Origin of the sequence: Lentibacter sp. XHP0401 (genome assembly GCF_025751535.1) — a bacterium.
Taxonomy (GTDB): Bacteria; Pseudomonadota; Alphaproteobacteria; order Rhodobacterales; family Rhodobacteraceae; genus Lentibacter.
In genome coordinates this window covers 54,638-165,933 of the sequence record NZ_JAOWLC010000005.1, presented here as the reverse complement: position 1 = coordinate 165,933, position 111,296 = coordinate 54,638, and the positions used below count along the sequence as shown (strand labels likewise).

Annotated in this window: 115 protein-coding genes (2 of these 115 running past the window's edge); 54 read left to right on the top strand and 61 right to left on the bottom strand. The window is 57.7% G+C overall.

Going from position 1 to position 111,296, the window contains the following annotated elements; all coding sequences use genetic code 11:
* Both OE750_RS08595 and OE750_RS08590 read right to left on the bottom strand, forming a co-directional pair.
* On the bottom strand, positions 1-189 hold the 5' portion of the coding sequence (locus OE750_RS08595) for an aromatic ring-hydroxylating dioxygenase subunit alpha (protein WP_263763534.1). 1,152 nt of this gene lie to the left of the window's left edge; only the first 189 of its 1,341 coding nucleotides appear in the window; it begins with the start codon at positions 187-189; its stop codon lies off the left edge, out of view.
* 12 nt (positions 190-201) lie between these two features.
* A complete protein-coding gene (locus OE750_RS08590; protein ID WP_263763532.1) occupies positions 202-1,146 on the bottom strand; it encodes a PDR/VanB family oxidoreductase in 945 nt (314 codons plus the stop codon).
* Positions 1,147-1,281: 135 nt separating this feature from the next.
* Between OE750_RS08590 and OE750_RS08585 the strand changes: the two genes are divergently transcribed.
* From OE750_RS08585 to OE750_RS08530, 12 genes are all read left to right on the top strand, one after another.
* Positions 1,282-1,761, top strand: coding sequence for a MarR family winged helix-turn-helix transcriptional regulator (locus OE750_RS08585; protein WP_263763530.1), 480 nt, complete (start codon positions 1,282-1,284; stop codon positions 1,759-1,761).
* A gap of 51 nt (positions 1,762-1,812) precedes the next feature.
* Positions 1,813-2,913, top strand: a complete 1,101-nt coding sequence (locus tag OE750_RS08580; protein ID WP_318527991.1) for a TRAP transporter substrate-binding protein — start codon at positions 1,813-1,815, stop codon at positions 2,911-2,913.
* 31 nt (positions 2,914-2,944) lie between these two features.
* Positions 2,945-3,496: a TRAP transporter small permease gene (locus OE750_RS08575; protein WP_263763528.1), complete on the top strand. Its 552-nt coding sequence runs from the start codon at positions 2,945-2,947 to the stop codon at positions 3,494-3,496.
* Positions 3,489-4,802, top strand: coding sequence for a TRAP transporter large permease (locus tag OE750_RS08570; protein WP_263763526.1), 1,314 nt, complete (start codon positions 3,489-3,491; stop codon positions 4,800-4,802). The genes OE750_RS08575 and OE750_RS08570 overlap by 8 nt, the downstream gene beginning before the upstream one ends.
* A gap of 53 nt (positions 4,803-4,855) precedes the next feature.
* The gene (locus OE750_RS08565; RefSeq protein WP_263763524.1) at positions 4,856-5,317 is read left to right on the top strand and encodes a MarR family winged helix-turn-helix transcriptional regulator; all 462 of its coding nucleotides are present in this window, start codon (positions 4,856-4,858) and stop codon (positions 5,315-5,317) included.
* A 9-nt stretch (positions 5,318-5,326) separates the two neighbouring features.
* Complete coding sequence (locus OE750_RS08560; RefSeq protein WP_263763522.1) at positions 5,327-7,477, top strand: indolepyruvate ferredoxin oxidoreductase subunit alpha; 2,151 nt, start codon at positions 5,327-5,329, stop codon at positions 7,475-7,477.
* Positions 7,474-9,012, top strand: a complete 1,539-nt coding sequence (locus OE750_RS08555) for an indolepyruvate oxidoreductase subunit beta family protein (RefSeq protein ID WP_263763520.1) — start codon at positions 7,474-7,476, stop codon at positions 9,010-9,012. Before OE750_RS08560 ends, OE750_RS08555 begins: the two co-directional genes overlap by 4 nt.
* A 426-nt stretch (positions 9,013-9,438) precedes the next feature.
* Complete coding sequence (locus OE750_RS08550; protein ID WP_263763518.1) at positions 9,439-10,581, top strand: ABC transporter substrate-binding protein; 1,143 nt, start codon at positions 9,439-9,441, stop codon at positions 10,579-10,581.
* A gap of 46 nt (positions 10,582-10,627) precedes the next feature.
* Positions 10,628-11,548: a branched-chain amino acid ABC transporter permease gene (locus tag OE750_RS08545; RefSeq protein ID WP_263763516.1), complete on the top strand. Its 921-nt coding sequence runs from the start codon at positions 10,628-10,630 to the stop codon at positions 11,546-11,548.
* On the top strand, positions 11,545-12,528 hold the full coding sequence (locus tag OE750_RS08540; protein WP_263763514.1) for a branched-chain amino acid ABC transporter permease: 984 nt from the start codon (positions 11,545-11,547) through the stop codon (positions 12,526-12,528). Before OE750_RS08545 ends, OE750_RS08540 begins: the two co-directional genes overlap by 4 nt.
* Entirely contained in the window at positions 12,521-13,270 is a 750-nt protein-coding gene (locus tag OE750_RS08535; RefSeq protein ID WP_263763512.1) for an ABC transporter ATP-binding protein, read from the top strand. The genes OE750_RS08540 and OE750_RS08535 overlap by 8 nt, the downstream gene beginning before the upstream one ends.
* Positions 13,267-13,953 carry an ABC transporter ATP-binding protein gene (locus OE750_RS08530; RefSeq protein WP_263763510.1) on the top strand — a complete coding sequence of 229 codons (687 nt, stop codon included), beginning with the start codon at positions 13,267-13,269 and terminating at the stop codon, positions 13,951-13,953. Before OE750_RS08535 ends, OE750_RS08530 begins: the two co-directional genes overlap by 4 nt.
* On the opposite strand, the gene OE750_RS08525 is transcribed toward OE750_RS08530, so the two are convergent.
* Both OE750_RS08525 and OE750_RS08520 read right to left on the bottom strand, forming a co-directional pair.
* Entirely contained in the window at positions 13,950-15,002 is a 1,053-nt protein-coding gene (locus tag OE750_RS08525; protein ID WP_263763508.1) for a Hint domain-containing protein, read from the bottom strand. The two genes, OE750_RS08530 and OE750_RS08525, sit on opposite strands and share 4 nt — an antisense overlap.
* A gap of 6 nt (positions 15,003-15,008) precedes the next feature.
* Positions 15,009-16,601 carry a Hint domain-containing protein gene (locus OE750_RS08520; protein ID WP_263763506.1) on the bottom strand — a complete coding sequence of 531 codons (1,593 nt, stop codon included), beginning with the start codon at positions 16,599-16,601 and terminating at the stop codon, positions 15,009-15,011.
* Positions 16,602-16,889: 288 nt separating this feature from the next.
* Here OE750_RS08520 and dapE point away from each other — a divergent pair, with 288 nt between their 5' ends.
* From dapE to rnr, 3 genes are all read left to right on the top strand, one after another.
* Positions 16,890-18,038 carry a succinyl-diaminopimelate desuccinylase gene (gene dapE, locus OE750_RS08515; RefSeq protein WP_263763503.1) on the top strand — a complete coding sequence of 383 codons (1,149 nt, stop codon included), beginning with the start codon at positions 16,890-16,892 and terminating at the stop codon, positions 18,036-18,038.
* A 28-nt stretch (positions 18,039-18,066) separates the two neighbouring features.
* Positions 18,067-18,621: a DUF2064 domain-containing protein gene (locus OE750_RS08510; RefSeq protein ID WP_263763501.1), complete on the top strand. Its 555-nt coding sequence runs from the start codon at positions 18,067-18,069 to the stop codon at positions 18,619-18,621.
* 212 nt (positions 18,622-18,833) lie between these two features.
* Complete coding sequence (gene rnr / locus OE750_RS08505; RefSeq protein WP_263763498.1) at positions 18,834-21,101, top strand: ribonuclease R; 2,268 nt, start codon at positions 18,834-18,836, stop codon at positions 21,099-21,101.
* Between the two features lie 82 nt (positions 21,102-21,183).
* Here the strand turns inward: rnr and OE750_RS08500 are convergent, their stop codons facing one another.
* A complete protein-coding gene (locus tag OE750_RS08500) occupies positions 21,184-21,561 on the bottom strand; it encodes a DUF1801 domain-containing protein (protein ID WP_263763496.1) in 378 nt (125 codons plus the stop codon).
* Positions 21,558-22,259 (bottom strand): glutathione S-transferase family protein, encoded by a 702-nt coding sequence (locus tag OE750_RS08495; RefSeq protein WP_263763494.1) that lies wholly within the window; start codon positions 22,257-22,259, stop codon positions 21,558-21,560. Before OE750_RS08495 ends, OE750_RS08500 begins: the two co-directional genes overlap by 4 nt.
* 87 nt (positions 22,260-22,346) lie before the next feature.
* Between OE750_RS08495 and OE750_RS08490 the strand changes: the two genes are divergently transcribed.
* Both OE750_RS08490 and OE750_RS08485 read left to right on the top strand, forming a co-directional pair.
* Positions 22,347-23,057, top strand: a complete 711-nt coding sequence (locus OE750_RS08490; RefSeq protein ID WP_263763492.1) for a helix-turn-helix transcriptional regulator — start codon at positions 22,347-22,349, stop codon at positions 23,055-23,057.
* Between the two features lie 79 nt (positions 23,058-23,136).
* Positions 23,137-24,513: a lytic murein transglycosylase gene (locus tag OE750_RS08485; protein WP_263763490.1), complete on the top strand. Its 1,377-nt coding sequence runs from the start codon at positions 23,137-23,139 to the stop codon at positions 24,511-24,513.
* A gap of 97 nt (positions 24,514-24,610) precedes the next feature.
* On the opposite strand, the gene OE750_RS08480 is transcribed toward OE750_RS08485, so the two are convergent.
* From OE750_RS08480 to OE750_RS08455, 6 genes are all read right to left on the bottom strand, one after another.
* Positions 24,611-24,856 carry a MoaD/ThiS family protein gene (locus OE750_RS08480; RefSeq protein ID WP_263763488.1) on the bottom strand — a complete coding sequence of 82 codons (246 nt, stop codon included), beginning with the start codon at positions 24,854-24,856 and terminating at the stop codon, positions 24,611-24,613.
* A gap of 1 nt (position 24,857) precedes the next feature.
* Entirely contained in the window at positions 24,858-27,101 is a 2,244-nt protein-coding gene (locus tag OE750_RS08475; RefSeq protein WP_263763486.1) for a xanthine dehydrogenase family protein molybdopterin-binding subunit, read from the bottom strand.
* The gene (locus OE750_RS08470; RefSeq protein WP_263763484.1) at positions 27,101-27,580 is read right to left on the bottom strand and encodes a (2Fe-2S)-binding protein; all 480 of its coding nucleotides are present in this window, start codon (positions 27,578-27,580) and stop codon (positions 27,101-27,103) included. The genes OE750_RS08475 and OE750_RS08470 overlap by 1 nt, the downstream gene beginning before the upstream one ends.
* Positions 27,577-28,440, bottom strand: coding sequence for an FAD binding domain-containing protein (locus OE750_RS08465; RefSeq protein ID WP_263763483.1), 864 nt, complete (start codon positions 28,438-28,440; stop codon positions 27,577-27,579). The genes OE750_RS08470 and OE750_RS08465 overlap by 4 nt, the downstream gene beginning before the upstream one ends.
* Positions 28,441-28,574: 134 nt before the next feature.
* Positions 28,575-29,600 carry a hypothetical protein gene (locus OE750_RS08460; protein WP_263763482.1) on the bottom strand — a complete coding sequence of 342 codons (1,026 nt, stop codon included), beginning with the start codon at positions 29,598-29,600 and terminating at the stop codon, positions 28,575-28,577.
* Positions 29,601-29,760: 160 nt separating this feature from the next.
* A complete protein-coding gene (locus OE750_RS08455) occupies positions 29,761-31,392 on the bottom strand; it encodes an AMP-binding protein (protein WP_263763481.1) in 1,632 nt (543 codons plus the stop codon).
* A 105-nt stretch (positions 31,393-31,497) separates the two neighbouring features.
* Here OE750_RS08455 and OE750_RS08450 point away from each other — a divergent pair, with 105 nt between their 5' ends.
* The 3 genes from OE750_RS08450 to OE750_RS08440 all read left to right on the top strand — a co-directional run bounded on the left by OE750_RS08450 (position 31,498) and on the right by OE750_RS08440 (position 33,882).
* Positions 31,498-32,403, top strand: a complete 906-nt coding sequence (locus OE750_RS08450; protein ID WP_263763480.1) for a DMT family transporter — start codon at positions 31,498-31,500, stop codon at positions 32,401-32,403.
* Positions 32,404-32,412: 9 nt separating this feature from the next.
* Entirely contained in the window at positions 32,413-33,060 is a 648-nt protein-coding gene (locus OE750_RS08445) for a sulfotransferase family protein (RefSeq protein WP_263763479.1), read from the top strand.
* Between the two features lie 189 nt (positions 33,061-33,249).
* On the top strand, positions 33,250-33,882 hold the full coding sequence (locus OE750_RS08440; RefSeq protein WP_263763478.1) for a Hint domain-containing protein: 633 nt from the start codon (positions 33,250-33,252) through the stop codon (positions 33,880-33,882).
* 426 nt (positions 33,883-34,308) lie between these two features.
* On the opposite strand, the gene OE750_RS08435 is transcribed toward OE750_RS08440, so the two are convergent.
* The 9 genes from OE750_RS08435 to OE750_RS08395 form a co-directional block, all read right to left on the bottom strand.
* Positions 34,309-36,507, bottom strand: coding sequence for a 3-hydroxyacyl-CoA dehydrogenase NAD-binding domain-containing protein (locus tag OE750_RS08435; RefSeq protein WP_263763477.1), 2,199 nt, complete (start codon positions 36,505-36,507; stop codon positions 34,309-34,311).
* A gap of 23 nt (positions 36,508-36,530) precedes the next feature.
* Positions 36,531-37,742, bottom strand: coding sequence for an acetyl-CoA C-acetyltransferase (locus OE750_RS08430; protein ID WP_263763476.1), 1,212 nt, complete (start codon positions 37,740-37,742; stop codon positions 36,531-36,533).
* Between the two features lie 30 nt (positions 37,743-37,772).
* Positions 37,773-38,405, bottom strand: coding sequence for a glutathione S-transferase family protein (locus OE750_RS08425; RefSeq protein WP_263763475.1), 633 nt, complete (start codon positions 38,403-38,405; stop codon positions 37,773-37,775).
* An 81-nt stretch (positions 38,406-38,486) separates the two neighbouring features.
* Positions 38,487-39,626, bottom strand: a complete 1,140-nt coding sequence (locus OE750_RS08420; RefSeq protein ID WP_263763473.1) for an acyl-CoA dehydrogenase family protein — start codon at positions 39,624-39,626, stop codon at positions 38,487-38,489.
* A 24-nt stretch (positions 39,627-39,650) separates the two neighbouring features.
* Entirely contained in the window at positions 39,651-39,863 is a 213-nt protein-coding gene (locus OE750_RS08415) for a hypothetical protein (RefSeq protein ID WP_263763471.1), read from the bottom strand.
* Positions 39,863-40,078 carry a hypothetical protein gene (locus OE750_RS08410; RefSeq protein WP_263763469.1) on the bottom strand — a complete coding sequence of 72 codons (216 nt, stop codon included), beginning with the start codon at positions 40,076-40,078 and terminating at the stop codon, positions 39,863-39,865. The genes OE750_RS08415 and OE750_RS08410 overlap by 1 nt, the downstream gene beginning before the upstream one ends.
* 14 nt (positions 40,079-40,092) lie before the next feature.
* On the bottom strand, positions 40,093-41,868 hold the full coding sequence (locus OE750_RS08405; protein WP_263763467.1) for an acyl-CoA dehydrogenase C-terminal domain-containing protein: 1,776 nt from the start codon (positions 41,866-41,868) through the stop codon (positions 40,093-40,095).
* Between the two features lie 33 nt (positions 41,869-41,901).
* Positions 41,902-42,309 (bottom strand): MerR family DNA-binding transcriptional regulator, encoded by a 408-nt coding sequence (locus OE750_RS08400; protein ID WP_318527990.1) that lies wholly within the window; start codon positions 42,307-42,309, stop codon positions 41,902-41,904.
* A gap of 108 nt (positions 42,310-42,417) precedes the next feature.
* Positions 42,418-42,795, bottom strand: coding sequence for a MerR family transcriptional regulator (locus tag OE750_RS08395; protein WP_263763465.1), 378 nt, complete (start codon positions 42,793-42,795; stop codon positions 42,418-42,420).
* A gap of 126 nt (positions 42,796-42,921) precedes the next feature.
* Here OE750_RS08395 and OE750_RS08390 point away from each other — a divergent pair, with 126 nt between their 5' ends.
* The 3 genes from OE750_RS08390 to OE750_RS08380 are packed head-to-tail and all read left to right on the top strand — an operon-like array spanning position 42,922 to position 45,171.
* A complete protein-coding gene (locus tag OE750_RS08390) occupies positions 42,922-43,335 on the top strand; it encodes a PaaI family thioesterase (protein ID WP_263763737.1) in 414 nt (137 codons plus the stop codon).
* 2 nt (positions 43,336-43,337) lie between these two features.
* Entirely contained in the window at positions 43,338-43,847 is a 510-nt protein-coding gene (locus tag OE750_RS08385) for a PaaI family thioesterase (protein WP_263763463.1), read from the top strand.
* The gene (locus OE750_RS08380; RefSeq protein ID WP_263763461.1) at positions 43,840-45,171 is read left to right on the top strand and encodes an MATE family efflux transporter; all 1,332 of its coding nucleotides are present in this window, start codon (positions 43,840-43,842) and stop codon (positions 45,169-45,171) included. Before OE750_RS08385 ends, OE750_RS08380 begins: the two co-directional genes overlap by 8 nt.
* Here OE750_RS08380 and arsC read toward each other — a convergent pair.
* The 3 genes from arsC to OE750_RS08365 are packed head-to-tail and all read right to left on the bottom strand — an operon-like array spanning position 45,158 to position 46,886.
* Positions 45,158-45,496 (bottom strand): arsenate reductase (glutaredoxin), encoded by a 339-nt coding sequence (arsC, locus tag OE750_RS08375; RefSeq protein ID WP_263763459.1) that lies wholly within the window; start codon positions 45,494-45,496, stop codon positions 45,158-45,160. The two genes, OE750_RS08380 and arsC, sit on opposite strands and share 14 nt — an antisense overlap.
* Complete coding sequence (locus tag OE750_RS08370) at positions 45,487-46,545, bottom strand: quinone-dependent dihydroorotate dehydrogenase (protein WP_263763457.1); 1,059 nt, start codon at positions 46,543-46,545, stop codon at positions 45,487-45,489. Before OE750_RS08370 ends, arsC begins: the two co-directional genes overlap by 10 nt.
* Positions 46,542-46,886, bottom strand: a complete 345-nt coding sequence (locus OE750_RS08365) for a DUF952 domain-containing protein (RefSeq protein ID WP_263763455.1) — start codon at positions 46,884-46,886, stop codon at positions 46,542-46,544. The genes OE750_RS08370 and OE750_RS08365 overlap by 4 nt, the downstream gene beginning before the upstream one ends.
* Positions 46,887-47,004: 118 nt before the next feature.
* Between OE750_RS08365 and OE750_RS08360 the strand changes: the two genes are divergently transcribed.
* Positions 47,005-48,591: a bifunctional metallophosphatase/5'-nucleotidase gene (locus tag OE750_RS08360; RefSeq protein WP_263763453.1), complete on the top strand. Its 1,587-nt coding sequence runs from the start codon at positions 47,005-47,007 to the stop codon at positions 48,589-48,591.
* Here OE750_RS08360 and OE750_RS08355 read toward each other — a convergent pair.
* Positions 48,552-48,788, bottom strand: coding sequence for a hypothetical protein (locus OE750_RS08355; protein WP_263763451.1), 237 nt, complete (start codon positions 48,786-48,788; stop codon positions 48,552-48,554). The genes OE750_RS08360 and OE750_RS08355 overlap by 40 nt on opposite strands.
* Before the next feature lie 12 nt (positions 48,789-48,800).
* Here OE750_RS08355 and OE750_RS08350 point away from each other — a divergent pair, with 12 nt between their 5' ends.
* Positions 48,801-49,091 carry a GFA family protein gene (locus tag OE750_RS08350; RefSeq protein WP_263763449.1) on the top strand — a complete coding sequence of 97 codons (291 nt, stop codon included), beginning with the start codon at positions 48,801-48,803 and terminating at the stop codon, positions 49,089-49,091.
* A gap of 35 nt (positions 49,092-49,126) precedes the next feature.
* Here the strand turns inward: OE750_RS08350 and OE750_RS08345 are convergent, their stop codons facing one another.
* The 5 genes from OE750_RS08345 to OE750_RS08325 form a co-directional block, all read right to left on the bottom strand.
* A complete protein-coding gene (locus OE750_RS08345; RefSeq protein WP_263763447.1) occupies positions 49,127-50,392 on the bottom strand; it encodes a SulP family inorganic anion transporter in 1,266 nt (421 codons plus the stop codon).
* A 65-nt stretch (positions 50,393-50,457) separates the two neighbouring features.
* Positions 50,458-51,459, bottom strand: a complete 1,002-nt coding sequence (locus OE750_RS08340) for an OmpA family protein (protein WP_263763445.1) — start codon at positions 51,457-51,459, stop codon at positions 50,458-50,460.
* Entirely contained in the window at positions 51,431-52,000 is a 570-nt protein-coding gene (locus tag OE750_RS08335; protein ID WP_263763443.1) for a peroxidase-related enzyme, read from the bottom strand. The genes OE750_RS08340 and OE750_RS08335 overlap by 29 nt, the downstream gene beginning before the upstream one ends.
* Positions 51,990-52,730 (bottom strand): GNAT family N-acetyltransferase, encoded by a 741-nt coding sequence (locus OE750_RS08330; protein WP_263763442.1) that lies wholly within the window; start codon positions 52,728-52,730, stop codon positions 51,990-51,992. Before OE750_RS08330 ends, OE750_RS08335 begins: the two co-directional genes overlap by 11 nt.
* On the bottom strand, positions 52,727-53,449 hold the full coding sequence (locus tag OE750_RS08325) for a competence/damage-inducible protein A (RefSeq protein WP_263763440.1): 723 nt from the start codon (positions 53,447-53,449) through the stop codon (positions 52,727-52,729). The genes OE750_RS08330 and OE750_RS08325 overlap by 4 nt, the downstream gene beginning before the upstream one ends.
* Positions 53,450-53,494: 45 nt before the next feature.
* Between OE750_RS08325 and sfsA the strand changes: the two genes are divergently transcribed.
* Both sfsA and map read left to right on the top strand, forming a co-directional pair.
* The gene (sfsA, locus tag OE750_RS08320) at positions 53,495-54,193 is read left to right on the top strand and encodes a DNA/RNA nuclease SfsA (RefSeq protein WP_263763438.1); all 699 of its coding nucleotides are present in this window, start codon (positions 53,495-53,497) and stop codon (positions 54,191-54,193) included.
* A 208-nt stretch (positions 54,194-54,401) separates the two neighbouring features.
* Complete coding sequence (gene map / locus OE750_RS08315; RefSeq protein ID WP_263763436.1) at positions 54,402-55,214, top strand: type I methionyl aminopeptidase; 813 nt, start codon at positions 54,402-54,404, stop codon at positions 55,212-55,214.
* On the opposite strand, the gene rsmD is transcribed toward map, so the two are convergent.
* Both rsmD and OE750_RS08305 read right to left on the bottom strand, forming a co-directional pair.
* Entirely contained in the window at positions 55,211-55,762 is a 552-nt protein-coding gene (rsmD, locus tag OE750_RS08310; RefSeq protein ID WP_263763434.1) for a 16S rRNA (guanine(966)-N(2))-methyltransferase RsmD, read from the bottom strand. The genes map and rsmD overlap by 4 nt on opposite strands.
* Entirely contained in the window at positions 55,759-56,970 is a 1,212-nt protein-coding gene (locus tag OE750_RS08305; RefSeq protein ID WP_263763432.1) for an NAD(P)/FAD-dependent oxidoreductase, read from the bottom strand. Before OE750_RS08305 ends, rsmD begins: the two co-directional genes overlap by 4 nt.
* Positions 56,971-57,053: 83 nt before the next feature.
* On the opposite strand from OE750_RS08305, the gene OE750_RS08300 reads away from it, so the two are divergent.
* Both OE750_RS08300 and OE750_RS08295 read left to right on the top strand, forming a co-directional pair.
* Complete coding sequence (locus tag OE750_RS08300; RefSeq protein WP_263763429.1) at positions 57,054-57,542, top strand: peroxiredoxin; 489 nt, start codon at positions 57,054-57,056, stop codon at positions 57,540-57,542.
* Positions 57,543-57,659: 117 nt separating this feature from the next.
* Positions 57,660-58,208 (top strand): YaeQ family protein, encoded by a 549-nt coding sequence (locus OE750_RS08295; protein WP_263763427.1) that lies wholly within the window; start codon positions 57,660-57,662, stop codon positions 58,206-58,208.
* 16 nt (positions 58,209-58,224) lie between these two features.
* On the opposite strand, the gene OE750_RS08290 is transcribed toward OE750_RS08295, so the two are convergent.
* The 6 genes from OE750_RS08290 to OE750_RS08265 all read right to left on the bottom strand — a co-directional run bounded on the left by OE750_RS08290 (position 58,225) and on the right by OE750_RS08265 (position 64,185).
* A complete protein-coding gene (locus OE750_RS08290) occupies positions 58,225-58,515 on the bottom strand; it encodes a 4a-hydroxytetrahydrobiopterin dehydratase (protein WP_263763425.1) in 291 nt (96 codons plus the stop codon).
* The gene (locus OE750_RS08285) at positions 58,512-59,693 is read right to left on the bottom strand and encodes a GNAT family N-acetyltransferase (protein WP_263763423.1); all 1,182 of its coding nucleotides are present in this window, start codon (positions 59,691-59,693) and stop codon (positions 58,512-58,514) included. The genes OE750_RS08290 and OE750_RS08285 overlap by 4 nt, the downstream gene beginning before the upstream one ends.
* 34 nt (positions 59,694-59,727) lie before the next feature.
* Positions 59,728-60,492 (bottom strand): glycerophosphodiester phosphodiesterase family protein, encoded by a 765-nt coding sequence (locus OE750_RS08280; protein WP_263763421.1) that lies wholly within the window; start codon positions 60,490-60,492, stop codon positions 59,728-59,730.
* Positions 60,492-60,956, bottom strand: coding sequence for a RidA family protein (locus tag OE750_RS08275; RefSeq protein WP_263763419.1), 465 nt, complete (start codon positions 60,954-60,956; stop codon positions 60,492-60,494). The genes OE750_RS08280 and OE750_RS08275 overlap by 1 nt, the downstream gene beginning before the upstream one ends.
* Positions 60,957-61,033: 77 nt before the next feature.
* Positions 61,034-62,329: an HlyD family type I secretion periplasmic adaptor subunit gene (locus OE750_RS08270; protein ID WP_263763734.1), complete on the bottom strand. Its 1,296-nt coding sequence runs from the start codon at positions 62,327-62,329 to the stop codon at positions 61,034-61,036.
* A gap of 104 nt (positions 62,330-62,433) precedes the next feature.
* The gene (locus OE750_RS08265) at positions 62,434-64,185 is read right to left on the bottom strand and encodes a type I secretion system permease/ATPase (protein WP_263763417.1); all 1,752 of its coding nucleotides are present in this window, start codon (positions 64,183-64,185) and stop codon (positions 62,434-62,436) included.
* 219 nt (positions 64,186-64,404) lie between these two features.
* On the opposite strand from OE750_RS08265, the gene OE750_RS08260 reads away from it, so the two are divergent.
* From OE750_RS08260 to OE750_RS08250, 3 genes are all read left to right on the top strand, one after another.
* A complete protein-coding gene (locus OE750_RS08260) occupies positions 64,405-65,121 on the top strand; it encodes a VacJ family lipoprotein (protein ID WP_263763415.1) in 717 nt (238 codons plus the stop codon).
* A gap of 11 nt (positions 65,122-65,132) precedes the next feature.
* Positions 65,133-65,729: a phospholipid-binding protein MlaC gene (locus OE750_RS08255; protein ID WP_263763732.1), complete on the top strand. Its 597-nt coding sequence runs from the start codon at positions 65,133-65,135 to the stop codon at positions 65,727-65,729.
* Between the two features lie 76 nt (positions 65,730-65,805).
* Complete coding sequence (locus OE750_RS08250) at positions 65,806-66,981, top strand: lytic murein transglycosylase (RefSeq protein WP_263763413.1); 1,176 nt, start codon at positions 65,806-65,808, stop codon at positions 66,979-66,981.
* Positions 66,982-66,984: 3 nt separating this feature from the next.
* Here the strand turns inward: OE750_RS08250 and OE750_RS08245 are convergent, their stop codons facing one another.
* A complete protein-coding gene (locus OE750_RS08245) occupies positions 66,985-68,340 on the bottom strand; it encodes an aspartate aminotransferase family protein (RefSeq protein WP_263763411.1) in 1,356 nt (451 codons plus the stop codon).
* Positions 68,341-68,409: 69 nt separating this feature from the next.
* Positions 68,410-69,192 carry an IclR family transcriptional regulator gene (locus tag OE750_RS08240; protein WP_263763410.1) on the bottom strand — a complete coding sequence of 261 codons (783 nt, stop codon included), beginning with the start codon at positions 69,190-69,192 and terminating at the stop codon, positions 68,410-68,412.
* A gap of 155 nt (positions 69,193-69,347) precedes the next feature.
* Between OE750_RS08240 and OE750_RS08235 the strand changes: the two genes are divergently transcribed.
* The 7 genes from OE750_RS08235 to recO all read left to right on the top strand — a co-directional run bounded on the left by OE750_RS08235 (position 69,348) and on the right by recO (position 76,773).
* Positions 69,348-70,289, top strand: coding sequence for a tripartite tricarboxylate transporter substrate-binding protein (locus OE750_RS08235; protein WP_412176210.1), 942 nt, complete (start codon positions 69,348-69,350; stop codon positions 70,287-70,289).
* Between the two features lie 61 nt (positions 70,290-70,350).
* Positions 70,351-70,890: a tripartite tricarboxylate transporter TctB family protein gene (locus OE750_RS08230; RefSeq protein ID WP_263763408.1), complete on the top strand. Its 540-nt coding sequence runs from the start codon at positions 70,351-70,353 to the stop codon at positions 70,888-70,890.
* Positions 70,891-70,897: 7 nt separating this feature from the next.
* Positions 70,898-72,526, top strand: a complete 1,629-nt coding sequence (locus tag OE750_RS08225; protein WP_263763406.1) for a tripartite tricarboxylate transporter permease — start codon at positions 70,898-70,900, stop codon at positions 72,524-72,526.
* Entirely contained in the window at positions 72,445-73,866 is a 1,422-nt protein-coding gene (locus tag OE750_RS08220) for an aldehyde dehydrogenase family protein (protein WP_263763728.1), read from the top strand. Before OE750_RS08225 ends, OE750_RS08220 begins: the two co-directional genes overlap by 82 nt.
* Complete coding sequence (locus OE750_RS08215) at positions 73,863-74,792, top strand: phosphotransferase (RefSeq protein ID WP_263763404.1); 930 nt, start codon at positions 73,863-73,865, stop codon at positions 74,790-74,792. The genes OE750_RS08220 and OE750_RS08215 overlap by 4 nt, the downstream gene beginning before the upstream one ends.
* A gap of 1 nt (position 74,793) precedes the next feature.
* Positions 74,794-76,029 carry a Tm-1-like ATP-binding domain-containing protein gene (locus OE750_RS08210; protein WP_263763402.1) on the top strand — a complete coding sequence of 412 codons (1,236 nt, stop codon included), beginning with the start codon at positions 74,794-74,796 and terminating at the stop codon, positions 76,027-76,029.
* Positions 76,030-76,038: 9 nt separating this feature from the next.
* The gene (gene recO, locus OE750_RS08205; protein ID WP_263763400.1) at positions 76,039-76,773 is read left to right on the top strand and encodes a DNA repair protein RecO; all 735 of its coding nucleotides are present in this window, start codon (positions 76,039-76,041) and stop codon (positions 76,771-76,773) included.
* On the opposite strand, the gene OE750_RS08200 is transcribed toward recO, so the two are convergent.
* Positions 76,760-77,161, bottom strand: a complete 402-nt coding sequence (locus tag OE750_RS08200) for an META domain-containing protein (protein WP_263763399.1) — start codon at positions 77,159-77,161, stop codon at positions 76,760-76,762. The genes recO and OE750_RS08200 overlap by 14 nt on opposite strands.
* A gap of 29 nt (positions 77,162-77,190) precedes the next feature.
* Entirely contained in the window at positions 77,191-77,718 is a 528-nt protein-coding gene (locus OE750_RS08195; protein WP_263763397.1) for a TetR/AcrR family transcriptional regulator, read from the bottom strand.
* Positions 77,719-77,919: 201 nt separating this feature from the next.
* Here OE750_RS08195 and OE750_RS08190 point away from each other — a divergent pair, with 201 nt between their 5' ends.
* The 5 genes from OE750_RS08190 to OE750_RS08170 all read left to right on the top strand — a co-directional run bounded on the left by OE750_RS08190 (position 77,920) and on the right by OE750_RS08170 (position 82,670).
* Positions 77,920-78,984, top strand: a complete 1,065-nt coding sequence (locus OE750_RS08190) for a Hint domain-containing protein (RefSeq protein WP_263763395.1) — start codon at positions 77,920-77,922, stop codon at positions 78,982-78,984.
* Positions 78,985-79,294: 310 nt separating this feature from the next.
* Positions 79,295-79,915 carry a 30S ribosomal protein S4 gene (rpsD, locus tag OE750_RS08185; protein ID WP_263763393.1) on the top strand — a complete coding sequence of 207 codons (621 nt, stop codon included), beginning with the start codon at positions 79,295-79,297 and terminating at the stop codon, positions 79,913-79,915.
* 120 nt (positions 79,916-80,035) lie between these two features.
* On the top strand, positions 80,036-81,118 hold the full coding sequence (gene hisC, locus OE750_RS08180; protein WP_263763392.1) for a histidinol-phosphate transaminase: 1,083 nt from the start codon (positions 80,036-80,038) through the stop codon (positions 81,116-81,118).
* Entirely contained in the window at positions 81,115-82,029 is a 915-nt protein-coding gene (locus tag OE750_RS08175; protein WP_263763390.1) for a prephenate/arogenate dehydrogenase family protein, read from the top strand. Before hisC ends, OE750_RS08175 begins: the two co-directional genes overlap by 4 nt.
* Before the next feature lie 110 nt (positions 82,030-82,139).
* Positions 82,140-82,670: an extensin family protein gene (locus tag OE750_RS08170; protein ID WP_318527989.1), complete on the top strand. Its 531-nt coding sequence runs from the start codon at positions 82,140-82,142 to the stop codon at positions 82,668-82,670.
* Positions 82,671-82,901: 231 nt separating this feature from the next.
* Here OE750_RS08170 and OE750_RS08165 read toward each other — a convergent pair whose 3' ends face one another.
* Both OE750_RS08165 and OE750_RS08160 read right to left on the bottom strand, forming a co-directional pair.
* Complete coding sequence (locus OE750_RS08165; protein ID WP_263763388.1) at positions 82,902-83,537, bottom strand: HD domain-containing protein; 636 nt, start codon at positions 83,535-83,537, stop codon at positions 82,902-82,904.
* A complete protein-coding gene (locus OE750_RS08160) occupies positions 83,534-84,517 on the bottom strand; it encodes a DUF2125 domain-containing protein (RefSeq protein WP_263763386.1) in 984 nt (327 codons plus the stop codon). Before OE750_RS08160 ends, OE750_RS08165 begins: the two co-directional genes overlap by 4 nt.
* Before the next feature lie 66 nt (positions 84,518-84,583).
* Between OE750_RS08160 and OE750_RS08155 the strand changes: the two genes are divergently transcribed.
* The 7 genes from OE750_RS08155 (at position 84,584) to folD (ending at position 92,252) form a co-directional block, all read left to right on the top strand.
* Positions 84,584-85,111, top strand: coding sequence for a gamma-glutamylcyclotransferase (locus OE750_RS08155; protein WP_263763384.1), 528 nt, complete (start codon positions 84,584-84,586; stop codon positions 85,109-85,111).
* A 383-nt stretch (positions 85,112-85,494) separates the two neighbouring features.
* A complete protein-coding gene (locus tag OE750_RS08150) occupies positions 85,495-85,752 on the top strand; it encodes a hypothetical protein (protein ID WP_263763382.1) in 258 nt (85 codons plus the stop codon).
* A 147-nt stretch (positions 85,753-85,899) separates the two neighbouring features.
* Positions 85,900-87,153 carry a biopolymer transporter ExbB gene (locus tag OE750_RS08145; protein ID WP_263763380.1) on the top strand — a complete coding sequence of 418 codons (1,254 nt, stop codon included), beginning with the start codon at positions 85,900-85,902 and terminating at the stop codon, positions 87,151-87,153.
* A 3-nt stretch (positions 87,154-87,156) separates the two neighbouring features.
* Positions 87,157-88,704, top strand: coding sequence for a peptidoglycan -binding protein (locus OE750_RS08140; protein WP_263763378.1), 1,548 nt, complete (start codon positions 87,157-87,159; stop codon positions 88,702-88,704).
* Between the two features lie 140 nt (positions 88,705-88,844).
* On the top strand, positions 88,845-89,444 hold the full coding sequence (locus tag OE750_RS08135; RefSeq protein ID WP_263763376.1) for an MOSC domain-containing protein: 600 nt from the start codon (positions 88,845-88,847) through the stop codon (positions 89,442-89,444).
* A gap of 120 nt (positions 89,445-89,564) precedes the next feature.
* Positions 89,565-91,241, top strand: coding sequence for a formate--tetrahydrofolate ligase (locus tag OE750_RS08130; protein ID WP_263763374.1), 1,677 nt, complete (start codon positions 89,565-89,567; stop codon positions 91,239-91,241).
* A 108-nt stretch (positions 91,242-91,349) separates the two neighbouring features.
* Positions 91,350-92,252, top strand: a complete 903-nt coding sequence (gene folD / locus OE750_RS08125) for a bifunctional methylenetetrahydrofolate dehydrogenase/methenyltetrahydrofolate cyclohydrolase FolD (RefSeq protein ID WP_263763372.1) — start codon at positions 91,350-91,352, stop codon at positions 92,250-92,252.
* Between the two features lie 5 nt (positions 92,253-92,257).
* Here folD and cls read toward each other — a convergent pair whose 3' ends face one another.
* Together cls and OE750_RS08115 are read right to left on the bottom strand one after the other, a co-directional pair.
* Positions 92,258-93,697 (bottom strand): cardiolipin synthase, encoded by a 1,440-nt coding sequence (cls, locus tag OE750_RS08120; protein WP_263763370.1) that lies wholly within the window; start codon positions 93,695-93,697, stop codon positions 92,258-92,260.
* 77 nt (positions 93,698-93,774) lie between these two features.
* Complete coding sequence (locus OE750_RS08115) at positions 93,775-95,082, bottom strand: ATPase (RefSeq protein WP_263763368.1); 1,308 nt, start codon at positions 95,080-95,082, stop codon at positions 93,775-93,777.
* Between the two features lie 157 nt (positions 95,083-95,239).
* Here OE750_RS08115 and OE750_RS08110 point away from each other — a divergent pair, with 157 nt between their 5' ends.
* Positions 95,240-96,763: a hypothetical protein gene (locus OE750_RS08110; RefSeq protein WP_263763366.1), complete on the top strand. Its 1,524-nt coding sequence runs from the start codon at positions 95,240-95,242 to the stop codon at positions 96,761-96,763.
* Here OE750_RS08110 and OE750_RS08105 read toward each other — a convergent pair.
* The 13 genes from OE750_RS08105 to OE750_RS08045 all read right to left on the bottom strand — a co-directional run bounded on the left by OE750_RS08105 (position 96,751) and on the right by OE750_RS08045 (position 107,750).
* Positions 96,751-97,245 (bottom strand): prepilin peptidase, encoded by a 495-nt coding sequence (locus OE750_RS08105; protein WP_263763364.1) that lies wholly within the window; start codon positions 97,243-97,245, stop codon positions 96,751-96,753. The two genes, OE750_RS08110 and OE750_RS08105, sit on opposite strands and share 13 nt — an antisense overlap.
* Positions 97,246-97,251: 6 nt before the next feature.
* Positions 97,252-98,109, bottom strand: coding sequence for a tetratricopeptide repeat protein (locus tag OE750_RS08100; protein ID WP_263763362.1), 858 nt, complete (start codon positions 98,107-98,109; stop codon positions 97,252-97,254).
* Between the two features lie 31 nt (positions 98,110-98,140).
* Positions 98,141-98,713 (bottom strand): tetratricopeptide repeat protein, encoded by a 573-nt coding sequence (locus OE750_RS08095; RefSeq protein ID WP_263763360.1) that lies wholly within the window; start codon positions 98,711-98,713, stop codon positions 98,141-98,143.
* A 7-nt stretch (positions 98,714-98,720) separates the two neighbouring features.
* A complete protein-coding gene (locus tag OE750_RS08090; protein ID WP_263763358.1) occupies positions 98,721-99,686 on the bottom strand; it encodes a type II secretion system F family protein in 966 nt (321 codons plus the stop codon).
* Between the two features lie 11 nt (positions 99,687-99,697).
* Positions 99,698-100,666, bottom strand: a complete 969-nt coding sequence (locus tag OE750_RS08085) for a type II secretion system F family protein (protein WP_263763356.1) — start codon at positions 100,664-100,666, stop codon at positions 99,698-99,700.
* Positions 100,667-100,671: 5 nt separating this feature from the next.
* Positions 100,672-102,132: a CpaF family protein gene (locus tag OE750_RS08080; RefSeq protein WP_263763354.1), complete on the bottom strand. Its 1,461-nt coding sequence runs from the start codon at positions 102,130-102,132 to the stop codon at positions 100,672-100,674.
* A 12-nt stretch (positions 102,133-102,144) separates the two neighbouring features.
* Complete coding sequence (locus OE750_RS08075) at positions 102,145-103,389, bottom strand: AAA family ATPase (RefSeq protein WP_263763352.1); 1,245 nt, start codon at positions 103,387-103,389, stop codon at positions 102,145-102,147.
* Positions 103,390-103,627: 238 nt separating this feature from the next.
* Positions 103,628-104,299, bottom strand: coding sequence for an OmpA family protein (locus OE750_RS08070; protein WP_263763350.1), 672 nt, complete (start codon positions 104,297-104,299; stop codon positions 103,628-103,630).
* Between the two features lie 17 nt (positions 104,300-104,316).
* Positions 104,317-105,735: a type II and III secretion system protein family protein gene (locus tag OE750_RS08065; RefSeq protein WP_263763348.1), complete on the bottom strand. Its 1,419-nt coding sequence runs from the start codon at positions 105,733-105,735 to the stop codon at positions 104,317-104,319.
* 217 nt (positions 105,736-105,952) lie between these two features.
* A complete protein-coding gene (cpaB, locus tag OE750_RS08060; protein ID WP_263763346.1) occupies positions 105,953-106,801 on the bottom strand; it encodes a Flp pilus assembly protein CpaB in 849 nt (282 codons plus the stop codon).
* 209 nt (positions 106,802-107,010) lie between these two features.
* Positions 107,011-107,196 (bottom strand): hypothetical protein, encoded by a 186-nt coding sequence (locus tag OE750_RS08055; RefSeq protein WP_263763344.1) that lies wholly within the window; start codon positions 107,194-107,196, stop codon positions 107,011-107,013.
* Positions 107,197-107,289: 93 nt separating this feature from the next.
* Complete coding sequence (locus tag OE750_RS08050) at positions 107,290-107,481, bottom strand: Flp family type IVb pilin (protein WP_263763342.1); 192 nt, start codon at positions 107,479-107,481, stop codon at positions 107,290-107,292.
* Positions 107,482-107,564: 83 nt separating this feature from the next.
* Positions 107,565-107,750, bottom strand: a complete 186-nt coding sequence (locus tag OE750_RS08045; RefSeq protein ID WP_263763340.1) for a Flp family type IVb pilin — start codon at positions 107,748-107,750, stop codon at positions 107,565-107,567.
* Between the two features lie 356 nt (positions 107,751-108,106).
* Between OE750_RS08045 and OE750_RS08040 the strand changes: the two genes are divergently transcribed.
* A complete protein-coding gene (locus OE750_RS08040) occupies positions 108,107-108,976 on the top strand; it encodes a lytic transglycosylase domain-containing protein (RefSeq protein WP_263763338.1) in 870 nt (289 codons plus the stop codon).
* The gene (locus OE750_RS08035; protein WP_263763336.1) at positions 108,976-110,187 is read left to right on the top strand and encodes a UbiA family prenyltransferase; all 1,212 of its coding nucleotides are present in this window, start codon (positions 108,976-108,978) and stop codon (positions 110,185-110,187) included. Before OE750_RS08040 ends, OE750_RS08035 begins: the two co-directional genes overlap by 1 nt.
* A gap of 7 nt (positions 110,188-110,194) precedes the next feature.
* On the opposite strand, the gene OE750_RS08030 is transcribed toward OE750_RS08035, so the two are convergent.
* A complete protein-coding gene (locus OE750_RS08030) occupies positions 110,195-110,944 on the bottom strand; it encodes an SDR family NAD(P)-dependent oxidoreductase (RefSeq protein WP_263763334.1) in 750 nt (249 codons plus the stop codon).
* 1 nt (position 110,945) lies between these two features.
* On the bottom strand, positions 110,946-111,296 hold the final stretch of the coding sequence (locus OE750_RS08025) for an FAD-binding oxidoreductase (RefSeq protein ID WP_263763332.1). 957 nt of this gene lie beyond the right edge of the window; 351 of the gene's 1,308 nt are visible here — the last part of the coding sequence; the start codon falls outside the window, past its right edge; the stop codon is at positions 110,946-110,948.

The following is a 111,296-nucleotide window of genomic DNA, read 5'->3' as shown; positions in this document are numbered from 1 at the left end:
GATTTGCGTGGCGAAGTAATCGCCTTTTTCAGGTGTCTGGCTTTCATGTCCGACAAAAACCCAGGAATTTGCGAACACATGCTTCATTTCGAGCGCGTAAATGTCTTGATTTATATAGATATCGCGGTGCACTTGATGAGGTTGCACTAATGCTGCGGCTGCAGTCGGATTTCCAGTGTAGTTAGCCATTCTCGCTTCTCCCTAAATATCCAGAACCAGCCGTGGGGACTTTGCCCTGCTGACGCAAATTTGCATGATCTCACCTGCGTCACGCTCTGCTTGAGACAACACAACATCGCGGTGATCGGGCACTCCCGCCAAGACATCGCACTGACAAATCCCACAATCGCCACGCTGGCAATCATACATCACATCAATGTCGTTTTCTTCCAGAACCTCGACAATTGTTTTGCCAACCGGGATTGTGAATACCGTTCCATCGTTAATCTGCACTTCAAATGGAACGTCTCCGCTTGCGGCTTCAGCAGCCTCGAAAAGCTCGAAGTGGATGCGCTCCGGCGCGATATCCGCGCCATCTGCTTTGGCGCGCGCGACATCGATCATTTTGCGAGGGCCGCAGACATAGAGATGTGCATCGCCAAGTTTGGAAATGATGCTGTCGAGATCGATGATGCCCGATTGATCATCAAAATGAAGGTGAAGTTTGTCTCCAAGCGCATCGCGCAGTCTGCTGCAAAAGGCCATGTCGGCCTCGGTCCGCCCTGCGAAAATCAGTGAGAAGTCTTGTTCCGCAACTTTTAGGGCGCTGGCCATCGAGATCATCGGAGTGATGCCAATACCGCCCGCCAGAAGAACCGCGGGAGCAGATGTGTTGAGCGGAAAATCATTTTTGGGTGGACTAAAGGTGACAACATCACCAACACGGAGCCCGTGCATGTATTTTGATCCGCCTTTGCCGTCATATTCACGTTGGACGGCAACGAGGTAGCTGTCGGGCGTATCAAATTTGGCATCGAAAGAAACAAGCGAATAGGCTCTTGTTTCCCCATTAGGCAAATCAAACTCCAGATGTGCACCAGCTTCGTAGCTTGGCAGAGCCCCATCCTGTACTGCACCAATGTGCAGCGACGTTATGCGGTCTGTCAAAGGCTCTACCGCCAGAATCACACCCTGAATTTTTGCCATTTCGTCACCTCCCGCAATTAATATGAATTTTCATATAGTTTCGGTCAAGAAGTTTTTTATAAAGCAGTTTATTGACTTTACTTGCACCTGCCATGACATGTTCTGACGAAATCGGGGTCAGATCGAGGGAAGCCATTGAAGCAATCTAAGACGCAAAGTATCGACACCGAGACCGGGTTTGTTGACGATTATCTGCTTTATCTCTTGGCTGCTGCCAGTGAAGCTGCGAGCGCCCAGTTTCACGCACAGGTGCGTCAGGCAGGGCTGCGAGTTCCTGAGTGGCGTGTTCTTGCTTGCTTGTATGACAACGATGGAGCGATGATCACCCAGCTTGCGCGTATTGCCTTGGCGGAGCAGTCCCGTCTCACTCGCATCATTATACAGATGGAAGAACGGGGTCTGGTCTCCCGTAAAGGTGATCCGAATGATGGCCGCCGTGTCCGGGTCTATCTCAGCGATGAAGGACGCTCTCTGGTCAGCAGTCTTGTTCCCGACGCCCGGCGCCATGAAACATATTTGCTTGCACAGCTCAATGACAGTGATGGCAGGCATTTAAAAACGGCTTTGCATTCTCTGCTCGAAGCACTCGAAGTAAAGCGCGACGGGAAAAACTGAACTTCGTTTCTGAAAAGAAAACAGTTTGCAAAAGCAAAAAGATGTGTTTGCATGAAAACGCATATAATTTCTGCTGAGTCCGGCGAACGGCCTGATAGGGCAGAGAATGATCAACGGGAGAACGATCTTATGGGCAAACTTACGAATTTTCTAGGCAGCGCTGCGTTGGCGGTCACAACTGCGTCCAGCGCCTTTGCTGCTGACAACCTCGTTATTTCAACTTGGTTGCCGCCAAGCCACCCTGTTAATACCGAGATGTTTACACAGCTCACTACGATGATGGCCGAAGCAACTGACGGTGGCATCACAACCGAGCTGAAAAACGGGTTGGCCTCTCCGCCTGCGCAGATGGATCTGGTTCTTGATGGCGTGGCAGATATCGCTATTCTATTCCATGGTTACACACCAGGACGTTTTGTCGGAACAAAGCTGATCGAAATCCCGGGCTATGAGGGAAATGCGGAAGCTGCATCTGTCGCCCATTGGCGCGTTCATGATGCGATGCTGAAAGATTTGAACGAGCATCGCGGTGTTAAAGTTATTGCTTTGACAACACACGGCCCCGGCCAGATACACTCTAATAAAGCGGTGGATACTTTGGCCGACCTAAACGGCTTGAAGACACGCCTAGGTGGTGGTGTTTCCGCGGATGTTGGCGCAGAGCTCGGCTTGGTGGGTATTCAGGTGCCAGCCCCTAAGGTCTATGAGACACTTGATTCTGGAGCAGCTGATGCTGTTGCGATGAACCTTGGCGAACGGATCAGTTTTAAGCTGAACGAGGTTGCCAAGAACGTTTATGAAATGCCTGGCGGTTTTTATCGGGGGTCTTTTTCTGTGATCATGAGCCAGGAAAAGTTTGATAGCCTGCCGGCAGATGTGCAAACAGCCCTCGATAGTAAGGTTTTTGGCGAAACGGCCTCGCGGATGATGGGTGCTGTATGGGATGATAGCGATGTCGCTGCGCGCAAACTAACCTTGGAAGCGGGCGACAACAAAATCGTTACTGCCAGCGCTGAAGACCAAGCTGCTTTTGCGTTGATTGCCGAAAAAGTGCGCGCCAAAATTATTGGCGAAGTGACTGAAGCTGGCGTCGATGGGCAAGCGGCTTATGAGATGATCGTTAAGGACATGGCGGCCGAATCCGGCAACTGAGGCTCACATGATATTCAGGCGTGTCGCGTCAATGGCACGCCTGTTTCTTTACATCATTACCCGTAAGGATAGCTCTATGCCGCCTGTCATACTGTTTCTAAAAGCACTATCGCAGTTGCCGATGTTTATCGCGTCGATGGCGCTTTTTGCCCTGATGTGCCTGACCTTTGCCGACGTACTGATGCGTTCGATCTTCAATGCACCGATCGAGGCCGCGACAGAATTGATCCGCATGGGGATCGCATTGATTGTCTTTGCCGCGTTGCCGGTTTTGTCTGCCAGAAACCAACATATTGCAGTTGATTTGCTCGATGGACCGTTTCGGAAATTCCGGCTTGAGCGTGTGCGTGATGCACTCGTAGCTCTTGCATGTGCTGCAATGCTCTGGTGGCCTGCGGGGCGCATTGTTGATCTAGCGGTGCGTGCCAAAAGCTATGGTGATGTTACCGAGTATCTTCAAATTCCCACATATTACGTTGCTTATTTCGTTGCTGTGATGACATATCTTACGGCTGTCGCGCTGATCGGGCGCGCATTTCTACATATTTTCGCTCCACAAACTCTGGTTTCCCAATATGATTGAATCAGCCATCGGCTTTGTCGCCGTTTTCCTGCTCGTGTTGCTGCGTATTCCCATCGCCTTTGCTATGGGTTTTGTCGGTATGGTCGGCCTTGCTTATGAAACCAGCTATCGAGCCGCCATATCGGTAGTAGGTCGTTTGATCATAGACACCTCACAAGATTACGGACTTTCAGTCATTCCGCTTTTTATCCTTATGGGACTATTTGTGAACAAAGGAGGTATCAGCCGCGAACTTTACAACGTTTCAAACGCTTTTCTGGGGCATTTTCGCGGCGGATTGGCAATGGCAACGATTGTGGCCTGTGGTGGCTTTGCCGCGATCTGTGGGTCATCGTTGGCGACAGCGGCGACCATGTCCAAGGTAGCGATGCCTGAAATGCGTAAATACGGTTACGCCGATAGTCTTTCGACAGCCTCTATTGCCGCAGGTGGCACACTAGGTATCCTGATACCACCGTCAGTTATTCTCGTGATTTACGGCCTATTGACCGAAACCTCTATTGGCCAGCTTTTTGTCGCGGGCATTATTCCGGGGTTCCTCGGAATCTTGCTGTATCTGGTCGCCGTGAAAATTACCGTGGTACGCAACCCTGAAGCCGGGCCTGCTGGCCCGCGGTCAAGCTGGAGCGACCGATTTGGCGCGCTCAGTCATGTTTGGGCAGTCTTGCTTTTGTTTGGGCTTGTCATTGGCGGTCTCTACGGGGCATTGGACTTCTGGCCAATTCACTTGGCGTTTTCTCCAACGGAGGCCGCAGGAATGGGTGCAGCAGGCGCCTTCCTGATTGCGTTGGCACGTGGTGGCCTCAGTTGGCGCGGGATGCGCGAAGTGATGGAAGAAACGACGTTGACCTCGGCCTCACTTTTTGCGGTGCTCATAGGGGCTTGGATATTCTCTAACTTCGTTAATCTTGCAGGCTTGCCCGAGGGGCTTTTGGCCGCTGTGACCGCTTTAGATATGGGGCCTTGGGTCGTGATGGGGTTGATCCTCCTTATCTACATTGCGCTGGGGTGTATTTTCGAGAGTATGTCAATGTTGCTGCTGACCGTGCCAATCTTTTTTCCGTTGGTTACCAGTCTCGGGTTTGATCCGGTCTGGTTTGGTATCATTGTTGTCGTGGTGACCGAAATCAGCCTCATTACACCTCCCGTCGGTTTGAATGTCTTTGTGCTAAAAGGTGTTGTCGGAGACGTGACAACCGGTACGATTTTTAAAGGTGTGACACCGTTCTGGTTAATGGATATTTTGAGATTGATTTTACTGCTCGCCTTTCCGACACTCGTTCTGTTCCTGCCTTCACAAATGTAAGTGGTTTGCTGATTTTATTTGCAAACGCATATTGTTTTAGGTAATCCAATTGCATGAGCAATGAACCGAGAAACCTCGATGCCCTCGGCCTCGAAAACTTTGTCCCATACTTGATGAACCGCATCATGGGGCGCTACAATTCTGCGCTTCACACAGAGGTCATAGCACTGGGCCTGACAACGCCAAAACTTCGGGCGCTTGCGGTGCTGTCGGTTCATGATGGTATCTTGATCCGTGAGTTGGCGGTGTATGCGGTGGTGGAGCAGTCCACCCTTAGTCGTGCGCTGGATGGCCTGGAGAAAGACGGGTTGATTGTGCGCAAGGCAAACCAAGATGATGGCCGCGCTTTTCATGTCTTTCTAACCGAAGCCGGCCGCGCGGCTCATACGCGTTTATGGCCGCATATGGCCATCGCTAGCGAAGCGATGTTCAAAGGTATTTCAGACAGCGAACGGGCGGCGCTGATTGGCACTTTGCAGAAAATGTTGCGCAATATCCGTAAACACGATTTTTAAGGGGCAGTCATGGCAGAACGATCATTTAAAGCCGAAGTCGAACATCTGCGTAAAGGTGACGGCGACACGTTCACTGGCGAGGGTATTCTCGCAATCACCAAAGCGCTTTTGGAAAATGGCGTTGGTTATGTGGGGGGGTATCAGGGCGCACCGATTTCGCATCTGATGGACGTTCTGGCCGATGCAGAGGATTTGATGGGAGAACTTGGCGTACGGTTCGAAGCCAACGCATCTGAAGCCGCGGCGGCGGCCATGCTGGCGGCCTCCGTGCATTATCCAATCCGCGGCGCCGTAACCTTCAAAGGCCCCGTTGGCGTCAACGTTGCCTCTGATGCCATTGCCAACCTAAGCTCTTCCGGTGTGACAGGTGGCGCTCTGATTATTGTGGGTGAGGATTATGGTGAGGGCTCGTCCATTATGCAGGAGCGCAGCCACGGATTTGCTATGAAATCGCAGTTCTGGATGCTTGATCCGCGTCCCAACTTGCCTTCGATCACGAAGGCAGTGAAAGACGGGTTTGAGCTGTCAGAAGCGTCCAACACGCCTGTCATGCTAATGGTGCGCATTCGCGCTTGTCATGTGACAGGCAGTTTTCAAACTAAAGACAACCAGCGTCCGAAACTGACGGTGAAGGATGCTGCTGCCAATCCGCAGAGTGATTTTAAACGGGTGGTTTTGCCGCCATGGAGCTATGTTCACGAACAGGACAAGATCAACAACCGCTGGCCCGATGCTGAAAAATTTATTGTTGATAATAAATTGAACGAACATTTCGGCCCCGCAGATGCCCCGATTGGCATCGTCCTGCAAGGAGGCATGTACAACGGCGTAATCCGTGCGTTGCAGCGCCTTGGCCTTGCAGATGCTTTCGGAAATACTGACATCCCACTTTATGTGCTGAATGTTACCTATCCGATCGTTCAATCCGAGTTTGATGCCTTCTGCGAGGGCAAGGATCATGTGATGATTGTGGAAGAAGGCCAGCCTGACCACATCGAACAGCAGCTTGGCAGCTTTCTCTACAAGGCCGGGCGGAGTGTTAAGCTACATGGCAAAGATGTATTGCCAATGGCCGGTGAATACACGGGGCAAGTGATGCTTGACGGGGTGACTGCATTTCTCAAACAAGCAGCGCCAGATATGCTGCCAGATCACATCCGCGCACCGAATATGGACGCTCCTGCAATTCCCGACCTAAGTAAAACCGTGCCGATCCGCCCGCCCGGGTTCTGCACCGGGTGTCCTGAGCGGCCTATTTTTGCTGCGATGAAATTAACCCAAGAAGAGTTGGGCAAGCACCAAATTACCGGTGATATTGGCTGTCATTTGTTCGGTTCTTTGCCCCCGTTTGAAATTGGCGGCGCAACGATGGGTTACGGGCTCGGCCCCGCATCCAACGCCGCATTTGACGGCGGTGGTGAACGACGCGCGATTTCCATGTTGGGTGATGGCGGTTTTTGGCACAACGGGCTTAGTAGCTCGATCGGTAATATGGTGTTCAACAAATCGGATTCTGTTGCCGTTATTGTTGATAATTATTACTCGGCGGCGACAGGCGGTCAGGACGTGTTGTCATCGCGTGCAGACAACGACACCAAATCGACGAACAATCCGATTTCCAAAGCGCTTGAGGGAGTTGGCGTGAAGTGGATTCGTCAGATTGATCGCACCTATGATGTGGGCAAGCTACGCGAAGTTCTGCACGAAGCCCTGACAACAGATTATGACGGCCCCAAAGTGATTGTGGCTTCCTCTGAGTGTATGCTCAACAAACAGCGCCGAGAAAAGCCTTTGCGTGCCAAAGCGATCAAGGATGGCCGCCGTGTGGACGTGCCGCGTTTTGGTGTGGATAGCGATGTTTGCACAGGTGATCACGCCTGTATGCGGTTGTCTGGCTGCCCGTCCTTGTCGCTCAAAACGCTGGATGATCCGCTGCGCGATGATCCTGTCGCGCACATTGACCAAACTTGTGTGGGCTGCGGCAACTGTGGAGAAGTTGCCGATACGGCAGTGCTCTGCCCTTCCTTTTATCAGGCGGATGTTGTGCATAACCCAAGCGGTTTTGAAAAGTGGCGCTCCGGATTGCGTGCACGTATTGTTACAGCTCTACAAACCCGCCGCGACGCCAAGCGCCTGCGCCTATCGGGGAATGTATCATGAACGCTCTTTTACCAGACCGTGGGCCTGATGCCCAAACCGCTGCTATCCTGAAGCTTGCCATTATGGCGGTCGGCGGACAGGGCGGCGGGGTCCTGACATCGTGGATAGAGGCTTTGGCACGGTCGCAAGGCTATGCTTGCCAGGCCACCTCTGTGGCAGGTGTCGCCCAGCGCACTGGATCTACGGTCTACTATGTGGAAATGACGCCTGTATCTGAGCAGCAACCTGTGTTTGCCCTCGCACCATCAGGGGGAGATGTGGATGTGCTCATCGCCTCCGAGATGATGGAAGTCGGCCGTTCTATCATGCGCGGATTTGTGACGCCTGATCGGACGACACTGATCGGGTCGACGCACCGTTCACTCGCATACAGTGAGAAGGCCGCCCCAGGAAACGGTATGGCTGACAGTGATGAAGTGCGTGCGGGTGCGGAAATTGCTGCACAAAGATTAATCCTCGCGGATATGGACCGTTTGGCAACCGAGCAAGGCTCGGTTATTTCGTCCTCGTTGTTTGGTGCGTTGGCCGGCTCGGGCGCCTTGCCATTTGAGCGGGCGGCATTTGAAGATGCGATCCGTGCTTCGGGAAAGGGTGTCGAGGCTTCGTTGAGAGCTTTTAATGCGGGCTTTGAGGCTGCGACACAGGGCGCGGCCGTTCCTGTGGTCACAGACAAAGCTCCGGAGCCACGCCAGATTGTTGGGCCAGAAAAGCAACTGGACGCATGGCATAACCTCGTAGCGCGCCTGTTAGAATTACCGGCCGAAGTGCGTGAAATTGCCGAGGCAGGGCTAGCGAAAACAGTAGACTATCAAGACTGTATATATGGTGCAGCCTACCTTGATCACCTTGACAAAATTGTCGCCCGCGACAGTGCGGCTCAAGGCTGGATGCTCTCTCAAACGGCTGCCAAGTATATCGCAAATGCCATGTGCTATGATGACATCATCCGTGTTGCCGATTTGAAAACCCGCGCGCCACGTATGATGAGGATTCGTCGTGAAATGGGTGTTCGTGATGAAAATGTTATGCAACTGACGGAGTATTTTCATCCGCGTGCCGAAGAGATCACTGGAATGCTGCCCGCAAAAATGGGCGCGCGTCTGGAGGCAAATCCGAAAGCCATGGAACGGCTAACACGTTGGTTCGGGAAGGGGCGTCGCCTGCGCACTGATACGTTGCGCGCCTTTGCTATGCTACATGTGCTCGGGGGGATGAAATCTTACCGTCTCAAGACCCATCGCCACGCCGTCGAACTCCAGCATTTGGAAAAATGGCTCTCGGCATCGCTGGCTTCGCTTGATACCGACTACGGGCTTTGCATCGAGCTTTTGAAGAACCGCAGGCTGATCAAAGGATATTCTGACACCCACACGCGCGGCCTTGGTAAATTTGACAAGCTGATGAAAAGCGCCGAATTGCTCCAAGGGCGTGAAGATGCTGCCGAGTGGATGGCACGCTTACGTGAGGCGGCGTTGCAAGATCCGGAAGGCAAAGCCTTGGACGGGGCAATCGAAACTATTAAATCGTTTGCCTGATTTGCGCGCTCTGAAAACTGACTAAACTTCAGTTGGATTGTCCGGTTTCCTAAAGAGATTTCTTCCGCACGAATTTATGGTGCGGATATGATGTAAGGTGCTCGAAAAACGAACTCTCAAAAACGTGTCGTTGTTATCGGTGGCGGAGTTGGAGGGTGATTGGCGGCGCAAATGGCAAGCATTGCCATGACCCAGAAGATGGTGGGCCTCAAAACATATTCGATCAACCTCTACAAAGAGTTGTCCGAAGACCCGGAGTATATCTTGGTCCGCGCTTAGGCGCGCCTAAACCTTCTGTATGAGAGTTTGAGAAAAAGCTTTCCTTTGGTAGGCTTTGGCGAGAAGCTGTGTAGATGAATCAATCTCTGTGAAAAAGATCGGCACCATAAGATGTGCGGCGGTCACAGGGAAAAACGGGAGAACGGTATGAAACTTTCAACGACAAAACTGGGCGTAGCCCTTGCGGCTGGTCTCAGCCTTGCGGGCGTAGCGATGGCCGACACCAAAGTTGGTATGATTACAACGCTGTCCGGCGGCGGTGCGGGCCTTGGTATTGATGTGCGCGATGGCTTTATGCTTGCCATCAAGCAATCGGGACGCGACGATATCGAAGTTGTCATAGAGGATGACCAGCGGAAACCTGATATTGCCGTGCAGCTCGCCGACAAAATGGTGCAGTCTGAAAAGGTCGATGTCATGACAGGCATCATCTGGTCAAACCTTGCCATGGCCGTGGTTCCTTCGGTGACGGCGCAGGGCAAGTTCTACCTGTCGCCCAACGCTGGGCCATCCGCTCTTGCAGGCAAGGGGTGCCAAGCCAATTACTTCAACGTGGCATGGCAGAACGACAACCTGCATGAAGCGGCGGGTGCTTACGCCAATTCGGCGGGATATGGAAAAACTTTCATTCTTGCGCCCAACTACCCTGCCGGGCAGGATGCGCTGACAGGCTACAAACGCTTCTTCAAAGGCGAGCTGGCGGGCGAGATTTACACCAAGCTTGGCCAGACAGATTACGCCGCCGAAATCGCTCAAATCCGCGCAAGCGGGGCAGATTCGGTTTTCTTCTTCCTGCCAGGTGGCATGGGGATTGCGTTTCTGAAGCAATATGCAGACTCAGGCGTTGATCTTCCCGTTGTCGGGCCGGCCTTCTCGTTTGACCAAGGTATTTTGCAAGCGGTTGGCGACGCTGCGCTTGGCGTTGTGAACACATCACAGTGGAATAAAGACCTCGACAATGCTGCAAACGTGGCTTTTGTTGAAACCTTCCAAGCCGAGTTTGGACGCTTGCCTTCGCTTTACGCGAGCCAAGGATTTGACACGGCAAACCTGTTGATTTCGGCGCTTGAAAAAGCTGATGTAAGTGATGCCGATGCCTTCCGTGCAGCGCTTAAAGCGGCCGACTTTGAAAGCACGCGAGGTGATTTCAAGTTTGGCAACAACCATCACCCGATCCAGACAATCTATGCGCGCGAAGTTGTTAAAGAAGGCGATGTCTACACCAACAAGCTGATCGGCCCTGCGCTTGAAAACCATGCGGATGCCTATGCGGCTGACTGTAAAATGTAATTGATCATGGCTGCGCCTTTCGAGGCGCGGCCGGTTTGCAAAGCACATGTCTTTTATTCTCATAGCAGAGCAGGTGCTGAACGGGCTTCAGTTCGGTATCATGCTGTTTCTCATGGCGGCGGGCCTTACCCTCATTTTCGGGGTGATGGGGCTGATCAACCTTGCCCATGGCTCGCTTTACATGGTTGGCGCGTTTGCGGCTGCGGCTGTGGCAGGGGCGACAGGCTCGTTCGTACTCGCGCTTGCGGCTGCGATGGCGGCAGCGGCCCTGGCGGGGGCATTGGTCGAGCTTCTGGTGATCCGACGGCTTTATGACAAGGACCATCTTGATCAGGTTCTGGCGACTTTTGCGCTGATCCTGATTTTCTCGGAAGGAACGCGCTGGCTCTTCGGGTCATTTCCGTTGTTTCTGCAAATCCCCCCCTATTTAAGCGGTCCGGTGAGCCTGCCTGGCGGGATCGAGTATCCGATTTACCGCCTTGTTCTCATCATTGTGGGCCTTGTTGTGGCGGCTGGCTTGGGACTTATGATTACCCGCACGCGCATCGGCATTCAGATTCGCGCGGGCGAGAATGACCGTGAGATGATTGCTGCTTTGGGCGTTGATATCTCAAAACTTTACACGCTGATCTTTGCGCTTGGCGCAGCCTTGGCAGGCTTGGCTGGTGCGCTTGTCGGAGCGATCCAGTCGGTGCAGGTCGGGATGGGCGAGCCGGTGCTGATTCTGGCCTTCGTGGTAATCGTGATCGGTGGGATAGGGTCGATCAAGGGTGCGCTTGTGGGCGCGCTTCTGGTGGGGCTGACGGACACCCTCGGCGGGGTATTTCTGCCGCAATTCTTCGGCCTCTTCATGGAGCCTTCGGCGGCCTCATCTGTCGGCTCCTCATTGGCTTCAATGGCGATTTACATTCTGATGGGGGCGGTGCTGATCTGGCGGCCAACGGGCCTCTATGGTGCGCGCGCATGATGAAGGAAGCTCACCTTAATGCTTTGATTTTTGCGATTTTCATCGCCGTTCCGGCTTGGGCGCTTTGGGCGGAAGAGCCTTTTACCATCACCCTCATGACGCGCGCGGCTGTCTTTGCTCTTGCGGCTGTGGGCCTTAATATTGCCCTTGGCCTTGGTGGGCTGGTGAGCTTTGGACATGCGGTTTTCTTTGGTCTTGGTGGTTATTCCATGGGTATTCTGGCCTATCATGCACAGACGTTTACGCCTGTCATGGAAGTGCCATTGCTCATTGAAGGCACAAAGTCGATGCCAGTGATCTGGCTTGTAGCGGTGTTTGTGTCTACCTTGGCGGCTCTTCTGATCGGGGTGCTTTCGCTGCGCACTGGCGGTGTTTATTTCATCATGATTACGCTCGCTTTCGGCCAGATGTTTTACTACTTCGCGATCAGCTGGTCGGCTTATGGCGGTGAAGACGGGTTGTCCATCTACGTGCGCAACGGCTTTCCCGGGCTGAACACGCTTGATCCGATCCAGTATTACGGGCTCTGCCTCGTCATCCTCAGTGCCGCATTATTTGTCTCGCACAGGCTGGCGAAATCGCCTTTCGGCCTCGCGCTTGGCGCGGTGCGGCAAGTGCCGCAGAGGGTGGAAACTGTGGGGCTTGATGGTATGCGCCTCAAGCTTGTAGCGTTTGTTGTTTCGGGGGCCATAACGGGCCTTGCGGGTGCACTGTTTGCCGATCTCAATCGCTTTGTCAGTCCGACGATGTTTAGCTGGCAGCTTTCGGGTGAGATCATGGTGTTTATCATCATTGGCGGGGTCGGGCGGCTCTTCGGGCCTGTGGCGGGGGCGCTTGTGTTTGTCGGGCTTGAGCACCGGCTGGGGGGGCTCAGCGAGTTCTGGCATATTTACCTTGGCCTGCTTTTGTTGCTCATCGTTCTGTTCGGGCGCGGCGGGGTGATCGGGATGCTTGCAGGGCGGGAGCAGAGCGATGGTTGAGACAGTTCTAGCAACGCGCGGGATCAGCAAATCTTTCGGGGCCCTCAAGGCGAGTTCGGATATTTCGCTCGATCTGAAGGCCGGTGAAATTCACGCTATCATTGGCCCCAACGGTGCGGGGAAGTCGACGCTCATAGCGCAAATTTGCGGCACGCTTGCTCCTGATGAGGGGCGTGTGGAGTTGATGGGGAAAGACATCACTGCGCTCACCGCACGTGCGCGGGCGCGCAAGGGGATGGGGCGGACTTTCCAGATATCGGCGCTGGCGATGGAAGATACTGTCTTGCAAAACGCGGTGCTGGGCGCGCTTGGGGCCACTGGCCGTCCGTGGCGGTTCTGGGCTCCTGCGCTCAAGGATGAAGCCCTTGTGGCTCGGGCTGATGAAGCTTTGGCGCGGGTGGGGCTCGAAGACTTTCGCAATATGCGCACCGCTGAACTGAGCCACGGGCAGCGCCGCCAGCTTGAAGTGGCCGTGGCGCTGACGCTGAGGCCCAAGGCCTTCGTGATGGACGAGCCGATGGCGGGGCTTGGAACTGAAGGCAGCCTGCGGCTTACGGATTTTCTGGCCAAACTCAAGCAAGAGGCACCGATCCTACTTGTCGAGCATGATATGGACGCGGTGTTTGCATTGGCCGACCGTATCAGTGTGCTTGTTTATGGCCGGATTATCGCGACCGGGACAGTTGATGAAATCCGCGCGAACCCTGACGTGAGAGAAGCTTATTTGGGGGAGGAAGAATGAGCCTTTTGACGCTCTCCAAGGTCTCGGCTTCATATGGGGCCAGTCAGGCGTTGTTTGGTGTGTCGCTCAAGCTTGCCGAAGGCGAAGTGATGGCGCTTATGGGGCGCAACGGGATGGGCAAAAGCACGACCGTGAAGTGCATTTGCCGTATGTTGCCCGCACAGGGGCAGATTGTTTTTGACGGGCATGACCTAACGCATCTGCCGAGCCACCGTACAGCGCGACTCGGGATCGGACTTGTGCCGGAGGGGCGACGTTGTTTTGCCTCTCTGACAGTGCAAGAAAATCTGATGGCCGCTGCGCGCGCAGGCGAGTGGGATTTGGCCAAAGTGGCGGGGCTTTTCCCGCGCTTGGCCGAGCGCAAGCATCAGCTTTCGGCCTCGCTTTCGGGGGGCGAGCAGCAAATGCTGGCGATCGGGCGTGCTCTCATGACCAACCCACGCCTGCTTATTCTGGATGAGGCAACAGAAGGCTTAGCGCCGATAATCAGACAAGAAATCTGGGCGGCCGTGGCTGAACTGAAGGCCAAGACGGGGATGTCTATTCTGGTAATAGACAAGTCGGTGAAAGAGCTTCGCGGTGTCTGTGACAGCGCGGTCATTCTTGAGCGGGGCCGTTCTGTCTGGCGCGGTGCGATGAGCGAGCTGACAGATGAAATTACACATGATTATGTGGGCGTTTAGGCTGCTGACTGTTCAACCAGTGTGATCGCCTCAAAAGGGCGTAAAACAGGGTGAGCCGAGCGCAAGTGCTCGGGCAGCTGGTTGCGTGGAAGCTTACTGAGAAGGCTCTGTGCATGGTTTTCGGGCTTGCGGCGGATGCGGCCGATGAACAGGCTTTCAAGTGCCGAGCCTGCGGCAATGAGCGTTTCGTGTTCGGGCAGCACAAGCTGATGATAGGTTGTTGTCAGGTCAAGGTCCTGCCAGATTGCCGAGGTGCCGTTGACAAGGTGGCGGGCAGGAACGAGCACCGCCTCGCAGCCGAACATATATTCAACCATCGGCTTGCTCACCACGAGCTTCTGGTCGGGAGCTACGATGATATCTTTTTGCAAGCCGAAGTAAGGTGCACGAAGTCGCACAGGGCGGAAGCTGCCACGTGCAGGCACGGTGCGCGATACATGGGCCAGCACGGGCACGGGGCCATGCTCTACCGTCTCAACGAGATCTCCGCGCGCGAGCTTGTCGACAGGGCGGTATCCCTCCTGCGCCATAAGTGGCACATTTGCTGTAAGGCTGGGCATCGGGCCAAGTGGCTCGACTGTATCGGAAAAAGCGAAGAACTCTACATCGTCATCAAGCTGGATCAGGCCTCGCGAGGTGGCCATTGCTTCGATATCTCCAAGCCAGAGAGGGCGTGGGCGCAGGGCCAGAACCGTGCGCACGGAGCCGCGTTCGGGGCGCTCTATCGCCAGCCTGCCCCAGCGGGCAGGCGCATCCCAGCTATAGGTAATGCGCAAAAGATCGGCGCGCTCGGAATCTTCGAGCGATAAGGCCACATGTGCGCTCTCACCGTTCTGGCTTGTGATCAGAACAATGCCGCCGCCAGGTATGGCTTGAAGCGAAAGACTCCGCTCCCATGGGTAGCGCTCGCGGTAGGCGAGCAGGGTCTGAGGACGATCATCAGGGGAAAGGCGTGTTTCGACAACAAGGCTGCCACGGGGCAGGAAAGACTGCGGATCTGGCGCGGAAAAATACTGGCGGTCGGCATCGGATATGGCGAGCCATGTCATTGTGGCTCAGGCCACTTGAGCTTCGAAAGCGCAGAGCAGCTGCGCCTCGAAGGGCTTGAGTGTGCGCCGTGCCGCAGGGCTGTAACCGAGGCCTGTTGCCGGGTCGATTTCGGGGAAAAGATCATAGATTTCGGCGGCCACTTCTTCTTCGAAGCTGTTGGCAAGCTGCGGACCGGGCAGGAAACTTTCGGTCGGCAGGCCTTCGGAATAGATTACCTCATGTTGATCAAAGAGCAGGTGGAAATACTCGACTTCACGGCCTTCAACCACGGTGACAGAGTTGTCATTGACCAGATCGCGCGCAGTGACGAGCACTTCGTATTCGCCAAAGAGCAGTTCTGCCAGAGAGTCGCGAATGAGGACGCGGTGCAAGGGGGAAACCCAGAGCTCGTTGTGCGCTCCAAAGGTGCCTGCTCTGATGCGGATCGGAGCGTGTTTGCCCTGTGCGGCGATGACTCGATTGCCTATCCAGCGCAGAGGCTGGAAACCGTTGTCACGGGTCTGGACGAGATCATCGAGGGTGAGTTCTTCAACAGGGACATGTCCGCGTTCTGTCAGAATGCGGGTGCCGCGCACGAAGCAAGGCACTGAATCCACGATAACGTAAGCGACATCGGTGTTGGTTCCGTCGTCGATTGTATAAGTGAAGTTGAAGTCTTCGGCCGCGTTGTCGCCCACAAGTGTGAAGGTGCCATCGGCATTGAGCGTGACAGTCTGGCCAGTGTTGAGCGTAACTGTGCTACCTGCTGTGACGGCCACGCCATTGATGTGCGTGATGGTGAGCGTGGAGCCGTTAGGGCCTACATCATTGCTGAGAACATCAATGGTTTTGACTTGGTTCGGGTCGGGCAGCGAGAACCTGTCATCATGTGCAATAAGCACGGTTTGCAGGCTGTCGGCGGCGATAAGCAGGTTGGAATCATAGCTGCTGTCAAGCACGTCGGCGATGCCGATGCGGATCGTATTGGTGGCATTCGGGATGACATTCATAGTGAGCGTCATGGTGACGGTGAAGCCATCCATCTCAGTGTTGTAGTCATCGTTGGCGTTGTTGAAAAAGAGGTTTTCGTTGTCGCTGTTGTTCAGGTTGGAGGGGTTCACACTGCCCGATCCGACGCTGACATCAACAAAGCTGCCATTGACCCAGACGCCGATAAAATCCTGATACTGCGAGTTGGTGAACTCGGGGTATTCCTCGGACGAGAAGACAAATTGCATTGTCAGAGTGTCGCCAGTTGGCGTGAAATCAACATCGAGGTAGGCGGCGTCGTAGGTACGTGCGCCAGCGGCAGAGTTGAAGCTGGACAGGTTGTCGTTGCTGTTCCGGCCAGCGTTTGTCGAGGAGCTTGTGCTGTTGCTTTGGTTTGAACTGCCCGATGAGTTTGTGAAGTCTCGTGCATCGCCTGTAGAGAGAATGACCCCTGTATCCGAAGGGGTTACGCCAGAGGTGACGCTGTCGCCATTGGAGTAAATGCCGGACGAGTTGTTGCTGCCAAAGTAGGACGCGCCCTCAATGGTTACTCCGTCTCCGAAGATTGCTTGAGCCATCTGCATAGCAGACGCATTTGTGTTGATCGGCAATTCTGACGCCGCGACCATTCTACTACTGCCTCATTCAGGGCAAAGCGACCGGCACGGACCTGTAAGTTACAGATATCGTTGGCGATTTTCGCTCTTTGGATGATCGGGGTTGGTGTAACCCCGCGCACCTGCTCTGCCTCTGGTTTATTATTACCGAAACGTTAACACTAAAGAATCCACGCTGTTAAGGGATTATGGAATTGACTCAGCGGAAACGTGGCAAAATTGCGGCGGTCTCTTGTTTGCGAAGGCCTCTGTGCCACGATATGTAGTGGTATGTGCACGGAAACGGCGAAAGGCAGAAAAATGGCTCCTCAGGTTGATGCGGCAGAACTGACGAAATCACTTATACAATGTGCATCAGTAACACCCGTTGAAGGCGGCGCACTGTCGTTGCTCGACAAACTGCTGACAGAGGCGGGGTTTGAGTGCACACGGGTGGACCGTGGCGAGGTGTGTAACCTCTTTGCGCGCTGGGGCACAAAAGGCGCGAATAAATCCTTCGGTTTCAACGGCCATACTGATGTTGTGCCTGTGGGGGATGAGGCTGCCTGGAGCGTGCCGCCCTTTGGGGCCGTGGAAAAAGACGGGATGATCTGGGGTCGTGGCGCGACGGATATGAAATCAGGCGTGGCCGCCTTTGCCGCCGCTGCCATCGAATTTGTGCAAGACATGCCCCCTGACGGCGCAGTGATCCTCACCATCACGGGGGATGAGGAGGGCGATGCGATTGACGGCACAACTGCGCTTCTGGATTATATGGCCGAAGCGGGCGAGCGCATGGATGTGTGCCTTGTGGGTGAGCCGACCTGTCCGAACGAGATGGGTGAGATGATGAAGATCGGGCGGCGCGGCTCGCTTTCGGCCTGGTTTACCGTGACGGGCGTGCAGGGCCATTCGGCCTATCCGCACCGCGCCAACAACCCGCTTAACGCCATGGTGCGGTTGATGGACACGCTGGCCAGCGCCGAGCTTGACCAAGGCACAGAACACTTTGATGCCTCGACCCTTGCCGTTGTGACGATTGACACGGGCAATGCCGCAACCAACGTGATCCCTGCACAGAGCAAGGCTTGTGTGAACATCCGCTTCAATGACAGCCATTCGGGCGCATCCTTGAGTGCATGGCTTGAGGAGGAGGCGGCGAAGGTGCGTGAGGCTTTCGGCGTAGGCATTGATCTGAAAGTGAAAATTTCAGGCGAGAGCTTTATCACTCCGCCGGGGGAGCTTTCTTCGCTGATTGCAAAAAGTGTTCAGGCCGAGACGGGGCGTGTGCCTGAAATGTCGACAACGGGCGGCACATCGGATGCGCGCTTTGTGATGAAGCATTGCCCTGTGGTTGAGTTTGGCCTTGTGGGCAAGACGATGCATCAGGTGGACGAGCGGGTCGAAACCGCCCAGATCCATCAGCTTAAGGCGATTTATAAGCGTATTTTGGGCGACTATTTTGGCTAGTCAGACGCCTGTGCAGCATTTGATTGTGATGGTGAAATTTCCTGCCGCAGGGCGGGTGAAAACACGGTTGGCGAGAGATATCGGCTCTGTTGCGGCGGCGTGGTGGTTTCGCCATTCTGTGCGGCGATTGTTGCGGCGGCTGTCTGATCCGCGCTGGCAGATATGGCTGAGTGTGGCGCCAGACACAGCTTTGGAAAGCTCTGTCTGGCCCGCGCATTTACCGCGCATTTCACAAGGGCAGGGCGACTTGGGGCAGCGTATGACCGCGGCCTTTGAGGCGCTGCCCAAGGGGCGCGCTTGCCTGATTGGCGGAGATATTCCGGCTGTGACCAAGCGCGAGATTGCCGAGGCTTTTGCAGTCCTTGGGAGCTGTGATGCGGTGTTTGGGCCTGCAACTGACGGGGGCTTCTGGCTGACAGGGTTCAAGCGCAGCCGCCCTCTGCCACGCGGGCTTTTCAGAGATGTGCGCTGGTCAAGCGCGCACGCTTTGGCCGACAGTCTGGCCACGCTTTCGGGGCAGTCCCATGCGCTTGTGGCCGAGCTTTCAGATGTGGACACGGCCCGCGACTTACCGAAAGCCTAGGCCTTCGTTCCGCATGGTTAACGGCTCAAAACTGTGCTGATTCCAGGGGGGTGATAAGCGTGCACAATGCGTGCACCCCCCGTGCACCGCCAAAACGGGGTTTGTGGTAGGAAAAATTAGCTAAGCCAGCGTGCGCCGCGCGGTGCGTTAACCGATCTCTGAACAGAAGGTAAATATTCCATTCCGATTTGCGCCGTGGTAGCGCTGATCTTATGAATAGATTGCCATCAAAAGACGAAATCCTCACATGGATTTCCGAGAACCCGACCCAGACCGCAAAACGCGATATTGCCAAGGCTTTTGGCATCAAGGGCGCTGCGCGGATCGATCTGAAGCGCATGATGAAAGAGCTCGAAGACGAGGGGCATTTGAAGCGGCGCAAAAAGACCTATCGCGAGGCCGACAAACTGCCGCCTGTATCGGTTTTGCGGATGGTCCAGCCGACGAGTGACGGTGACCCGATGGCGGAGCCGATGGAATGGCAGGGCGAGGGCGAAGCGCCGCTTGTTCTGATGATTGTGAAGGCTTCCGACCCTGCGCTTGGCGCGGGTGACCAGATTCTGGCACGGCTCACGCAGGTGACGGGCGAGCCACATGGCTATGAGGGCCGCCTTATCCGCCGCATCGGGACCAACCCTTCGCTTGTGCTCGGGATTTACCGTGCTGGCTCCGATGGCGGGCGGATTGTGCCGATCGACAAGGGCGAGCAGAAGGAATGGACGGTCGGCGCGGGCGAGGTGAATGGTGCCAAAGACGGCGAGCTTGTGGAAGGGGCCGCGATTGGCCCCAAGGCGCGCATGGGGCTGCCCAAGGCGCGGATCGTCAACCGCTTGGGCGACCCCTCGCAGCCGAGGGCCGTGAGCCTGATTGCGATCCATCAGCACGGGATTCCCGACCGCTTCCCCGATGCGGTGATTGCCGAGGCGGACAGCATGAAGCCTGCGGGCCTCAAGGGACGCGAAGACTTGCGCGAGATGCCTCTGATCACGATTGATCCGCATGATGCGCGTGACCATGACGATGCTTGCTATGCCGAGCCTGATACGGACCCGAAAAACGAGGGCGGCCATATCATCTGGGTCGCGATTGCCGATGTGGCGCATTATGTGCGCGCGGGCACGGCACTTGACCGCGAGGCAAGGAAGCGCGGCAACTCAAGCTACTTCCCCGACCGCGTTGTGCCGATGTTGCCTGATCGTTTATCGGGCGATTTGTGCTCTTTGCACGAAGGCGTGCCGCGCGCTTGTATTGCCGTGCGGATGCAGATTGATGCAAAGGGACACAAGCTGTCCCACAGGTTTGTGCGCGGGCTCATGCGCTCGGATGCTTCGTTGAATTACAAGGAAGTGCAGGCGGCGCAAGACGGCGCGCCAAACGAGAAATGCGCGCCTTTGATGGGCGATGTGATCGCGCCGTTGTATGAGGCCTACTATGCCCTGCGCCACGCGCGCTCGGTGCGCCAGCCGCTTGAGCTTGACTTGCCGGAGCGCAAGATTGTGCTGAATGACGAGGGCGAGGTTGTCTCGATTGATTATGCCGAGCGGCTTGATGCGCACCGGATGATCGAGGAGTTCATGGTGCTGGCCAATGTCGCCGCCGCCGAGGAACTTATTGCGCGCAAATCGGTGCAGCTTTTCCGCGTGCACGAAGAGCCAAGCGTTGAAAAGCTTGATGCCCTGCGAGAGGTAGCGCAGGCCTCGGGGCTGACTTTGGCCAAGGGGCAGGTGCTTAAAACGATGCACCTCAACCGCCTTCTGGCGCAGGCCGAGGGCATGGAAGAGGCCGAGCTGATCAACATGAGCACCCTGCGTGCCATGACGCAGGCTTATTATTCGCCGCAGAATTTCAGCCACTTTGGGCTGGCGCTTCAGGCCTATTCGCACTTTACCTCGCCAATCCGCCGCTACGCCGACCTGATCGTGCACCGCGCTCTGGTTTCAGCGCATGGTTGGGGCAATGACGGCCTGACAGCTGAGGATGAAGCCGGCTTGGAAGAAACAGCGCAGCATATCTCGGCGACAGAACGGCGTTCCATGCTGGCCGAGCGCGACACGACAGACCGCTACCTCGCCTCCTATCTCAACAAACGTGTGGGCGAGGCATTTGAAGGCAAAGTCAGTGGTATCGCGCGTTTCGGTATCTTTGTGAAGCTCGACGAAACAGGCGCTGACGGCCTTGTGCCGATGCGCGAGCTGGGGCGCGAGTATTTCAATTACGATGCCGATCGCGGGGTGCTTATAGGCTCCGAGACCCGCCGCGAGATCAACCTTGGTCTGCGGGTGAAAGTGAAGCTCGCCGAGGCCGCGCCTGTGACAGGTGGCATTGTGCTTGAATTGCTCGAGATGGATGGCAAACCTGTAGAGCAGGGCCGCGGAGGCCCTCGTGGCCGCGCCCGTGGCAAGCCGCCCAAACGCGCCCAAAGCAAAGCCAAAACCAAAGCCGCCAAAACCAAACGCAAGATTGAACGCAAGCGCAAATAGGCTTCTTCTGCTCACAAATATCTTGGGGGTGCGGGGGCAAAGCCCCCGCCTCGGTCGGATTTTGCGAAGCAAAATTCGATCCCTAAGCTTCGTGATACCTCAGCGCATGGGCGATCAGCTGGCCAAGCCGCGCGGCATCGATTTCGCTCACATCGTCAAACAGAACCGCTCGGTTGCCTTCGATGCGGTCTTGCCCTGCAAAGGCCGCCGCATAGTCTGAAATCACGGTGCTCTGGCAATGGGCGTAAAGCGCAAAGCCGCCCGCCTTTGGCGCGGCAAGTCTGAGCGTGCTTCCCTTGGGCGCGAGGTATGCGGGTTGGCCCCAGCGGAGTTCTTCGCGCACTTCAAGGTCGCCCGCGACGTCAAAGATCAGCGCGCGCAGGTGCATCAGCCCGGCCCGCGCTTCGGGAGGGAAGGCGGCGAAAGCGGCTTCCACTTCAGGGCTTGCGAAAGGTCTCACCTTATCGCCACCGTGGTTTCCATGCGGTTTACATAATCCATGAGTGCAGTATCGCTGCCAACACGTTTGGATTGCAAGGTTTCTACAGGGCTGGCGCGCATGCCGCCGAGCATCGCCGCGACAGAAGCATCGGCGGCGCCGGGGGTGTTGCCAAAGAGGAAAGGCCGCGTGGAAAGTCGCGCAGAGATGGCCTGCAAATCGCCCTCCAGCCGTGCGAGGCGCTCTTCGGGTGTGAAGCGGCCGAGGCCTTGGGCATTCATCCCGTGCAGGAGGCTTTTGCGCAGTTTGCCTGTTACAAAGCCGCGCAGCAGCGTGGGGATCATGCTGAAAAACTCGATCTGGAGGATTTTGAAGATCTCGTCATTTGCCCATCGGTCAAGCACCTGATGAAAATACATGTGTTCTTCCGCCATCACCGTAAAGGCGCGGGCGCAGGCGCGGTCGTCTGCGGACAGGCCTTTGAAGAAGTCAGCGCCCAGCGCCTCCAGATGTACGCGAATGTTTTCGCTGTCGCAGATCAGGTCGCCGGATGCCAAGCGGATGGCGGGGAGTTTGCCATATTTGAAAGGGCGCGGATCGAGTGTGTCTTCGCGCTTCCAAGGTTGGCCTGACATTTGCAACAGGTAGGCCGCTTTGGTGCAAAACGGTGAGGCGGCGAATTCACCGAAGGTTTCGGGAAAGGTGATGAGAGTGATCATGAAAGCTGTCCTTTGCTGAACTTTGTTGAGCAAGCTATAGAGAGAAATGCTGACAAAATATGGCAGCAGCTTATGGGAAGGTCAGATATGTCTCGCACCGCGCGCCTCTTTCAGCTCATGCAAGCCTTGCGCAGCGCGGCCCCGCCTGTGCGCGCCGAGAGCCTTGCGCAGGAGACGGGCGTGAGCCTGCGCACGATCTACCGTGACATAGACGAACTGCGCGCTTTGGGTGCTGTCATCGAGGGCGAGGCGGGCTTTGGCTACACCTTGCGAGAGGATGCTGCCCTACCACCTTTGGGCTTTGAGCCCGACGAACTGGAAGCGCTGGTTCTGGGCCTTAAGGAAGTTGCCGAGATTGCCGACCCTGCGTTGGGCAAGGCGGCGATGAGCGCTTTGTCAAAGATCCGTGCGCGTGTGCCTGCAGGGCAGGCGCGCCGCCTTGAGCACGCTGTTTTGAGTGCGCGGCGGTTTCGCAAGCCTACTGCGCCGGGAGTGGATGTGGCTGCCTTGCGCAGCGCGGCTTGGGAGGAGTTGGTTGTGAGCTTTGCCTATAAGGATGCGGAGGGCCGAGAAAGCGAGCGCTCGGTGAAACCTTTGGGCATTGTCTATATGAGTGATGCGCATGTGCTTTTGGCGTGGTGTCTGCTGCGGAGGGATTTTCGTGCGTTCCGGCTGGATCGTATGGCGGAGCTTGTCGTGAGCGGGCAGAGCTTTCGCCCCGAGCGTGTGCCGCTATTGCGCGAACATATCGCGAAGATAAGGGGCGGGTATCCGCCTGCACCGGGGAAAAGTGACTGAGACTGCTCTTTCAGAAACGACTGTTTCGCGCTAGGTTATAAATGCAAAAAAAAATGCGGGCAGTAAAAAAGAGGCTAACATGCTTCGAAGATTTTTAGGACTTTCGGTTTTGACAGCCGGGCTTTCGGGTTCTGTGGCGGCGAGCGGCACGGTGGATACTTCACTGCGCCCTGTCTTGCGGCCCGGCTCCGGCACGGGCGGCGAGGTTGTCTCAGTAATGCGGGTGAGTGCGATTGCGCCCACGCTGCGGCCTGTGGTGCGGCCTGCTGATCTGCAGCTTGATGCCGCCCCCTCGGCTTCGCTTGTCGAGGTGAAGAGCTATCCGCGCAATGCGGGCTTTGAGCGCTGGGTGGAAAGCTTCAAGCCGCGCGCGGCCAATGCAGGCATCAGCCAGAGTGTGATCAATCAGGCGTTTCGCGGCATTCGCTACAACACTGATGTGGTTGCGAGTGACGGCAATCAGGCCGAGTTTAGCAAGACGATTTGGGAATATCTCTCCAACGCCACCTCGGACAAGCGGGTGGCCGATGGCAAGCGGATGTTGCGCAAGCACCGCCGCACGCTTGAGGCGATCGAGCGCAAATATGGCGTGGAAAAAGAGATTGTCACGGCTGTCTGGGGGCTTGAGAGCTTTTATGGAGACATCAAGGGCGATTACAATGTGATCGAGGCGATGGCGACGCTGGCCTATGACGGGCGGCGGCGCGACTTTTTTTCCAAGCAGTTGATTGCGGCACTCAAGATTTTGCAGCGCGGTGATACCACGCCTGCCAAGATGAAAGGCTCATGGGCAGGGGCGATGGGGCATACGCAGTTTATCCCCACGTCTTACGAGCTGTTTGCTGTGGATTTCACCGGCGATGGAAAGCGCGACATCTGGAGCAACGATCCGAGTGATGCCTTGGCCTCGACGGCTGCATACCTTGCGCGCTCGGGGTGGCAGAAGGGGATGCCGTGGGGTGTGGAAGTGCGCTTGCCTCAGGGCTTTAACCGCGGGCTTGCGAGCCGTAAAACACTCAAGATGCCGTCTGACTGGGCCAGACTCGGGGTGACGGATGTGCAGGGCCGCGCGGTGCGCGACTATGGCTCGGCGTCGATCCTGTTTCCCGAGGGCGGACGCGGTTTGGCGCTTATGATCTTCGAGAAGAACTTCCGCGCGATCGAGCGGTATAATGCGGCAGATGCCTATGTGATCGGTGTGGGGCATCTGGCGGACCGTTTGAGAGGGGGGATTCCCTTGCAGGGCAATTTCGGCCCCGGCGAGCGGCCTTTGAGCGAAGAAGAGACCAAGGATTTGCAACGGCTTTTGAAGCGTAAGGGGTATGCGCTTGAGAAAGTCGACGGCAAGATCGGGCCAAACACCAAGGCGCAGATCAAGGCGTATCAGAGCCGCAATGGTTTGACGGCGGATGGCTATGCTTCGGAAGCATTGTTGCAGCATGTGAAGCGGCGGTAGTCTGATTTCGAATTTCCGCTGCGCGAAAATCCGACCGGCTGGGGGCTTTGCCCCCAGACCCCCAAGGTATTTTGGAACAGAAGAAGCAGGGCGCTTTTCAGCCGCCTTCGAGGCGGTTGAGGAGGACGACTTCGCTTGATTCCGTGATCGGCTGAAACCAGCTGTCGTTGTAGATTTTACCGTCGATGGAGACGGATACGCCGCGCTCGAGCTGGGGACGCAGGGCGGGGTAGTCTTTGTCGAGCGCGGTGAGAAGCTCGCGCAGGTTTTTCGCCTCGACTTCAATGTTACGTTGGCCCCCCGCCAGATCGGCGAGGGAGCCCCAGAGTGTTACCGTGACCACCTTAGCTGGCCTTGATGGCCGCCAAGAGCTTGGGCGGGGACATCGGCAGGCTTGTCATACGCACGCCTGCGGCGCGGCTGACGGCGTTGGCCAGTGTGGCCAGCGGCGGGACGATGCCTGTTTCGCCAACGCCACGGACGCCGTAGGGGTGACCGGGGTTGGGGATTTCGAGGATGACAGGCTCGATCATCGGCAAATCTGATGCGACGGGGATGCGGTAATCGAGGTAGCCTGCGTTTTGCAGGGTCCCGTCTTTGCCGTAGATGTATTCCTCGTTGAGTGCCCAGCCGATGCCTTGCACAGCGCCACCCTGAAGCTGGCCTTCGACATAGTCGGGGTGGACGGCCTTGCCTGCGTCCTGGAATACGGTGTAGCGGACAACCTTCACCGCGCCTGTTTCGGGATCGACCTCTGTGTCGGCGATATGTGTGCCGAAACTGACGCCTGCGCCTTCGGCGTTGACTTCGTGGTGGCCCGCGATGGGACCGCCTGTGTTTGAGGCGATTGCGGCGATTTCCTTCAGGGTCATTGGAGGGAATTTGCCCGCGTTCGGCCCTGCCGGTTGTGCGGCTCCGTCGACCCATTCGACAGCGTCAGGCTCGATGCCCCAAGTGGCGGCGGCGCGGGTCTTCATGATTTCGATCGCGTGGCGGGCGGCTTTGATTGTGGCCAGGCCCACCGCGAAAGTGACGCGGGAGCCGTCTGTGACCTCGTTCTGGCCGAGCGTTGCCGTATCGGCGATGACGGTGCGGACATGCTCGTAAGGGATGCCGAGCTCTTCGGCGGCCATCATTGTCATCGCGGCACGGGAGCCGCCGATATCGGGGTTGCCTTCTGACAAGCTCACCGTTCCGTCGGGATTGATCATCAGGGAGACACAAGTGTCGCCACCGAAGTTGAACCAGAAGCCGCAGGCGAGGCCGCGACCCTGATTTTTGCCCAAGGGTGCGGACCAATGCGGATGTGCCTTGGCCGCCTCAAGCGTGGCTTTGAGGCCGATGGCGGGATAGGTCGGACCATAGGCTGATTTGGTGCCTTCCTCGGCGGCGTTCTTGAGGCGCAGCTCGATCGGGTCCATGTCGAGTTCTTTCGCCAACTCGTCCATCACACTTTCAACCGCGAAGGCGGCCATGGGCGCGCCGGGGGCGCGGTAGGCGGCGGCTTTGGGGCGGTTTGTCACAACTTCCCAGCCGACGGACTGGAGGTTTTCCAGATCATAGGGTGCAAAGCCGCACATGGCGCCGAGCGCGCCGTTCATTGCGTAGAACGCGCCTGACTGATAGCGGAACTCACCTTGGGCGGCAGTGATCTTTCCCTCTTTGGTCATGCCGATTTTGATATCAATCGAGGTGGAGGCCGTCGGCCCCGAAGCGCGCAGAACTTCATCACGCGACATGGTCATCTTTACGGGTTTGCCCGCCTTTTTAGAGAGCATAAGCGCGACAGGTTCGAGGAACACGGTTGTTTTGCCGCCAAAGCCACCGCCGATCTCAGACGCCGTCACCTTGAGGCGGCCTGCGTCCATGCCCAGAATGGCGGAGCAGGTGTTGCGGACCATGTAGTGCCCTTGGGTGCAGCACCAGAGATCGCCCTGGCCATCGTTGCCCATTGTCGCGAGGCAGGCGTGCGGCTCGATATAGCCCTGATGCGTTGCGGCTGTTGTAAAGCTGCGTTCGACGATGATGTCGGCTTTTTTGAAGCCTGCTTCAATGTCGCCGTGGCCGTATTGTGAGCGCGCAAGCACGTTCTGGCTGTAGCCCTTTGGCACGCTCTCTTGCTGGCGGCCTTCGTGGAGCACGGGGGCATCGGGCTTCATGGCCTCGTCAACGTCAACGACATGAGGCAGCACTTCATACTCAACCTTGATTGCCTTGAGCGCGGCACGGGCCACGGAGCGCGAGGTGGCGGCGACGGCCGCGACGGTGTGGCCATCATAGAGTGCCTTTTCGCCTGCCATGACATTATCAAGGATATCGCGTGTGCCCTGATCTTCGGGGGTTGTTGTGAAGTCGGCACGGGTGACGACCGCTTTCACGCCTTTCATGGCCTCGGCGGCCGAGGTGTCGATAGACTTGATCCGCGCGTGGGCATGGGGGCTGCGGAGGCAGAGGCCGATCAGCATTCCGGGGGCAGACATATCCGCGCCGTAGCGTGCGCGGCCTGTGACTTTATCCAGCCCGTCGGGACGGGGCGGGCGTGTGCCGACAACTTTGAAGGTGCGGGGGGTGAACTCGTCTTTGGCCATCAGGCTGCTCCTCGCATTTCGGCAGCGGTTTCAAGAACCGTGCGGATGATTTTATCATAGCCCGTGCAGCGGCAGAGATTGCCTGCGAGCCAGTAGCGGACTTCTTCCTCGGTCGGGTCGGGGTTGCGCTCGAGCAGGTCTTTCGCGGCCACGAGGATACCGGGTGTGCAGATACCGCACTGGAGCGCGGCCTTGTCGATGAAGTTTTTTTGCAGGGGGTGAAGCGTTTCACCATCGGCCATGCCTTCGATGGTTTCGACTGTGCGGCCCTCGGCTTCGGCGCCGAGCACAAGGCAGGAGCAGACGAGGCGGCCATCGAGCCGCACGGTGCATGCGCCGCAATCGCCCGAGGCGCAGCCTTCTTTGGAGCCTGTCATATCAAGCTGGTCGCGGAGCACATCAAGGAGCGTGTCCTCGGCTTCGCAGAGATAGTCTGTGGCATCGCCATTGATGGTTGTGTTGACGTGGATACGGCTCATGATTTTTCTCCCATTGCGCGGGTGTAGGCAAGCTTGGCGGCGCGGCGGGCGAGGACGCCCGACACATCCTTGCGGAAGGCCACTGTGCCGCGCTTGTCATCAATCGGGGTGGCGGCGGCTGTTGCGGCAGTCGCAAGCGCTTCAAGGGCTGCGTCTTCGCATTTGCTTCCGATCAGCGCGGCGGCGGCTTCTGGCACATCGAGCACTTTGGGCGCGACGGCACCGAGGGAAACGTGGGCTTCCTTGACGGTTCCATCTTCGTTGAGGCTGAGGTTTACCGCGCAGCCGACCACGGCGATATCCATCTCGGTTCGGGGGATGAAGCGCAGGTAGGCGTCACTGCTGCGCGCAGGCCGGGCGGGCAGGAAAACCGAGGTGACGAACTCGCCTTTGGCGAGCGAGGTTTTTCCGGGGCTGAGAGGAATGTCGATGACGGGGACATCGCGCGTGCCTTCGGGGCCAGCGATGCGCACGCTTGCGCCAGCGGCGACCATAGCGGGGACGCTATCGCCTGCGGGGCCGGCATTGCAGAGGTTCCCGACCATGGTGCAGCGGCCCTGAACCTGAGTGGAGCCGATCAGCTCGGCGCCTTCGACGACGCCGGGGTAGGCGGCCTTAAGGCCGTCATGCTCGCCCATGACAGAGCAGGGCACAGCCGCGCCGATGCGCCAGCCGCCATCTTCCTGCGTTATGTCACTCATGCCTTTGATGCGTTTGATATCAATAACGGCGGAGGGCTCGATCTGCCCTGCACGCAAGCGCACGAGAAGGTCGGTTCCGCCTGCCAGCACACGCGCGCCCGCATCGGCGGCGAGAAGCGCTGTGGCGGCTTCAATGGTCTGTGGGGTTTCAAATTTCATACCCGTCTCCCTTGGGTCAATGTGTCTGGGTGTTCTACGGGGCAAGACTCAGCGCTGCCCTTTGGCCATACCTTCGCCAATGTATTTGGGCTTGGCAAGGGCAGTGCGCGACAAGATGTGGCATGCGCGGGAAATCAGCTGCCGCAGATGCCTTGCAGGCGGAGCCAGTCATTGTCTGACAAGAGCGGTTCGGGGGTGTCCGTGACAAACGGATCGGCCTCGATGAGCGTGAGGGTTTCCTCGCCTGTGATATCGCGGGCGTAGGCGTAGGGGCGGGCGCGGACAGACCATGCCTTGAAGCCTGCCAGCAGCGTGGCATCGGGCACGTTGGCGCGCGGGCGGGTGAGCAGGTGCTCGGCGTAGGCATCTTGTGCGGCATCGCTGACGGCGCCTGTGGTGAGAAGCTGGAGTGTGGCGACGAGGCCTGCGTGATCAAGGAAATCGCGCAGGGGATCGCTGAGTTCGGCGGCGAGGTGCTCGGCGATGATATAGCCTGCGACGACATCGGGCTCCTCGTAGTCCTCAATAAGCGCGCGGCCCAGCAGGATGACACCCCCCGGCAGATGCGCGGCCTCGAGCACACCGCCGGGCAGAACGACAAGACGCGCGGCCCCGTCGGGCGAAGGCAGGCGCGCGCCGAGTTTGCGCAGGGTGCGTGCGCCTTCGGGGGCGGTGCAGGGCAGGCCCGTGACGCGGCTGATGCGGGCCAGAAGGGCGGAGCCGATTTCGGCACGCTTTACATCGGGAACAACGCGCAGGGCATGATCGCGTGCGGCGGAAGGCAGCCAGAAGACGCCGAGCGCCACGACAGCGGCGACCACGCCGAGGCTGACCCAGAGCCTGAGGCGGCCCGGGTGCGGGCGGGCGCGTTCGATGCGGGCGCGCAGCTTTTCGATGGCGTCGATCATCTGGCCTTCGTCTTCGCCAAGTTCGAGTGTTTCGCCTGTGTCGCCATCGGGGTGAAAAATCGCCGGGCGGGAGCCTGCATTGGCGCGCACTATGGCGGGCAGGGACCAATGCGCCAAAGCGGAATCGTTGTGATCGGTGATTGTGAGGGTGGCATTGCCTATCGAGACGATAACCTCGCGGCGCTGGGCCTGCGGGGTTGCGCGCCAGAGACCTGTGGCCTCGATGCGGTCGTATTCTTTTAGGGCCGTCATACTGTGGGGCTGCTCCTGCCTCTTTGGGAAAGGGTAGCATGGGGGCGCGCCCCGTGGAAAGAGGGATTGCGCCGCGCTTCGCGCGTCGCTCCGCCGGGGGCTTCGCCCCCGGACCCCCAGGATATTTAGGGCAATAAGAAAGACGCCGGGTGATCGGGACCTAGAGGGTGGCTGCGGTTTTGCGGAGTTCGAATTTCTGGATTTTGCCTGTGGACGTTTTGGGAAGCTCTTGAAAGACGACTTTCTTGGGGGTTTTGAAGCCAGCGAGTTTTGAGCGGGCGAAGGTGATGAGCTCTTCTTCGGTGGCGCTGGCCTTTGGTTTCAGCTCGACAAAGGCGCAGGGAACTTCGCCCCATTTGTCATCGGGCATCGCCACCACGGCGCAGAGCAAGACAGCGGGGTGGGCGGCGAGCACGCCTTCGACTTCGACGGAGCTGACATTTTCTCCTCCCGAGATGATGATATCTTTGGAGCGGTCCATGATTTGCAGGTAGGTATCCGGGTGTTGGATCGCGATATCGCCTGAATGAAAGTAACCGCCTTTGAAGGCTTCGGCGGTGGCCTCGGGGTTTTTGTAGTATCCTTTCATGACCGTATGACCCCGGATCATGATTTCGCCCTGGGTTTTGCCATCATGCGGAACGGGGGCCATTGTTTCGGGATCAAGCACCACGGCTTCGTCCATCATCGGCATCAGCACACCCGTGCGGGCCTTGATGGCATAGCGTTCTTCCTCGGGGTGGTCATCCCAGCGGGCGCGCCAGAGGCATTCTGTGATGTGGCCGTAAGTTTCTGTGAGCCCGTAGACCTGCGTGACGTTGAAGCCCAGCGGCTCGATTGCCGCCAGTGTGGCGGCGGGCGGCGGCGCGCCTGCGGTAAAGACCTGAACGGTGTGGTCAAAGCCGCGCCTGTCTTCATCCTCGCAGTTGACCAGCGAGTTGAGCACGATGGGCGCGCCGCCGAAGTGGGTGACGCCTTCATCGGCGATGGCATCGTAGATTGCCTTGGCGGTGATGTTGCGGCAGCAGATAATTGTGCCGCCAAGCAATGGCATCATCCATGTGTGGTTCCAGCCGTTGCAGTGAAACAGCGGCACGATTGTAAGGTAGATCGGGCGCAGGGTGAGTTGCCAGCTGACCACAGTTCCCATTGTCATGAGATAAGCGCCGCGATGATGATAAACCACGCCTTTGGGGCGGCCTGTTGTGCCTGAGGTATAGTTGAGCGCGAGGCTTTCCCACTCGTCCTCTGGCATGATCCAGTTGAAGGCGGGGTTGCCGCTTGCAAGAAAGTTTTCATACTCGGGGTACCGCCCTGTGGCGGGATGATTTGCCGAAGGGTCGGCGACTTCGATGATCTGCGGGCCTTGACCTTCCATCGCGGCGATGGCGGCTTCGACAGACGGCAAAAACTCGGTATCCACCAGCACCATCTTCGCCTCGCCATGTTCAAAGATGTAGCGAATGGTTTCGACATCAAGACGTGTGTTCACAGCGTTGAGCACGGCCCCGGCGGCGGGCACGGCGAAATGCGCCTCGGCGTGGGCCGGGATGTTGGGCAGGAGGGTGGCCACCACATCACCCGGCCGGATGCCTGCCTGAGCCAGTGCCGAGGCGAGCCGGCTGACGCGGGCGTGATACTGGGCATAGGTTTTACGGTGCTGCGTGCCGTAGGCGACGGCGAGGCGGTCGGGGAAGATATAGGACGCGCGCTTCAGGTGCGAAAGCGGTGTGAGCGGCACATAATTGGCGGCGGCTTTGTCCAAACCTGTTTCATCACGCATCTGGCCCATTGTCTTCCTCCCTCATTTGCGAACTTATGTCGCAGTCGGGAAAGACTAGCGCCATGTGGGCAGTTTTGAAAAGCCCATGTGCGACCAGTTAAAGGTGAAAATGACGTGACCGAGACAAGACCAATGGCTGCGGCATTGTGGATGCTGGCGGCGATGCTGATCCTCGGGGTGATTGACAACTTCATTGTTGTGGTGGCCGAGGTGATCAGCGTTTGGCAGATGTATTTCATCCGCCTGTGCATTGCGCTGCCTGTGATTTACCTTGCCGCAAGGCTGTTGAGGCAGCGGTTTTTGCCAGTGAACTGGGGGCCAGTCCTGTTGCGCAGTTTTCTCTTTGCCTCGGCGATGCTTTTTTACTTTGCCTCGCTGGCTTTTTTGCCGATTGCGCAGTCTCTTGCGGGGCTGTTTACCTCGCCTATCATTGTTGTGACCATCACGGCGCTGTTTCTGCGCGAGAAAATCGGGGCGTACCGGATTGGCGCGGTGATTGCAGGATTTGTCGGCACGTTGATTGTGCTTCAGGTGAGCCCCGGAAACTTCAGCCCCTTGGTGATTGTGCCTGTGATTGGCGGGGTGCTTTATGCGCTGAACGCGGTGATCACGCGGAGGATGTGTGGGGGAGAGAGCACCTGCACGCTTCTGGCGGGAACCATGGGGATGCAGGGTATTTTGGGCATCCTCGGGCTTGGTGCGATTGCTTTATTCGGGATTGAGGAAGTGAGCGGGCCGCTGGCTTTTGTGACCCGTGGTTGGGGCTGGCCGATGGAGGGTGTGAGCCTGCTTCTGGTGGGGCATGTGCTTGGCTCGATTGTGGGGGTGTTTGCCTTGACGCGCGCGTATCAGCTGGGCGAGGCCTCGCATGTGGCGGTGTTTGAGTATTCGATCATGGTGTTCGGGCCAGCTTTTGCCTTTGTCTGGTTCGGACAGAGCCTGAGCGCGGTGCAGATGGCCGGTGTGGGGCTGATTATTGCGGCAGGCGCGGTGATTGCTTTGCGCTCGGGGCGGGGCTAGCTTGAAGGCATGATCATTTCGCGCGGGCGCTCCTATATTTTTGTGCATATTCCCAAGACGGGAGGAACCTCGCTTGCTCTTGCGCTGGAAGCGCGGATGATGGGCGACGATCTGATACTGGGCGATACGCCGAAAGCACTTAAGCAGCGCAGGAAGTTGAAAAAGGCCGAGGCACGCGGGCGGCTTTGGAAACATTCAACGCTTGCCGACATTGAGGGGCTGGTGAGCCGTGAGGAAATGCAGGGAATGCTGCGTTTTACGCTGGTGCGCAACCCTTGGGACAGGATGGTGAGTTATTATCACTGGCTCAAGGAGCAGAGCTTTGATCATCCGGCGGTGGCTACGGCGAAGACGCTTGGCTTTAGCGAGTTTCTGCGCGCGCCTGCGGTGTGGGGGCCGGTGAAGTTGCACCCTTACGCAAGCTATATGCGGGCAAGTGACGGGAGCGCGCATGAGGCGCTTTACATCAGGCTGGAGCATTTTGCCCAAGATGCGGCGCCACTTGCTGAACATTTGGGCTTTGAGCTTGATATGCCATGGGTGAACGAGAGCGCGCGCCGGCGCGACTATCGCAGTTATTACAACGCGCAAGATACAAAGGCTGTGGCCGAAACCTGCGCGGAAGATATCGAAAAGTTTAACTACAGTTTCGACTGAGTTGCCTAACTATTCTGCCTGAATTGTGAATAGTCCCGGCTGTGGGTGCGGTCTGTTGCCGGTGTGGCGACAATGCCCAGAAGTGGCCGCAAACCTGCCCCACAACTTGCAAGGGAATCACTTTTTATAGGTTCACTGCCAACGATAGGCCGCCTGCCAGCGGATAGAGAAAAGCCTGGGGACGAAGAAATGTTTGGATGGAAGGGCGCAAAGCGTCAGAAAACTTATCGTGCACCAGACGGCGCAGAAGGCGGCAACGGCACCAAAACGGGTGTTATGTCGGGCCTCGTCTCGGGAACGAAAGTGGCGACGGCGCTTGGCTGGCGCGATGTGAACTCGCTGCAAGAGGGCGACATGGTTCTGACATTTGATGCGGGGCTACAGCCTGTGAAACGGATCAGCCGCACGCCGCTCTGGAGCGGGGCGGGGTCTTGCCCTACAGCCTTCTGGCCGCTGCTGGTTCCTGCGGGCGTGTTGGAGAATGAGGCTGCGATGACCCTTTTGCCGCGTCAGGGCGTGATGCTGGAAAGCGATGCGGCAGAGAAAACGCTGGGTGACCCGTTTGCGCTTATCCTTGCCGGAACACTGGACGGGGCACACGGGATCGAGCGGGTGTTTCCGCAGGATGATATGACCGTTGTTACGCTTCACTTTGATAGTGCGCAGGTTGTTTTTGCCGAACAGGGTGCGCTGCTGTTTTGCCCGGCGGGGGGCGATCTTCTGGATTATGCCAGCGGCAAAGCGCAGGGGCAGGGGCCTTACAGTATTCTGCCCGAGCTTTTTGCGGCGCAGCTTGTGCAGGATGGATACGCCTACGCTTGAGTGTGCTTTGATATGGCCCCCAAGCGCCTCCGTAATTTCGGGGGCGTTTTGCGTTCTGCAGCAATGATCCGAAAAAAGCAGGATTGTTTGGCCTGTGGAAACAGTGCCTAAAACTTGCCTTAATTCGGCCTCATAGCGGGCTATTTTTAAGCCCAAATTTGACTTGCTGAACAAGGCTGTCTGCCAGCAGTCGAACACTTGGGGAAGCAGGTCTGAGCGAAGAGAGAGCGCGTCGGGCCTGATGACAACAAGCGCTTGGAGGGCGCTTTCCCATGAGGTTCGCGGCATTCGGCAGATATCTGTTTCTGGTCGGTTGCCTCGTGTACCAATCCCCGACTTGCAAGAGTCATGCGTGGGAAGACCGCCGGAAACAGAAGAAAGGGTGCGCCGCAAAGCGCACCCTTTCGTTTTTTAGGGTTACTTGCCTCAGGCGGCTTTTTCGGCCTCGGGCGCAAAGCGTGTGTAGAAGCTTTGGCCTTTGTCGCCCATTTCCTTAAGCAGCGCGGGCGTTTCAAAACGCGTGCCATATTTGGCGGCGAGCGCGGCTGTGCGCTCGGCGGCATAGGGTGTGCCGATCATGTCGAGCCATGAGAGCGGGCCGCCCGACCATGGCGCAAAGCCCCAGGCCAGGATTGCGCCGACATCAGCTTCGCGGATATCCATGACAACGCCTTCTTCGAGCGCGCGGACGGCTTCGAGCACTTGTGAGAACATCAGGCGCTCTTGCACTTCGATGAGGTCGGGCTGGTCTTCGGCGAGGGGGTATTTCTCGCCCAAGCCCGGCCAGAAGCCTGTGCGCTTGCCCTTGTCGTCATACTCATAGAAGCCTGCGTTGGCTTTACGGCCCAAGCGGCCTTCGGCTTCCATCCAGAAGATGAGATCATCGCCGGGGCTATCGGGGTAGTCATCGCCCATGGCCGCTTTGGTGGCGCGGGCGATCTTGGCGCCCAGATCAATCGAGGTTTCATCGTTGAGCTGCAATGGTCCGACCGGGAAGCCAAGCTGGCGCGCAGCGTTGTCGATGAGCGAGGGGGAGACCCCTTCGGTGATCATGCGCAGGCCTTCATTGATGTAGGGAATGATGCAGCGGTTGCAGTAGAAGAAGCGCGCATCGTTGACGACGATGGGTGTTTTGCGGATCTGGCGCACATAGTCGAGCGCTTTGGCGACGGCACGGTCGCCTGTCTTTTCGCCCTTGATGATTTCAACCAGCAACATTTTCTCGACGGGCGAGAAGAAGTGAATGCCGATGAACTGCTCGGGGCGCGCGCTTGCTTTGGCCAGATCGGTGATCGGCAAGGTCGAGGTGTTGGAGGCGAAGATGCAATCCTCGGGGATGACGGCTTCGACCTTCTTGGTCATCTCGGCTTTTACGGCGGGGTCTTCGAACACCGCCTCGATGATAAGGTCGCAGCCTTTAAGCGCATCGAGATCAGGCGTGGCCGTGATGCGTGCGAGCATCTCTTCTTTCTTTTCAGGGGTCGCCTTTTTGCGGGCGATGCCTTTGTCCATGTAGGTGGCGGTGTAGGCTTTGCCCTTGTCGGCTGCGGCTTGGTCACGGTCGATCAACACAACTTCCATACCCGCTTGCGCGGAGACAAGAGCGATACCTGCACCCATCATACCCGCACCGAGGACACCTATTTTCCTGACCTTCTGATCAGGCACATCGGCGGGGCGGACAGCGCCTTTTTCGAGCGCTTCCTTGTTGATGAAAAGCGAGCGGATCATGGCGCTTGAACTTGGGTTGAGCAGGGTGTGAACAAACCAGCGTGTCTCGATTTTGAGTGCTGTATCAAACGGCACGAGCGCGCCTTCGTAAACAGCGGAGAGCAGCGCTTTGGCGGCAGGGAATGCGCCTTGGGTTTCCGAGTGCACCATGACAGAGGCGCCAAGGAAAGTCATGAAGCCTGCGGGGTGATAGGGTGCGCCGCCGGGCATTTTGTAGCCCTTTTCATCCCATGGTTTGACGATGTTCGGCTCTGAAAGCACCCATGCGCGGGCGTCTGCCATGGGGTCATCGGAGACCTCGTCGATGAGGCCGGCTTGCTTGGCTTTTGCGGGATCAGAGAGCTTGCCTTGCAGCAGGAACGGCGCGGCTGCCATTGCGCCGAGCTTGCGCACAAGGCGGGTTGTGCCGCCAGCGCCCGGGAAGATGCCAACCATGATTTCGGGCAGGCCGATCTTTGCCTTCGGGTTGTTGGCGACGAATGTGCGGTGGCAAGACAGCGGAATTTCAAAGCCGATGCCAAGTGCTGTGCCCGGCATGACGCAAGCGATGGGTTTGCCGCCTTTGTTTGTTTTCGGGTCCATGCCTGCGCGCTCGATCTTGCGCAGGACGGCGTGCATGTTCATGACGCCGTCGAAGAGGCCTTTTGCGGGGTCGTCGCCTGCATCGTCTTTCATTTTGGCGATGACGTTAAGGTCCATCCCGCCGGCAAAAGAACCCTCTTTGCCCGAGGTGATGATAATGCCTTTGACGGCGTCGTCGGCCAGTGCATCATCAACCATATCGGAGAGGTCGGAGAAGCCCTGAATGCTCATCACGTTCATGGACTTGCCTTCGGTATCCCATGTGATTGTGGCGATGCCTTCGGCGTCTTTATTCAGTGTGAAATCGGTCATGTTTTTTATCCTGTCGTAGTCGCTTACACGCGTTCGATGATTGTGGCGGCGCCCATACCCGAGCCGATGCAGAGCGTGGCAAGGCCAAGCTCTTTGTCGCTGCGTTCAAGCTCGTCGAGCAATGCGCCGATGATCATTGCGCCGGTTGCGCCGAGCGGGTGGCCCATCGCGATCGAGCCACCGTTGACGTTGACCTTGTCGTGATCGACGTTGAAGGCCTGCTCAAAGCGCATGACGACCGAGGCGAAGGCTTCGTTGACTTCAAAGAGGTCGATGTCGCTCACCTGCATACCGCTGTCGCGCATGATTTTTTCGGTCACGGGCACGGGGCCTGTGAGCATGATTGTCGGGTCTGTGCCGATTTTGGCGGTGGCGCGGATGCGCGCGCGGGGCTTGAGGCCGAGCTGCTCGCCCAGTTCCTTGTTGCCGATGAGCACGGCTGATGCGCCATCAACGATGCCTGACGAGTTGCCTGCATGGTGAATGTGGTTCACGCGTTCAAGCTCCGGATATTTGAGGATCGCGATTTTATCAAAGCCGGGCATGACCTCGCCCATTTGCTTGAACGAGGGGTTCAGAGCGCCGAGGCTTTGCATATCGGTTTCGGGGCGCATGTATTCATCATGAGTCAGGATAGGCAGACCGTTTACATCATACACAGGCACGATGGAGCGCGAGAAGTGCCCCGCATCCCAAGCCGCTTTGGCGCGGCGCTGGCTTTCGACGGCCATGGCATCGGCCATGTCGCGGGTGAAGCCGTATTTGGTTGCGATAATGTCGGCGGAGATGCCTTGTGGCACGAAGTAGTTGTCGATCGCGATGCTTGGATCAACGGCGATGGCGCCGCCGTCAGAGCCCATGGGCACGCGCGACATGCACTCGACGCCGCCTGCGATATAGCCGTTGCCCGCGCCGCCGCGGACCTGGTTGGCGGCCACGTTGACGGCCTCAAGGCCCGAGGCGCAGAAGCGGTTGATGGAGAGGCCCGGGATGCTTTCATCGAGATCGGAGGCCAGAACGGCTGTGCGAGCAAGACATGCGCCTTGCTCGGCGACCTGTGTGACATTGCCCCAGATCACATCTTCGACGGCGTGGCCTTCGAGGTTGTTGCGCTCTTTGAGCGCATTGAGCGCCACGGCGGAGAGCCGCGCGGCTGTGACTTCGTGCAGGGCGCCGTCTTTGCGGCCCTTGCCGCGCGGTGTGCGCACAGCGTCGTAGATATAGGCTTCGGTCATGGTGTGTCTCCTTACGTTCGGATGAGAGGGTTAGGCGCGGTCAGCGGGGCTGCCGGGCATAAGGTCATAGGGGGCTTTCCAGCCGTTGGTGTCCTGGATGTTGCTCAGCCAACGGTCGATGTTGGGCCAGTCGGTGCGGGTGAACCCGAAAGGTTCCGGGTAAAACAGATAGCCGCAGTTGGAGATATCGGCGTTTGTGAGGCTGTCGCCGACGATATAGTTGCGGCCCTCAAGATGTGTATCAAGGGTTGCGTAGGCGGCTTTGAGGCGGCCTTGGAGGAAGGCGATGACCTCTTGGGGGCGTTTTTCTTCGGGGAGAAAATTCATCAGGAAACGGGTGACGCCGGCTTGCGAGGACATTTTGTGATTGTCCCAGAGCACCCAGCGGAGGACTTCGTATTTGTCCTCCGGCGCGCCGCCGAATTTGCCTGATTTATCCGTAATGTATTGCTGGATAGCGCCTGACTGGGTGAGGCGAAAATCACCATCCACAAGCAAGGGCGCTTCGCCCATGACATTTTTTTCGCGATACTCGGGCGATCGGGCTTCGCCGCCGAAAAAGTCGACGTAAACGGGCTCCCATTCCAGGCCTGACAATTCGAGGGCAAGGGCGGCTTTGTAGGCGTTGCCTGACTCGCCGAAGCAGTGGAGTTTGAGTGTCATGTCTTGTTCCTTTGTGGCTGGCGGCCGGGGGGGGGTGCACCCCCGGACCCCCGCAGGATATTTGTGGCAATAAAAAAGAGCCTAGAGGGTTCTGGAGATCAACTCTTTCATGATTTCATTGGTTCCGCCGTATATGCGCTGCACGCGGGCGTCGGCCCACATTTCGGCGACGGGGTATTCCATCATAAAGCCGTAACCGCCGAAGAGCTGGACGCATTCGTCAAGCACTTCGCCTTGGGTGTCGGTGAGCCAGTATTTGGCCATGGCGGCTTTTTCGACGGTAAGTTCGCCGCGCAGGTGCTCGACCATGCAGTCATCGAGGAAGGCGCGGGCGACTGTGAGTTTGGTTTTGCACTCGGCCAGCTTGAAGCGGGTGTTCTGGAACTGCATGATCGGGCCGCCGAAGGCCTCACGCTCTTTGCAGTATTCAATGGTGCGTTCGACCGCGCCCTGCATGGCACCGACCGCGCCGCAGCCGATGATGAGGCGCTCCTGGGGGAGCTGTTTCATCATCTGGTAGAAGCCTTGCCCCTCTTCGCCGCCGAGCAGGTTTTCGGGCGGGATTTCGACATTGTCAAAGAAGAGCTCGGAGGTGTCGGCGGCGTGGCAGCCGACTTTTTCAAGATTACGGCCGCGTTTGAAGCCTTCCGCTTTCGCGGTTTCGACCACAATCAGCGAGGTGCCTTTGGACCCTTCCTTGGGGTCGGTCTTGGCCGCGACGATGATGAGATCGGCGTGTTGGCCGTTGGTTATGAACGTCTTGGAGCCTGTGAGGCGGTAGGCGTTGCCGTCTTTGATGGCGCGGGTTTTGAGGCCTTGCACATCGGAGCCGCCTGACGGCTCGGTCATGGCCAGTGCGCCGACCATTTCGCCCGAGACCATTTTGGGCAGCCAGCGCTTTTTTTGCTCTTCAGAGCCATAGGCAAGGATGTAATGCGCGACGATGCCCGAGTGAATGCCATTGCCCCAGCTTGCCAGATTGGCGCGGGAAGCCTCGATGAGAATGGCGGCTTCATGGCCGAAATCGCCGCCAGCGCCGCCGTATTCTTCGGGGATCGACGGACAGAGCAGGCCAAGTTCACCGGCTTGCTGCCATGTGGAGCGGTCCATCTCTCCCTGTTTGCGCCATTTGTCATACTGAGGCATCCATTCCTCGGTGATGAACTTCTGCGTCATGTCGGCGATCATTTGGTGTTCTTCGGTCATCCATGCGGAAGCCATATCGTGTCTCCTCCCCAGAAGAATTTAGCGTTTGCGCGCATCAAGCTCGGAATTGAAGAGCCTGAGGCGGGCTGTCAGGTTTTCGTGGTTCATCACGCTTTCAAAGTTCTCGAACAGGAATGAAAGCGCCTCGCCCTCATCAAGCCCCGCCTCTTGTGCGAACTTCTTGAGCCTGCGGTAACCGTCTTCTGTCATGGCGGCAGGGAAGCGGCGGGTGAGGCGGAAGCGTTTGGGCATCAGGCGTCTTTCTTGTTTTTCCAGAGTAGCGAAGTGAGGATGAACAGCGCGAGGCCTGCGAAGAACAAGTAGGGGCTTTTGCCCATGCCTGCGTGTTCGGCGGCCTCTGTGCCTTTGGCGACCTCAAGAGAGACGACGCCAAGGGCCATGTAGATCGCTGCGCCAAGCCATGTAAAGCAGGACAGGATCAGGACAAGTTCTCGCAGGCTGTTCATCGGTTCCTCGGTGCTTAAAACTGGTCCTCGCTCAGTGCCATGACAGGATCTGCTCCGCTTTCGATTCTTGCAAGGTGCAAGGCTGTGGCGGGCAGGCGGCGTGCCATATAGTAGCGGCCTGTTGCCAGTTTGGTCTCGTAAAACGCTGCGTCAGAGGCACCTGCGGCGAGGGCATCAAGCGAGGCGCGCGCCATGCGGGCCCACATGAGGCCAAGGCAGACATGGCCCATCATGTGCATGAAGTCGGTTGAGCCAGCCAGTGCTGCGTTGGGGTTCTTCATGCCGTTTTGCATGAAGAACATGCCTGCTGCCTGAAGGTCCTTCGATGCTTTCTTGAGCGGCTCGACAAAGGGCTCCATGCCTTTGACATCTTTTTGCTCGGCGCAGAAGGATTTGACCATATCAAAGAAGGCCATGACATGTTTGCCACCGTCTTGCGCCAGCTTGCGACCCACCAGATCGAGGGCCTGAACGCCATTGGCGCCCTCGTAGATCATGGCGATGCGGGCATCGCGGGTAAACTGCGACATGCCCCATTCCTCAATGTAGCCGTGACCGCCGTAAACCTGCTGCGCCTCGACTGTCATGGCGTAGCCCATATCGGTGAGGAAGCCTTTGACCACCGGGGTCATCAGCGAGATGAGGCCGTCGGCGTCTTTGTCATCGGCGCGGTGGGCGGCATCAATGAGCGACGAACCCCAGAGAATAAAGGCGCGGCCCGCTTCGACGAAGCTTTTCTGATCCATCAACATGCGGCGCACATCGGGGTGCACGATGAGCGGATCGGCGGGGCCATCGGGGTTTTTCACGCCTGTGACATCGCGGCCTTGAAGGCGGTCTTTGGCGTAGAAAACAGCGTTTTGATAAGCGGCTTCGGCTTGGGCGAGGCCTTGCATGCCAACGCCGATGCGGGCTTCGTTCATCATGGTGAACATGGCGCGCATGCCTTTGTGCTCGGTTCCGAGCAGGTAGCCTGTGGCACCGTCATAATCCATCACGCAGGTCGAGTTGCCGTGAATCCCCATCTTTTCTTCGAGCTTGCCGCAAACCACGCCGTTACGATTGCCCAGAGAGCCGTCGTCCTTGACTATGAATTTGGGCACGATGAAGAGCGACACACCTTTGATGCCATCGGGGCCGCCCGGGATTTTGGCGAGGACCAGGTGGATGATGTTGTCGGCCATCTCGTGTTCACCTGAGGAGATAAAGATTTTCTGGCCGGAGATTTTGAAGCTGCCATCGTCCTGTGGCTCCGCTTTGGTGCGCATGAGGCCCAAATCGGTTCCGCAGTGTGGCTCTGTCAGGTTCATCGTGCCGGTCCACTCGCAAGAGACCATCTTGGGCAGATAAGTGTCTTTTTGGGCGTCTGTTCCGTGGGCAAGGATGGCCGAGGCCGCGCCGTGCGTGAGGCCTTGATACATGGTGAAGGCCTGATTGGCGGCCGAGAACATTTCACCGACAGCCGTGCCGAGCACATAGGGCATACCTTGGCCGCCGTATTGTTCGGGCATATCCAGACCTGTCCAGCCACCTTCGCGGACCTGATCAAAGGCTTCCTTGAAGCCTGTCGGCACGCGGACCACCCCATTTTCAAGCGAGCAGCCCTCGTTATCGCCAACCACATTGAGGGGGGCAAGAACATCGGAGCAGATTTTGCCTGCTTCTTCCAGCACGGCAGATGTGAAATCGGGCTCAAGCTCGCTGTAGCCCGGAATATCGGAGGCGCTGGCTTTGAGAACTTCGTGCAGGACGAACTGAAGGTCTTTGACGGGGGCGGTGTAGGTTGGCATGTGGTCTCTCTCCCTAGTGGTCTTGTTATCGGCTTATTCGGCGGCGTCTTTGGACACGGCCGTGCTGGCGAGGGTTTGGGTGACCCAGTCGATTTGCTCACCCAGATCATTGATGGCTTCGTTGAACTCGTTGCGCTGGCGCTCCATGTCGGCGAGGCGCTCTTTGGCTATGGCAAGCGTGCGTGCGAGCTGGGTCTGTTGCTGGTCGCCAACGTGGTAAAGCTCAAGCAGCTGGCGGATTTCTTCGAGTGAAAAGCCGAAGCGTTTGCCGCGCAAGATCAGCTTGAGGCGAGCGCGGTCTCGGCGCGTGAACAGGCGCTTCTGGCCTTCACGATTGGGCGAAAGAAGCTCTTTGGCCTCATAGAAGCGCAGGGTGCGGGGCGTCACCTCGTAAGTGTCGCACATCTCGCGGATTGTCATAAGTCGGTCAGTATCGGGCATGTGTGCCTCTCTGAAAGATCAGGTTAAGTCATCGCATTACAGTCTAGATGCGGGGCTTGACCGAGTCGTTCAAGAGGGAGTTGACGTTAACGTAAGGAATACGTTGCGTCACTTTTTGGTTTTCAGCGTCTCAAGTGTTTCGCTGCGGCTGTGGGTGAGCTCGCTGATGGCTGTTTCGGTCTCGGCGCGCTGTTTTTCGAGCACGGCGAGTTGGCTATCGGCCATATCTATCCAGTGTTGAAGCTGTGCTTTCGTGCCGTGTTCTTCGTAAATCATCAGGAACTGGCGGATATCTTCAAGGGGGAAACCCCAACGGCGGCCGCGCATGATCAGGGTCATTCGCGCCACCTCGCGGGGGGAGTAAAACCGTGCGCGGCCTTCACGCTCGGGCTGGAGAAGCTCGATATATTCGTAGTAACGCAGTGTGCGCGGCGTTACGTCAAATTTGGCGCACATCTCTTTGAAAGTTACCCGTGTTTCGCTCATCGTTTTTCTCCTCTCGCTAAACTTATGGTGGTAGCCCGCAAGACACAAGATAGGCTGATGCGTGGTTACAGCTTGCGAAGGCTGCGCGCCTCTGGAAGTATCGCGCAAAAGGAAGCAGAGCACCCGATGGACAAATCCAAGATTGCCAAACAGTTTATTCAGGCCATCCCGCACAGCCGCGCGCTGGGAATGGAGCTTACCGATATCGGCGATGGCTTTGCCCGCATCGAGATGCCTTATGCCGAGCAGCTCGTGGGCGACCCTGAAACAGGGGTTGTGCATGGTGGCGCGGTTTCGGCGCTGATGGACACGTGCTGCGGGGCGGCGGCGATGAGCCATCCAAGCTCGCCCGCGGGCACGGCAACGATTGATTTGCGCATTGACTATATGCGTGCCGCCACGCCCGGCCAGACGATTGCCACCGAGGCGCATTGCTATCATATCACCCGCTCGGTTGCCTTTGTGCGGGCTGTTGCGACCGATGATGACAAAGACAATCCTGTGGCCACGGCCACGGGTGCTTTTACGGTGGAGCGCTGAACATGAGCCGCAAACGTCCTGAACCTGTGCAGGTTATCAAACAACGCCGTGATGCGGCCTTGAATGCGCTTGTGCACGGTGTGCCCTATATCAACTTTATGGGCATTGAATTTGACCGCAGGGGGGACGAGCTCACCGCGATGCTGCCCTATGATGACAAGCTTATCGGCAACCCGTTTTTGCCGGCGCTACATGGTGGGGCGATTTCGGGGTTTATGGAAGTTGCGGCTGTCATCGGGCTGAGCTGGGTGCATTTGTGGGACGAGATCGAGCGCGGAGAGATGGACGCGGACGAGGTTGTCAAAGGCCATTTGCCGCGTTTGCCCAAGACAATTGATTTTACCGTCGATTATCTGCGCACAGGCCTGCCGCGCGACGCCTATGCGCGCGCTAAGGTGAACCGCTCGGGGCGACGCTATGCGAGTGTGCATGTGGAAGCGTGGCAAGATAACCGTGGCCGTATTTTTGCACAAGGCACGGGGCATTTTCTGATGCCGATGCGCGATGACTGACGCGCCAGTGGACGCAACGCCGATCACCAACAGGCGTGTGCTGAAAATTGCCATTCCGATTTTGCTGGCCAATGTGACCATCCCTGTTCTGGGCGCGGTGGATACGGCTGTCGTGGGCCAGATCCCCGATGCTGCGCCGATTGCGGCGGTGGGCGTCGGGGCTGTAATCCTCTCGGCCATTTACTGGGTGTTCGGCTTTTTGCGGATGGGCACCACAGGGCTTACCAGCCAGGCGGCGGGCCGTGGCGAGGCGGGCGAAGTGGCGGCGTTACTCACCCGCGCGCTCATGATCGGCTTGGCGGGGGGGGTGTTTTTTATCCTGATCCAACCGCTGTTGATCTGGGGGGCGTTTCGCCTTTCGCCTGCGAGCGGTGAAGTTGAGGGGCTAGCGGAAACCTATATGCGGATTCGTATATGGTCGGCCCCTGCGGCGATTGCGATGTATGGCATCACCGGCTGGTTGATTGCGCAGGAACGCACGCGGGAGGTTTTGTGGATTCAACTGATCATGAACGGGGTGAATGTGGGGCTTGATCTGCTTTTCGTGCTTTCGTTTGGATGGGGTGTTGCAGGTGTCGCTTGGGCGACGTTTATTGCCGAATGGTCGGGGCTGGTCTTCGGGTTGTGGATGTGTCGGGAAGCGTTTCGCCATTCTGCATGGCGGGATTGGGCACGAGTGTTTGACCGCATCAAGCTCAAGCGCATGGCGGTTGTGAACACCGATATCATGATCCGCTCGCTCTTGTTGCAGGGCATCTTCGTGTCGTTCCTGCTGCTTGGGGGGCGCTTTGGTGATGTGACGCTGGCGGCCAATCAGGTGTTGCTGCAATTCCTGCACATCACGGGCTACGCGCTTGACGGATTTGCCTTTGCCGCCGAGGCGCTGGTGGGGCAGGCATATGGTGCGGCGGCTGTTGCCCGCGTGCGGAGAGCGGCTGTTCTGACGAGCATGTGGGCGCTGGGGCTGGGCGTGTTTATGGCGCTGGCCTTCTGGGCTTTCGGCCCCATGATGATTGATGTGATGACCAAAGCGCCAGAGGTGCAGGCAGAGGCGCGCAGCTACTTGCCATGGATGATTGCCGCGCCCGTGATCATTGTCGGGCTGACGCAATTTGACGGCATATTCATTGGCGCGACCCGCACGGCGGATATGCGCAATATGATGTTTGTGGCCTTTGTGATCTATGTTGTGGCCGCGTGGATGTTGATGCCGCTTATGCAAAACCACGGGCTTTGGCTGGCGCTGCATATCTCGTTTATCGCCCGCGCGGGAAGCCTGGCCTTGCGCTACCCTGCGCTTGAGCGGGCAGCTAGAGCAGGCTGAGAACAGCCTCGGGCGGGCGGCCTATGGCGGCTTTGTCACCCGCGAACACGATGGGTCGCTCTATGAGCTTGGGTGTTTGGGCCATGGCGGCAAAGAGCGCATCATCGGGGCTTGCTTTGTTGAGGCCCTGATCTTTGAATTCGGCCTCACCTGTGCGCATCATGTCGACCGGTTTTACGCCGAGCACCTTGGCGGCGGCGCGCAATTCGGCTTCGCTTGGCGCGTCTGTCAGGTAGAGGCGGATTGTGGGCGCGTGCGCCTCGATCAGCGCCAATGTCTGGCGCGATTTCGAGCAGCGCGGGTTGTGCCAGATTGTTAGAGCCATGCGTCACGTCCTGTTCCGACCGCGTCAGCGACATTTGCGAAACCGTCTTTTTCCAAGAGTGTATCAAGCCCCTGAGCGATTTCGGAGGCGAGGTTAAGCCCATGATAAACGAGGGCTGTGTAAAGTTGCACGGCAGATGCGCCTGCGCGAATTTTGTCGTAAGCCTGTTCGGCTGTGCTTATTCCGCCGACACCGACGAGAGGGAGCTTGCCTTCGGTCGCATGGCTCAACTTGGCCAGAACACGGGTGGAGCGCTCGAACAGCGGCGCGCCGGAGAGGCCGCCGGCCTCGGATTTGGCGGGGCTTTGAAGGCCCTCGCGGCTGAGGGTCGTATTTGTGGCGATGATGCCAGAAAGGCCTTGAGCGAGGGCGACATCGGCGATTTCGCTGATTTCTGTGTCTGTCAGATCGGGGGCGATCTTGAGAAACACAGGCAGCGGTTTTTTCAGCCAGCTGTTGGCTTCCATGACACCGGCGAGCAGGGCGGAGAGAGCTTCAGCGCCCTGAAGATCGCGCAGCTTTTCGGTGTTGGGGGAGGAGACATTGACGGTGGCAAAATCAAGATGTGCGCCGCAATAGCTGAGCACGCGCGCAAAGTCTTCCGCGCGGTTTTCGCTGTCCTTGTTGGCACCGAGGTTGAGGCCGATCACGGCATCGCTCGGGCGGGTGGCCAGCCGTGCGTTGGCGGCTTCCATGCCTTTGTTGTTAAAGCCGAAGCGGTTGATCGCGGCTTGATCTTCTGTCAGGCGAAAGAGCCGTGGCTTGGGATTGCCGTTCTGAGCGCGCGGCGTGACAGCTCCGACCTCGACAAAGCCGAACCCCGCGCGGGACAGGGGGCCGAGCACTTCGGCGTTTTTGTCAAAGCCTGCGGCGAGGCCGACGGGATTGGGCAAGCTAAGGCCTGCCAGTGTCGTAGTCAGGCGCTTTGATGTGACGGGGCCAGGAAGCGGTACAAGGCCCAGCTTGAGCGCGCGGATGGCGAGACCGTGGGCGCGCTCGGGGTCAAGCTTGTGCATGGCTTTGAGGGCAAGTGCTTCGAGTGTGCTCATTTTGTGAGGGCCTCATCGGGGAATATATGAACACCATCGACCAGTGGTAGGGGCCATGAGGCGGTGACATCGGACAGTTTGATATTGCGGTAAAGATGCGGGAAGAGCGCGCCGCCGCGGGAAACCTCCCATTTGAGGGCATCGCCGAGTGTGTCGGCCTCTACCGCCAGAAGCACAAGGCCTTGAACGCCTGCAAAGTGCTTGGCGGCGGTTTCTTGTGCCTGTTCGGGTGTTGAAAAATGCACATAACCGTCGGCTATATCAATCGGCGCGCCTTGGCTTTCGCCGCTTGCGCGCAGGGCGTCCCATTCGGGGGCGCGGAGTATCTTGAGGATCAGCATAATAGGCAGATGCCTGTTCGCTGCAGGTGCGTCAAGCCTTGGCGAATTGCGGCACATAAGTTTTGACTAAGCTGCGTAAGCGTAGCACCATCGGGTATCAACCAGGGAGAGACTCACTATGCTCACACGTATTTTGGGCGGCACTGCTGCATTGGCACTGTTCACAGGCGTGATCACCGGCCTGAGTGCCGGAACAGCAAAAGCCGATTACACGCTGCATATTGTTCACATCAACGATCTGCACAGCCGGATCGAGCCGATCAACAAGTACGACTCGACCTGCAACGCCGAGGACGCGGCTGCGGGCGCGTGCTTTGGCGGTTATGCGCGTGTTGCGACCAAGATCAACGAGTTGCGCGAAGAACTGGACGGACAAAACCTGCTCGTGCTGGATGCGGGGGACCAGTATCAGGGGTCGCTGATGTATACGACGCATAAGGGCGACGTTGAAATCGAGATGATGGAGAAAGTCGGTTTTGACGTTATGGCCGTTGGCAACCACGAGTTTGATGATGGCCCCGAGGGGCTGTTGAAGCTGGTGGAGGGCGTGTCCTTTCCTGTGATCTCCGGCAATATTGATGTTTCGCGTTCAAACGTTCTGGCAGGCAAGGTGGTAAACCATGTGGTGCTTGATGTGGGCGGTGAGAAGGTCGCGATTATCTCGGCTCTGGCGACAGACACATCCGAGACATCTTCTCCCGGAGATGCGGTGATATTTCAGGATGAAATCGAGAGCCTGAAAGCCGATGTTGCGGCGCTGGAAGCGGAAGGGGTGAACAAGATCATCGCGCTCAACCATGTCGGGGTGAAGAAAGACATGGCGATAGCCGGGGCTGTGGCCGGACTTGACGCTGTGGTCGGCGGCCATTCGCACACCTTGTTCTCAAACACCGAAGACGGCGCGATGGCTTATCCGACGATGGTGGGAGGCGTGCCTGTCGTGCAGGCCTATGCCTACTCGAAGTATGTCGGCCACCTTGTGTTGACGTTTGATGATGAAGGAAACGTGACTGCCGCCGAGGGCGACACGATTTTGCTGGATGCGTCTGTTGCGGAAGACCCTGAAATTGTCGCTCGTGTGGCGGAGCTTGCGGGGCCGATCGAGGAGATGAAAAACCGCGTTGTTGCGGAGGCAGCTGATGTGATCAGCGGGGACCGCACGACATGCCGCGCGGAGGAATGCTCTATGGGTAACCTTATTGCCGAGGCGATGCTGGACCGTGTGAAAGACCAGGGTGTTGAAATTGCCCTTCAGAACGGTGGCGGTATTCGCTCTTCTATTGATGCTGGTGAGGTGACTATGGGTGAAGTGCTTTCGGTGCTGCCGTTCCAGAATACGCTTTCTACCTTTGAAGTGAGCGGTGAAGTGCTGCTCGCGGCGCTTGAAAACGGGGTGAGCCAGTATGAAGACGGCGCGGGGCGGTTTCTGCAGGTGGCGGGGATGATCTATGCGTTTGATCCGAGCCAGCCCGTGGGCGAGCGGATTTCCGATGTGATGGTGGGCGATGAACCGCTGGATCTTGCGAAGGATTATAAGGTTGTGTCCAACAACTATGTGCGCGGTGGCGGAGACGGCTTTGCCATGTTCCGCGATGCGGCGAATGCTTATGACTTTGGCCCCGATCTGGCCGATGTGACAGCGGAGTATATGGCGCAGAATATCCCTTACACGCCGATGACGGACGGGCGGATTGTGAAGAAGTGATTGGCTGAAGTGCGGCCCCGCCTGTGGAAGCCGGCGGGGTTGCGCACTTCGGCTGGCCCTATAGTGTCGAGCGTATGAATAAGAAATACACTGGAAAATGTCTGTGTGGCGGCGTGACCTATGTTGCCGAAGCAGAGCCAGTTATTGTTGCGCAGTGTCATTGTGAAGTGTGCCGCCGCTTGAGCGGGACGGGTCATACGGTGGGCGCTATGTTTCCCGCAAGCGCTGTTTCGGTGCACGGAAGGCTGAGTGAATTCAGATATGTGTCTGATCGCCGATCAGAGGTTACAAAAGCGTTCTGCCCGACCTGTGGCAGCCCTGTTTACGGCAAGAACACGCGCGCGCCTGACCATATAACACTCACGCTCGGCACGATGGACGATGCCAGCGGGCTGGACGTTGAGGTTGTTATATTCGAGCGCGACAAAGCAGGTTGGGACCAACTTGGGGACAGTGTCGTATGCTTTGCGACGCAGCCTGACTGGACGCCTGAGGGGTGATGACTGTGAGGTCGATCGCCTTTTGGGGCGGCGTCCTAGCGCTCGGGCGGTGTCCAGTCGCTTTCTATGTCTGCACCTTGTCGCCGTAACCGTAGAGCAAGGCCGATAGCCACGCCGACGCCTATTGCGACTGTCAGGTCTGTGAAGACGGTGAGCACCAGCGTCAGCAGAAGGAGCACCCTGTCGGAGAGGCGGGTTTGCATGTAGCCACGCCATTTGTGCGGCTCGCTCATGTTCCAGGCTGTCAGGATGAGCAGGCCCGCGAGGGCAGGCATGGCGAGATAGCCCGCGAGCGGGGCGGCCAGCAACATGACCAGCAGAATGGTGAGGGCGTGAACGAGGCCTGCAACGGGCGTTTTGCCGCCTGCACGGACATTTGTAGCTGTGCGGGCAATGGCGCCTGTGGCGGGGAGGCCGCCGAACATGGCGGAGCCGATGTTGGCGAAACCCTGCGCCAGCACCTCGGCGTTTGGCCTGTGGTGGCCGCCTATCATTTTGTCGGCAACCATGGCTGACAGGAGCGATTCAATACTGGCGAGGAAGGCAATGACGAGGGCCGAGGGAAGCAGTTCCATGACCCGCTCGAAACTGATTGCTGGAAGGGAGGGAGCGGGCAGGGTGCTTGGCAAGGCGCCGAATTGGGAAAAGATCGTATCAACTTGAAGGTTGGCCAGCGCCACGAAGGCGGAAGTTATGCCGACGGCGATGATCAGCCCCGGGAACTTTGGCGCGGCGCGGCGCAGGGCCACAATAAGAACCATCGTGGCGAGGCCAATTGCGAGGGCGTAAGTGTTCAAGGCTGTGCGTGCGCTCCAGAGCACTTCGACTTTTTCGATAAACTCCGCAGGGACACCGGAAAGGGACAGGCCGAGCAGGTCATTGATCTGGCTTGTGGCGATAATGACGGCGATACCTATGGTAAAGCCGTTGATCACCGGCTCGGGCACATAGGCGACAAGGTTACCGGCGCGCAGGAAGCCTGCGAGTAACATGATGATTCCAGCCATGAAGGTTGCGAGGACGAGGCCGTCGTATCCGAACTCGGCGATGACACCGAAAACGACGACGATAAACGCGCCTGTCGGTCCGCCGATCTGCACACGGCTGCCACCAAGTAGAGAGATCAGGAAGCCAGCGACGATGGCCGTTATGATGCCTTTTTCCGGCCCGGCCCCCGAAGCGATTGAGATGGCAAGGCTCAAGGGCAAGGCCACCATGGCCACAGTCACCCCTGCGATCATGTCGCTGGCGAATTGCGCACGGTCATAAGTGGAAAGGGTGGTCAGTATTTTGGGTTTCATGACGTGATCTAAATCTTCAGGCCGAGAAGAAGCAACCGGTTAACGATGCATAGCCACCATGCGCCTCATTCGGTGCTGAGCAGAACCACTTCAACACGCCTGTTGGCCTCGCGGCCTGCGGCGGTGAGATTGCTCAGGATGGGGGAGAGATAGCCCATGCCTTCGGCTTCCATTTGCGTGGCGGGAATGGAATAGGCTGAAGAAAGCCGCTGCATGACCGAGGTTGCGCGGCGTTTGGAGAGGGAAATGTTGTTTGCGAGCGCGCCGACCGTATCGGTATGACCGACGAGGGCGATTTTGCGGTTTGGATTGTTGCGTAGGTAGGTGGCGAGGGCCTCAAGACTGGCAAAGCTGCCTTGGCCAAGGTCGGACGAGCCTGTTTCAAAGGTGAGGTCGGGCAGCACGGCGTGGCCCAAAGTTTCGAGTTGCTCGCCGAGCGGACCTTTGGCGGTAGGCTGCGTGCTTGGCTGTGATTGGGCCACGATGGCTTCCCCGCGGGCTGTTTGAAGCGGGGCAGCGCCTTCGGGGGCGACCTGCACGATCTGCACATAGCCTGCCGTTGTGTCGCGGCTGACAAGCACAGTGACATATTCCGTGCGCGAACCTTCTTCGGCGTTTTCAGACGTGCGGCGGGCGGTGAGGAAGATGTAATCAAACAGATCGACGAACATATCGGGTGCGGCGATCACATCGGTTGAAAAGCGGAAGTCAAAGCCACCGCAGAATCTGTCTTGGCATTTGAACAGCAACTCGAAACCCGCCTCGGTGAGGCTGGCCTCGATGGGCGAAAGGATCTGTTGCGGTGTGACTCCTTGATGCGGGATGCGGTAAGCTTGTTTGGTGACGCGCCCCGAAATGTCGAACACGGGCAGCAAGCCTCCCGTATAGGGTGCTATGGGGGCAGAATAAGTGCCCTGAGCGCTGGTTGTGTTGAACGTCAGATTGGCGTTGGACGGCAGAGCCAGCCCCTCGGCCAGAAGCGGCGAAGGGGACAGCGCCATAAGCGCCAGAGCAGCAAGGCTGTATTTAGCGCGCCATTTAGCGCGACTGTGCGTGATACTCGTCATTCGGGCGCATATCTGTGGCAGAGGCCACACGGTTGGTCATGTTGTAAAAACCGGCAACATTGGCGATGTCCCAGATATCGCGGTCGGAAAAACCCACGGCGCGCAGGCCTTCGCGATCGGCCTCGACAATCGTATAGCTGGCTATTGTTACTTTCTCGGAAAAGGCGAGCATGGCGGTTTGGCGGGCGTCCAGATCGGCGGCGCGCCAGTTCATAACCAGCATTTCACCAAGCATCGGATCACCCGACAGCTCGCGCACGGCCTGACCATGGGCGGTGAGGCAATAGAAGCACTTGTTGATGGAGGAGACCGCCACAGCGATCATCTCGCGTTCAAGCTTTGATAGGCCGCTTTGGGCGAGCATCAGGTCATTGTAGAGCGCGGTGAAGGCGTTGAGCTTGTCGATGTCAAACGCATAGGCTTGCAGCACGTTCGGCACGAGGCCGAGCTTTTCCTGACAGATGTCAAAATATTTTTGTGTGGCTTCGGGGAGCGGGTCAACCATCGGCAGGTCAAGCGCTGTGGGGTGTTTATAGCTCATGTCGGCTCTCTCTTTTCAGGCGGTAGTGATACTGTCCCACACATGTCATGCCGAGGGAAGTGTAGAGCGCATTGCCAGCAGCATTGGCCTGTGTGACGACAAGCGAGATATGGTCCGCACCGTTTTGAGCGGCCCAGTGGGCGAGTTCGTACATGGCGTATTTGCCCATGCTTTGCTTGCGTTGGTGCGGCAAGACCTCAAGCGCGTGGACCATCGCGATACCTTTATGAATGGCACAGAAGGCAGCCGCAGCAGGGTGATCATTGAGCCGTCCGATGAGGCCTGTCTTGGGGCTGTAAGCGCGGTGCATCACTGCTACGCGGCCTGCGCCTATGCCGCCTTTGGCCCAGATATCGAGCATGATGGCCAGAGGCTCCCATGCCAGAAGGGCAGTCACGCGGGGCGGATGTTTGTCATCAAAGACCGAGACGGGAGCAACATAGGCATTCACGGGGTCCTGAATAGCGTAGCCCTGCGCCTCAAGCAGCGCATCAAGCGCCTCGTCGCCTTCGCGGATCATGAAGAGTTTGGGCTGGTTGAGCGCTTCCATTCTGGTTTCGGCGGCTGCGATATCGCTGGCTGTGACAGGCTGGCGTGCGGTTGTGGCGCTCACGCGCTGGCCGCCACCTTCGCCACGGCGGAACAGCCACGGGCCTTCAGGCATATACTCGGCAGCGGGCCATGTGCCATCGACCACATCGTAGATTTGCTGGATATCGGGCAAGGTCATTCGGGAAACATCTCCGCGAGTTCGCACATGGCTTTATCAAGTGCCGGCCCGTCTGCGCTGCGCATCACGATGTTGGAGCCGTAAGCGCCATTGTCCTGAAACGGATAGGAGCCGATGGAAAGCTGCGGGTAGCGTTGGGCCAATTCGCCAAGCGGGCCAGCGATATCGCCTTCGCCACGGTTGATGCGAAGCGTCTGGCTGAGGAGCGGCGCGCCGCCTGTAAGAGTTGGCAGCACGGAGGCGAGCATGGCCTGGAAGACGGACGGCACGCCCGCCATGACATGCACATTTTTCAGGGTGAAACCCGGAGCGATGGAAACGGGGTTATCGATCAACGTAGCGCCATCGGGGATGCGGGCCATGCGCATGCGCGCGGCGTTGAACTCGCGGCCTGTTTCTTCATAGAAGGCGGTGAGGAGCGCACGGGCGTCATCGCGCACGTCGATATGCGCGTCAAAGGCTTCTGCGATACAATCGGCGGTGATGTCATCATGGGTTGGACCGATGCCACCTGAGGTGAACACGGTGTCATAGCTTTTTGAGAGGGCTTGAACGGCGGCCACGATTGCGGGGGCGTCATCGGAGACGACGCGAACCTCGGCCAGAGTGATTCCTGCCTTGGTCAGCTCGCCTGCGAGGAAGTGCATATTGGCGTCACGGGTGCGGCCTGAGAGAATTTCATCGCCAATGACAAGCATTGCGGCTGTTGGGTTGGACATTTGCTCTCCTTGAAGATGGCTTGGCTTGGGTATAGGCCCTATCCCATGCGCTTTCAAACCCCACTTGAGCCTGCGACACTCTTGCGCCGCTATAAACGCTTTCTCGCCGATATCAGGCTGGGCGACGGGCGCGAAGCGGTGGCGCATTGTGCGAACCCCGGCAGCATGATGGGACTGGCGGAAGAGGGGATGCGGATATGGGTGGAGCCCAATGATGACCCTAAGAAGAAGCTCAAGTATGGCTGGCGGCTTGTGGAGCATGGCGGGGGGCATTTTACGGGGGTTGATACCTCTGTGCCGAACCGTGCGCTGAAGGCTGCACTTGAAGCGCGCGAGATTGGCGGGCTGGAGTATAATGTGGTGCGCCCCGAGGTGAAATATGGCGAGAAGAGCCGTGTAGATTTTCTGCTACAAGGCGGGGCGCGGGATATTTACCTGGAGGTGAAATCCGTCACGCTGATGCGGCAGGCAGGTTTGGCTGAGTTTCCCGACTCGGTCACGGCGCGGGGGCTGAAGCACTTGCAGGAACTGGCGGCTATGGTGCATGCGGGGCACAGGGCTGTCTTGTTCTTTTTGGTACAGCGCACGGACGCTACGGCGGTGAGCGTAGCGGAAGACATTGATGCGGCTTATGCAGCAGGCCTGCGGGAGGCCATGGCGGCGGGCGTTGAGGTGGTGGCTTATGATTGCTTGATTGACCCTTACGACATCAGCCTTGGTAAGCCCTTGCCTGTGCGGCTCTGATCCAAAGGAGGCGCTGCCGCGCCGCTCTTATTCAGGACTTTGCGAGCCGACGTGCTTAACGAGCGTTGTTTGCTTTTGAGGTGTCGAAATTTAGGTATTTGGGAACAGAAGAAGCAGAGGCGTGCGCGCCTTGATGCATGGGGTGGCCCTTGGGGCAGATCCGATTTATGTAGGGCGAAAGTGATCAGACAAAGATGAGGCGAGTCCCGTGAACAAAGCGCATACAGGACCAGTGACGAAAGATGGCATCCGCATTCATCGCGAGGCGGATTTTGCAGGAATGCGTAAGGCCGGGCGTTTGGCCGCCGAGATTCTTGACCGTATTGGCGAGCATGTTTTTGTTGGCCAGACCACAGCCGAGCTTGACCGTATTGTTGAGGAAATGGTCAACGAGGCGGGTGCGAAATCGGCGACCATCGGCTATAAGGGCTATGAGCATGCAAGCTGTATTTCGATTAACCATGTTGTCTGTCACGGCATCCCCGGCGACAAGAAGCTGAAAGATGGCGACATCCTCAATATTGATGTCACTGTAATTGTTGATGGCTGGTTCGGAGACACGAGCCGTATGTTTGTGGCGGGCAAGCTCGGGCGCAAGGCGGAGCGGCTTATCGAGGTGACGCATGAGGCGCTGTTTAAGGGCATTGAGGCGGTGAAACCCGGCAATACGTTTGGCGACATTGGTCATGCGATCCAGAGCTTTGTGGAAGGTCACCGCATGAGTGTTGTGCGTGATTTTTGCGGCCACGGGCTTGGCAGTGTTTTTCATGCGCCGCCGAATGTTTTGCACTATGGTCGCGCTGGCACGGGGCCTGTGCTGGAAGAGGGCATGTTCTTTACCATCGAACCGATGGTGAACCTTGGACGGCCGGAAACCAAGGTGCTGGCTGATGACTGGACGGCTGTGACGCGTGACAAATCACTCTCGGCACAGTTTGAGCACTCGATCGGGGTGACGGCGAGCGGCTATGAGATTTTTACTTTGTCGCCGGCGGGAACGTTTCATCCGACATACGGCTAAGCGCTGCGTCTGAGGATGGTGATCACTGTGCTGCCGTATTTGCGCTGATCTTCAAGTGTGAAGCCTTGGGGCACTATGGTTGCTGCGCTTTCTTCCCAGACGATGAGGGCATCCGCGGTGAGCCAGCCTTGCGCGAGGGCTGAGGCGAGGGCTTTTTCGCCCATTGATTTGCCGTAGGGCGGATCGAGGAAGACAAGCGAACAGGGGGCTTTTGCGGTGGGCAGAAGCGTGGCATCGGCCTTGAGCAGCGTGGCATCGGCCTGACGGCGGGCTTTGGTGAGGTTTTCGGATATGAGCTTCTGCCCTGTGCGACCATTCTCAACATAAGTGACATGCGCAGCCCCCCGTGAGAGGGCTTCCAGACCGAGCGCGCCTGTGCCTGCGAAGAGATCCAGCACGCGCGCGCCTGCCGGCTGACCGTAGTGCGCCAGAATGTTGAACAGGCTTTCGCGGACGCGATCAGACGTTGGGCGCAGGTGTGCCTCCGCATCGCCTTTTCCGACCTCTGCAAGCACCAGGCCGCGGTGTTTTCCTGCGATAATCCTCACGTTTTCATCAGTGCTTTCATGTCGGTTTCCGGATCGGCTATCTCTTCCGGAGAGGGCGATTTCCCCGCTTCGATGAGGCGCTTACCGATCATGTAGGCGCGGGGATCGTTTGCGGCATCGACAGCGAGGAGCGTTTGGCCCTGATAATACCAGAAAGAGATGCTGCCGTCTTTTTCGCCAAGGCGGGTGACGACGCGGTCATAGCCAGTGTTGAGGCCGGCGATTTGCAGTTTCACATCGTATTGATCGGACCAGAACCAAGGTTTTGCTGTGTAATCAACGCCTTTTCCGAGCATGTTTTGGGCAACCACTTCGGCTTGGTCGATGGCGTTTGGCACGCTTTCAAGGCGGATGCGGGTGCCGCGATAGGGGAAGGACGCGCAATCGCCTGCGGCCCAGATGAAGGGATCGGAGGTGCACCCTTGAGCATCTGTCATGATGCCGTTTTCCAGAGTGAGGCCAGCGGCTTCGGCCAGTTGTGTGGCGGGGGCAATACCAACGCCGACGACGGCGAAATCTATTTCAAGCGCGGTTCCGTCAGACAGCTCGGCGCCTGTGACGCGGCCTTCGCCTGTGAGACGGGTGAGGCCTGTGCCTTCAAGGATTTCGACGCCGTGTGAGGTGTGCAGCGCGCGGAAATAGTCGGATGTTTCAGGCGACGCGACACGCTGCAAGATGCGGTCGGCCATTTCCACAAGGGTGACTTTGAGGCCCTTTTTCGAGGCCACAGCAGCGGCTTCAAGCCCGATGTAGCCGCCCCCGATGATGAGGACGCGCTTGCCTGTCGCAAATTCGGGTTCCATCGCATCGACATCGGACAAGCCGCGTACCACATAGACCCCTTGCAGCGCGCCGCCGATGCTGGCGGGGAGGCGATGAGGCGTGGAGCCTGTGGTGAGGGCGAGTTGGTCATAGCTCAGAAGCTCGCCATCCACCGTCAGTGTCTTGGCGCGCGGATCAATCGCGCTCACATGTGCGTCAAGGCGCAGTGTGATGTTCTGATCGGCGTAGAAACTTGCGGGGCGCAGGTAGAGGCGTTCAAGCTCCATCTCTCCAAGCAGATAAGCTTTGGAGAGCGGCGGGCGCTGGTAGGGCGGGGCGGATTCTTCTCCGATGAGCGTGATATCGCCTTCAAAGCCCTCGTTGCGCAGCTTGGCGACAAGAGAGGAGCCTGCCTGACCTGCTCCGATTACGACGATATGTGACATGAGACTGATCCTTCTGCTGGCCCTAGGCGTAAAGAACCCTATATGCTTTGAAGAAGAAAGCGCAAACAGGAGACATAGACGTTATGACAATTTCAGTTGGAGACAAGCTGCCAGAGATGGCTGTGATGACACTCGGTGCAGACGGGCCTGCGCCTGTGGAACTGGGCGAGAAGCTTAAGGGGCGCAAGGTTGTGATCTTTGCTGTGCCCGGGGCGTTTACGCCAACGTGCCATAGCGCACATGTGCCAAGTTTTGTGCGCCAGAAAGAGGCGCTTGCGGCCAAAGGAGTGGACGAGATCATCTGCCTCGCGGTCAATGACCCGTGGGTTGTGAACGCTTGGGGCGAAGCAACGGGTGCGGCGGGCGAAGGCATAACCATGCTCAGTGATGCCTCCGGCGCGTTTACCAAAGCGATTGGTATGGATTTTGACGCGCCACCTGTGGGTTTTGCGGGCCGCTCGAAGCGCTATGCGCTGATGGCGGAAGATGGTGTGGTAAAGGTGCTGCACGCCGAAGACAGCCCCGGCGAGTGCGAGATTTCGGGCGGTGAAGCTATGGTTGCGGCGCTCTAAAGCACGCATTTCAGAGAGATTTGTCAGGCCCTCCATTCGGGGGGCCTTTCTTTATGCGCTTTCACATGGGCGCGAGACGCAGTAGGCGGGGCCAACTTCACAGCTCAGGAGCCGGACATGGCGCAGAACGCGACGATATATAAAGTTGAACTCTCCGTGTCTGACATGGACCGGCATTATTACGAGACCCACAAGCTGACCGTCGCCAAGCACCCCTCGGAAACCGACGAGCGCCTGATGGTGCGGCTGCTTGCTTTTGCTTTGAATGCGCATGAGCAGCTGGAAATGACCAAGGGGATTTCAACGGACGGGGAACCGGACATCTGGCAGAAAAGCCTTGGGGGTGAGCTGGATCTCTGGATCGCGCTGGGGCAGCCGAGCGAGAAGCTTGTGCGGCAATCCTGCGGCAAAGCCAGCAAGGTGGTTGTCTATAGCTACGGGGGCAGGACAGCGGAGATGTGGTGGGAGAAACTCAAGAACAGCACCACCCGTTTTGACAACCTGCAGGTTGTGAACCTCTCTGAGAAAGACACAGCCGAGCTGGCAAAAATGGCAAACCGCTCGATGAAGCTGCAGGTGAATATTCAGGACCGCGAAGTGATGCTTAGCGTTGATGAGAGCATGGTCTATGTGACGCCTGTTGAGTGGAAGGCAGCCGAGAGCTGAGCTGAAGGCGCGGGCCTCACAGGCTGTCCAGTTTGCGGGCGAGCTTGGCATCGAGAGAGCTGAGGCCGCCTGCGTCGTGGGTTGTGAGCGTGACGGTGACCTTGTTGTAAACGTTGCTCCATTCGGGGTGGTGGTTCCACTTTTCCGCCCAGAGCGCGGCTTGGGTCATCCAACCAAAGGCTTCGGCGAAGTCTTTGAATTTGTAGGTTTTGGTCATGGCGTCGCGGGTCTCGTCCTGTGACCAGCCGTTTTGATAGAGCGGTGCGAGGAGTTGCTCGCGCGCTGTATCGCTGAGAACTTCTATCAATCTTGTTCCTCCCTCGTTTCAGTTTTGAACGGGCCGAAGCCCGTGAGAATTTCGATTTCTTCGCCAATGGCGCGGCGCTCGGCCTTTAGGTAGTGTTCCACGGCGCCGGAAAAGCCTTCATCGGCCAGCCAGTGCAGTGAATGGCAGGTTTGCGGAAGGTAGCCGCGCGCAAGCTTGTGTTCTCCTTGTGCGCCAGCCTCGACACGGGGCAGGCCAAGTTCTATGGCCGCTTCGATTGCCTGATAATAGCACAGCTCGAAATGCAGGCAGCGGTGATCTTCGGTGCAGCCCCAGTAGCGGCCATAAAGCGCCTGCTCGCCGATAAAGTTGAGCGCGCCGGCGATGGGCGTGCCATCGCGCTCTGCGAGCACGAGGATGATATCGTCACGTAGGGTTTCGTGTGCGATGTCGAAGAATGCGCGTGTGAGATAGGGCGTGCCCCATTTGCGCGCGCCGGTGTCTTGGTAGAATTCCCAGAAGGCATCCCAGTGCTGTGGCTCGATCTGATCGCCTGTGAGACGGTGGATTGTGCCGCCGAAAGCCTGTGCTTCGGCACGCTCGCGGCGGATATTCTTGCGCTTGCGCGATGTGAGGGAGGCGAGGAAACCGTCAAAAGATGTGTAGTTTTGATTGTGCCAGTGAAACTGCTGGGTGGTGCGCCGCAAAAGGCCCATGGCCTCGCCTGCGATGACCTCGTCTTCGGTGCAGAATGTCACATGGAGCGAGCTGACGCCTTGCTCGGCGGCAACCTGAACCGCGCCTTGCACGAGGGCGGGCATTGCGCGGGCTTCGCACCCTTCGCGCGCCAGAAACCGGCGGCCTGTGGCAGGGGTGAAGGGCACGGCGATTTGAAGCTTGGGGTAATATTGCCCGCCAGCGCGCTGGAAGGCATCTGCCCAGTTGAAATCGAAGATATATTCTCCTTGGGAGTGTGACTTGCCATAAAGCGGTGCGCAGCCGATCATCTGTCCGTTTTCGTGCGCGGTGAGGTAGAGCGGCTGCCAGCCTGTGCCTGTGCCGACTGAGCCGCTTTCTTCGAGTGCGAGCAGGAAGCGGTGGGTTGTAAAAGGGTCAAGCGGGCGGGGGCCGAGCGCGCGGGCGCAGGTGTCCCAGTCGACTGAGGGGATGTCCTTCAGCGACGGATTGAGCCGAATCTCGATGTGCGCGTCGCTGTCCATATCAGCCCTTATATTGCTACGGGCGCACGCGCTTTCAAGCGGGCAGGTAGCCCTCGAACGTGACGTTATCGGCCAGTTTGCGTGCGGCAGCCTCTTCCATACTTGTCCGTATGGTCCAGCAAAGCACAGGCACGCCCTGAGCCTTGAGGGCCGCGACGTGAGGGCTTGCAAGGTCGCTCGCCTGATGGCTGATGAAGCCTGCGCTTGTGCGAGTGAAATCGGGGATGGGCACTAGCTCTGCAAGGCGGGCCTTGGGGATTGTGGTCCAATCCTTCGGGTCATAGTTGCAAGTGGTGAGTCCACGGGGAATATGCGGCGCGAGCTTGGCCAGAGCAGCGACGGCATGGGGATTGAACGACATCAGCGCTACATCGCCTGCGTAGCCCGTAAGCGCCTTGACTGCGGCCTCTTCGAGCGGGCCGACATTGGGGCCAAGCGCGCCGTCTTGGTCCTTGATCTCTATGAGCAGAGGCGCACGGCCTGCGACCAGAGCAAGGGTTTGGGCCAATGTCGGGATACCCTCTTGGCCACCTGTGAGGGGAATTTGGCCGAGTTGGTGGGCTGTGCGCTGCGCCACTGCGCCTTTTTCCCCTGTGAGGCGCTCGAGTGAATAATCATGAAAGACCATTGCCACGCCATCGGCTGACATCTGTAAATCAAGCTCGATGCCATAGCCGTTCGCTATGGCGGCATCGAAAGAGGCGAGGCTGTTCTCGGGGACGCCATTGGCAAGGTCATGCAGCCCGCGATGGGCTATCGGGGCTGCAAGGAAACTTGCGGGCAGGGGGGCTTGCTGCATTATTTTATCTCGAAGATGCCTTCGATCTCTACGGCAACGCCGAGCGGCAGGGAAGCCGCAGAGACAGCCGAGCGTGCGTGGCGGCCGATGTCGCCAAGTGCTTCGACCATGAAATCGGACGCGCCGTTGATGACTTTGGGCTGGTCTGTGAAATCTGCTGTCGAGTTTACGAACCCGACGAGCTTTACAACACGCACGAGGCGGTCAAGGTCGCCATCGCAAGCAGCTTTCAGTTGTGCCAGCAGGCTGAGCGCGCAAGTGCGGGCGGCGGCTGCGCCGTCTTCTGTGCTCATGTTGTCACCGAGTTTGCCGAGGATGAGGCCATCGGAACCGTTGGATATCTGGCCCGAGACATAGACGGTGTTACCTGTAACGACGAAGGGCACATAGTTGGCCGCAGGTGCGGGGGCCGCGGGCAGGGTGATGCCCATCTCGGTGAGGCGTTGTTCGAGTTTGCTGCTCATGGTGTATCTCCTGAAAATGGCGAGTCGGGGTGAGGCTAGCGGGAAACGCGCCGGGCCGATACGGCAAAATGAGCGTGCTATTCGCGGAAGGCTTGTTCGAAATAATCCCAGAACGGTTTGATCAGATAGTCCATCGGGCTTTGTTCGGATGTGAGGATGAAAGCCTCGGCGGGCATACCGGGAATAAGCGCGGCTCCTTCGGGGAGCTTGCCGAGTTCGCCTTCCTTGAGAGCAATCTCGGCGCGGTAATAGGAAGCCCCGCTGGCGTCATCGGTGAAAGCATCGGCCGAGACCCTGACCACCTCGCCGAAAAGCTCGGGGGTGCGGCGCTGATCAAGGGCGGAAAAGCGCAGGTTAACGCTTTGGCCCGTGTAGATTTTATCGACATGGATTGTCGGAACTTGTGCTGCGATAACAAGAGGGCGGTCTTGTGGAACGATGTAAAGCACGGGCTCGGCTGCGCGAATAACGGAGCGGGGCGTATTGACGGTGAGGCCATAGACGATGCCTGAGGCGGGCGCCTGAATGGACAGGCGCGAGAGCCGCTCGGAGAGAGAGGTGCGCCGTTCGCGGAATTCGAGCTCCTGGACACGCAGGTCGCGCAGCTGGGAAATGGCGTCTTCGCGCAAGGAGCTGGTGAGCTTGAGGCTTTCGATATCCAACTCGGTGGTGCGGCCTTGGGCTTGTGCTTTGCTGGCGCGCAATTCGCCAACCTCGCCCAGCAGGCGCGCTTCCTCGCGGCGCAGTGACAGCACGCGGGAGGCTTGTGCAAGCCCACGCTCTAAAAGGCTGCTCTGGGCTTCGAGCTCTTCGCCTATGAGCGCGACTTGAAGTTCGAGCGCCTCGGTTTGGGCTTCGATACCTCGTATTTGATCGCCGATTTGTTCGCGTTGTTTGGCGAGTTGGTCGCGCTGCTGGGTGATGCTTTCGTTGCGGGCCTCAAAGAGCCGCCGCTGGCCTTCCATCAGATCAGCGACCTCGCTTATTTGCGGGGCGAGTGTGACGAGTTCGGGATCAAACGCCAGATCTGTAAGCGCATCGCGCTCCGCCTGAAGGCGGGCGCGGCGGGCCATCAACTCGAAGAGTTGGCTTTCAACGATGTTGAGCTCGGAGGTGAGCGTTTTGCTGTCAAGGTTGATCAGCACTTGACCGGCTGTGACACGGTCGCCCTCCTGAACCATAAGTTCAGCTACGACTCCGCCGTCAGGGTGCTGGACGATCTGGCGGTTTTGCTCGACTTCAACACGCCCTGAGGCCACGATAGCGCCCGCGAGCGAGCTGAATACCGACCAGCCACCGAATCCGCCGACAAGCAGGGCCAATGCGAATAAACCAACGAAAACAGGCATTCTGACCGGCCATTTGCGGCGCATTTCGGCCTGCGCCTCTTTGGCAGCACAAGCGGGTGTGCGAGCGGGCAAGGTCTGGACGCTGTGGGCGAGAGCCGTCTGGTCGGGGGCGGCTTTTCTCTCGGTGCTCATGGCTTGTTGTCCCCCGTGATCGAGCCGCCTTTGCCCGCATTTTTGCCGATCTCGGCGTGGTTTTGCACCATACGGCGCAGCACCTCTTCTTTGGGCCCATAGGCCAGCGCGCGGCCATCTTCGAGCATGAGCAGCATGTCGCACTCTTCAATCGCTGCAGGCCTATGCGCCATGATTAAAACGGATTTCCCCTCGGTGCGAAACGCGGCGATGGCGCGGTTGAGCGCTTGGCTGCCGTCATTGTCGAGGTTGGAATTGGGCTCATCGAGGATAAGCAGAACAGGGTCGCCATACATGGCGCGGGCCAAGCCGATGCGCTGGATCTGGCCGCCAGAAAGCCGCCCGCCATTGGTGGAGACTTTGGTGTCGTAGCCATCGGGCAGCTTGACGATCATGGCGTGGGCATCGGCGCGCTTGGCGGCCGCCACGACGGCGGGAGCATCGGGCGTGGGCGAGAGGCGGGCGATGTTTTCGGCGATAGTGCCATCAAATAATTCGACCCTTTGGGGCAGGTAGCCGATCAGCTCGCCCAGCACGCTTGGATCGTATTGATCGAGCGCGGCGTTATCGAGCCGGATTTTACCGCCGGCAGGCCGCCATGCACCTGTGAGGGCGCGCGCAAGAGTTGATTTGCCAGAGCCCGATTTGCCGATGACGCCGACGGCCTGACCGGGCTTTACGGTAAAGTTGACCATTTTGAGCGAAGCCTGAGACTCGCCGGGGGGGACGACCGTGGCTTGAGAGACCTCAAGCGAAGCTTGAGGGCGCGGAAGGGGCATGCGAGCGGCTTCAGGCGGAACTTCGGACAAAAGCTGTGCAAGAGTTTGCCAGCCTTTGCGCGCACGGGCGAAGAGCGGCCATTGGCCAATGCTCATCTCGATCGGGGCAAGGGCGCGCCCCATGAGGATGGAGCCGGCGATCATGGCGCCAGGGGTCAGCTCGGCTTGCAGCACCAGATAAGCGCCAAGACCGAGCATGGCCGATTGCAAAAGCAAACGGAAGGTTTTGCCTGCGGTGGAAAACGTGCCGCCCAGATCGGCGGCGTGCAGGTGCTCTTCCAGCGAGGCCGCCCGCGCTTTTTGCCAGCGTTGGAAGGCGGCCTCGCGCATGCCCATGGCCTGAATCATCTCGGCCTCGGAGCGCAACTGTTCGGACATGATTTCGGCTTTGGCGACAGCGCGGTTGGCGCGGATCAGCGGGCGGCGTGTTGTCAGTTGGTTGCTGAGTGTGATGGTGACAAGAATTGCTCCGCCGATGAGGGAGAGGATGCCAAGCCACGGATGAAACAGGAAGATGCCAAAAATGAAAAGGGGTGTGAACGGCAGATCAAACAGAGCCATAAGCGCGGGAGAGGTAAGCAGGCGCTGCACCGCCTCAAGATCCCGAAGGGCAAGTGCGCTTTCATCGCGCACGCCGAGCGCATTTTTGCGGATGACTGCATCAAATACCCTTTTGTCGAGACGGGATTGGAAGCGCGCGCCGACGCGGGCCATGATCCGGCCACGGGCGTAATCGAGCAGGCCCATCATCGTGTAGAGAAAAACCACAAGGAGGGTGAGGGCCACCAGAGTGGCCACGGAACGCGAGCCAAGCACGCGATCGTAAACCTGCAACATATAGAGCGGGCCAGTGAGCATCAGCAGATTTACGAATGCACTGAAAAGACCCGCCGCCCAAAACAGAAAGCGCGACTCCCGCCGCGCGGCGCGCAACTCATCAAGACCTTTTTGCAAGTTTGGTGCTTTCATGGGCTCTTTTTCAGGCTAAGTTCTTTATAATTACTTTTTTCCCAAAAAATCGCGCGGGTTCTTGCGCATTTGTTGGTATCTGCTGTTTCCAAACTGCCACATATTAGCAATAACCCTCATAGAACCTTGGGCTTTGGGCCGCAATAACATAGATCAGACAGAGTTTTTTGGGAGGATGCTTTGAAAGCAAGGCTTTTTAAACCATTTGCAGTTGTTTCGATGCTTGTGCTGGCGTCGGGGTGCACGCATCCTGATGCGGGGCATGACCCTGCCTTGCCATTTGATCCTTATGAGCAAACCAACCGCGACAATCACGAGTTCAACCGCGCGGTTGACCGCGCGCTTCTGCGCCCTGCGGGCAAAGGTTATGTCGCAATCATTCCGAGGCCTGTGCAGAAGGGTGTGAGCAATTTTTCATCAAACCTGTCTTTGCCCGGCACGATTGTAAACAATGTTCTGCAAGGGCGTTTGGGTGAAGCAAGCCAGAACACACTGCGTTTCGCGCTGAACACCACGATTGGTATTGGCGGCGTGTTTGACCCTTCAACAGAGTTCAAACTTTATGAAGCCAAGGCCGACTTTGGTGAAACTCTGGCTGTCTGGGGTGTGCGGGAGGGCGCATTTGTCGAATTGCCGTTGCTGGGCCCGTCGACAGAGCGGGACGCTGTGGGCAAGGTTGTCGATCTTTTCACCAACCCGCTGACCTATATGGTACAGAGCCCCGAGAAATATTACGGGACAGGTGCCTCAGTTGCGTCGCGCCTTGGGGATCGTGGAACATACGGCGACACGATTGATTCCATCCTTTATGAAAGTGCGGACAGCTATGCGCAGGCCCGCACGATATATTTGCAAAACCGCCGTTTCGAACTGGGTGAGGCTGTGCCTGAAGACCAGTCCAACGATCCGTTTGACCTTAATACCGAGGGGTTCTAGCCATGACTTTTATGACACGCCGCCATTCCATGAAGCTTCTCGCCGCAACCGGCCTGACGCTTGCCTTTGCTCCAACGGCCACTTTGGCCTTGTCCGAAGGTGAGGCAAAAGCGCTTGTCGACAAGCTTGTTGGCGAAATCAACAGGGTGATCGCCTCGGGCAAATCCGAAAGCGCGATGTATGGTGACTTCGAGCGTATCTTTGCACGTTATTCCGACACGTCCTATATTGCGGCCTATACGCTGGGCAACGATGGCCGCCGTGCCAGTTCTGCGCAGAAGAAGGCCTATTCCGCCGCTTTTGAAACCTATGTGTCACGCAAGTATGGCCGTCGCTTCCGCGAGTTTATCGGCGGGCGTCTTGAAGTGACGGGTGTGAAGCAGGTGAAGAAGTGGTTCGAGGTGAGCGCTGTCGCCTATCTGAAGGGGCAAGCGCCGTTTGAGGTAACCTTCCTTGTTTCGGACCGTTCCGGAGGCCACAAGTTTTTTAATCTCTACATTGAAGGCATCAATATGCTTCTGACCGAACGCACAGAGATTGGCTCGATGCTTGATAAGCGTCGCGGTGACATTGATGCGCTGATTTCTGATTTGAAACAGATCAGCTAGCCACTGGTTTGCCTTTCTCGGACTTGCTATGTGTGGCGTCGAAACGGGCGGCTGGACGCCTGTATGTGAGGTATCTATGCGTAACTTTTTAAGTGCGGCACTGGCCGTTGCAATTCTGGCAGCACCGCTCGCAGCCGAGGCGAAATGTGGCGGAAAGTTCTCTGATTTTGTCAGCGATATGAAAAACGAGGCGCGTGCCAAGGGCTATGATGCGGCGACTGTCGATAGCTTCTTTGCGAATGTGCGCCCTGACAGCAAAGTTTTGAAAGCGGATCGCTCACAAGGTGTTTTCCAGCTCGATTTTACCAGCTTCGCACGCAGGCTCATTTCAAGCGGCCGCCTCAATAATGCGCGCAGCAATGGTCAGAAATACGACGGAATTTTCGACCGTATGGAGCGTGACTATGGTGTAAGCCGCGGGGTGCTTCTGGCATTTTGGGCGTTTGAGACGGATTTCGGCTCGTATCAGGGTGATTTCAATACACTCAATGCGCTGATGACACTCAGCCACGATTGCCGCCGGCCCGAGTTGTTCCGGCCACAGGTTTTTGCGGCGCTTGAGTTATACAGGCACGGCGATTTTAGCCCGACCAAGACAACAGGCGCTTGGGCCGGTGAAATCGGCATGGTGCAGATGCTCCCGCAGGATATTATCGACAACGGTGTCGATGGTGACGGTGACGGGCATGTGCTTTTGAAAACCTCGCCGGCAGATGCGCTTTTGAGCGGGGCCAAAATGCTCAAACACCTCGGCTGGCGTGCGGGCGAGCCCTGGTTGCAGGAAGTTGCTGTGCCTGAAAATATGGATTGGTCCAAATCGGGGTTGCGCACGCAGATCAAGGCTTCGGACTGGGCCAGGATGGGGGTAAAGCCTCGCCACGGCAAGCTTGCCGGAAACCTGCCTGCCTCGCTTATTCTGCCACAAGGGCGCAAGGGGCCTGCCTTTTTAGCTTATCCGAACTTTCGCGTATATTTTGAGTGGAACCAGAGCTTTACCTATGTTTTGACGGCTGCTTACTTTGCAAACCGTATTGAAGGCGCACCCGTTTTTAACGCGGGGAACCCCGAGCGCGGGCTTGGCGGAGGCGATTTGAAAGTGCTTCAGGAAAAGCTGACGCGCAAAGGCTATGATGTTGGCAAGATTGACGGAATTTTGGGCGCGGGCACGCGCGCCGCGGTGCAGGACATGCAACAAAAGCTTGGCCTGCCAGCTGACGCATGGCCCACGCGTCAGCTGCTTAACCGGCTTTAGAGCTTAGCTCGCTGCGGCAAAGCCTGCATCGAGCGCTGTCAGCATCACCTGCACATCATCACTTGTGAGCACGAGGGGTGGCGAAAGGATGACGTTTGGCCCCGAAATGCGCACCATCGCGCCGTTTTGGTAGGTGGTTTCTTGCAGCGTGGCGATCGGGCCTTTGCCTATTGGGGTTTTGCTGGCGCGATCTGAAACAAGCTCCATCGCACACATGAGGCCATGCCCGCCGCGCACATCGCCGATCATCTCATACTTCTCGTGCAGCGCTTGCAGGCCTGAAAAAAGCTCGGCTCCGCGCGCGGCGGCGTTTTCATTGACCTTGAGGCGCTTTGTCTCGGCCAGACAAGCCAGTGCGGCAGCAGCGCCGACAGGGTGCCCTGAGTAGGTATACCCGTGCCCGATGGCGGCCTTGCCTGTTTTGTCTTGTTCGAACACTTGCACAACGTCATCGGCGATCATGACCGCGCCGAAGGGGAAGTAACCGTTGGTGATGGCTTTGGCCGTGCACATGAAGTCGGGTTTCACGCCCCAGTGGCGGCTGCCTGACCACGAGCCAGTGCGGCCAAAGGCGGTGATGACCTCGTCAGCAATGAGCAGGATGCCGTTGCGCGTGCAGATGTCGCGCACGCCGGGCATGAAGCTTTCATGGGGCGGAATAACACCGCCCGCACCAAGCACAGGCTCCATGATGAAGGCCGCGATTGTGCCCGCGCCTTGGAAGGCGATCTCGTCTTCCAGCGCGGCCAGGCAGAGTTGCGCGAGCTTTTCCGGGTCTGTTTCGTTAAACGGGTTGCGGTAGGTGTAGGGGGCTGGGATGTGGAAGCAACCTGCCAGCAGCGGCTCGTAAGCGGTGCGGAAGTTCGCGTTGCCGTTCACGGAAGCGCCGCCAAAGTGTGTGCCGTGGTAACCTTTCTTCAGAGAAAGGAACTTGGTGCGCGCGGGCTCGCCCTTCACTTTGTGATACTGCCGCGCAAGCCTCAGGGCTGTTTCGACGGAGTCAGAACCCCCTGATGTATAGAACGCGCGGGTGAGGCCGTCGGGCGCAAAGAAATCGCGCAGCTCTTCTGAGAGCTCGATGACGGCATCGTTTGTCGTACCGCGGAAGGTCGAATAATAAGGCAGCTGCTCAAGTTGGGCTGCGATGGCATCCTTGATAGGCTGGCAGGAGAAGCCGAGGTTCACGTTCCAGAGCCCGCCAACGCCGTCTACAACTTCGTGACCGTCGACATCTGAAATCCGCACGCCCTGCGCACCCGTCACGATTGTGGGCGGATTGGCAAGGCTGTCGGCGGGATGCGCCATTGGATGCCAGAGCGAGCGGGCGTTCTTTTCCTTGAGGAAATTACTGTCTTTCATGTCGATATCCTTTCAGTGGGAGTGCGGGCAGGACTAGTTCTTGCAGAACAGCTTCATAGGCGCGGGCATTCATTCGGCGGCCTCCCTTTGGGTGTAACTCGGCGGAAGAAAGCCGCCCATGAGCCGTGTGAGGCGTGGGCCGGATTCGAGCAATGCGGCGCGGATAGCCTCACGTAGTTCGGGTGTCATGCGCGCGGCGGGGGCGGCTATTGCCACCGCGCCAATGCAGGCTTGGCGCGCGTCGAAAAGTGGAACTGCATGGGTATGCACATCGGTTTCAAAGGCGCTAATGGCTTCAGCGAGGCCTGTTGTGCGCACGTCAGCCATTTTGGCGGCGAGCATCTTACGGTCTGTCAGTGTGCTGGCGGTATATGCCTCGAGCGTGTGCTCCAGCGCGTTTTTTGCAAAGGCCGGATCGGAGAAGGCGAGCACGGCATGACCCGAGCTTGTGGCGTGAAGCGGCAGAATTTCTGCATCATCCATAGTGACCTGTAATCCGTGCTGGTGCGCATAGGCATAGGCGATGGTGCTGAGCATTATACCATTGAGGAGTGAGACATGGGCTGTTTCGCCTGTCTGGGCGGCGAGTTCGTCGACAACGCTTTGGGCCAGATCGCGCATTGGCACTGTGGCTTCGCGCAACGCGGCGAGGCGTAAAAAGGCGGGACCGAGGCGGTACTCACGGCTGGAATTGGCCTGCTCGACGAATCCTGCAGCCTGAAGCTCGGTGAGCATACGGTGCGCTGTTGTCTTGTTCATTCCTGCGAGGCGAGACATCTCGCTCAGCCCGATCAGGCTTCGGGAGCGGCTGAAAAAACTCAACAATGAAAGGGCTTTGGACACAGTTCCCATGGGTTTCCTTTTGGCCGTAATAGCTGCGTTCTCAGTTTGAAGAAGGGCTGGCCCTACTTCACATGTTAAAGGTGTTGACAGACTCGGCATGGCTCTGTCAATCTGTTTTAGAACCAACGGTTCAAATAATGAACCATACGAACAGGGAGAATAAGATGATAGGTAACAAACTTCTCGGCGGAGCCTTGGCTCTTACGATGGCGGCAACGGGCGGGGTGGCTCTTGCTGAATATCCTGAAAAACCGGTGAGCTTTATTGTGCCGTTTCCTCCGGGTGATCTGGAAGATGTGCTGACCCGGATGATTGCAGAAGATTTTCAAAATGAATATGGTGTCTCGGCGGCTGTGGTAAACAAGCCCGGCGGTGGTGGCGGACCTTTCCCCGGTGCTATCGACGTAGCGATGGCACCAGCGGATGGTTACACTATCGGCTCTTTTGTGATCGGCGTGCCTGTCGTGGGTCATGCTATCGGCATCGACGAGTTGACACCCGCGAAGTTTGACCCGCTGGGGATATTCCTTACCTATCCTTTCGTCATCGCAACGAGCAAAGATGCGCCCTATTCGACCATGGAAGAGCTGGCAGCCTATGCGAAAGAGAACGAGGTTGCGCTCGGCCACTTTGGCGACCCGCTGACACCGACGCAGGTGACAAAGGCCATGGCTGTGAACCAAGGCTTTGAATGGGGTTCGGATGCAGCGTTTGATGCCCTTGATTGCAATACGCTGGCTTCGGGTGATGCAGATGTGATCAACACAACTTTGCAGCTCATTTTGCCCTGTCTTGACGATGTGCAAGTGCTTGTCTCGATCACCGACGAACGTATCAGTCTTGTGCCTGACGCGCCGACAGCGGGGGAGATTGATCCTGAATTGAACATTGCGCTTTGGAATGGTCTGTTTGTTCATAAAGACACGCCTGCGGATGTGCGCGAAAAGATTATCGCTGTTGCCGAGAAAACTGTGATGAGCGAGCGCGCACAGAATGTAGCCAAGGAAACCGGCGCGCTTGTTTATTGGCAAGGTGCTGATGACTCGGCGGCCCGTGTGGCACGGAACATTGAAACTGTTGGCAAAATCCAGGGGCTTTTGGAGTAAGCCGATACCAGCAGGCTGGGCGGTTGTTTGCGCCCGGCCTTTCGGTGTCTTGAGGATGGATATGAGCAAAGATCGCAGTGAAGAAATCCGCCGTTTTGAGGGGCCGTTGAGGGGGCAGGCGTTGTTTGCGATTGTCTTTCTCGTGGCTTCGACTTTGCTTTTGAGCCAGATCGGTAGTGAGACCAAATGGGCCAAGGGCACACAGTTTTTCGCCCAACCGCGCTTCTGGCCTGCTGTGTCGCTTGTTGGAATGGTGCTGTTTGGCGGGCTGCATTTATGGAAGCTTCCACGCCGCGGGTTTCAGCGGGTTGATGTGACAGAGTGGAAAACATGGTTTTTCGCGATCGAATATGTGCTCTGGTTTCTGACTTATGTGTTGCTTGTGCCGATCCTTGGCTACCTGCCTATGACCATCGCGCTTATGCTCGCGCTTTGTTACCGCCTTGGGTATCGCACACGATTGATGCTTTGGGTGGCCGTGGTGTTTGCCGTGGCGGTTGTGGTGTTGTTCAAGTCATTCCTGAGCGTCAATATTCCGGGTGGGGCAATCTATGAATACCTGCCTGGTGCCTTGCGCTCTTTTTTCATCCTGAACCTTTGAGGCGCGCATGGACCTGATACTCTCAAGCCTCGAAATTCTGGCCCGCTGGGATGTAATGATTGCGCTGCTTGTCGGTTCCATCGGTGGTGTCCTGATCGGGGCGATCCCCGGTGTCGGGCCTGCCGTTGCCATTGCCATTTTGCTGCCTGCGACCTTCAGTATGGACCCTATTGTTGGGCTTACAGTTCTCTTGGGCATCTATGGTAGCTCCATGTATGGTGGTTCGATCCCTGCGATCCTGATCAACACACCCGGCACAGCTGTGAATGCGCTGACGACCTATGACGGCTACCCCATGACAACACGGGGCGAGGCGCGACGGGCTTTGAGCCTTGCCTATTCCTCGAGCTTTTTTGGCGGAGTGTTCTCTGTCATCTGCCTCATTCTCTTTGCGCCAGTGTTGGCGAAGATCGCGCCAATGTTCGGGAGCCGTGAGATATTTCTCGCGGCCTTGCTGGGGATTATCCTTGTGGTTGTTGCCCACCGCGGACAAAGCCTGATTGCGGCGGCGCTCGCGTGTTTCGGGATATTCCTGCACACGGTCGGGCTTGAACCTGTTAAATATTCCAAGCGCTTTACCTTCGATCAGTCGTGGTTGTCTTCTGGTGTTGATCTCATTGTTGTCGTGCTTGGCCTTTTTGCCATTTCCCAAGCAATTTTCCTGCTTCAAGGGCAGGATGAGAAAATCCGTATGACAAAGCTGCGCGGCGGGCTGTTTCAGGGGATGCGCGAGTTGGCGCGGCATCCTCGGGTTGCCACTGTTTCGGCCAGCCTGGGCGTGCTTATGGGGATGATCCCCGGTGTTGGCGAATTTACCGCGCAGTTCCTTAGCTACACCTATGCGCAGCGCTCCTCGGAGCGGCCTGACGACTTTGGTCATGGCGCGAGCGAAGGATTGATCGCGGCAGAGACTTCGAACAATGCGGTGCCGGCGGCGGCAATGGTCCCGCTGCTTGCGCTTGGTATACCGGGAGAGGCGCTGACGGCGATGATGCTCTCGGTGTTTTATGTGCACAATGTCGTGCCCGGGCCTGCGCTATTTCAGAACGATATGGATTTTGTCGTGGCGCTTTATCTGGCGCTTCTCATTCTCAATGTGCTGGTGCTGATCTTCCTATTGTTTGCCACCAACCAACTCATCAAAGTTGTCAAAATTCCCAATCGCTTTCTTGGTGCGGCAATCCTCACGCTGAGTTTTGTGGGCGTTTACAGCTTGCGTAACTCTTTTACCGACTGCCTCATAGCGGCGTGCTTTGGTATCTTCGGTTTTGTGTTGAAGCGGCTTAGCTTGCCCGCTGTGCCGATCGTGCTTGGCATGGTCCTTGGCGGTATCATGGAAGTGAAGCTGCGCGCAGGTATGGCGCGGGTGAAAACACCTTTTGATTTTATCGACCGCCCCGTGGCGATGATCTTGTTTATCATGATCCTCGGGGTGCTTCTTATTCACTTCCGCCGCGTCTGGCAGGAACGTAAATCGCTCAAGGAGGCCAAATGGCAAGCCAAGCACAGATCGACGAGCTTCGCCGCGCAGATGTCGCGCCGCAAAGACTATTTATTGACGGAACGTGGCAAGAGGCTGCGGGAGAAGCGCTCGAAATACGCTCCCCGATTGACGGACAAAAACTCACGACGATAGAGCGCGCAACGGTTGCTGATGTAGACCGTGCTGTGGCTGCGGCGCGGCGCGCTTTTGAAGACGGGCGCTGGCGCGATATGTCGCCTGCGGGGCGCAAGAAAGTGCTGCACAAGATTGCCGATCTGATCGAGCAATATGCGCTTGAGCTGACAGTGCTTGGCGTGCGTGACAACGGCACGGAATTTAACATGGCTTTGAAAGCCGAAGCCGGCTCGGCTGCGGGAACCTTCCGCTACTATGCCGAGGCCGTCGACAAGATTTATGGCGAGGTTGCTCCGACGGCCCCAGACGTGTTGGGCCTTGTGCATCATGCGCCTGTGGGAGTTGTCGGCGCGATTGTGCCCTGGAACTTCCCCTTGATGATTGGCGCGTGGAAGCTTGCGCCTGCGTTAGCCACCGGTAACTCTGTTGTCTTGAAGCCCGCCGAAACGGCTTCACTTTCGCTTTTGAGGCTGGCCGAGATTTGCGCCGAGGCTGGCCTGCCTGATGGTGTGCTTAACGTGGTCACAGGGCAAGGCTCTGTGACGGGCGAGGCGCTGGCGATGAGCCATGGTGTTGATGTCTTGGTTTTCACCGGTTCGGGCGGTGTGGGCCGTCGCTTGCTGGAATATTCAGCGCGTTCAAATCTGAAACGGGTTTATCTCGAACTTGGGGGCAAGTCGCCAAATGTGGTCTTTGCAGATGCGCCTGACTTGGAGCTTGCGGCGAAGGTTTCGGCGATGGGTATTTTCCGCAACTCGGGGCAGGTTTGTGTGGCGGGGTCGCGGCTCTTGGTCGAGCGTTCGGTGCATGACGAATTTGTGGCGCTGTTGGGCGCGGAGGCCGAGAAGCTCAAAGTGGGTGATCCGCTTGATCTTGGAACGCATATAGGCGCGGTGAATTCTATTCCGCAGCTTGAGGGCAACCTTGGCTTTGTTGAAAAAGCCTTGGCCGAAGGCGCGGAAGTTGCCACGGGTGGTGAACGCATCCTGGAGGAAACGGGCGGTTATTACATGGCTCCGACGATCCTGACAGGCGTTGAGCGCGAGCATAATGTATTCCAGAACGAGGTCTTCGGACCTGTGCTTGCTGTGACGGCGTTTGATACAGATGCCGAAGCGGTGAGCCTTGCCAACGGGACGGATTATGGCCTGTCGGCGGGTGTCTGGACCAGCAACCTGAGCCGCGCGCACCGTATGGTGCATGGCATTCGCGCAGGGATTGTCCATGTGAACACCTATGGTGGCTCGGACAACACGGTGCCTTTGGGCGGCGTCAAACAGTCGGGCAACGGGCATGACAAATCGCTCCATGCGATCGACAAATATGTGGATCTGAAAACGGCGTGGATCCAGCTTTGAGTCTTGAGCGCGCAGCAAAGGCGGCGGCGATCTGGGGGTTTGAAAACCCCAGGATCACGCTTGCGGCGGCGCGGGAGAATACGGTTTATCGCTTGAATTCGGCATATGCGCTGCGCCTGCATCGTGTGGGGTATCGCAGTGCAGAAGAGCTTGGCCACGAACTTGCGTGGATTGCAGCGATGAGGGAAGCAGGGCTACCCGTGCCGCGGCCTGTTGCCTTGCTTGACGGCGGATTTGTTGCTGTGGTTGATGGCCAGTTTGTGAGCGTGATTACTTGGCTTGAAGGCGCGCCTTTGGGCGATCCTGGCGAGATTAACAACGTGGCCGACAGGCCGGCGTTCTGCCATAAGCTGGGGGCAACGATGGCGGATTTGCACGCGGCTTGCGATGCGTGGCAACCACTTGTGGGGTTCACCCGCCCTGCATGGGACCGCGCAGGCCTCCTAGGCGATACGCCGCTTTGGGGCCGCTTTTGGGAACACCCTGATCTGAGCCTTTCTGAGCGCGATCTGCTTTTGGCTGCGCGGGCGAAGGCGGATGAGGTGTTGGCCAAAGGGGAAGGCGTGCTTGATTATGGCCTTATACATGCAGACCTTGTGGGCCAGAATGTGATGTGGGACGGAGCCAATGTTGGTCTCATTGACTTTGACGACGGCGGTTACGGCTTTCGCATATTCGAGCTTGCGACATTCCTTTTACGGTTTATGGACAAGCCTGATTACCCTGATCTGCGCACGGCTTTGTGCGAGGGCTACAGTGCGCGAGCCGAGGTTGCCTCCGCCGATCTTGACCTGTTTCTGATGCTGCGCGCTTTTACTTACCCCGGTTGGTTTATGGACAGGGCGGGCGAGCCAAACACCGCAGCGCGTTCGGCAAGGGCCACTAGAGCCGCACTTAAGCTGGCGCAGGCGTTTATGGAGAGATGAGATGAGCCAAGACAAAACAATCCTCATTGTGGGCACATATGACACAAAGAATGAAGAGCTCGGCTATCTGGCAGAGTGCATCCGCGGCCAAGGCGGGCATGTGGCCACTATGGATGTGAGCGTGCTTGGCGAGCCGTCGGAGCCGACGGATTATTCCAAACATGAGGTAGCCGAAGCGGGCGGAAGTTCCGTTGCTGCCGCAATCGGCGCGGGGGATGAGAATGTTGCGATGCAGATTATGGCTGATGGTGCGGCGGGGCTTGCCCTTAAGCTTTTTCGCGCGGGCAAGTTTGACGGGGTGATCGTGCTTGGCGGCTCTATGGGCACGGACCTCGCGCTTGATGTCTGCGCGGCCCTGCCTTTGGGAGTGCCGAAGTATGTTGTCTCGACCGTTTCTTTCTCGGCCATGCTACCGCCTGAGCGTCTTGCGCCCGATATCCAGATGATCTTGTGGGCAGGAGGGCTTTACGGGCTGAACTCTGTTTGCAAATCGTCGCTGTCCCAAGCGGCAGGGGCCGTTCTGGGGGCCGCGCGCGCTGTGGAAGCGCCGAAGTGGGAGAAGCCGCTGATTGGCATGACGTCTTTTGGCAAAACCGTGCTGCGCTATATGGTGGCGCTCAAGCCCGCTCTTGAAGAACGCGGATTTGAAGTGGCGGTGTTTCACGCCACAGGAATGGGCGGACGGGCCTTTGAAGGGTTGGCTGCGGAGGGCGCTTTTGCCGCTGTGATGGATTTTGCGCCGCAGGAAGTGACGAACCACCTTTTTGGCTCCAACATTACAGCAGGCGCTGACCGCCTCACCAACGCGGGGCGCAAGGGCATTCCACAACTGTTTGCGCCGGGCTGTTATGATTTGGTGGATTTTGTCGGTTGGCAAGCGCCGCCTTCCCGGCTTGAGGGCTATGAAACCCATGCGCATAATCGCTTGCTGACGTCTGCTATGATTGCGGCGAAGGACCGTGCCGAAGTTGCTCAAGTGATCTGTGAAAAGCTGGCGGAGGCCACAGGGCCAACCGAGGTGATCCTGCCGTTGCAGGGGTGTAACGAGTGGGATCGTGCGGGAGAGCCACTACACGACGCCGAGGGGCTGCGTGTATTTATGGAGGCAATGCGCAAGCATATGCCAGACAACGCCAACCTGCATGAACTTGACTGCCATATCAATGATCTGGCGTTTGGCGAGGCGGTGTTGGCGATCTTTGACAAATGGGTCGCAGAGGGCGTGGTGAAGCGCTAATCTCACCCCATGGAATGGCGTGACACAGGAATATTGCTGGCCGTGCGGCCCCATGGCGAAAGCAGCGCCATTCTGGATGTGCTCACCCCCGAGCGCGGCCTGCATGCGGGCGTTGTCCGCGGCGGGGCAAGCCGCAAGATGGCTCCTATTCTGCAACCGGGTGCTCAGCTTGATCTGGTTTGGCGCGCGCGGTTGGAAGAACATATCGGCAGCTTTACCGCCGAGCTGATCCGTTCGCGTTCGGCTGTCGTGATGAATTCGCGGCTGGCTTTGGCGGGGCTCAACACGGTTACAGCCCTGTTGCGCTTTTCCTTGCCTGAAAGGGAAGTGCACTTACCGCTTTACCGGCGCACCGAGGCTTTGATGGACCTTCTGGGGCAGGATGAGCTTTGGCCGCTTGCCTACCTCAAGTGGGAGTTGGCTTTGCTTGAGGAGTTAGGCTTTGGTCTCGATTTGACATGCTGTGCCGTGACCGGTGCAAAAGAGGGGCTGGTTTATCTCTCGCCGAAGACGGGGCGTGCCGTGACAGCAGACGGCGCGGGAGCTTGGGCGGCAAAGCTTTTGCCGCTGCCGCCTGTTTTGCTGGGCGAAGGTGAGGCCAGTGACGAAGATATCGCCGCCGGCCTGCGCATTACCGGATATTTTCTGGCCGAACACCTTGCGCCGGAACTCGGCTCAAAGCCTCTGCCCGATGCACGCGGGCGGTTTCTGGCGGTGTTCGAGCGGCATCTTACTCGGCTTTGAAGATCATTTCACGGCCTGCATCATTGCTTAACACCAGCGTGTTGCCGGAAATATCTGTTCGGTTCATTTCGTTGAGCGCAGAGAAGAACTGCCCCTCGGCTTCAAGATCCTGACAGGCCATTTTGGTTGAGGCGACCATGCCAGCATCAAACTGCGGATAAGGTGCCTTCATTTCGCCGAAATAACGGTTGCAAGGGGCTTGGCCTGCAACTTTGCCTGCTTCAGGAAAAGTGAGCGTGGCGCGGGCACCAAAGGCTTTGCCATCAATCGCTTCCAGCTTCCAGATTGTGTCGGGCCCGCTGTAACCGCTCCCGGCTTTTTCTGGCTGACAGGCAGGCAGGGTGGCAAGGGCAGGTATAAGCAGGAGAGCGTATAGGCTGTTTTTCATAATCTTGACCTGTATTTCATCTTACGGGCCTATCTAAGCGCCAGTATTAAATCCACAAGTGAGGTGAGCGCATTCTTGCCAAGTGTTTCATCATTGTCGGGGAGGGTTTCAATGCCGACCATGGCTGCATAAAGGGCGCATGCCAAATCAGGGTTGCCGACACCACAGCGTTTGAGCAAGGTCGTAAGATACTTCAGCCGGGCCTTGTCGATATGGGCAACCGCTTTGGCAACGGAGGTATCCGTCCGGGCCCAGGCCCGAACGGCGGCAGAATTGGTGTTGCCTTTGGAAGACTGAACAAACCTCTGCAAAGTTGCGACAGCGGTGTCTTTTGTTTCAATCTCTGCCACAAGCCCGTTAAGCGCCTGCTGTTCCCAATGCGTGAGCATGTGGGTGTGGAAGGCTGGGACGTCTTTGAAGTGCCAATAAAACGAACCCTTAGTCGTGTCGAGTGTGCGTGCCAAGGCCTCTGCCTTGAGGGCGGCGGGCCCGTGATCAATGAGGGCGTGGAAGCCCGCGGCGATCCAGTCATCTTTGCTCAAGCGTTTGTTTTTCATACCGTGACCCTACGCAGGCGTAGGGCATTTGCCAAGTGAGGCTGTGAGTCGCTAGAAAAGCCGTGAGGGATAGACGCTTTTCCGCGTCAGCATTTTTGCCACAATAGGGATTCTTCGCATGTTTGCGGGGGTATGCAGGCGGAATCTCGCGTGTTAGCTTAAGGGCAATATAATAAAAAAAGAACGAGGCAGGCAGTATCGATGGAAACGGGCTTTAAAGGCACGTTTGTCATTTCCTGGCCGCAAACAAAAGTAGACGGGTTGGCGCAAGCGCCAGTGGCAGACCTGAGCGTTGGGGCAACGTGGTCTTGGCAGGGAGACGCTGTGCGCGTTGACGGGCCATCTGAACTTTTGCGGTTGGAGCAGACAAGCGACGAGACAAACCTCCGGCGCCGCGCGGCACGTATGGTGCACAGGCTGGTGGGAGCCGCTGTTAGCGAAACATCTGATCTGGATGCGGTTGAAGGGTTGGACGGCCTGAGAGACAACAGTTTTGTCGTGACCGACGGGTCGCGCAGCTACACAGTTACGCTGATAGACATTGGCAACGGGGCGCAACCTTTGCTTATGTTTGTCGATCAACTTCCGCCGAAAAACCACGACCTATGGGTTGTTCACCAAAGCTTCGAGCCGGCACGCCAGAGTGCCGAAGGCCCTGATGCGGGGGGCGTGATTTGTTTTACGCCGGGAACGCGGATCAACACATCTGATGGCCCCCGCGCGATTGAAACGCTGCGGCAGGGCGATCTGGTTTTGACCAAAGACAATGGCGAGCAGGAAATTCAATGGATCGGACAACGGCGCATGTCGGGCGCACGGCTGTTTGCGATGCCAAGGTTGCGGCCGATCCGCTTTCGGTCGGGCTCGCTCGGGATTGAGCGGCCTGACGAGGAGCTTGTGGTTTCACCCGAGCACAGGATGCTGGTGAAAGGCGCTGTGGCGCGGGCGCTGTTCAATACCGATGAGGTGCTGGTGCGGGCCAAGGACATGTTGAATGATCATAACGTGGTGATCGACAGTCAGCTGAAGGAGGTGACGTATGTACACCTCCTGTTGCCGAAGCACCAGATTGTCTGGGCCAATGGCGTTGAGACAGAGAGCTTTCACCCGGCCAATACGGCGCTTTCGACACTGAGTGACGAAGACCGCGAAACGCTTTTGGCGATGCGGCCTGATTTTGAAGTGCAGCCCGAACGCTACGGTGCATTCGCGCGGCGCAATCTTTCGGCTTCGGAAGCAGCGATTCTCAACCACGAGGCGGCTTGATCTGATTGTGTGGCTGATGGCGCAAGACTTCAGTGCCTCCGAACCCCGCAGCCCTGCCCACAAGGCGAGGGAACTCTTTGGTGGGCCGCCCCAGTCAAATGAGTGCCGCGGGTTTTGCTGGAGTAGCGTTTAGGTGTTTTTGAACAGAAAAAGCAGGGGTTTGCGCTTGACTCGCGAGGACGTGCAGATATAAGCGCGGCTTCATTGGTGTTGGTGGCCCTCGCAAGAGCCAGCCTGTCGGGAGAAATCCAGAGGACAACGCCCTTCATAGTGGCCTATATGAGGCCTCGTTTTTAGAAGGAAATCAGCTGTGACCAAACGCACATCTGCCAAGTACAAAATTGACCGCCGCATGGGCGAAAACATTTGGGGCCGCCCCAAATCACCAGTTAATCGCCGTGAATATGGCCCCGGCCAGCACGGCCAGCGCCGCAAGGGCAAACTGTCTGACTTCGGTCTTCAGCTGCGCGCCAAGCAGAAGCTTAAGGGTTACTACGGCGACCTGACAGAAAAGCAATTCCGCCGCATCTTTAAAGAAGCTGAACGTGTTAAAGGCGATACAGGCGAGAACCTGATTGCATTGCTTGAGCGCCGCCTCGACGCGGTTGTTTACCGTGCCAAGTTTGTAGCAACAGTTTTCGCGGCCCGCCAGTTTGTGAACCACGGCCATGTCCGTGTGAACGGCAAAAAGGTGAACATTCCTTCATACCGCGTTAAAGAAGGTGACGTAGTTGAAGTGCGTGACCGTTCAAAGCAAATGGTTGCTCTTCTGGAAGCTACACAACTCGCAGAGCGCGATGTGCCTGACTACATCGATGCAGATCACTCAAAGATGACAGCGACATTCGTGCGCGCACCAGGCCTTGGCGATGTGCCATATCCTGTTGTGATGGAACCGAACCTCGTCATCGAATATTACGCACAGAACTAAGCGCGCGTATTTCGCATGAGCTTATGGAAGGGCTGTGGCGGGATACCGCTGCGGCCCTTTTTCTTTGCTGGCTTGCCTTTGCAGCAGCTTGTATGACCCTTGAGCACTTGGGAGACTAAAATGAGCCTTACACCGCAATCAGGCATCATGAATATCGCGCTTTATGAGGGCGGAAAGTCCAGTATCGCCGGACGTTCCGACGTTTTGAAGCTGTCTTCAAACGAGAACCCTTTGGGCCCGCCGCCTTCTGCTAAAGCCGCGATATTGCTGGCGGTCAGCGAGGTCTATCGCTATCCTTCAACTGACCATGCAGAGCTGCGCGATGCGATTGGTAAGGCTTACGGGCTTGAGCCGGAGCAAATTATTTGCGGGGTCGGATCTGACGAAGTTTTGCAGTTTGTCTGTCAGGCCTTTGCCGGGGAAGGTGACGAGATCATCCATACCGAGCACGGCTTTTCGATGTATCCGATTTTAGCGCATATGGCGGGGGCAACGCCTGTGAACGTGGCCGAGACCGAGCGGGTTGTGAGTGTGGATAACATCCTTGCAGCCGTGACGGATGCGACACGGATTGTGATGTTGGCGAACCCTGCGAACCCGACGGGAACCATGCTGCCCGAGGGCGAACTTGAGCGACTGGCACGGAACCTGCCCGAGAGCGTCATTCTGGTGATCGACGGTGCTTATACGGAATATGCCGAAGGCTATTCCGGTGGTGCCGAGCTTGCCCGCACAATGCCCAATGTGTTGATGACACGGACTTTTTCAAAAGTGTATGGCCTTGGCGGCTTGCGCATTGGCTGGGGCTATGGCGCGCGTGGGATGATTGATGTGATGACGCGGATCAGGCAGCCGTTTAACCTATCAACCATACAGCTTGCGGCAGCGAAAGCGGCTGTGGAAGATCAGGATTGGGTGCCCGCCTGCACGGCTTTGAACGCGGCTCAGCGCGCGCGATTGACGGGCGCTTTGCGCCAGCTGGGCGTGGCTTGTGACGAGAGCTTTGCCAACTTTGTGCTGGCGCGGTTTTCGGATGAAGCAGAAGCTAGTGCGGTGGATTTGGCCCTGCAAGGCGAGGGCATACTGGTGCGGCGGGTCACGGGATATGGCTTTCCTGAAGGATTGCGGATGACTGTGGGCGACGAAGAACAAACGGGCCGTTTGATTGCGGCGCTGACGAAATGGCGGGAGGGGCAAGCATGAGCCAGACTTACGACAAGGTTGCTCTGATCGGACTGGGGCTGATTGCCTCTTCGATGTATTGGGCAATGAAACGCGAGGGCCTGGCGGGCGAGGTGCGCGGCTATGCGCGCTCAAGCGAGACCCGTGATGTGGCGCGCGAGATCGGGCTGTGCGATAGTGTTTGCGACAGTGCGGCCGAGGCTGTGAGAGACGCGGACCTTGTGGTGCTTTGTGTGCCCGTGGGCGCGATGGGCGCTGTGGCCGAGGAGATTGCTCCGCATTTAAAGGCTGGCGCGACTGTGAGTGATGTGGGCTCTGTGAAGAAGGCAGTTATTGAGGCTGTTGGCCCCTATCTGCCTGATAACGTGAACTTTATTCCAGCACACCCTTTGGCGGGGACAGAGCATTCCGGCCCGGGATCGGGCTTTGCGGAGCTGTTTGACAACCGTTACACCCTGCTTGTGCCTGCTCAAAACACGCCGCAGAAGGCTGTGCAAAAGCTGCGTGAGCTTTGGGAAGGGATTGGCGCGAAGGTTGAGGAAATGGACGCGGAGCACCACGATCTGGTGCTGGGTGTGACCTCTCATGCGCCGCATTTGATTGCTTATACCATGGTCGGCGTGGCGGATGACTTGCGCCGAGTGACGGACAGTGAAGTGATCAAATATTCGGCAGCGGGTTTTCGGGATTTTACCCGAATTGCAGCCTCTGACCCGACGATGTGGCGCGATGTTTTTCTGAACAACAAAGAGGCCACACTGGAAATTCTGGGGCGCTTTACCGAGGAGCTTTTTGCGCTGCAAAGGGCGATCCGCACGGGCGACGGGGACTTGTTACATGCGTATTTTACCCGCACTCGCGCGATCAGACGCGGGATTATCGAGGCTGGGCAGGATACGGATGCGCCAGATTTCGGAAGGGTTAAGAAATGATTAAGAAACTCGCTAGTGTTTTGTTTTTGATATGTTTTGCGTCATCCTGTTCATTGGCGGGTGGATCGAAAAGTTCCAAGAGGGCCGAATCGCGCGCTGCGGGGGCGGCTGTGACAGGGGGAATGATCTGTGGTGATCCTTCTATTATCGGCGAAGTTGTCGGCGATGTTCCCGGTAAGCTTAAGGGCTGCGGGATTAACGACGCGGTAAAGGTCCGAGCGGTGAGCGGTGTGGTGTTGAGCCAAGGGGCTGTTGTTGAATGTGAAACGGCTAAGGCTTTGAAAACATGGCTCGATACGGGCGTGAAACCAGCCTTTAGCGGCGTTGGTGGCGGCATATCCAAGCTGAGAGTTGCGGCGCATTATTCTTGCCGCACGCGCAACCACAAAAAGGGCGCAAAAATCAGCGAACACGGCAAGGGCCGCGCGATTGATATTTCGGGCTTCACCACGAAAGATGGTAATGAATACAGTGTCTTGAGTGACTACGGTAAGGGCAAAGCCGGCAAGGCGATCCGGCATTCCCATAAGGCGGCTTGCGGGCCGTTCGGCACAACACTTGGGCCGAAATCGGACGGTTACCACGAGGACCATTTGCACATGGATACGGCGCGGTATCGCAGCGGGACGTATTGCAGATAAAATGGTTAATGCCCTCTGATTCCAGGGGGGTGATTAGCGTGCACAATGCGTGCACAAAGCGTGCACCGCCAAAACGGGATTTCGGAGTGTTAATAAAGCGCACGGTGACGTGTCGCTGGGCGCACGGTGACCTGCGTAGAGTGGTGGATTGGCCGCACCCTACGGTGTTTGGTGTGTTGCAGGTCGGCCCTTCGGGGAGGATATTTTCGGCAAAAAAAGAACGGGGGCGGTTTAGCCCTCGTCGATCTCGCCTGTGAGGCGGGCGAGGAAGGCGCGCAGGTAATCGGTGCGCTCTTTTGCGATCTGGCGGGCTGTGGCGGTTTGCATGGTGTCGGCCAGAGTGAAGAGTTTTGTCTGGAAATGATCGAGCGCGAAGGCGGTGTCATCGGGCGCACGGTTTTGGGCCAGCGGGTCGGCCGGATCATAGAGCGGGCGGTTGAGGGCGCCTGAAACCATGAGCATCCGCGCGAGGCCGATTGCGCCGAGGGCATCGAGGCGGTCGGCGTCTTGCAGGATTTTTGCCTCGATCGTTTCCGGGGTTACTTTGGCGGAAAAGCTGTGTGCGGTGATCGTGTGTTTTAAGGCGGGGAGCTTTTCTGGCGGCAGCCCGCATTGCAACGCCAACGGGGCAGCGGCCCCGGCCGAGAGGCGGGAAGCCTCGGCACGGTTGGGTGCGTCTTTGGGGAGATTGACCAGATCATGAAAATGCGCGGCAGCCTGGAGAAGTTCCATGTCTGCGGGCGCGGCTTCGCCTTTTGCAATGTGTTGGCAGTTGGCCCAGACGCGGCGGATATGGGCGAGGTCGTGTGCGCTGTCTTGAGTGTTTCCCCAATGAGCGAGCAGAGCTGTCTCGTAGGGGCAACTCATCGGATAAAGATGCGCGGGGCGGGGGCGATGGGCACGGGGCCGAGCTTTATGAACCCGCCTGAAAAGCCAAGAGGGATGTCGAGGGTTTCAACATTGCCCGAGAGACCCGCGAGCAGGGTGAGACCTTGCTCGACCTGATCGGCGAGGCTTTCGGGGAGGACGCCTGCAGCCTTGGCCAGCGTAAGAATTTCGCGCCAGTTGCGCGCCTTTAGGGTGAGCGTGCCTGTGGGGGTTCCAGCACTGTCAATTGTGAGGTCGCCTGCGGCGGCGAGCTTGAGTTTGCCCCATTCGGCCTCGGCCAGATGCAGCTTGAGGCTTGTCGGCTGTGGGCGGCCCTCTTCGAGCGCGGTGATATCCCATGCCTTTGTGAAACCGAGCGTGGCATCGGCGCGGAAGGTGGAGAGCGTGTCAGGCAGATCGCCCGTGATGCGCGCGGGCAGAGGCGGGGCGAGGCCATCGGCGTTGAAAGCGGCGCGGTAGTCGGCACCGCTCTCGCGGGTGAGCGCGACCTGGAGGCCGGAAAGCTTTGTGCGTGCTCCATCTTCTGCAGTGATGGTGAGCGCGCCTGCGGCGAGGTTGGCGCGGTTGAAGGCGAGGGCGGTGTTCGGCTCCATTACCATCGAGGCGCGCATGTCCTCGCTTTGTAGCGAGAGCTTGGCAAAGGGGCTGGCAAGGGTTTGCCACTCGGGGAAGGCGGCGATGATGTGATTGGGCTTGTAGCTGAGCGCGAAGATTTGCACGAAAGGGGCGGACCACGCGAGGCCTGTGTTTGGATCGGCCAGTGCCGGATCTGTCAGGGTGGTGTCAAAGCGGTTTGGGAAACCTTTGACGGCGAGATCGGAGTAGTCGGCTTGCCAGCCATCAAGGCGGCGCGCCTCGAACCAGTTGGTAAAACCCGACTTGACGCCAGATGCGCCGATGAACCAGTAGCCGGACCAGAGAGAAGCCACAGCGACGATAAGAATGAGCAATTTTTTCACGCGCGCACCTTTTATGCGAGTTGTTGATGGTGTTTATGGGGGCAAGGGCGCAAAGGGACAAGTGCAATGACAATGTGGGTGTTTGGTTACGGATCGCTGATCTGGAACCCCGGTTTTGAAGTAGATGAGATGCGGATTGCCACGCTTGAGGGCTATGCGCGCAGTTTTTGTATGCGCTCGATTCACCACCGCGGCACAGACGACAACCCCGGCCTTGTGCTTGCGCTGGACGAGGCGGCGGGTGCGCGCTGCCATGGCGTTGGATTTTCGGTGCACACGGGGCAGGAAGACGAGGTGCTGGCTTATTTGCGCGAGCGCGAACTGATCTCATCGGCCTATCTCGAGAAGCATCTCGAAATTACGCTGGCAGACAAACGCCGTGTTGCAGCGGTGACTTTTGTCATTGATCCGAACCATGTGCAGTACTGCGGCGGACTCGACTTTGAAGAGCAGGCGCTGATTATTGCGCGTGCGCACGGTGGACGCGGGCCGAACAGCGAGTATTTGTTCAACACGGCAGCCCATTTGCACGAGCTCGGGATATCGGACTCCGACCTTGACGGGCTTGTGGCGCGGGTGAAAAGCCTGAGTTGAGGGCGAAAATCTTGTAACATTTGGTGCGTTTTGATCACAGAATCCGCTCGCAAGGCGGCTTTTGTGCATTATTGCACATAAGTTTTCGATCACAAAACCCCCTGTTTTTTGCTCATGCGGCTGTGAAATGGCTGAAATATTTCAGAGGCTGTCTTTGGGGGTGAGTCTCAAGTCTATAATATTAAACAAGAAATAGTGGATCAAAAAGAGCAGGGAAGAAACTCTCACAATGCTGTCGCGTTTTCGCACGGCGCGGTGAGCAGGGGTGTTTTGATAAACCGGGCGGTAAAGGCCAGATTGGTTGCATACCGAACGGCAGAGACGCCGACGGGACGAAACGAAGCAACCGCGTCACTGACGCACCATATATAAAGGATTACATTATGAAACTCGCACTTAACACAATCGCCGCTTTTGCCCTGACAACGACAACTGCTTTCGCCATGAGCACAGGTGGCCCGAGCATGGACGGTGTCTCAAAGCCTTCCGAGCGCACATCAGGTGAAGTCGTGACCATTCAGTCAAACGATTTCAACAGCAAGCGCGAAGGCCGCGAAGCCACAAACGGCACAGTTCAGGCGACGCTTTTTGAAGGCTCTGACAAGATCGACACAACACCGGGTGGCGCGCACTTCCGCTAAGCTCGAGTAAACTCTTCTCTCCCGGGGGCGGTGCACATGATTTGTGCGCCGCCTTTTCTTATCTGTGACGTGCAGGCATTTTCCTTGGCTTGAGCGCGGGTTTTGCTTATGGTCGGGTCATTGGAATAAGCGTCAGGAGCAGGCACGATGGCGCATACGGACCGAGAGGCCGAGCTGTATTTTTCGCAACCCTTCCGGCAGATCATCTTGATGCTGCTGGCTTTGGGGCTGGCAGGGTTTGTGACCATGCTGGCTTTGCCGCGGGTATTGCCTGTGTTCGAGGCGAACCCCTATTTGAACGGATTTATCGTCTTTGTCTTTGGCATGGGCGTTTTGGCGACGTTTTGGCAAATTTACCAGATGATGCGCTCGGTGCGCTGGATCGAGGCTTTTGCTTCCGACCGTGCGGAGCGGGAGGGGGTTGTGCCGCCGTCCTTGCTGACGCCTTTGGCGAATTTGCTCGGTACACGGGCGCGGGGGCGGCAGATCAGCTCGGGCTCGGCGCGTTCGATACTGGATTCGGTGGCGCAGCGGATTGACGAAGAACGCGAGATTACCCGCTATATTGTGAGCCTGCTGATTTTCCTCGGGCTGTTGGGCACGTTTTACGGCCTGGCCACCACAGTTCCTGCTTTGGTGGATACCATTCGCGGGCTTGCGCCTGCGGAGGGCGAGAGCGGTGTCGAGGTGTTTGCGCGGTTGATGAGCGGACTTGATGCGCAGCTTTCGGGCATGGGCGTTGCATTTGCCTCTTCGCTTTTGGGGCTTGCCGGCTCGCTTGTTGTGGGCTTGCTCGAGCTGTTTGCCGGTCATGCGCAGAACCGTTTTTACCGTGAGTTGGAAGAGTGGCTCTCCTCGATCACGCGGCTGGGCTTTTCCAGCGGTGAAGGAGAGGACGGCGGGCAAGCGGCTGTGCTTGACGGTGTGCTGGAGCATATGACCGAACAGATGAGTGGGCAGATGCAAGACCTGCAACAGATGTTTGCCGACAGCGATGTGAGCCGTGCCGTTGTGGACCAGAAGCTCGGCAGCCTCACAGATTCGATCGAGCGGTTGACCTTTCGCCTTGGTGATCAAAACCCGACGGTGAGTGCGTTGACCCGTGTGGCCGAAGGGCAGGAAGCGCTGATTGGCGAGTTGCGCCAACGCGGCGCAAGTAGCACAGATGCGGGGATTGATGCGGAGAGCCGTATGCGGCTGCGCTCGATTGATGTGCAGATGTTGCGGGTGCTGGAAGAGATCAGCGCGGGGCGACAGGAGATGATGGCCGAGCTGCGCACTGACCTCAATGCGTTGGCCAAGGTGCTGCGCGAACAGCGCGGCGGGAGCCCGCGCCCGGTGCGAGCGGCAGGCAAAACAGTAGAAGATAAAGCATCAGACGACACGGAAAGCGAGGGCTAGGCCATGGCGCTTTCCCGCCGCACAGGGCAACGCTTTCAGGCCAGTATCTGGCCCGGATTTGTCGATGCGATGACGGGTCTTTTGCTTGTTCTGATGTTTGTGCTGACCATCTTTATGGTCGTGCAGTTTGTGCTGCGTGAGACAATCACGGGGCAGGAAACCGAGATGGACCAGCTTAACTCGGAGATTGCCAAGCTTGCGCAGGCTTTGGGGCTTGAGCAGCGCCGCGCCACCGGGCTTGAAGCGCGGGTGAGCGAGCTTGGCACGACACTTGAGGCAGCGCGCACGCGGGCGAGCGAACAGGCGGCTTTGATTGCGAGCCTGCGCGCCCAGACGCAGGCGCAAGACGAAGCCTTGAGCGCGGCTGAAGCGAAGATAACAGGCTTTGAAGCGCAGGTGGCGAGCTTGCTGGCCGAGCGCGACACGGCGCAGAGCGAGGCCGAGGCTTTGCGGGCCGAGCGCGCGGATCTGGCCACGCAGAAGGCGGCTTTGGAAGCGGTGATTGCAGCGGCCGAGGCCGAAGTGGCGGCGAAAGATGAGGAGCTCGAAGGGGTCAAGACGGCGTTGAGCGAGGAAGAAGCGGCACGGGCTGTCGAGCTTGCGGCAGCGGAGGCGTTGCGCGAGCGACTGGCGGCGGCAGATACGGAGCTGACCGCTATGACGCTGGCGCTGGAAGCCGCGCGTAAGGATGCGGAAGAAACGCTGACACTGCTGGCGGCGGCAGAGGCGGCGAAGCAGGATTTGAACGAAGAGATCACGGCATTGAGCGCCGAGGTGAGTGATGCAGATGCGCGGCGGGCTTTGCTGGCTTTGGCCAATGAAAAGCTTTCCGAGGAGGAAGCACGCTCGGCGGAGGCGCTGCGCGAGCAGGCTTTGCTTAACCAGCAGGTGGCGGCGTTGCGCGCGCAGCTTGGCAGCCTTCAGGCGATTATTGATGATTACAAAGAGCGCGATGCGGCGAGTGATATCCAACTGTCCAACCTCGGGCAGGACTTGAACGCGGCTCTGGCGCGTGCGGCGGCCGAAGAACGCAAGCGGCGCGAGTTGGAAGAGGCCGAGCGGATCAGGCTTGAGGCCGAAAAGCAGAACCTCGAGCGCTATCGCAGCGAGTTTTTCGGGCGGCTGAGAGATGTGATGGGCGCACAGGACGGGGTGCGCATTGTGGGTGACAGATTTGTTTTTTCCTCAGAGGTCCTGTTTGCGCAAGGCGCGGCAAACCTGAGCCCCGAGGGGCAGGGGGAACTGGCCAAGATCGCCGGTATTCTACACAATGTGATGGGTGATATTCCTGACGGGATTGACTGGGTGATCCGTGTGGACGGGCACACCGACAATGTGCCGCTGTCGGGGGGAGGCGCATTTGCCGACAACTGGGAACTGTCTCAGGCGCGGGCGCTTTCGGTGGTGCGCTATATGGTGAATTTTCTGGCGATCCCGCCTGACCGCCTGAGCGCCAACGGCTTTGGACAATATCAGCCGATTGCCAGCGGGAACTCGGCGGAGGCGCGGGCGCAGAACCGCCGGATCGAGCTGAAGTTTACCGAGAAGTGAAGCAAAGGAGCTGCTGTGCAGCGCAGGCTGTTTGCTTGGGGCTCTGCCCCAAACCCCGGGATATTTAGAGCAAAAAGAAAGAGCGGGTTGTTTTTGACCTGAAGGCGGGGCAGCTTGGGCGGGCGATTTGGGAGAGTGAAATGCAAGCGTTGAAACCGACTGATTTTAGGGCCGTGATCAAGTGGATCGGCTATGTTCCTGACCGTGAGGCGGGCTTGTGTTCGGTTCCGCTTGAGCGGGCGATGCTTGAGTTTGGCGGGATTGCAGGCGAGGCGCATGGAGGAGTCACGCGGCCCTCTGACAGCCGCGTTTTGTTGCAGCATCCGCGTGACACCGAGATTGCCAATGTGCGACAACTGTCGGTTTTGTCGGCTGAAGAGCTGTCGCTGATTGCGGGCGAGATGGGGCTTGAGGCGCTTGACCCTGCATATTTGGGGGCTTCGCTGATTATTGAGGGTATTCCTGATCTGACGTTTGTTCCGCCGTCTTCCCGTTTGCAGGCGCCATCAGGTGCGACACTTGTGGTTGATATGGAGAATCGCCCCTGCACTCTGCCTGCGCGCGAAATCGAGGCGGCGCATGAGGGGTATGGCAAAGCGTTCAAGCCTGCTGCGAAGAACCGCCGCGGTGTGACGGCTTGGGTAGAGCGTGTTGGCGAGATTGCGCTGGGCGACGAACTGGTTCTGCATGTGCCGGACCAGCCTGCCTGGCCGCACTTGGGGCGCGCCCGCGGCGCTTGAGCTTGTGGAGGCGTATCCCGCCGCTCAGAGCTTGGGAAATGTCGGATTCCGCGCGCCGCCTTTGAAAAGGGAGCGGTAGAAGTGCCTTAAGTGAAGCCGGATGGGAAAAGGGAATCCGCTATGAGCTATAAGTCCGACATTGAAATTGCACGTGCTGCGAAAAAACGACCTATTCAGGAGATAGGGGAGAAGCTCGGGATCGGAAGTGAGCATCTGCTGCCTTATGGACATGATAAGGCCAAGGTGAGCCAGAGCTTTATCAACTCCGTGCAGAAGAACAAAAACGGAAAGCTGATCCTTGTGACAGCGATCAACCCGACGCCTGCGGGCGAGGGCAAGACCACAACGACTGTGGGTCTTGGCGACGGTTTGAACGCGATTGGCAAGAAGGCCATGGTCTGTATTCGCGAGGCGAGCCTGGGGCCGAACTTCGGCATGAAAGGCGGAGCTGCGGGAGGCGGCTATGCGCAAGTTGTGCCGATGGAAGACATGAACCTGCATTTCACAGGGGATTTTCACGCCATTACCAGCGCGCACTCGCTTTTGAGCGCGATGCTCGACAACCACATCTATTGGGGCAATGAGGCCGATATCGACACCCGCCGCGTCACATGGCGCCGTGTTGTCGACATGAACGACCGCAGCTTGCGCCAGATCACCTCGAGCCTTGGCGGTGTATCGAACGGTTTTGCGCGCGAAGACGGGTTTGACATTACGGTGGCCTCCGAGGTGATGGCGATCTTGTGTCTCTCTAAAGATTTGAAGGATCTTGAAGAGCGCCTTGGCAGTATGATTGTGGCTTATCGCCGCGACCGCTCGCCTGTTTATGCCCGCGACATCAAGGCGGAAGGCGCGATGACTGTTTTGCTGAAAGACGCGATGCAGCCGAACCTTGTGCAGACTCTCGAGAACAACCCTGCCTTTGTGCACGGTGGCCCGTTTGCCAATATTGCGCATGGCTGTAACTCGGTGATTGCAACGCAGACGGCGCTGAAGCTGGCGGATTATGTTGTGACCGAAGCGGGCTTTGGCGCGGACCTTGGCGCAGAGAAGTTCATGAACATCAAGTGCCGTAAAGCGGGCCTTGCGCCTGACTGTGTGGTGCTTGTGGCCACTGTGCGCGCGATGAAGATGAACGGCGGGGTTGCGAAGGCCGACCTTGGCGGCGAGAATGTGGCCGCTGTTGAAAAGGGGTGTGCGAACCTTGGCCGCCACATTGGCAACCTCAAATCATTCGGTGTGCCTGTTGTGGTTGCGATCAACCATTTTGTGACGGACACCGAGGCCGAAGTACAGGCTGTGAAAGACTATGTGAAGAGCCAGGGCTCGGAAGCGATTGTCAGCCAGCATTGGGAATTTGGCTCCAAGGGCAGCGCCGAGCTCGCCAAGCGTGTGGCCGAGATTGCGGACAGTGGCGTGAGCCAGTTTGCACCGCTTTACCCGGATGCCATGCCGCTGTTCGAGAAAATCGAGCGGATTGCCAAGGGGATTTACCGTGCCGACGAGGTGATTGCGGACAAGAAAATCCGTGACCAGCTCAAGCTTTGGGAAGAGCAGGGCTACGGAAACCTGCCTGTCTGTATGGCGAAAACGCAATACAGCTTCTCGACCGATCCGAACCTGCGCGGCGCGCCCACCGGGCACTCTGTGCCTGTGCGTGAAGTGCGGCTTTCTGCCGGTGCCGGATTCGTTGTTGTGGTCTGTGGTGAGATTATGACAATGCCGGGCTTGCCACGGGTTCCTGCGGCTGAAACAATCCGCTTGAATGACGCAGGCGAGATTGAAGGCCTGTTTTAAGAAATGAGGCTGGAGCACCAAGGGCATCGAGCCCTCGGTGCTCCAGTCGCCGCCGTGCGGCTCCATGCCTTCGGCGAGGATATTTAGAGCAAGAAAAAAGAGGGTGGCATGAGCGCGACGATTATTGACGGGAAAGCCTTTGCGGGCACAGTACGCGGGAAAGTCGCTGCGCATGTGAGCCGCCTCAAGGAAGAGCACGGAATTACACCGGGGTTGGCTGTTGTTCTGGTCGGTGAAGACCCTGCGAGCCAGGTTTATGTGCGCTCGAAAGGCAAGATGACCGTGGAAGTGGGGATGAAGTCTGTCGAGCATAAGCTTGATGTGGACACGTCCGAGGCGGATTTGCTGGCGCTGATTGATACACTGAACAACGATCCTGAAATTCACGGCATTCTGGTGCAGTTGCCGCTGCCCAAGCACCTCAACGAAGATCTGGTGATCAACTCGATTGACCCCGCCAAGGATGTGGACGGATTTCATATTTCCAATGTCGGGCTTTTGGGCACGGGGCAAAAAAGCATGGTGCCTTGCACGCCGCTTGGCTGCCTTATGATGCTACGTGACCATCACGGAAGCCTGAGCGGAATGGATGCTGTTGTCATCGGGCGCAGCAATATTGTGGGCAAGCCTATGGCGCAGCTATTGCTGGGCGACAGCTGCACGGTGACGATTGCGCATTCGCGCACCAAGGATCTGGCCGATGTGGTGCGCCGTGCGGATATTGTCGTGGCGGCTGTCGGGCGGGCTGAAATGGTGCCGGGAGACTGGATCAAAAAGGGTGCGACCGTGATTGACGTGGGCATCAACCGCATTGATGCGCCTGAAAAGGGCGAAGGGAAAACGCGGCTTGTCGGCGATGTGGATTTCGAGAGCTGCGCGGCTGTGGCAGGGGCGATTACGCCAGTGCCAGGCGGCGTCGGGCCGATGACGATTGCCTGTTTGCTGGCGAACACTGTGACGGCCTGCTGCCGCGCCAACGGGCTTGCAGAGCCTGAGGGGCTGACGGCCTAGCCTATTCACAACATTGGCCGCAGGGTTGCTATGAGATTGTCGCGCAGGCGCACGGGGGCGGAGCGGCCCTCGATTGCTTGCAGCGAAACCGGGTGCGCATCGGCGAGATAGCTCTCTTGGCGGGTGCGAATCTGGCTGGTGAGGTTTTGATCATAGAACAGAAGATCATTCTCGAAATTGAGATCGAAGCTGCGCAGGTCGAGGTTGGAGGAGCCAAGCAGGGTGACGGTGTCATCGACAGTGACGATTTTGGAATGCAGCAGGCCGGGGCCATGCTCCATGATGTGCACACCCGAACGCAGGAGGGCGGCATAGTTGCCGTGGCTGGCGGACTTGACGATCCAGCTGTCGTTGCGGGCGGGCAGGATGAGAGTGACGGAAACACCGCGCAAAGCGGCAGACTGGAGCGCACTGAGCACGGTGCTGTCAGGGACAAAATAGGGCGTTGTGATCACCAGTTCGCGCTCGGCCAGCTCGAACAGGGTGCAGAAAAGCTGGGTTGAGGACAGGCTGTTCTCGAGCGGGCCGGTGCCGATGATCTGGGCGGGAAAGCCTTTAGCCGCGGGTTTTGCGGCGAAGTTGAAGGCATCGGCCGGGACTTCGGTGTGGAGCATCCAGTCACTGGCGAAGAGGGCTTGCGCCTGTGCTGCAACAGGACCTTGAACGCGTAACATTATATCAATCCAAGGGCCGTATTTTGCTTTGGGGAGAAAAGCCGGATCGGCGGCGTTTTTGCTGCCGATATAAGCGGTTGTTCCGTCGATGATTGTAAGCTTGCGGTGATTGCGCAAATCAAAGCGTGTGATCAGGTTGAGGCCGAAAAGCGAGGGCAGGGGCATGGCGGCTTGTAGCTGAACGCCCGCAGTGGCCATGTCTTTCCAGAGCGGGCTTTTGAAAAGTTTGCGCGAGCCGAGGTTATCAGCGGCGGCGCGGCAGGTGACGCCACGCTTTGCCGCGCGGATGAGGGCTTGGGCGATTTCGGTTCCAGTGGTGTCTGTGAGCCAGATATAGAACAGGATGTTGACGCTGTCGCGGGCGCTGTCGATATCGGCGATGAGGCGGCGCTGGGTCTCGGCGGCGTCTTGCATGAGCTTGGCTGTGTTGCCCTGCGAGGGCTGAAACCCGTTGATCGAACTGGCGAAGCGAAAGGGCTTCTGCGCGTGTTTGGGGATGTCATCGAGGGCATTTGTTTGTTTGAAAAGTTGCGGTTGCGTTTGTTTTATTTGGGTGATGACTTTTGCGTAACGGGCGCGCAGGGAAGACGAGATGCGTGCTTCACCAAAGAGCAGATAGGCCGTAAGGCCGAGCACGGGCATGGTTATGATTACGATGAACCACGCCATCCGCGCGGAGGGCGATATGTTTTCGCGCAGAAGGATGCGCAGGGCTGTCGTGCCTGACACGAGAAAGTGCAGTGCGCTGAGGACGGTTAGGAAATTTGCCAAGGCCGGCCCTCCCTTTAGGTTTGAGTGCAATATCCAAACTTAAAGGGATTCTGCCGCGCGGCAAGCTGTGCGTGAATTTAGTTTACGATGTCTTCTTCTTTGACAAACATATTGGCCCATGCACGATCAATCAGGCTGGGGGACATTTTGTAGGGAATGCCCTCGAAATCACAGATGGCGCGCATCTGGTCAATCAGGAAGCCGGGCTGGTAGTTGGCATAGATGTTGTCGATTGTCGGGTATTTGACCTTGAGCAGGTGCACGAGCGCGGCCTCGTCGAGCTCCATTTTCTTGGCGCGCGCGACCATGGCGAAAATCTTGAGGAAGTTCTCCTGATCGGGGCCGTCGATCTTGATTTTGAAAAAGATACGGCGGAGCGCAGCTTGGTCAAAGATTTTGTTGGGGTGAAAGTTGGTCGAGAAGATGACCAGCGTGTCGAACGGCACCTCGAATTTTTCACCCGATTGCAGCGCGAGGATATCCTTGCTTTCTTCGAGCGGAACGATCCAGCGGTTGATCAGCGCTTGGGGTGGCTCCTTTTGGCGGCCCAAATCGTCGACGATGAAGATGCCGCCGGTGGACTTGAGCTGAAGCGGGGCCTGGTAGGTGCGCGCCGTGGGGTTGTAGACCAGATCGAGCATATCAAGCGAAAGCTCGCCCCCTGTGATCACTGTGGGGCGGTCACATTTGACATAGCGGGTGTCAAAGCTGACGCGGCGGCGCAGCGCGTTGGGATCATCGACCTCCTCATCGACGGCTGTGTGAACGATCGGGTCATAAACGGTGATTACCTGGCCTGCATACTCGATGGCGCGGGGGACATAGACCTTGTCACCCATCGCGTCGCGAATGCCATTGGAAATGGAGGATTTGCCGTTGCCGGGGGGGCCATACATGAGTACCGAGCGGCCAGCAGAAACGGCCGGGCCGAGGTGATCAAGAAGCTCGTTTGGCAGGACAAGATGCCCCATCGCGCCGACAAGTTGCTCACGGGTGACTTGAATGTTGCGGATTGACTGGCGCTTGACCTGCTCTCGGTAAACATCGAGGGGCACGGGCATTGCGCCGAAATATTCGGACTGGCTGAGCGCGTCGAGTGTGCGCGATTTACCCGCATCGGTAAGTTGGTAGCCCATTTCGCCGCCAGAGTTTGCGTTGAGCGTGCCTGTGGCTTGAAGCAGCTTATGCTCGCGGGCCATGTCGATCAGCTCTTGGGTGACCTGACGGGGGAGGCAGATGGCTTTTGCGAGCTCGCTCACCTCGGTGATGTTTTTGCGAAACATCGTTTTGAGCGCGATATCACGCATCATCACAATGGGAAGCTGCATGTCGTTCAGCGTTTTGGGCGGGGGCGGAGCCATTACGGCTGTTGGTTGCATGTTCATCACTGCCTCGGTCTGCTCAATGTTTCGGGCCGTTCTGCACCGTTTCTGGCGTAGCCTCTTGAGCAAGAGTTTAGCCATGTTGTGGCCAAGGCCCAAACAAAAACCGTGCAATGCCCAGTATGGCCCCATAATGTGCAAAAAAAATGAAGAGGTTGTGATGCAGAACGCACAGGCGCGCAGGGTTTTGGGCATTGTTGTGGCAATTGTTGCGGTGCTGGCCGCGCTGGCCGCGATGCGTAGTGGGCTGGACTTTGCCAAACACGAAACGGATATGCTGCACCTGGTGGATATTGTGCTGCGTCTTGAAGGCGGTGCGCGGCTGCATGAGGGCGTCATGACGCCGTTGGGGCTTTGGAGTGTTGCACCGTTTGTGATGCTCAAACAGGCGGGACTTGGGCTTGGGGCTGCGCTGAAATGGGGGCAGATCGCGGTTGCGGCGCTGTTGATTTTTCCGGCTTACTGGGTTGGCGTGAGCCGTATGCGCACAGTGCCGCTGGCGGCGGCTTTTGGTGCGGCGGTGCTCCTGCTGGCGGCCGGGATGGTTTATGGCGGTGACGATGCGAAGCTGTCGCTCTCGATGCATTATAACCGTTGGGCCTGGGCGATCGTGTTTCCTGCGCTGGCGCTGGTGATCTTGCCAGCCGGACGGCAAAACACATGGGCCGATGCGGCGGTGATTGGCGCGGCGATGGCGGCGCTTGTGCTGGTGAAAGTGACCTATTTTGTCGCTTTTGCTCCTGCGGTCATTCTGGGGCTATTGCTGCGTGGGCAGGGCAAGACGCTTGGCTTTGCGGTGCTTGTCGGGCTTGGAATGTTGGCCGTGCAGACGCTTTTTTCTGGATTTGGCTACTGGCAGGCATACTTGGGTGATTTGTTGACGGTTGCGGCCTCGGAAGTGCGCCCACAGCCCGGTCAGAGCTGGGCGCAGGTGATGCTTTCGCCAGCCTATGCGGCAGGGACGCTGCTGGCGATGGTCTCGGTGTTGTGGCTGCGCAGCAAACATAAGGGCGAGCCGGCAGGACTTATTCTTGCGCTGGTGTTGCCGGGCGCGATTTATGTGTCTTATCAGAACTTTGGCAATGATCCGCTGTGGCTTGTGCTTTGGGGGCTGATGCTTCTGGTGCTGGCCCGGGGGCAGGACGACCGCCGTGCGATGACGTTGCAGGGCGCGTTGGCGCTGGCCTTTGTGGCAACGCCTGCGATCAACATTGCGGTGAGCCCGCTGCGGCACTTGATGCAGCCTGCAGCGGTATTTGAGCCTTTGGTGGCGCAGTATCCCGACTTGCGCGGTGTGGGCGCGCGCTTTGGCAATATTGCAGGAACTTACAGCCTGATCGAAGAAGACGGCGATTGCACGCTTGCGCAGGGTGCTGTCGGATATATGCGCTTGATGGCGGAGCGGCTGGAACAGGCCGGGCTTGCGGGCGAAGCGGTCTATGCTGCGGGGCTGTTCAACACCTTTTGGCTTTACGGCGATTTCACCTCGTTGAAGGGCGGAGCGCCGTGGTATTATGGCGGCTTGCCGGGCATTGAAAGTGCGGGTGTTTTTGTGCTGCCGGAGTGCAGTTTCAAGCCCGAATACAAAGAACTGGTGATGCGGGACATCACGAAACGCGGGATCAAGCTTGAGCCTGTTTATCAGGACGAGCTTCTTGCGGCGTTCAGGCTTCAGCTGCCGTAGTAAGTGCCCATTGCAAGATAGATTGCCAATGTTCCGCCGAGGCTGAAGCCCATCGGGAAATCAGGCCCGACATGCCAGCTTTTCCACTCGGGGGCCAACTCGCGCAGCTTTGTGTTTTTGGCGAGGCGGTGGGTGAGGTAAGCGGCGAGAAGATTGGCCGCGTAGAGCCAGAGCAGCAGGCCAAGATCCCCCATGGCGATAAAGGGGGCGGCGGCGGCGGCGAACTTGGCGTCGCCCGCGCCCAGAGCGCCAGCGGCATTGAGCACAATACCGGCCAGCAGCACGATAACGAGGTGTGACAGCCGCCAGAGATACTCGTTCAGCGGCAAGACGAACAGGCCAAGGAGGATAAAGACCAACGCCAGCGCGATCACCGATTTGTTCGGGATCTTCATAGCGCGCATATCGTTCCACGCGGCCCAGATGCAGATGGGCACAACGAATGGCAGAAAGAGCCACGCGGCTTGGGTGGTCAGTTCCATGCCGCGTCAGTTGCTGACGTTGCTGTCAAGCGCACGCAGAGAGCGCACGGCGGCCTCGAAGTGCTGCGGATGCGTGTTGATTGCCTCTTGCAGCAGGCCTTTGCCGGTTTCCACATCGCCCTGTTTGATGGCCGAGAGGCCGAGGGTGTGCAAAAGCTGGGCGCGCTCGACCTGACTCATCGGAATGACGGGCAGGTTGTAATTGCGCTGCGCACCACGGGCCAGAACCATGTTGTTCTTGGCGGTGAAGAGCGAGTTGTCCTGACGGATGGCATCGGTAAAGAGGCGCTCGGCATCTTTGTAATCGCCGCGGGTGAGCTTGGAGTAGCCCCAGTTGTTGAGCACGCCGGAAGGGCGGGTTGTGAGGCCCACGGCTGTTTCATAAAAGCTGTCGGCTTTTTTCCACTCTTTGTTGCTGTCGGCCACCATGGCTTCAAGGCGGTAGCGCTTGAAGGTTTCAAAGGTGGGCGGAACCTGATCGAGGGTTTTCTCGGCTTTGGCCCAATCGCCTGCGCGGATGAGCGCATCGGCGTAGTCGACGCGGTCTTCATTGGTTGCGCCTTCAAGAGCCATCAGGCTCTCGTAAACCGGCACAGCTTCTGTGGGGCGCTTGGCACGGATGAGCGATGATGCAAGGCCGCGCTGAAGATCGGCTCGGTCGGGGTTTTCAACCACGGAGCGCTTGAAATAAGTCACCGCTTCGTTGGGATCTGCCACCGTGAGCATGATATCGTTGAGATTGCTTTCATCGACCACATTCACGTTTTGAAACGCGCGGTCGACATCCTGGTCACCTGCTTTTTGGCAGCCAGCCAAAACGGCCATGCCAACAAAGCACAGTGGAACTACTTTAAAATGGCGCATTTGCCTGCGTCCTTTTACTGCCTCAGCCTCGTCATGGTATCGATCTTATCAGGAAGTCGCTGCTTCCGCGCCGTACCAATTTATAGTTTTGTTGTTCTTCTACGTCATCATAGCCCGAATTGTCGGATTTTGCCAACGCTAAGCGTAGATTATCGCGAATTGAGTCACTTTGGCCATCATCTAGTGCGTAGGCACGCTGAAATATTTGCGCAGCTTCGGCATATTCGCCACGCTCCATCAGGATAACACCCAGATTGTTCCACGCTTCGGGCACGGCCTCGTCTGTTTCGGTGGCGCGGCGCAAGAGTTTTTCGGCCTGTCCGAGCCGCCCTAGCCCGATGTTGGCGGAGCCGAGGGCCGCGAGAACATCAACTGTCATGCCATATTCGCCCGCCGCACGGGTGAAGGCTCTGAGCGCCAGCTCGTATTCTCCGGCCTCCATAAGGCGGTGGCCGACCAGCAGGCCATCAACCGCCTCGGCCCCGGCCACACGGCCCGGGGCGTAGGGGCTGTCTTTGGATGTGCTGAGGCCGCCCGTCGAGCAGGCGGCCAAAGCGAAGATAAGAGGTGATGCCAGCAACAGCCCGAAGTGGCGCGTAATCATGAAAGCCCTACATATTGCCCAACTGTGTGATGCCGTGAACCGATGGCCCGACCAGAATGATCAGGAGCGGCGGCACTGTGAACATCATTGTGGCAAGTGTCATCTTGGTTGGCAACTTGTTCGCGGCTTCTTCTGCGCGCATGACGCGTTTATCACGCATTTCGGCAGAGTAGACACGCAAAGCATCGGAAATGGGTGTGCCGAAAGCCTGTGACTGGTTCATCACGGTCACGAAGCTTGAGATATCCTGTGAACCGCAGCGCTCGGCCATATCGTTGAGGACCGTTGCCTTGTCTTTACCGGCTTTCATTTCGTGCGAGACGATTTCAAGCTCGTCGGCCAGATCGGCGCAAGAGGGGCGCACTTCCTTTGACACGCGGATGATGGATTGTTCCATAGACTGCCCAGCTTCAACGCAGACCAAGAGCATATCGAGTGAATCGGGAAAGCCGTTGGTCAGGTTGCCCTGGCGGGTTTGCTGACGCTTTGTCACCCAGTATTTTGGGAACATGTAGCCTACAATGCCCGGGCCGAGGATATACATGAGCGTCTTCTGCATACTTGTCTGCTCATCCTGCACGAAGAGCACAAAATACGCGACGCCCAGCACCAAAGCACCGACGCCGAGGGCGAACTGGGCAAAGTGAAAGTAGCGCACAGAGTCTTTGCCACGGTAGCCCGCCTGCATGAGTTTGAGCTTCATGCCTTGCAGTTCTTGCTCGTCCTGTGGCTCAAGGAAGTTTGCGTAGCGCTCGAGCTTTTCGTTGCGTTGCGAGCCGCGCAGTTTTTGTTTGACCTGACGGGAATTGGACGGCAGCCGTGTATCATGCTTGAGCCGTTCAAGCGGATCGTTTCGCTGCCCCATCATCATCGAGATTGCGACGAAGATAAGGATCAGTCCGAGCAGGCCAACCGCGATGAGCGGGCCGAAAGGGCCGAGAACCCCAGTAAGTGAATCGTTTAACTGGTCCATAAAATCGTTCCTTAAACCTTGATATCCGTAAGTATGCGCATGACCAGGAGGTTTACCGAAAGGAAAACACCCACAAAGATACAGGCCGGGATAAAGTAGGGGTGGTCCATGACCTCATCGTAGTAGTTTGGTTTTGATACGTTGATGAAAACGAGCGCGGCCAAGGGAAACGCTGACAGGAACTTGCCTGACCATTGCGCCTCGGCGGTGATTGCCTTGACGCGGCGGAACAGGCGGAAGCGCGACCGGATGACCTGTGCGAGACCGGCCAGAATTTCGGCCAGGTTGCCGCCTGATTGCTGCTGGATGGTTACGGCAACAGCGAGGAAGCGCAAATCCTGCAAGCCGATCCGCTCGGCGAGATCTTTGAGAGCTTCGCCCACATCGCGACCATAGGCGCATTCATCGGCGATGATTCCGAACTCCGAGGCCAGAGGATCTTTGATCTCTTTGGAGACAATCTGCACGGCAGACGCAAACGGATGCCCCACGCGCAAGGAGCGCACCATAAGCTCAACGGCATCGGGCAGTTGCTCTTCGATCATTGAGAGGCGCTTTTTGGCTTTGGAGCTGACCCAGAAGAAAATTGCGCCGATGCCTATGAGAGGGGCAAGGGCGGCGCGCACGGCCAACGGTGTTTCTGTGCCGAGGGTCAGCCCGAAGAAAGCCACAACCGAAATCAAACCCATCAGCATGATGAGTTGTGTCGGGGTGAAGGCCAGCGCGGCTCTTTGTGCTTTGGTGGCAAGAAGCGAATAAAGCGGAATGCCCATCGACTTCTTGTGCTGGTTCATCTCCTTGCGGAGTTTGTCCATCACATCGGCGCGCTTGGTGCCTTTCTGGATCATCTCCAGGCGGCGGTTGACCCGGCTATTGAGCGAGATCGAGCGGCCAAAGACTGTCAGGTAGATACCTTCGACGAGCACGAGCACGCCGATGAAGATCAGACCGTAAATCAGGGGTTCTGCGCTAATGGCCATGAGGCTTACTCCGCTGCGACTGGTTCAAAGAGGGAGGCGGGCAAATCGTAACCCCAGAGGCGGAAGCGCTCGGAGAAGTGGCTGCGCACGCCCGTGGCGGTGAAGTGACCGATGATTTTGTTGTCGGGTGTGAGACCGACGCGCTGGAAGCGGAAGATTTCCTGCATCGAGATAACATCGCCTTCCATCCCGGTGATCTCGGTGATCGAGGTCATCCGGCGGGAGCCGTCTTGCAAGCGGGAGGCCTGCACCAGAAGGTTCACAGCCGAGGAGATTTGCGAGCGCACCGCTTTAAGCGGCATTTCGATACCGGCCATTGCGACCATGTTTTCGAGACGTGAAATACCATCGCGCGGGTTGTTGGCGTGAATGGTCGTCATCGAGCCGTCGTGGCCCGTGTTCATGGCTTGAAGCATGTCGATAACTTCCTCGCCGCGGGTCTCGCCCACGATGATGCGGTCAGGACGCATACGAAGGGCGTTTTTCAGGCAGTCGCGCGGGGAAACCTCGCCTTTTCCCTCAACGTTGGGCGGGCGGCTTTCCATCCGGCCTACGTGTGTTTGCTGGAGCTGGAGTTCGGCCGTATCCTCGATTGTCAGGATGCGTTCGTCATCGGCAATAAAGCTGGACAGCGCGTTGAGCGTTGTTGTCTTACCCGAGCCCGTACCGCCGGAAACGATGATGTTGAGGCGGGTAGATACGGCGGCCTGAAGATAGGCGGCCATCTCTTCGGAGAAGGCCCCGAAGGCGACCAGATCGTCAATGCCGAGCTTGTCTTTTTTGAATTTCCGAATGGAGACAAGGCTGCCATCGACGGCAATGGGCGGAACCATCGCGTTGAAGCGCGAGCCGTCTTGCAAGCGCGCATCGACGTAGGGGTTGCTTTCATCGACGCGGCGGCCCACAGCGGAAACGATCTTGTCGATGATCCGCATCAGGTGCTTTTCGTCTTTGAACGTGATGTCGGAAAGCATGAGCTTACCGTTGCGTTCCACAAAAATCTGCTTGGGGCCGTTCACGAGAATATCGTTCACGGTTTCATCTTGCAGAAGCGTTTCGAGCGGGCCAAGGCCCTTCACTTCATCAAACAGTTCTTTGTTGAGCGTTGTGCGGTCATTGCGGTTGAGCACGACGTTTTTGCTTGCCAGCACCTCATCGGTGATAGCGTTGATCTCGGCACGCAGGTCGGCCTCGGTTGCGTTTTCGAGCGCGGCCAGGTTGAGGTTGTCGAGCAGCTCCCGGTGCAACTCCAGCTTCAGATCGGCGATGCGCTCGCGGCGCTTGGCTTCCTTGTCGCCAGCAGGGGCTGCGGCCGGCGCGTTTGTTGAGGGACGGCGCAAGCTTGTCGACGCTTTGGGTGCCAAAGGTGCGACAGGTTCGGAGGATGCTTTTTTAGGAAGCTCGGTAACATTGGCGCCCATGGCAGATTTGCCTGCGGCACCATCTTTTTTATAACGTGAGAACATCTACAGGTTTCCTTAAGCGGCTTCGGCTTCAGCCTGACCGAGAGCGTGAAGCTCGGCGGCCAGCTTGGCGATTTCTTTGCGCAGCGGGTTTTTAGCGGCCGAGCTGGCCAATGGCAGGCCATGATCGGCCCCCTGCGTGACGGGTTTTCCGCCGTCCGAGAGGATGATTTCAATTTTGATTTCCAAGCTCTCGGCCATGCGCTTGATGCGCGCCTTGCCGTTGAGATCGGTAAACTTCGGTCCGCGGTTGAGCACATAGCGCAGCTTTTTGGCGGGAAGCTCTTCGGCCTGAAGAGCACGCACAAGGCGCAGTGCATTCTGGGCCGAGCGCATATCAAGCTCGAGCGTGGCAAAATAGACAGGTGCTTTGCGCAACACGGTTTCGGACCATTGCACAAGGGTTTTGGGCATATCGACGATGACATAATCAAAGTGCGACGCTGCCATATCGAGCACGCGCTCCACATCGGTTGAGGTGATCAGATCCAGCGGGATCATATCGGAAGGTGCCGTGAAAACGCTGAGCTGCTCTTCATAGCCGACAAGCGCGGCTTTGAAGCTTTGGTCATCCATGCTTTCCGTGTCTGTCCAAAGCTCGAACACCGGCTCAAGGCGCGGCAGGTCGAGATAGGTTGCAACAGAACCGAACTGCAGATCGAGGTCAATCAGGCAGACTTTGGGCGGGTTTTTCTTATCGGCGTTGGCCAGCTCCCATGCAAGATTGACCGCAAGGGTTGTTGCACCTGTGCCGCCGGCAAGACCGTGACAGGCGATAATCACGCCATCCCTTTTACCGGGCCCTTGTGCCGCAGGCACTGGAGCGGCCACGGCCTCAGGGGCTGCGGGCGCAGGTGCATTAAGGCGCTCGATGGCGGCGTGAAGCTCGCCTTCGGGCAGGGGGTAGGGGACAAACTCGTCCGCCCCGTCACGCAGAAGCTGGTGCAGGGACGCGGGGGTGACATCTTCGGCGATGACAATGACGTTGATGCCTTTGGCCTTGGCTGATTTGATAATCTCGCTGAGGAAGACGACCTTGTCTTCATCTTCGGCATCAAGTGCCAGAGCGACAAATTCGAGCGCTTCGGCTTCGGGCTGTTCAAAGAAGTGACGGGCCTCGTTGAAGCCGAGATCGCCCCAGGCTTCACCAAGGGCAGATTCCATATCCTCGATCAAAAGATCGAAGTTCTGCACGTCACGGCTGACAGTGCAGGCCTTGAGCGGGGGAAGCTCCTGGGGTGTTGTATCCGAACGCGTCATTGCCTCATTCCTCATTCTGGAACACACAGGCGGGCATTTTGCACCGTTTGTCCTATGGTTCATCGCCTCGCTTTACGAAAGGCGCACTACTGCTTTTGAGGAACTGTCGCTTGAGAGTGGGGCAGAATTGGGGCCAAAAACATGCATTTCTGCGATTTTTCAGCGTTCTTGAGGGCCATTTGGCCGACTTCAAGGAGCGGCGAAAGGGGCGCAAAACATGCGCCCCTTGCCTGAAGTTCTATTGGCTTGTCGCCATATCGGCGCCGGTTATGCCGGAGGTGGCGGTCGCCGGAGCGGCCGATGTGATATAGTCGCGATAGATGATCTGACCATATTTGCCGTCAAGCACAGAGGGGTGTGAGCGCACAAAGCCTGAAACCTCGGTTACAGCGCGACGGTTGCGGCGTTCGCGGCCTTCTGTTGCCACGAGAGGCTGCGTTTCGCCCAACGAGGAGACCGCCTCAAGCCGTTTCCGACTGATACCCTGCGTTGCAAGGAAGGCCACAACGGCTTGCGCACGGCGCAGACCGAGAGTTTTGTTATAGCTGTTCGAGCCGGGGGCGTCAGCATGACCGAAAACACGGAAGGTGATTTCGGGGAATTGCCGGATCCAGTTGGCCTGTTCGCGCAAGGCATCCTGAGCGCCTGCATCGAGCTGGGCCGAGTTGAACGCAAAATGCACTGTGGTAATCACTTCGGCGGCAAATCTGTTTGCCAAATCAATGGCATAAGACTTCTCGCCCGACATGATCTGAGTGTTGTTCATTGTCGAGTTGCCGAAATCCTGCCCCTGGAGAAGCAAGCCGGATTCGCTTTCAAAGCGCATCATGGCCGGGTTGTTTGTGCAGGCGGTGAGCGCTGTGCACGCGGCCAATGCGATCAGACTGTTTCGTGCGATACGTTTTTTCATGTGCCCCATCATCTGCCTCACTCCATCACATAGCCATAAGAGCCGTTGAAGTCTTGTTTGGCAACCTCGCCGACAACACCGCCCTGACCTGTGGTGGCAACGCGGCCATGCAGGAACAGATCTTTTTCTGACGGCGGGCGCACACGATCTGTGGGAAGCGCAAGCACTTCGCCGCGTGTCGGGGTGACAAGATGGGCTGTGATAATGATTACCAGCTCGGATTGTTCGCGGTAATAGTCGGCGCTGCGGAAGAGGGCGCCAAGGATCGGCAGATCACCGAGCCAAGGAACCTGGCCAGCGTTATCGCGGAAGTCATCCTGCAGAAGGCCGGCGATTGCGAAGCTTTCGCCATCACGCAGCTCGACCGTTGTTTTGGTTTCACGGCGCTTGAACGCGTCAATCGTGAAGTTGTTGAAAGTGACACCATTGCCTGTGTCGATTGACGATACAGCGGCTTCAAGCTCGAGGTTGATCAGGTCGCCATCCACCACACGGGGAATGAAGTTAAGCTCTACACCAAAAGGCTTATACTGAACCGTGACCGAGCCACCGTCTTGTGAAATCGGGACGGGATACTCGCCACCTGCAAGAAACTTGGCCTCCTGCCCTGAAAGGGCGGTGAGGTTCGGCTCTGCAAGGGTGCGCACGAGGCCTTTTGTTTCAAGAGCTTCGAGCAAAACGCCAACTTCGACGGAACCGGCGTTAAAGCCAAACAGCAATGCGCCGTTGTTTTCGTTGCCTGCGGGCACGTTGCCGCCGAGAGCTGTGGCGATGGCGCCGGAGTTGTTTGTTGTGTTCGAGCCGCCATTGATGCCGAGATTGCCGCCCGCCATATTGCCGTTGAGCGAAAGAGACGCGCTGAGCGACTTTGACACGGTGCGCTGCATCTCAGCGAAGCGCACTTTGAGCATAACCTGTTGAATGCCGCCTACGACCATAAGGTTCGAGACCCGCTCGGGGGCGTAACGCTCGGCCAGATCAAGCGCGCGCTGGAGGCGCGTGATGGATGAAACCGTGCCCGAGAGCACGATACCGTCATTTGCGGTGCGCACTTCGATTTTCTCGCCGGGGAGAATTTGGCGCAGGCGCTCTTTGAATTCGGAAATGTCCGAAGCTACGCGCACATCGACGTTTGTGATGAGGCGGCCGTTGGCATCCAGAAGGGTAAGCGTTGTCAGACCCGGCGATTTACCGAGAACATAGATTGTCCGGTCCGAAAGTGACGAGATGTCAGCGATGCCCGGGTTGGCGATGGATAGCTGATCGAACGCCTGGTCGCTTTCTACAACGACCGCGCGGTTCATCGGAACCTCGAGGGTGCTTGATGTGCCGCGTTTTACAACGCGCAGGGACTCAGCCAAAACGGCGTCGGGAACGGCCGTTAGCGTAAGCGCAAAGCTTGCTACAGCTGCTTTAATGAATCTGCTCAATGTCATTGTGACCTGCCTCTCTGATCACATTAGTGTCGTGGGCTTTTTGCCCGTTATTGCCGTGACCATGCGTTAGTTTGGTTTTTATTGCAAGAATCAAAGGTTTCCGACGATTTATTTATGTTGATCTGTGGCAACAGGTGCCCATTTCCCCTTGATATAAAAACGGGGACCGGCGCGAGCCGGACCCCATTATGATGTGTTTGCGTGGCGCTGGCCTACTCTAGTTGGTGCAGGGGATCTGCATTTCGACCACTTCCGCACCGCGGCGCACACGGGTCGTGCAGACCTGTTCTTGCTGCTGCACCACAGGGGCTTGGGCTGCCGCAAGCCCGAGAAGGGCGTTTTGATCAACCTCGATTATCTCTTCGGTGGGGGCATCGCCCGAGCCGACAAGCGAGAGCGAAAGACGCCCTGTTGACTGGGCTTGAGCCAGTGCCGCAACGCGCTGTGCAGAGGCGGCCACTGTAACTGTGCGCGCGATACCTGATTTTAGAACCTCTTCATTGGCTGATTGATCAATCGCGATGAGCGGCAGACTGGATTCAATCAGCTTTGTCACCTCGGCGGTGCGATTTTGAGTGGCGACGCGACCTGTCCAGTATACATCAACCTGGTGGCCGGGACGCAGGAAGCCTGAAACGCCCGAGGAGACGTTGACTTCGATTGTGAAGGCGCGCTGTCCGGGCTTGAGCAGGGATGTCAGGCCGGCTGCCTCACCAGCTTCAGTGAGTTTTACGGCCAGAATAGCTTCGCCCGGCTCGATCGAGCGCAGCACGGAACGGGGCTGATCAAAGCCTTGCGGGAAGAGAACTTCGGGCTTGAGAAAAGCGCCATCGGGAACGGATTTTGTGGGCCAGCTCACGAGGCGGACATCTTTTGCCGTAAGCTGGTCACCGTATTTGACCGACTTTTTGGACACGAAGATTTCAACTGTGTCGATAGAGCCGCCTTTCGAGCGCTCTGCAGCGAGGGCGTTTTGATAACCCTCAATGTAGTCTTTTGCCATGTAGACAGCAAAGCCTGCAAGGCCGATGCCTACAAGGAGTACCAATCCGAAAACGCCACGCATGTTAAGCTCCTCAAGTTTTGTTATTGTGCAAGCCGCACGGGCTATGCCTTGGTCAGCTATCTAGCTTGTGAATATGGCAAGATCATGGTGCGGTAGGGGTGATAAAGTGAACTTGACGGCAGGGGGGGCGCAAAAGAAAAAGCCGCCAGTGATGTGGCGGCAATAATCATTCAGGTCGTGACTGGAGCTTGGATAGGGCGCTGCGAAACTCAGAAATCGTCTGGCCTGGTGGAGCCCATGTAGGCTTCGGTCGTGTCTGCAAGATCTGTAGCGGCGGTTCGCATCATACCGTAGCCGACACCAAGGAGCCCGACCACTGCGGCGGAGAGGACAACCCAATCAACTGTCACTGCACCTTCTTCACGCGAGATAAGACGTTTTATAATACGGCGCATTTCTGTGACCTTTCATGCTTCGGCTTTCCTGCCGATGGCAGAAAGAAGGGGCCGCGCCCCCTCATTCGGGAGGTGCGGCCCCTCAAAGTCAGCTTAGTCGCCGATTGCGCCAGGGTTCTGTGAACCCATGTAGGCGTTCGTGCGTGACGTCAGCTCAACTGCGCCGTCTTTGATCGAGCCGTAGGCCGCTACTGCGAGGCCCACGACCGCGGCTGTAAGAACAACCCAGTCAACTGTTACTGCGCCGTCTTCGTCTTTGCTGAAGTTTTTGATAAAATTCATCATCGTAAATTCCTTCATAGAGCGCTTCGTGGAAATTGTGAGCCGCAGCGCCTTTAGAGAGCGCTGCGGCGAAGCAGGAGCAGGTCTTAGAAGTTGCCTACGTCGATGCTGCCCATGTAATCGCTTGTTGCTGATGTCAGGTCTGTTGAGCCGCCTTTGATTGAGCCATAGGCTGCTACTGCGAGGCCAACAACTGCGGCTGTAAGAACAACCCAGTCAACTGTTACTGCGCCGTCTTCGTCTTTGCTGAAGTTTTTGATAAAGTTCATCATGGTGTGTCCCTCCAAAGGATCATTAGGTTTATGTTCACCGGTTCGGGTTATTGATGTGCCGCTCTCTCTCTTTGGCTCATCACCGTCTCGGTATGGGCAGATATAGCCAGTTGAAAGAGGCAGGAATTGGGCGCGATTTAAGCAATTTTGGCGCAATTCAAAGAACCTGTTGCCCTATTTTGTAAGCTTTTGATATTAAATGATTTTTGTGCTGAATTTTTATTAAAAAGGGCGGATTTTTTTATTTCTTCTTACGTATTGAGCCAAATTTAACGTGAAAATTCGCGCAAGGCTGGCCCAAATCGAAAGATTCTGCGATAGTCGTGTCAAAATAACAGGCAGAGCAGAACGCAAAAATGCGGGCCCTATATATAACGAGTCTCGTGGCGCTGGTCGGTGCCGCCCCTGTGACGGCTGAAGAGCCGGCACAATTCCGTGAATTTACGTTTAAAATGGTGAAGCCGCCGAAGGCCGGTTCGAACAACCGGATCAATATCCAGATCGAACCCGAAGACCTTGAGCGCCAGCGCGGCAAGAGCAGCAGCCTTGTAAGCCGCCCTGCGACGGAAGCGGATGAGCCGAAAGCGGATGGCGAAGCAAAGCCAATGCCCAAGCAAAAGACGGGCACTTATGCGTGGTTCTGGGACAAGATCTCACCGAACATTGCGGAAAGCGCACCCGGGCGGCTTGCGCCTGCGCTCGTGGCTGTCAACAACGGGCCAGGCGGCAAGGCGGTGCTGACTCCCCGGCTTGAAACCCTGCGCGCGATTGTTGAAGTGCGCGGTGCGGAGATATTGAAAGCGACAATCGGCACGGAGGTTTCACCCGCGCTTGTGCTGGCTGTGATCGCGATTGAAAGCGGTGGGCGTGTTGACGCTGTGAGCAGTGCAGGTGCGCAGGGGCTTATGCAGCTTATGCCCGCAGCTGCCGAACGCTTTGGCGTGAGTGACGCTCTTTTGCCTGCGGAGAATATCAAGGGCGGTGTGGCTTACCTTGATGCGCTGATGAAAGAGTTTGACCGCGACCCTATACTGGTGCTGGCGGGATATAATGCGGGCGAGAATGCGGTGAAGCGCGCGGGCGGTGTGCCTGATTATGCCGAGACACGTGACTATGTCCCCAAAGTTCTGGCGGCTTTTCAAACAGCGAAGGGGCTTTGCGTCACGCCTCCCGAGCTGGCCAGTGACGGTTGCGTGTTCAACTTCAAAATGGCGAAAGCAGACTGATGGGGCTGACGGTTTTTGCACTGAAGGGCGGCTTGCTACGCACGAACCCGGGGCTTGAATATTTCTGGGGCACATTGGGCGTGAACCCGAAGGCCGCATTGGCAAGCCTTGCAAGCGGGGAGAAGCCAGACGGTGAAGTGCTGAGGGTGGATTTGCTACCACTTGATGCAGATGTGTTGACCGAGATCGCCAAGCTGAAGGCTGCGGGGCAACGCGTGGCGCTGTCTACGGCTGTGCATCCCGAGATTGCCGAGGCTCTGGCAGCAGAGCATGGGCTTGAACTGAGCGATGCCAAAGGCGAGACGCGGGTGCAGAGCTGGAACATGGCGGCTTTGCTGAAGGCGATCAGGCCGCATCAATGGGTGAAGAACATTCTGCTCTTATTGCCGCTTCTGGCGGCGCATCGCTTTGATGGCGCCTCCATCGGGCTGGCGCTTCTGGGGATGATCGCGTTTTCGGCGGCGGCCTCTTCGATTTATGTTGTGAATGATCTGGTTGATCTGGAGGCCGACCGCCTGCACCCCAAGAAATGCAAACGCCCCTTTGCCAGCGGGACAGTGCCGCTGACTGTGGGGATGCTGGCGGGACTTTTGCTTGTCAGTGTCGCGCTTGGCGTGGGTGCCTATTTGGGACCGAAGTTTCTGGCGGTGACAGTTCTTTATGTTTTTGTGTCGGTCGCCTACTCGATGCGCCTCAAGAGGATGCGCTGGGTGGATATTGCCATGCTGGCGTCGCTCTACTCTGTGCGCGTTGTGGCAGGTGCGGCCGCGGCGGGGGTTGCTGTTTCGGGTGCGATGCTGTTTTTCATCTTTCCCGTTTTCCTCACGCTGGGGGCTGTGAAGCGGCTGACCGAGCTGACCCTTGCAACAAATGACGAGCGCCTGCCGGGGCGGGGCTACGGGCGGCCTGATCGCGGCAAGCTGCTCAACTTTGCTGTGGTGAGCATGATCTCGGCCTTGGTGATTTTCTTTATCTACAGCCACAGTGCGCAGGCGCATGCGCTTTATCCTGACCGCTGGTTTCTCTGGCTCGCCATGGTGCCGCTGGCGGCATGGCTCTTCCGGATGGTGCGGCTTGGTTATTATGGCAAACAGGATTACGATCCGATTGTTTTTGCACTCAGCGACAAGCGCGGGATCGGGTTGATCCTTATCACGCTGTCGTTGATGTTTTATGCGGCGGGGCTTTGGGGCAAGTGGTTCGGCTTCTGAGCCTCGTTCAGATCGACATTTTTTTGAAGATCGGCTCGGGGATATTGCGGATCACCAGCATGACCAACCGCCATATGCCTGCCGTGTAGACAGTATTGCGCTGCTTCTTCAGGCCTTTGAGAATGTCCCCAGCCACACCTTCCGAGGTTGTCATGAAGGGTTGTTTGCCAAGCCCCCATGTCATGGCTGTGTCTACAGGGCCGGGCTTCACCGTCATCACATGCACACCGGAGCGGCCCATGCGGTTGCGCAGGCCCGAGAGGTAAGTCGCAAAACCGGCTTTAGCCGCGCCGTAGACATAGTTGCCAAGGCGGCCACGGTCGCCCGCGACAGAGCCGATGCCCACAACCGTTCCGCCGCCGCGCGCTTCCATCTGGGGGGCGAGCAACTGCAAGAATTGCGCTGGTCCCGTAAAGCTGTCGGCGATTACACCGTCAATCAACGAGGGGTCCGCATCAATTTCGCTCTGGTCCGGCATGGAGCCGAGAAAGACCGCGCAAGAGAGCTGGCCTTCCAACCCGCTGGCATGGGTGAGGATGGGGGCAAAAGTTGCGGCATCGCGGGCATCAATCGGGAAGTTGGTGGCCGAGCTTGCGCCGCGGGCCTTACAATCGGCAGCAATGCGGGCCAGATCGTCTTTATCGCGGCCTGTGAGGATGAGGCCGTGTCCGTCTTCGGCCAAGCGGCGCACAAAGGCACGTGCCATGGAGGAGCTTGCACCGAGGATGATCCATGTGTCTTTGCTATCTTGTGTCATGTCAGATGCTCCTCAGGCCAAGGCGGCGTGTCAGGTCGGTTTCAAACGTATGCTCGGGGTCGGCTTTGTTGACCTCTGCGGCCCATGCGGCCCAGTCGGGATACATGGCCTTGGCCTCCGCCTCGGTGGCGAGGCTGTCTTTGGCGAAATAGATCCGCCCGCCTGCGGCCAGAGTGGCGGCGTTAAGCTTTTTGATGAGCTTGCGCGCCTTCTCGCTTTCGCGAAAATCAACGGCAAGGGTGTAGCCCTGCATCGGAAAGGACATCACGCCGGCGGCATCAGAGCCCAGCCGCTTGAGCACGGCGAGTGGTGACGCGAGGCCGCTTTGAGCGATTGTTTCAACCATGGCGCG

What these genes read in the sequence shown, in the direction of transcription:
- OE750_RS08460 (WP_263763482.1), bottom strand. Translation starts at nt 29,600, where the DNA reads ATGACGGCCCTAAAAGAATACGACCGCATCGAGGCCACAGGTCTCTGG.
- dapE (WP_263763503.1), top strand. Translation starts at nt 16,890, where the DNA reads ATGGCTCCTCAGGTTGATGCGGCAGAACTGACGAAATCACTTATACAA.
- OE750_RS08195 (WP_263763397.1), bottom strand. Translation starts at nt 77,718, where the DNA reads ATGAAAAACAAACGCTTGAGCAAAGATGACTGGATCGCCGCGGGCTTC.
- folD (WP_263763372.1), top strand. Translation starts at nt 91,350, where the DNA reads ATGAGCGCGACGATTATTGACGGGAAAGCCTTTGCGGGCACAGTACGC.
- OE750_RS08045 (WP_263763340.1), bottom strand. Translation starts at nt 107,750, where the DNA reads ATGATGAACTTTATCAAAAACTTCAGCAAAGACGAAGACGGCGCAGTA.
- OE750_RS08265 (WP_263763417.1), bottom strand. Translation starts at nt 64,185, where the DNA reads ATGAAAGCACCAAACTTGCAAAAAGGTCTTGATGAGTTGCGCGCCGCG.
- OE750_RS08525 (WP_263763508.1), bottom strand. Translation starts at nt 15,002, where the DNA reads ATGACATGGCTCGCCATATCCGATGCCGACCGCCAGTATTTTTCCGCG.
- sfsA (WP_263763438.1), top strand. Translation starts at nt 53,495, where the DNA reads ATGCGCTTTCAAACCCCACTTGAGCCTGCGACACTCTTGCGCCGCTAT.
- OE750_RS08575 (WP_263763528.1), top strand. Translation starts at nt 2,945, where the DNA reads ATGGCACGCCTGTTTCTTTACATCATTACCCGTAAGGATAGCTCTATG.
- OE750_RS08545 (WP_263763516.1), top strand. Translation starts at nt 10,628, where the DNA reads ATGTCTTTTATTCTCATAGCAGAGCAGGTGCTGAACGGGCTTCAGTTC.
- OE750_RS08485 (WP_263763490.1), top strand. Translation starts at nt 23,137, where the DNA reads ATGCTTCGAAGATTTTTAGGACTTTCGGTTTTGACAGCCGGGCTTTCG.
- OE750_RS08200 (WP_263763399.1), bottom strand. Translation starts at nt 77,161, where the DNA reads ATGAAAAACAGCCTATACGCTCTCCTGCTTATACCTGCCCTTGCCACC.
- OE750_RS08225 (WP_263763406.1), top strand. Translation starts at nt 70,898, where the DNA reads ATGGACCTGATACTCTCAAGCCTCGAAATTCTGGCCCGCTGGGATGTA.
- OE750_RS08245 (WP_263763411.1), bottom strand. Translation starts at nt 68,340, where the DNA reads ATGAAAGACAGTAATTTCCTCAAGGAAAAGAACGCCCGCTCGCTCTGG.
- OE750_RS08510 (WP_263763501.1), top strand. Translation starts at nt 18,067, where the DNA reads ATGGTGAAATTTCCTGCCGCAGGGCGGGTGAAAACACGGTTGGCGAGA.
- OE750_RS08405 (WP_263763467.1), bottom strand. Translation starts at nt 41,868, where the DNA reads ATGCCAACCTACACCGCCCCCGTCAAAGACCTTCAGTTCGTCCTGCAC.
- OE750_RS08490 (WP_263763492.1), top strand. Translation starts at nt 22,347, where the DNA reads ATGTCTCGCACCGCGCGCCTCTTTCAGCTCATGCAAGCCTTGCGCAGC.
- OE750_RS08580 (WP_318527991.1), top strand. Translation starts at nt 1,813, where the DNA reads ATGAAAACGCATATAATTTCTGCTGAGTCCGGCGAACGGCCTGATAGG.
- OE750_RS08340 (WP_263763445.1), bottom strand. Translation starts at nt 51,459, where the DNA reads ATGACGAGTATCACGCACAGTCGCGCTAAATGGCGCGCTAAATACAGC.
- OE750_RS08230 (WP_263763408.1), top strand. Translation starts at nt 70,351, where the DNA reads ATGAGCAAAGATCGCAGTGAAGAAATCCGCCGTTTTGAGGGGCCGTTG.
- OE750_RS08155 (WP_263763384.1), top strand. Translation starts at nt 84,584, where the DNA reads ATGACAATGTGGGTGTTTGGTTACGGATCGCTGATCTGGAACCCCGGT.
- arsC (WP_263763459.1), bottom strand. Translation starts at nt 45,496, where the DNA reads ATGGCTCTAACAATCTGGCACAACCCGCGCTGCTCGAAATCGCGCCAG.
- OE750_RS08535 (WP_263763512.1), top strand. Translation starts at nt 12,521, where the DNA reads ATGGTTGAGACAGTTCTAGCAACGCGCGGGATCAGCAAATCTTTCGGG.
- OE750_RS08410 (WP_263763469.1), bottom strand. Translation starts at nt 40,078, where the DNA reads ATGAACAGCCTGCGAGAACTTGTCCTGATCCTGTCCTGCTTTACATGG.
- OE750_RS08280 (WP_263763421.1), bottom strand. Translation starts at nt 60,492, where the DNA reads ATGCAGCAAGCCCCCCTGCCCGCAAGTTTCCTTGCAGCCCCGATAGCC.
- OE750_RS08210 (WP_263763402.1), top strand. Translation starts at nt 74,794, where the DNA reads ATGAGCCAAGACAAAACAATCCTCATTGTGGGCACATATGACACAAAG.
- OE750_RS08495 (WP_263763494.1), bottom strand. Translation starts at nt 22,259, where the DNA reads ATGATCACTCTCATCACCTTTCCCGAAACCTTCGGTGAATTCGCCGCC.
- OE750_RS08030 (WP_263763334.1), bottom strand. Translation starts at nt 110,944, where the DNA reads ATGACACAAGATAGCAAAGACACATGGATCATCCTCGGTGCAAGCTCC.
- OE750_RS08270 (WP_263763734.1), bottom strand. Translation starts at nt 62,329, where the DNA reads ATGCGCCGCAAATGGCCGGTCAGAATGCCTGTTTTCGTTGGTTTATTC.
- OE750_RS08035 (WP_263763336.1), top strand. Translation starts at nt 108,976, where the DNA reads ATGGGGCTGACGGTTTTTGCACTGAAGGGCGGCTTGCTACGCACGAAC.
- OE750_RS08130 (WP_263763374.1), top strand. Translation starts at nt 89,565, where the DNA reads ATGAGCTATAAGTCCGACATTGAAATTGCACGTGCTGCGAAAAAACGA.
- OE750_RS08420 (WP_263763473.1), bottom strand. Translation starts at nt 39,626, where the DNA reads ATGGCTTCCGCATGGATGACCGAAGAACACCAAATGATCGCCGACATG.
- OE750_RS08190 (WP_263763395.1), top strand. Translation starts at nt 77,920, where the DNA reads ATGGAAACGGGCTTTAAAGGCACGTTTGTCATTTCCTGGCCGCAAACA.
- OE750_RS08240 (WP_263763410.1), bottom strand. Translation starts at nt 69,192, where the DNA reads ATGGGAACTGTGTCCAAAGCCCTTTCATTGTTGAGTTTTTTCAGCCGC.
- OE750_RS08435 (WP_263763477.1), bottom strand. Translation starts at nt 36,507, where the DNA reads ATGACCGATTTCACACTGAATAAAGACGCCGAAGGCATCGCCACAATC.
- OE750_RS08050 (WP_263763342.1), bottom strand. Translation starts at nt 107,481, where the DNA reads ATGATGAATTTTATCAAAAACTTCAGCAAAGACGAAGACGGCGCAGTA.
- OE750_RS08115 (WP_263763368.1), bottom strand. Translation starts at nt 95,082, where the DNA reads ATGAACATGCAACCAACAGCCGTAATGGCTCCGCCCCCGCCCAAAACG.
- OE750_RS08135 (WP_263763376.1), top strand. Translation starts at nt 88,845, where the DNA reads ATGCAAGCGTTGAAACCGACTGATTTTAGGGCCGTGATCAAGTGGATC.
- OE750_RS08390 (WP_263763737.1), top strand. Translation starts at nt 42,922, where the DNA reads ATGGACAAATCCAAGATTGCCAAACAGTTTATTCAGGCCATCCCGCAC.
- OE750_RS08100 (WP_263763362.1), bottom strand. Translation starts at nt 98,109, where the DNA reads ATGCGCCATTTTAAAGTAGTTCCACTGTGCTTTGTTGGCATGGCCGTT.
- cpaB (WP_263763346.1), bottom strand. Translation starts at nt 106,801, where the DNA reads ATGCGTGGCGTTTTCGGATTGGTACTCCTTGTAGGCATCGGCCTTGCA.
- OE750_RS08295 (WP_263763427.1), top strand. Translation starts at nt 57,660, where the DNA reads ATGGCGCAGAACGCGACGATATATAAAGTTGAACTCTCCGTGTCTGAC.
- OE750_RS08085 (WP_263763356.1), bottom strand. Translation starts at nt 100,666, where the DNA reads ATGGCCATTAGCGCAGAACCCCTGATTTACGGTCTGATCTTCATCGGC.
- OE750_RS08145 (WP_263763380.1), top strand. Translation starts at nt 85,900, where the DNA reads ATGGCGCATACGGACCGAGAGGCCGAGCTGTATTTTTCGCAACCCTTC.
- OE750_RS08055 (WP_263763344.1), bottom strand. Translation starts at nt 107,196, where the DNA reads ATGCGCCGTATTATAAAACGTCTTATCTCGCGTGAAGAAGGTGCAGTG.
- OE750_RS08520 (WP_263763506.1), bottom strand. Translation starts at nt 16,601, where the DNA reads ATGGTCGCGGCGTCAGAATTGCCGATCAACACAAATGCGTCTGCTATG.
- OE750_RS08415 (WP_263763471.1), bottom strand. Translation starts at nt 39,863, where the DNA reads ATGCCCAAACGCTTCCGCCTCACCCGCCGCTTCCCTGCCGCCATGACA.
- OE750_RS08370 (WP_263763457.1), bottom strand. Translation starts at nt 46,545, where the DNA reads ATGAGCACACTCGAAGCACTTGCCCTCAAAGCCATGCACAAGCTTGAC.
- OE750_RS08235 (WP_412176210.1), top strand. Translation starts at nt 69,348, where the DNA reads ATGATAGGTAACAAACTTCTCGGCGGAGCCTTGGCTCTTACGATGGCG.
- OE750_RS08360 (WP_263763453.1), top strand. Translation starts at nt 47,005, where the DNA reads ATGCTCACACGTATTTTGGGCGGCACTGCTGCATTGGCACTGTTCACA.
- OE750_RS08565 (WP_263763524.1), top strand. Translation starts at nt 4,856, where the DNA reads ATGAGCAATGAACCGAGAAACCTCGATGCCCTCGGCCTCGAAAACTTT.
- OE750_RS08425 (WP_263763475.1), bottom strand. Translation starts at nt 38,405, where the DNA reads ATGACACTCAAACTCCACTGCTTCGGCGAGTCAGGCAACGCCTACAAA.
- OE750_RS08040 (WP_263763338.1), top strand. Translation starts at nt 108,107, where the DNA reads ATGCGGGCCCTATATATAACGAGTCTCGTGGCGCTGGTCGGTGCCGCC.
- OE750_RS08350 (WP_263763449.1), top strand. Translation starts at nt 48,801, where the DNA reads ATGTTTCCCGCAAGCGCTGTTTCGGTGCACGGAAGGCTGAGTGAATTC.
- OE750_RS08570 (WP_263763526.1), top strand. Translation starts at nt 3,489, where the DNA reads ATGATTGAATCAGCCATCGGCTTTGTCGCCGTTTTCCTGCTCGTGTTG.
- OE750_RS08080 (WP_263763354.1), bottom strand. Translation starts at nt 102,132, where the DNA reads ATGTTCTCACGTTATAAAAAAGATGGTGCCGCAGGCAAATCTGCCATG.
- OE750_RS08105 (WP_263763364.1), bottom strand. Translation starts at nt 97,245, where the DNA reads ATGGAACTGACCACCCAAGCCGCGTGGCTCTTTCTGCCATTCGTTGTG.
- OE750_RS08475 (WP_263763486.1), bottom strand. Translation starts at nt 27,101, where the DNA reads ATGGCCAAAGACGAGTTCACCCCCCGCACCTTCAAAGTTGTCGGCACA.
- OE750_RS08260 (WP_263763415.1), top strand. Translation starts at nt 64,405, where the DNA reads ATGCTTGTGCTGGCGTCGGGGTGCACGCATCCTGATGCGGGGCATGAC.
- OE750_RS08335 (WP_263763443.1), bottom strand. Translation starts at nt 52,000, where the DNA reads ATGAGCTATAAACACCCCACAGCGCTTGACCTGCCGATGGTTGACCCG.
- OE750_RS08430 (WP_263763476.1), bottom strand. Translation starts at nt 37,742, where the DNA reads ATGACCGAAGCCTATATCTACGACGCTGTGCGCACACCGCGCGGCAAG.
- OE750_RS08465 (WP_263763483.1), bottom strand. Translation starts at nt 28,440, where the DNA reads ATGAAATTTGAAACCCCACAGACCATTGAAGCCGCCACAGCGCTTCTC.
- OE750_RS08300 (WP_263763429.1), top strand. Translation starts at nt 57,054, where the DNA reads ATGACAATTTCAGTTGGAGACAAGCTGCCAGAGATGGCTGTGATGACA.
- OE750_RS08385 (WP_263763463.1), top strand. Translation starts at nt 43,338, where the DNA reads ATGAGCCGCAAACGTCCTGAACCTGTGCAGGTTATCAAACAACGCCGT.
- OE750_RS08555 (WP_263763520.1), top strand. Translation starts at nt 7,474, where the DNA reads ATGAACGCTCTTTTACCAGACCGTGGGCCTGATGCCCAAACCGCTGCT.
- OE750_RS08365 (WP_263763455.1), bottom strand. Translation starts at nt 46,886, where the DNA reads ATGCTGATCCTCAAGATACTCCGCGCCCCCGAATGGGACGCCCTGCGC.
- OE750_RS08540 (WP_263763514.1), top strand. Translation starts at nt 11,545, where the DNA reads ATGATGAAGGAAGCTCACCTTAATGCTTTGATTTTTGCGATTTTCATC.
- OE750_RS08380 (WP_263763461.1), top strand. Translation starts at nt 43,840, where the DNA reads ATGACTGACGCGCCAGTGGACGCAACGCCGATCACCAACAGGCGTGTG.
- OE750_RS08305 (WP_263763432.1), bottom strand. Translation starts at nt 56,970, where the DNA reads ATGTCACATATCGTCGTAATCGGAGCAGGTCAGGCAGGCTCCTCTCTT.
- OE750_RS08165 (WP_263763388.1), bottom strand. Translation starts at nt 83,537, where the DNA reads ATGAGTTGCCCCTACGAGACAGCTCTGCTCGCTCATTGGGGAAACACT.
- OE750_RS08255 (WP_263763732.1), top strand. Translation starts at nt 65,133, where the DNA reads ATGACACGCCGCCATTCCATGAAGCTTCTCGCCGCAACCGGCCTGACG.
- recO (WP_263763400.1), top strand. Translation starts at nt 76,039, where the DNA reads ATGGAATGGCGTGACACAGGAATATTGCTGGCCGTGCGGCCCCATGGC.
- OE750_RS08250 (WP_263763413.1), top strand. Translation starts at nt 65,806, where the DNA reads ATGCGTAACTTTTTAAGTGCGGCACTGGCCGTTGCAATTCTGGCAGCA.
- OE750_RS08590 (WP_263763532.1), bottom strand. Translation starts at nt 1,146, where the DNA reads ATGGCAAAAATTCAGGGTGTGATTCTGGCGGTAGAGCCTTTGACAGAC.
- OE750_RS08530 (WP_263763510.1), top strand. Translation starts at nt 13,267, where the DNA reads ATGAGCCTTTTGACGCTCTCCAAGGTCTCGGCTTCATATGGGGCCAGT.
- OE750_RS08275 (WP_263763419.1), bottom strand. Translation starts at nt 60,956, where the DNA reads ATGAGCAGCAAACTCGAACAACGCCTCACCGAGATGGGCATCACCCTG.
- hisC (WP_263763392.1), top strand. Translation starts at nt 80,036, where the DNA reads ATGAGCCTTACACCGCAATCAGGCATCATGAATATCGCGCTTTATGAG.
- OE750_RS08110 (WP_263763366.1), top strand. Translation starts at nt 95,240, where the DNA reads ATGCAGAACGCACAGGCGCGCAGGGTTTTGGGCATTGTTGTGGCAATT.
- OE750_RS08330 (WP_263763442.1), bottom strand. Translation starts at nt 52,730, where the DNA reads ATGACCTTGCCCGATATCCAGCAAATCTACGATGTGGTCGATGGCACA.
- OE750_RS08355 (WP_263763451.1), bottom strand. Translation starts at nt 48,788, where the DNA reads ATGACCCGTCCCGCTCAAGCGGCGGCACACTTCACAATGACACTGCGC.
- OE750_RS08345 (WP_263763447.1), bottom strand. Translation starts at nt 50,392, where the DNA reads ATGAAACCCAAAATACTGACCACCCTTTCCACTTATGACCGTGCGCAA.
- OE750_RS08395 (WP_263763465.1), bottom strand. Translation starts at nt 42,795, where the DNA reads ATGAGCGAAACACGGGTAACTTTCAAAGAGATGTGCGCCAAATTTGAC.
- OE750_RS08440 (WP_263763478.1), top strand. Translation starts at nt 33,250, where the DNA reads ATGTTTGGATGGAAGGGCGCAAAGCGTCAGAAAACTTATCGTGCACCA.
- OE750_RS08070 (WP_263763350.1), bottom strand. Translation starts at nt 104,299, where the DNA reads ATGAAAAAACGTATCGCACGAAACAGTCTGATCGCATTGGCCGCGTGC.
- OE750_RS08140 (WP_263763378.1), top strand. Translation starts at nt 87,157, where the DNA reads ATGGCGCTTTCCCGCCGCACAGGGCAACGCTTTCAGGCCAGTATCTGG.
- OE750_RS08065 (WP_263763348.1), bottom strand. Translation starts at nt 105,735, where the DNA reads ATGACATTGAGCAGATTCATTAAAGCAGCTGTAGCAAGCTTTGCGCTT.
- OE750_RS08550 (WP_263763518.1), top strand. Translation starts at nt 9,439, where the DNA reads ATGAAACTTTCAACGACAAAACTGGGCGTAGCCCTTGCGGCTGGTCTC.
- OE750_RS08400 (WP_318527990.1), bottom strand. Translation starts at nt 42,309, where the DNA reads ATGCCCGATACTGACCGACTTATGACAATCCGCGAGATGTGCGACACT.
- OE750_RS08455 (WP_263763481.1), bottom strand. Translation starts at nt 31,392, where the DNA reads ATGGGCCAGATGCGTGATGAAACAGGTTTGGACAAAGCCGCCGCCAAT.
- OE750_RS08470 (WP_263763484.1), bottom strand. Translation starts at nt 27,580, where the DNA reads ATGAGCCGTATCCACGTCAACACAACCATCAATGGCGATGCCACAGAC.
- OE750_RS08090 (WP_263763358.1), bottom strand. Translation starts at nt 99,686, where the DNA reads ATGGACCAGTTAAACGATTCACTTACTGGGGTTCTCGGCCCTTTCGGC.
- OE750_RS08175 (WP_263763390.1), top strand. Translation starts at nt 81,115, where the DNA reads ATGAGCCAGACTTACGACAAGGTTGCTCTGATCGGACTGGGGCTGATT.
- OE750_RS08285 (WP_263763423.1), bottom strand. Translation starts at nt 59,693, where the DNA reads ATGGACAGCGACGCGCACATCGAGATTCGGCTCAATCCGTCGCTGAAG.
- OE750_RS08560 (WP_263763522.1), top strand. Translation starts at nt 5,327, where the DNA reads ATGGCAGAACGATCATTTAAAGCCGAAGTCGAACATCTGCGTAAAGGT.
- rnr (WP_263763498.1), top strand. Translation starts at nt 18,834, where the DNA reads ATGAATAGATTGCCATCAAAAGACGAAATCCTCACATGGATTTCCGAG.
- OE750_RS08445 (WP_263763479.1), top strand. Translation starts at nt 32,413, where the DNA reads ATGATCATTTCGCGCGGGCGCTCCTATATTTTTGTGCATATTCCCAAG.
- OE750_RS08075 (WP_263763352.1), bottom strand. Translation starts at nt 103,389, where the DNA reads ATGACGCGTTCGGATACAACACCCCAGGAGCTTCCCCCGCTCAAGGCC.
- OE750_RS08095 (WP_263763360.1), bottom strand. Translation starts at nt 98,713, where the DNA reads ATGATTACGCGCCACTTCGGGCTGTTGCTGGCATCACCTCTTATCTTC.
- OE750_RS08150 (WP_263763382.1), top strand. Translation starts at nt 85,495, where the DNA reads ATGAAACTCGCACTTAACACAATCGCCGCTTTTGCCCTGACAACGACA.
- OE750_RS08325 (WP_263763440.1), bottom strand. Translation starts at nt 53,449, where the DNA reads ATGTCCAACCCAACAGCCGCAATGCTTGTCATTGGCGATGAAATTCTC.